General features: G+C 71.7%; 93 protein-coding genes, 3 tRNA genes and 3 pseudogenes (1 of these 99 only partly in view). 47 read left to right on the top strand and 52 right to left on the bottom strand.

Translation table 11 applies throughout. The features are described 5' to 3' along the window. Positions 1-155 (bottom strand): helix-turn-helix domain-containing protein (locus tag ACTOQ2_RS26115; protein WP_440103221.1); only part of this gene is annotated, 155 nt, incomplete at its 3' end. 189 nt (positions 156-344) lie between these two features. After that, positions 345-485: pseudogene (locus ACTOQ2_RS26120) on the bottom strand (IS607 family transposase); the annotation flags it as partial. Here ACTOQ2_RS26120 and ACTOQ2_RS26125 point away from each other — a divergent pair. The 4 genes and pseudogenes from ACTOQ2_RS26125 to ACTOQ2_RS26140 all read left to right on the top strand — a co-directional run. Further along, positions 481-666 (top strand): annotated as a pseudogene (locus ACTOQ2_RS26125) (DUF5925 domain-containing protein); the annotation flags it as partial. The pseudogenes ACTOQ2_RS26120 and ACTOQ2_RS26125 overlap by 5 nt on opposite strands. Positions 667-672: 6 nt before the next feature. Further along, on the top strand, positions 673-1,272 hold the full coding sequence (locus ACTOQ2_RS26130) for an AAA family ATPase (RefSeq protein WP_440103223.1): 600 nt from the start codon (positions 673-675) through the stop codon (positions 1,270-1,272). A gap of 109 nt (positions 1,273-1,381) precedes the next feature. Then, positions 1,382-1,825 carry a DUF1622 domain-containing protein gene (locus tag ACTOQ2_RS26135; RefSeq protein WP_440102979.1) on the top strand — a complete coding sequence of 148 codons (444 nt, stop codon included), beginning with the start codon at positions 1,382-1,384 and terminating at the stop codon, positions 1,823-1,825. Further along, positions 1,818-2,135: a hypothetical protein gene (locus ACTOQ2_RS26140; protein WP_440102980.1), complete on the top strand. Its 318-nt coding sequence runs from the start codon at positions 1,818-1,820 to the stop codon at positions 2,133-2,135. The genes ACTOQ2_RS26135 and ACTOQ2_RS26140 overlap by 8 nt, the downstream gene beginning before the upstream one ends. On the opposite strand, the gene ACTOQ2_RS26145 is transcribed toward ACTOQ2_RS26140, so the two are convergent. After that, on the bottom strand, positions 2,117-2,668 hold the full coding sequence (locus ACTOQ2_RS26145) for a hypothetical protein (protein ID WP_440102982.1): 552 nt from the start codon (positions 2,666-2,668) through the stop codon (positions 2,117-2,119). The genes ACTOQ2_RS26140 and ACTOQ2_RS26145 overlap by 19 nt on opposite strands. Next, positions 2,665-4,041, bottom strand: a complete 1,377-nt coding sequence (locus ACTOQ2_RS26150; RefSeq protein ID WP_440102984.1) for an SWIM zinc finger family protein — start codon at positions 4,039-4,041, stop codon at positions 2,665-2,667. Before ACTOQ2_RS26150 ends, ACTOQ2_RS26145 begins: the two co-directional genes overlap by 4 nt. A gap of 1,102 nt (positions 4,042-5,143) precedes the next feature. Here ACTOQ2_RS26150 and ACTOQ2_RS26155 point away from each other — a divergent pair. The 6 genes from ACTOQ2_RS26155 to ACTOQ2_RS26180 all read left to right on the top strand — a co-directional run bounded on the left by ACTOQ2_RS26155 (position 5,144) and on the right by ACTOQ2_RS26180 (position 12,838). Beyond that, positions 5,144-5,527 carry a histone-like nucleoid-structuring protein Lsr2 gene (locus tag ACTOQ2_RS26155; protein ID WP_362683408.1) on the top strand — a complete coding sequence of 128 codons (384 nt, stop codon included), beginning with the start codon at positions 5,144-5,146 and terminating at the stop codon, positions 5,525-5,527. 146 nt (positions 5,528-5,673) lie between these two features. After that, positions 5,674-6,981 carry a M20/M25/M40 family metallo-hydrolase gene (locus ACTOQ2_RS26160; protein ID WP_440102986.1) on the top strand — a complete coding sequence of 436 codons (1,308 nt, stop codon included), beginning with the start codon at positions 5,674-5,676 and terminating at the stop codon, positions 6,979-6,981. A gap of 640 nt (positions 6,982-7,621) precedes the next feature. Next, positions 7,622-8,989, top strand: a complete 1,368-nt coding sequence (locus ACTOQ2_RS26165) for a lipopolysaccharide biosynthesis protein (protein ID WP_440102988.1) — start codon at positions 7,622-7,624, stop codon at positions 8,987-8,989. A 57-nt stretch (positions 8,990-9,046) separates the two neighbouring features. Continuing rightward, the gene (locus ACTOQ2_RS26170) at positions 9,047-10,219 is read left to right on the top strand and encodes a DegT/DnrJ/EryC1/StrS family aminotransferase (protein WP_440102990.1); all 1,173 of its coding nucleotides are present in this window, start codon (positions 9,047-9,049) and stop codon (positions 10,217-10,219) included. A gap of 271 nt (positions 10,220-10,490) precedes the next feature. Beyond that, a complete protein-coding gene (locus ACTOQ2_RS26175; RefSeq protein WP_440102992.1) occupies positions 10,491-11,582 on the top strand; it encodes a GNAT family N-acetyltransferase in 1,092 nt (363 codons plus the stop codon). A 20-nt stretch (positions 11,583-11,602) separates the two neighbouring features. Then, positions 11,603-12,838, top strand: a complete 1,236-nt coding sequence (locus ACTOQ2_RS26180) for a DegT/DnrJ/EryC1/StrS family aminotransferase (RefSeq protein ID WP_440102994.1) — start codon at positions 11,603-11,605, stop codon at positions 12,836-12,838. A 42-nt stretch (positions 12,839-12,880) separates the two neighbouring features. Here ACTOQ2_RS26180 and ACTOQ2_RS26185 read toward each other — a convergent pair whose 3' ends face one another. The 3 genes from ACTOQ2_RS26185 to ACTOQ2_RS26195 are packed head-to-tail and all read right to left on the bottom strand — an operon-like array spanning position 12,881 to position 15,313. Further along, positions 12,881-13,849: an STM4011 family radical SAM protein gene (locus ACTOQ2_RS26185; RefSeq protein ID WP_440102996.1), complete on the bottom strand. Its 969-nt coding sequence runs from the start codon at positions 13,847-13,849 to the stop codon at positions 12,881-12,883. Continuing rightward, on the bottom strand, positions 13,836-15,149 hold the full coding sequence (locus ACTOQ2_RS26190) for an STM4012 family radical SAM protein (RefSeq protein ID WP_440103225.1): 1,314 nt from the start codon (positions 15,147-15,149) through the stop codon (positions 13,836-13,838). Before ACTOQ2_RS26190 ends, ACTOQ2_RS26185 begins: the two co-directional genes overlap by 14 nt. Before the next feature lie 5 nt (positions 15,150-15,154). Next, the gene (locus tag ACTOQ2_RS26195; protein ID WP_440102998.1) at positions 15,155-15,313 is read right to left on the bottom strand and encodes a hypothetical protein; all 159 of its coding nucleotides are present in this window, start codon (positions 15,311-15,313) and stop codon (positions 15,155-15,157) included. Between the two features lie 242 nt (positions 15,314-15,555). Here ACTOQ2_RS26195 and ACTOQ2_RS26200 point away from each other — a divergent pair, with 242 nt between their 5' ends. From ACTOQ2_RS26200 to ACTOQ2_RS26225, 6 genes are all read left to right on the top strand, one after another. Then, positions 15,556-16,881: a phytase gene (locus ACTOQ2_RS26200; protein WP_440103000.1), complete on the top strand. Its 1,326-nt coding sequence runs from the start codon at positions 15,556-15,558 to the stop codon at positions 16,879-16,881. A gap of 312 nt (positions 16,882-17,193) precedes the next feature. Then, the gene (locus ACTOQ2_RS26205; RefSeq protein ID WP_440073170.1) at positions 17,194-17,598 is read left to right on the top strand and encodes a GntR family transcriptional regulator; all 405 of its coding nucleotides are present in this window, start codon (positions 17,194-17,196) and stop codon (positions 17,596-17,598) included. Continuing rightward, the gene (locus tag ACTOQ2_RS26210) at positions 17,595-18,485 is read left to right on the top strand and encodes an ABC transporter ATP-binding protein (protein WP_440103002.1); all 891 of its coding nucleotides are present in this window, start codon (positions 17,595-17,597) and stop codon (positions 18,483-18,485) included. Before ACTOQ2_RS26205 ends, ACTOQ2_RS26210 begins: the two co-directional genes overlap by 4 nt. Further along, the gene (locus tag ACTOQ2_RS26215) at positions 18,482-19,531 is read left to right on the top strand and encodes an ABC transporter permease (RefSeq protein ID WP_440103004.1); all 1,050 of its coding nucleotides are present in this window, start codon (positions 18,482-18,484) and stop codon (positions 19,529-19,531) included. Before ACTOQ2_RS26210 ends, ACTOQ2_RS26215 begins: the two co-directional genes overlap by 4 nt. Beyond that, positions 19,528-20,946 (top strand): S41 family peptidase, encoded by a 1,419-nt coding sequence (locus ACTOQ2_RS26220; protein ID WP_440103006.1) that lies wholly within the window; start codon positions 19,528-19,530, stop codon positions 20,944-20,946. The genes ACTOQ2_RS26215 and ACTOQ2_RS26220 overlap by 4 nt, the downstream gene beginning before the upstream one ends. A gap of 10 nt (positions 20,947-20,956) precedes the next feature. Next, entirely contained in the window at positions 20,957-22,123 is a 1,167-nt protein-coding gene (locus ACTOQ2_RS26225) for an alpha/beta hydrolase family protein (RefSeq protein ID WP_440103008.1), read from the top strand. A gap of 33 nt (positions 22,124-22,156) precedes the next feature. Here the strand turns inward: ACTOQ2_RS26225 and ACTOQ2_RS26230 are convergent, their stop codons facing one another. From ACTOQ2_RS26230 to ACTOQ2_RS26240, 3 genes are all read right to left on the bottom strand, one after another. Then, on the bottom strand, positions 22,157-23,671 hold the full coding sequence (locus ACTOQ2_RS26230; RefSeq protein ID WP_440103010.1) for an acyl-CoA synthetase: 1,515 nt from the start codon (positions 23,669-23,671) through the stop codon (positions 22,157-22,159). Next, complete coding sequence (locus ACTOQ2_RS26235) at positions 23,664-24,989, bottom strand: MFS transporter (protein WP_440103012.1); 1,326 nt, start codon at positions 24,987-24,989, stop codon at positions 23,664-23,666. The genes ACTOQ2_RS26230 and ACTOQ2_RS26235 overlap by 8 nt, the downstream gene beginning before the upstream one ends. Positions 24,990-25,080: 91 nt before the next feature. Next, the gene (locus tag ACTOQ2_RS26240; RefSeq protein WP_440103014.1) at positions 25,081-25,947 is read right to left on the bottom strand and encodes an amidohydrolase family protein; all 867 of its coding nucleotides are present in this window, start codon (positions 25,945-25,947) and stop codon (positions 25,081-25,083) included. Between the two features lie 72 nt (positions 25,948-26,019). Here ACTOQ2_RS26240 and ACTOQ2_RS26245 point away from each other — a divergent pair, with 72 nt between their 5' ends. Then, a complete protein-coding gene (locus ACTOQ2_RS26245) occupies positions 26,020-26,862 on the top strand; it encodes a PaaX family transcriptional regulator (protein ID WP_440103016.1) in 843 nt (280 codons plus the stop codon). On the opposite strand, the gene ACTOQ2_RS26250 is transcribed toward ACTOQ2_RS26245, so the two are convergent. Then, positions 26,852-28,210 (bottom strand): extracellular catalytic domain type 1 short-chain-length polyhydroxyalkanoate depolymerase, encoded by a 1,359-nt coding sequence (locus ACTOQ2_RS26250; protein ID WP_440103018.1) that lies wholly within the window; start codon positions 28,208-28,210, stop codon positions 26,852-26,854. The two genes, ACTOQ2_RS26245 and ACTOQ2_RS26250, sit on opposite strands and share 11 nt — an antisense overlap. 231 nt (positions 28,211-28,441) lie before the next feature. Between ACTOQ2_RS26250 and ACTOQ2_RS26255 the strand changes: the two genes are divergently transcribed. Next, entirely contained in the window at positions 28,442-28,915 is a 474-nt protein-coding gene (locus tag ACTOQ2_RS26255) for a MarR family winged helix-turn-helix transcriptional regulator (protein WP_440073185.1), read from the top strand. A gap of 95 nt (positions 28,916-29,010) precedes the next feature. Here ACTOQ2_RS26255 and ACTOQ2_RS26260 read toward each other — a convergent pair whose 3' ends face one another. The 4 genes from ACTOQ2_RS26260 to ACTOQ2_RS26275 form a co-directional block, all read right to left on the bottom strand. Beyond that, a complete protein-coding gene (locus ACTOQ2_RS26260; RefSeq protein ID WP_440103019.1) occupies positions 29,011-29,451 on the bottom strand; it encodes an ATP-binding protein in 441 nt (146 codons plus the stop codon). Between the two features lie 164 nt (positions 29,452-29,615). Continuing rightward, positions 29,616-30,434 carry a DUF1206 domain-containing protein gene (locus tag ACTOQ2_RS26265; protein WP_440103021.1) on the bottom strand — a complete coding sequence of 273 codons (819 nt, stop codon included), beginning with the start codon at positions 30,432-30,434 and terminating at the stop codon, positions 29,616-29,618. A 37-nt stretch (positions 30,435-30,471) separates the two neighbouring features. Then, positions 30,472-31,404, bottom strand: coding sequence for a Ppx/GppA phosphatase family protein (locus ACTOQ2_RS26270; RefSeq protein WP_440103023.1), 933 nt, complete (start codon positions 31,402-31,404; stop codon positions 30,472-30,474). Between the two features lie 30 nt (positions 31,405-31,434). Continuing rightward, positions 31,435-32,160, bottom strand: coding sequence for a class I SAM-dependent methyltransferase (locus ACTOQ2_RS26275; RefSeq protein WP_440103025.1), 726 nt, complete (start codon positions 32,158-32,160; stop codon positions 31,435-31,437). A gap of 338 nt (positions 32,161-32,498) precedes the next feature. Here ACTOQ2_RS26275 and ACTOQ2_RS26280 point away from each other — a divergent pair, with 338 nt between their 5' ends. Both ACTOQ2_RS26280 and ACTOQ2_RS26285 read left to right on the top strand, forming a co-directional pair. Further along, positions 32,499-33,452 carry an NADP-dependent oxidoreductase gene (locus tag ACTOQ2_RS26280; RefSeq protein ID WP_440103227.1) on the top strand — a complete coding sequence of 318 codons (954 nt, stop codon included), beginning with the start codon at positions 32,499-32,501 and terminating at the stop codon, positions 33,450-33,452. A 509-nt stretch (positions 33,453-33,961) separates the two neighbouring features. After that, positions 33,962-35,803, top strand: coding sequence for a tetratricopeptide repeat protein (locus ACTOQ2_RS26285; RefSeq protein WP_440103027.1), 1,842 nt, complete (start codon positions 33,962-33,964; stop codon positions 35,801-35,803). Between the two features lie 347 nt (positions 35,804-36,150). Here ACTOQ2_RS26285 and ACTOQ2_RS26290 read toward each other — a convergent pair whose 3' ends face one another. Together ACTOQ2_RS26290 and ACTOQ2_RS26295 are read right to left on the bottom strand one after the other, a co-directional pair. Further along, a complete protein-coding gene (locus ACTOQ2_RS26290) occupies positions 36,151-37,152 on the bottom strand; it encodes a phosphotransferase enzyme family protein (protein WP_440103029.1) in 1,002 nt (333 codons plus the stop codon). Between the two features lie 34 nt (positions 37,153-37,186). After that, positions 37,187-38,182, bottom strand: a complete 996-nt coding sequence (locus ACTOQ2_RS26295; RefSeq protein WP_440103031.1) for a class I SAM-dependent DNA methyltransferase — start codon at positions 38,180-38,182, stop codon at positions 37,187-37,189. A 280-nt stretch (positions 38,183-38,462) separates the two neighbouring features. Here ACTOQ2_RS26295 and ACTOQ2_RS26300 point away from each other — a divergent pair, with 280 nt between their 5' ends. Further along, positions 38,463-38,882: a GlcG/HbpS family heme-binding protein gene (locus tag ACTOQ2_RS26300; protein ID WP_440103033.1), complete on the top strand. Its 420-nt coding sequence runs from the start codon at positions 38,463-38,465 to the stop codon at positions 38,880-38,882. A gap of 144 nt (positions 38,883-39,026) precedes the next feature. Continuing rightward, entirely contained in the window at positions 39,027-39,170 is a 144-nt protein-coding gene (locus ACTOQ2_RS26305) for a hypothetical protein (protein WP_329083413.1), read from the top strand. A 188-nt stretch (positions 39,171-39,358) separates the two neighbouring features. On the opposite strand, the gene ACTOQ2_RS26310 is transcribed toward ACTOQ2_RS26305, so the two are convergent. Continuing rightward, positions 39,359-39,760: a MerR family transcriptional regulator gene (locus tag ACTOQ2_RS26310; protein ID WP_440103034.1), complete on the bottom strand. Its 402-nt coding sequence runs from the start codon at positions 39,758-39,760 to the stop codon at positions 39,359-39,361. A gap of 525 nt (positions 39,761-40,285) precedes the next feature. Between ACTOQ2_RS26310 and ACTOQ2_RS26315 the strand changes: the two genes are divergently transcribed. After that, entirely contained in the window at positions 40,286-41,770 is a 1,485-nt protein-coding gene (locus tag ACTOQ2_RS26315; protein ID WP_440103229.1) for a SulP family inorganic anion transporter, read from the top strand. 102 nt (positions 41,771-41,872) lie between these two features. Then, on the top strand, positions 41,873-42,052 hold the full coding sequence (locus tag ACTOQ2_RS26320) for a hypothetical protein (protein ID WP_440103035.1): 180 nt from the start codon (positions 41,873-41,875) through the stop codon (positions 42,050-42,052). A gap of 17 nt (positions 42,053-42,069) precedes the next feature. Here the strand turns inward: ACTOQ2_RS26320 and ACTOQ2_RS26325 are convergent, their stop codons facing one another. The 3 genes from ACTOQ2_RS26325 to ACTOQ2_RS26335 all read right to left on the bottom strand — a co-directional run bounded on the left by ACTOQ2_RS26325 (position 42,070) and on the right by ACTOQ2_RS26335 (position 44,957). After that, a complete protein-coding gene (locus ACTOQ2_RS26325) occupies positions 42,070-42,966 on the bottom strand; it encodes a ribokinase (protein ID WP_440103037.1) in 897 nt (298 codons plus the stop codon). 102 nt (positions 42,967-43,068) lie between these two features. Then, the gene (locus ACTOQ2_RS26330; RefSeq protein WP_350966815.1) at positions 43,069-43,716 is read right to left on the bottom strand and encodes a response regulator transcription factor; all 648 of its coding nucleotides are present in this window, start codon (positions 43,714-43,716) and stop codon (positions 43,069-43,071) included. Then, on the bottom strand, positions 43,707-44,957 hold the full coding sequence (locus ACTOQ2_RS26335) for a sensor histidine kinase (protein WP_440073207.1): 1,251 nt from the start codon (positions 44,955-44,957) through the stop codon (positions 43,707-43,709). Before ACTOQ2_RS26335 ends, ACTOQ2_RS26330 begins: the two co-directional genes overlap by 10 nt. Positions 44,958-45,236: 279 nt before the next feature. On the opposite strand from ACTOQ2_RS26335, the gene ACTOQ2_RS26340 reads away from it, so the two are divergent. From ACTOQ2_RS26340 to ACTOQ2_RS26355, 4 genes are all read left to right on the top strand, one after another. Then, on the top strand, positions 45,237-46,616 hold the full coding sequence (locus ACTOQ2_RS26340; RefSeq protein WP_440103039.1) for an acyltransferase family protein: 1,380 nt from the start codon (positions 45,237-45,239) through the stop codon (positions 46,614-46,616). Positions 46,617-46,689: 73 nt separating this feature from the next. Next, on the top strand, positions 46,690-47,430 hold the full coding sequence (locus tag ACTOQ2_RS26345; protein ID WP_440103040.1) for an SDR family oxidoreductase: 741 nt from the start codon (positions 46,690-46,692) through the stop codon (positions 47,428-47,430). A 127-nt stretch (positions 47,431-47,557) separates the two neighbouring features. Then, entirely contained in the window at positions 47,558-50,050 is a 2,493-nt protein-coding gene (locus ACTOQ2_RS26350; RefSeq protein ID WP_440073212.1) for a DEAD/DEAH box helicase, read from the top strand. Positions 50,051-50,110: 60 nt separating this feature from the next. Next, positions 50,111-50,629, top strand: coding sequence for a DUF2087 domain-containing protein (locus ACTOQ2_RS26355; protein ID WP_440073214.1), 519 nt, complete (start codon positions 50,111-50,113; stop codon positions 50,627-50,629). Positions 50,630-50,698: 69 nt separating this feature from the next. Here ACTOQ2_RS26355 and ACTOQ2_RS26360 read toward each other — a convergent pair whose 3' ends face one another. The 4 genes from ACTOQ2_RS26360 to dusB form a co-directional block, all read right to left on the bottom strand. After that, on the bottom strand, positions 50,699-51,763 hold the full coding sequence (locus ACTOQ2_RS26360) for a sulfite oxidase (protein WP_440103041.1): 1,065 nt from the start codon (positions 51,761-51,763) through the stop codon (positions 50,699-50,701). Between the two features lie 244 nt (positions 51,764-52,007). Then, a complete protein-coding gene (locus ACTOQ2_RS26365) occupies positions 52,008-52,979 on the bottom strand; it encodes a TAXI family TRAP transporter solute-binding subunit (RefSeq protein ID WP_440103042.1) in 972 nt (323 codons plus the stop codon). Continuing rightward, positions 52,976-54,937: a TRAP transporter permease gene (locus tag ACTOQ2_RS26370; protein WP_440103043.1), complete on the bottom strand. Its 1,962-nt coding sequence runs from the start codon at positions 54,935-54,937 to the stop codon at positions 52,976-52,978. Before ACTOQ2_RS26370 ends, ACTOQ2_RS26365 begins: the two co-directional genes overlap by 4 nt. A 200-nt stretch (positions 54,938-55,137) precedes the next feature. Further along, a complete protein-coding gene (dusB, locus tag ACTOQ2_RS26375; protein WP_440103045.1) occupies positions 55,138-56,259 on the bottom strand; it encodes a tRNA dihydrouridine synthase DusB in 1,122 nt (373 codons plus the stop codon). A 91-nt stretch (positions 56,260-56,350) separates the two neighbouring features. On the opposite strand from dusB, the gene ACTOQ2_RS26380 reads away from it, so the two are divergent. From ACTOQ2_RS26380 to ACTOQ2_RS26395, 4 genes are all read left to right on the top strand, one after another. Then, entirely contained in the window at positions 56,351-57,013 is a 663-nt protein-coding gene (locus tag ACTOQ2_RS26380) for an amino acid-binding protein (RefSeq protein WP_440073223.1), read from the top strand. Positions 57,014-57,167: 154 nt separating this feature from the next. Next, positions 57,168-57,239, top strand: a tRNA-Gly gene (locus ACTOQ2_RS26385). Positions 57,240-57,266: 27 nt separating this feature from the next. Then, a tRNA-Cys gene (locus tag ACTOQ2_RS26390) sits at positions 57,267-57,337 on the top strand. Between the two features lie 17 nt (positions 57,338-57,354). Further along, positions 57,355-57,429: transfer RNA gene (locus ACTOQ2_RS26395), tRNA-Val, on the top strand. Between the two features lie 273 nt (positions 57,430-57,702). On the opposite strand, the gene ACTOQ2_RS26400 is transcribed toward ACTOQ2_RS26395, so the two are convergent. The 7 genes from ACTOQ2_RS26400 to ACTOQ2_RS26430 form a co-directional block, all read right to left on the bottom strand. Beyond that, positions 57,703-60,003, bottom strand: a complete 2,301-nt coding sequence (locus ACTOQ2_RS26400; protein WP_440103046.1) for a phosphoketolase family protein — start codon at positions 60,001-60,003, stop codon at positions 57,703-57,705. Between the two features lie 235 nt (positions 60,004-60,238). Beyond that, positions 60,239-61,009: a pyruvate formate-lyase-activating protein gene (gene pflA, locus ACTOQ2_RS26405; RefSeq protein ID WP_440103048.1), complete on the bottom strand. Its 771-nt coding sequence runs from the start codon at positions 61,007-61,009 to the stop codon at positions 60,239-60,241. Beyond that, entirely contained in the window at positions 61,006-63,267 is a 2,262-nt protein-coding gene (gene pflB / locus ACTOQ2_RS26410; protein WP_440103050.1) for a formate C-acetyltransferase, read from the bottom strand. Before pflB ends, pflA begins: the two co-directional genes overlap by 4 nt. A gap of 181 nt (positions 63,268-63,448) precedes the next feature. Further along, positions 63,449-64,105: a CBS domain-containing protein gene (locus ACTOQ2_RS26415; RefSeq protein ID WP_440103052.1), complete on the bottom strand. Its 657-nt coding sequence runs from the start codon at positions 64,103-64,105 to the stop codon at positions 63,449-63,451. 193 nt (positions 64,106-64,298) lie between these two features. Continuing rightward, positions 64,299-65,840 (bottom strand): ABC transporter permease, encoded by a 1,542-nt coding sequence (locus ACTOQ2_RS26420; RefSeq protein ID WP_440103053.1) that lies wholly within the window; start codon positions 65,838-65,840, stop codon positions 64,299-64,301. After that, a complete protein-coding gene (locus ACTOQ2_RS26425; protein WP_440103054.1) occupies positions 65,837-66,730 on the bottom strand; it encodes an ABC transporter ATP-binding protein in 894 nt (297 codons plus the stop codon). The genes ACTOQ2_RS26420 and ACTOQ2_RS26425 overlap by 4 nt, the downstream gene beginning before the upstream one ends. Positions 66,731-67,010: 280 nt before the next feature. Continuing rightward, positions 67,011-67,871: a universal stress protein gene (locus tag ACTOQ2_RS26430; protein ID WP_440103055.1), complete on the bottom strand. Its 861-nt coding sequence runs from the start codon at positions 67,869-67,871 to the stop codon at positions 67,011-67,013. A 303-nt stretch (positions 67,872-68,174) separates the two neighbouring features. On the opposite strand from ACTOQ2_RS26430, the gene ACTOQ2_RS26435 reads away from it, so the two are divergent. After that, on the top strand, positions 68,175-69,128 hold the full coding sequence (locus tag ACTOQ2_RS26435; RefSeq protein WP_440103056.1) for an Acg family FMN-binding oxidoreductase: 954 nt from the start codon (positions 68,175-68,177) through the stop codon (positions 69,126-69,128). 178 nt (positions 69,129-69,306) lie between these two features. Here ACTOQ2_RS26435 and gap read toward each other — a convergent pair whose 3' ends face one another. After that, positions 69,307-70,302, bottom strand: a complete 996-nt coding sequence (gap, locus tag ACTOQ2_RS26440; protein WP_440103058.1) for a type I glyceraldehyde-3-phosphate dehydrogenase — start codon at positions 70,300-70,302, stop codon at positions 69,307-69,309. 278 nt (positions 70,303-70,580) lie between these two features. Between gap and adhE the strand changes: the two genes are divergently transcribed. The 3 genes and pseudogenes from adhE (at position 70,581) to ppdK (ending at position 77,308) form a co-directional block, all read left to right on the top strand. Beyond that, positions 70,581-73,196: a bifunctional acetaldehyde-CoA/alcohol dehydrogenase gene (gene adhE / locus ACTOQ2_RS26445; RefSeq protein ID WP_440103060.1), complete on the top strand. Its 2,616-nt coding sequence runs from the start codon at positions 70,581-70,583 to the stop codon at positions 73,194-73,196. Between the two features lie 2 nt (positions 73,197-73,198). Beyond that, positions 73,199-73,822 (top strand): annotated as a pseudogene (locus tag ACTOQ2_RS26450) (DUF4389 domain-containing protein); the annotation flags it as partial. Positions 73,823-74,674: 852 nt separating this feature from the next. Continuing rightward, entirely contained in the window at positions 74,675-77,308 is a 2,634-nt protein-coding gene (gene ppdK / locus ACTOQ2_RS26455; RefSeq protein WP_440103231.1) for a pyruvate, phosphate dikinase, read from the top strand. A 192-nt stretch (positions 77,309-77,500) separates the two neighbouring features. On the opposite strand, the gene cydB is transcribed toward ppdK, so the two are convergent. Together cydB and ACTOQ2_RS26465 are read right to left on the bottom strand one after the other, a co-directional pair. After that, complete coding sequence (gene cydB, locus ACTOQ2_RS26460; protein ID WP_440103061.1) at positions 77,501-78,487, bottom strand: cytochrome d ubiquinol oxidase subunit II; 987 nt, start codon at positions 78,485-78,487, stop codon at positions 77,501-77,503. Between the two features lie 21 nt (positions 78,488-78,508). Then, complete coding sequence (locus ACTOQ2_RS26465; RefSeq protein ID WP_440103063.1) at positions 78,509-79,888, bottom strand: cytochrome ubiquinol oxidase subunit I; 1,380 nt, start codon at positions 79,886-79,888, stop codon at positions 78,509-78,511. Between the two features lie 441 nt (positions 79,889-80,329). On the opposite strand from ACTOQ2_RS26465, the gene ACTOQ2_RS26470 reads away from it, so the two are divergent. Further along, positions 80,330-81,583, top strand: a complete 1,254-nt coding sequence (locus tag ACTOQ2_RS26470; protein ID WP_440103065.1) for an alkyl sulfatase dimerization domain-containing protein — start codon at positions 80,330-80,332, stop codon at positions 81,581-81,583. 150 nt (positions 81,584-81,733) lie between these two features. Then, complete coding sequence (locus ACTOQ2_RS26475; protein WP_440103066.1) at positions 81,734-83,374, top strand: DUF885 domain-containing protein; 1,641 nt, start codon at positions 81,734-81,736, stop codon at positions 83,372-83,374. Between the two features lie 127 nt (positions 83,375-83,501). Here the strand turns inward: ACTOQ2_RS26475 and ACTOQ2_RS26480 are convergent, their stop codons facing one another. Together ACTOQ2_RS26480 and ACTOQ2_RS26485 are read right to left on the bottom strand one after the other, a co-directional pair. Next, positions 83,502-86,636 carry an AfsR/SARP family transcriptional regulator gene (locus ACTOQ2_RS26480; protein ID WP_440103067.1) on the bottom strand — a complete coding sequence of 1,045 codons (3,135 nt, stop codon included), beginning with the start codon at positions 86,634-86,636 and terminating at the stop codon, positions 83,502-83,504. A gap of 360 nt (positions 86,637-86,996) precedes the next feature. Then, positions 86,997-87,146, bottom strand: a complete 150-nt coding sequence (locus ACTOQ2_RS26485) for a hypothetical protein (RefSeq protein WP_440063454.1) — start codon at positions 87,144-87,146, stop codon at positions 86,997-86,999. 250 nt (positions 87,147-87,396) lie between these two features. Between ACTOQ2_RS26485 and ACTOQ2_RS26490 the strand changes: the two genes are divergently transcribed. From ACTOQ2_RS26490 to ACTOQ2_RS26500, 3 genes are read left to right on the top strand one after another with little or no spacing between them, the layout of a single operon-like run. Then, positions 87,397-87,735 carry a hydroxyisourate hydrolase gene (locus ACTOQ2_RS26490; protein ID WP_344748401.1) on the top strand — a complete coding sequence of 113 codons (339 nt, stop codon included), beginning with the start codon at positions 87,397-87,399 and terminating at the stop codon, positions 87,733-87,735. 41 nt (positions 87,736-87,776) lie between these two features. Further along, positions 87,777-88,616, top strand: a complete 840-nt coding sequence (locus ACTOQ2_RS26495; protein ID WP_440103069.1) for an AfsR/SARP family transcriptional regulator — start codon at positions 87,777-87,779, stop codon at positions 88,614-88,616. Between the two features lie 8 nt (positions 88,617-88,624). After that, on the top strand, positions 88,625-89,278 hold the full coding sequence (locus ACTOQ2_RS26500; RefSeq protein ID WP_440103070.1) for a hypothetical protein: 654 nt from the start codon (positions 88,625-88,627) through the stop codon (positions 89,276-89,278). 126 nt (positions 89,279-89,404) lie between these two features. On the opposite strand, the gene ACTOQ2_RS26505 is transcribed toward ACTOQ2_RS26500, so the two are convergent. The 13 genes from ACTOQ2_RS26505 to ACTOQ2_RS26565 all read right to left on the bottom strand — a co-directional run bounded on the left by ACTOQ2_RS26505 (position 89,405) and on the right by ACTOQ2_RS26565 (position 102,630). Continuing rightward, positions 89,405-90,451 carry an FAD-dependent oxidoreductase gene (locus ACTOQ2_RS26505; protein ID WP_440063458.1) on the bottom strand — a complete coding sequence of 349 codons (1,047 nt, stop codon included), beginning with the start codon at positions 90,449-90,451 and terminating at the stop codon, positions 89,405-89,407. 13 nt (positions 90,452-90,464) lie between these two features. Then, complete coding sequence (locus ACTOQ2_RS26510) at positions 90,465-91,775, bottom strand: MFS transporter (RefSeq protein ID WP_440103072.1); 1,311 nt, start codon at positions 91,773-91,775, stop codon at positions 90,465-90,467. Further along, positions 91,772-93,010 (bottom strand): ATP-grasp domain-containing protein, encoded by a 1,239-nt coding sequence (locus tag ACTOQ2_RS26515; protein ID WP_440103073.1) that lies wholly within the window; start codon positions 93,008-93,010, stop codon positions 91,772-91,774. The genes ACTOQ2_RS26510 and ACTOQ2_RS26515 overlap by 4 nt, the downstream gene beginning before the upstream one ends. A gap of 1 nt (position 93,011) precedes the next feature. Beyond that, positions 93,012-94,370, bottom strand: a complete 1,359-nt coding sequence (locus ACTOQ2_RS26520; protein WP_440103075.1) for a cation:proton antiporter — start codon at positions 94,368-94,370, stop codon at positions 93,012-93,014. Between the two features lie 5 nt (positions 94,371-94,375). Then, positions 94,376-96,181: an ABC transporter substrate-binding protein gene (locus ACTOQ2_RS26525; RefSeq protein ID WP_440103077.1), complete on the bottom strand. Its 1,806-nt coding sequence runs from the start codon at positions 96,179-96,181 to the stop codon at positions 94,376-94,378. Continuing rightward, on the bottom strand, positions 96,178-96,555 hold the full coding sequence (locus tag ACTOQ2_RS26530) for a hypothetical protein (RefSeq protein WP_440103079.1): 378 nt from the start codon (positions 96,553-96,555) through the stop codon (positions 96,178-96,180). Before ACTOQ2_RS26530 ends, ACTOQ2_RS26525 begins: the two co-directional genes overlap by 4 nt. Continuing rightward, the gene (ddaH, locus tag ACTOQ2_RS26535) at positions 96,552-97,400 is read right to left on the bottom strand and encodes a dimethylargininase (protein WP_440103080.1); all 849 of its coding nucleotides are present in this window, start codon (positions 97,398-97,400) and stop codon (positions 96,552-96,554) included. Before ddaH ends, ACTOQ2_RS26530 begins: the two co-directional genes overlap by 4 nt. After that, positions 97,397-98,641 (bottom strand): ATP-grasp domain-containing protein, encoded by a 1,245-nt coding sequence (locus tag ACTOQ2_RS26540; RefSeq protein WP_440103082.1) that lies wholly within the window; start codon positions 98,639-98,641, stop codon positions 97,397-97,399. Before ACTOQ2_RS26540 ends, ddaH begins: the two co-directional genes overlap by 4 nt. Before the next feature lie 11 nt (positions 98,642-98,652). Beyond that, positions 98,653-100,188, bottom strand: coding sequence for a class I tRNA ligase family protein (locus ACTOQ2_RS26545; RefSeq protein WP_440103083.1), 1,536 nt, complete (start codon positions 100,186-100,188; stop codon positions 98,653-98,655). Next, the gene (locus ACTOQ2_RS26550; protein ID WP_440082511.1) at positions 100,185-100,550 is read right to left on the bottom strand and encodes a cupin domain-containing protein; all 366 of its coding nucleotides are present in this window, start codon (positions 100,548-100,550) and stop codon (positions 100,185-100,187) included. Before ACTOQ2_RS26550 ends, ACTOQ2_RS26545 begins: the two co-directional genes overlap by 4 nt. A gap of 41 nt (positions 100,551-100,591) precedes the next feature. Beyond that, the gene (locus ACTOQ2_RS26555; protein WP_440103084.1) at positions 100,592-101,890 is read right to left on the bottom strand and encodes a SidA/IucD/PvdA family monooxygenase; all 1,299 of its coding nucleotides are present in this window, start codon (positions 101,888-101,890) and stop codon (positions 100,592-100,594) included. 74 nt (positions 101,891-101,964) lie between these two features. Then, entirely contained in the window at positions 101,965-102,111 is a 147-nt protein-coding gene (locus ACTOQ2_RS26560) for a hypothetical protein (protein ID WP_440103085.1), read from the bottom strand. A gap of 150 nt (positions 102,112-102,261) precedes the next feature. Next, the gene (locus ACTOQ2_RS26565; protein WP_440103087.1) at positions 102,262-102,630 is read right to left on the bottom strand and encodes a hypothetical protein; all 369 of its coding nucleotides are present in this window, start codon (positions 102,628-102,630) and stop codon (positions 102,262-102,264) included. Between the two features lie 384 nt (positions 102,631-103,014). Between ACTOQ2_RS26565 and ACTOQ2_RS26570 the strand changes: the two genes are divergently transcribed. Then, positions 103,015-104,004 carry a LuxR C-terminal-related transcriptional regulator gene (locus tag ACTOQ2_RS26570; RefSeq protein ID WP_440103233.1) on the top strand — a complete coding sequence of 330 codons (990 nt, stop codon included), beginning with the start codon at positions 103,015-103,017 and terminating at the stop codon, positions 104,002-104,004. A gap of 78 nt (positions 104,005-104,082) precedes the next feature. On the opposite strand, the gene ACTOQ2_RS26575 is transcribed toward ACTOQ2_RS26570, so the two are convergent. Continuing rightward, complete coding sequence (locus ACTOQ2_RS26575; RefSeq protein ID WP_440103089.1) at positions 104,083-104,589, bottom strand: hypothetical protein; 507 nt, start codon at positions 104,587-104,589, stop codon at positions 104,083-104,085. Between the two features lie 296 nt (positions 104,590-104,885). On the opposite strand from ACTOQ2_RS26575, the gene ACTOQ2_RS26580 reads away from it, so the two are divergent. The 3 genes from ACTOQ2_RS26580 to ACTOQ2_RS26590 all read left to right on the top strand — a co-directional run bounded on the left by ACTOQ2_RS26580 (position 104,886) and on the right by ACTOQ2_RS26590 (position 108,194). Then, positions 104,886-106,559, top strand: a complete 1,674-nt coding sequence (locus ACTOQ2_RS26580; protein ID WP_440103090.1) for a fibronectin type III domain-containing protein — start codon at positions 104,886-104,888, stop codon at positions 106,557-106,559. A gap of 154 nt (positions 106,560-106,713) precedes the next feature. Further along, positions 106,714-107,367 (top strand): hypothetical protein, encoded by a 654-nt coding sequence (locus tag ACTOQ2_RS26585; RefSeq protein ID WP_440103092.1) that lies wholly within the window; start codon positions 106,714-106,716, stop codon positions 107,365-107,367. Then, complete coding sequence (locus ACTOQ2_RS26590; protein WP_440103094.1) at positions 107,364-108,194, top strand: HoxN/HupN/NixA family nickel/cobalt transporter; 831 nt, start codon at positions 107,364-107,366, stop codon at positions 108,192-108,194. Before ACTOQ2_RS26585 ends, ACTOQ2_RS26590 begins: the two co-directional genes overlap by 4 nt. A gap of 94 nt (positions 108,195-108,288) precedes the next feature. On the opposite strand, the gene ACTOQ2_RS26595 is transcribed toward ACTOQ2_RS26590, so the two are convergent. After that, entirely contained in the window at positions 108,289-108,804 is a 516-nt protein-coding gene (locus tag ACTOQ2_RS26595) for a methyltransferase family protein (RefSeq protein ID WP_440103095.1), read from the bottom strand. Between the two features lie 261 nt (positions 108,805-109,065). On the opposite strand from ACTOQ2_RS26595, the gene ACTOQ2_RS26600 reads away from it, so the two are divergent. Together ACTOQ2_RS26600 and ACTOQ2_RS26605 are read left to right on the top strand one after the other, a co-directional pair. Then, the gene (locus ACTOQ2_RS26600; RefSeq protein WP_440103096.1) at positions 109,066-113,190 is read left to right on the top strand and encodes a Pls/PosA family non-ribosomal peptide synthetase; all 4,125 of its coding nucleotides are present in this window, start codon (positions 109,066-109,068) and stop codon (positions 113,188-113,190) included. Positions 113,191-113,215: 25 nt separating this feature from the next. Continuing rightward, positions 113,216-114,402 carry the 5' portion of a M1 family metallopeptidase gene (locus ACTOQ2_RS26605; protein ID WP_440103097.1) on the top strand. Its footprint extends 106 nt past the window's final position, so 1,187 of the gene's 1,293 nt are visible here — the first part of the coding sequence; it begins with the start codon at positions 113,216-113,218; the stop codon falls past the right edge of the window.

The following is a 114,402-nucleotide window of genomic DNA, read 5'->3' on the forward strand; positions in this document are numbered from 1 at the left end:
TAGGACTGCTCAGCCGCACGCTGGGACAAGGCGGCCTTGACGCGGGCCAGGCCCCAGTTGAAGGCGAACCGGGCCGCACCGCAGTGGGAGGCGAGCAGGCGCGCCTGCTCGGGGGTGGGGTCCAGGGCATAGCGGTAGGCCTGGTGGACCCGCATCAACCCTCCCCCTCACGCTACGCAGTTGACCGTTAACGTAGCGTAGGAGTCATGGTCAACGACTCCCCGACCGGCGAACAGACCGACGCCCGCCTCGGGAGCGCAGGAAGCCGCAGACGGAGCCGGTGGTCTTGCCGGCGGTGCCGGTAGCGGTGTCGGTGGAGGCGGGCACGCCGAGGAAGACGCCTGCGCCGAAGACACGCGGGCGTACCCCACGGTGGTTGCGCCGTGCGAGGCGAGGGGATCGACGTCTGCGACCAGGATCAGCCGTCCGACCTTACGAGCGGGCACAGGCAAAATGCCTTCCCGATACCACCGGTAAGCGGTGATCGGGTGGACACCCCTGCGCCTTAACCCACTCTTTCACGATCACTCACACATCCTGATACATGCTCCACCACCAACTGCTTCCAACCCCCGGGGCAGCCGCCGCTCGAAGAAGCCGATCACCGCCTCCCCCTGGGCGGAGATCTCCGGCAACTACGCCAGGTCGGTCAGCGAGCCGCTGTCGCGGCTGATGTCCGTCACCCCCTCCGAGGCGCACGGCCGGCTGATCCTGCTGCACGGCCCGCCGGGCACCGGCAAGACGACGCTGCTGCGCACGCTCGCCCACGAGTGGCGGTCGTGGTGCCAGGTCGACTGCGTGCTGGATCCGGAGCTGCTGTTCCAGTCCCCCGGCTACCTCATGGAGGTCGCGGTCGGCTCCGACGAGCACGACCACGATCACGACGGCGACGGAGGCGGCGACCGGTGGCGGCTCCTGGTGCTGGAGGACTGTGACGAGCTGATCAGGGCCGGCGCCAAGGAGGCCACCGGGCAGGGCCTCTCGCGGCTGCTCAACCTGACCGACGGGCTCCTCGGTCAGGGCCGTGACGTCCTGGTCGCCATCACCACCAACGAGGACCTGGCCCACCTCCACCCCGCCGTCACCCGCCCCGGCCGCTGCCTCGCCCAGATCGAGGTCGGCGCCTTCCCCTACGACGAGGCCGCCCGCTGGCTCGGCACCACCGAGGGGCTCTCCCCCTCGGGCGCGACCCTCGCCGAGCTCTTCGCCCGCCGCGAAGGCGTCCTCGACCGCACCTCGGCCGCCCCGGAGAACACCGGTCTCTACCTCTGATCTCCATCTCTGCGCGACCCTCGATCGACCCATGGGCGACCCCCGATCACCGCGGACAGGGCGGCGACCGCGGCCGCATGGTCGGGGAGCCACCGGGTAACAGCAGCGCATGCTCGATCTCCTACCGGAGGAGACCCTCCGGCAGCTCGTCAACCTGCTGGTCCGCCTCGTCGAGGCGGCCGGGGCTGCCGTCATCTTCGTCGGTGCCGCGATCGCGTTCGTGCGGTTCGTGCTGGCGGCCGTACGGCGGCACGACGACGGGTTCATCACCGTGCGGCTGTTCCTGGGACGGTTCCTCGCCCTCGGCCTGGAGTTCCAGCTGGCCAGCGACGTGCTGCGTACGGCCATCGCACCGAGTTTCACGCAGATCGGGCAGCTCGCGGCGATCGCGGCCATCCGCACCGCGCTGAACTTCTTCCTGAACAGGGAGATCGAGCGGGAGGGGCGCACGGTGAACGACGCGCGCGGGCGCGGCTCACTGGACGCCCCCGGCGGGCACGGCTCGCCGGACGACCCCGGCGAGCGCGTCCCGCCCGGTGCCGGGAATGGCTGACCTCGTCCGGATGCTCGTCCCCCTGATCGTCGTCATGGGGCTGGCCGCCGCGCTCGCCGTGCTGCTCTCCGGCGGCGGTCCCGGCGTCGCGCTCGCGGTGCTGCTCGACTTCCTCCTCGCGGCCGGGCTCCTGCGCCTCTCCCAGGCCCAGACCTGGGCGGCGATCATCACGGCGGCGCTCACGGCGCTGGTCCGCAAGCTCGCCGTCGCCGGGTTCTCCGCGTACCCGGCGGGACGGCGTCCGCCCGGACGCCGTCCCGCCGCCCCCGCCCCCGGCCCGAGCGGGCAGGATCAGGGCCGTACGAGATAGTCGTGCAGGCGGCGGCACTGGCGGCCGAACCCCGACGAGGAGCGGCGCGGCGGCGTGGCGAGCCAGCCCAGCACGAGCGGGTCGTGCTCGGGCGGGGTCACGCCGGTACCGCGGAGCAGGGCCAATACCAGCAGCAGTCTCGGTGAGGTCGGGGTGCGGACCCGCAGGACGAGCCGGGAGACCAGATCGGCCCGCCACCCGGGCTCCCGCGCGGAGATCACCCTGATGAGGGCGGCGGTGTCGCCCGGCCTCTCCCACTCGAAGATCGTGAACTCGCGGCGGTTCAGCCAGGTGGCCACGGCCGCCGCGCCGCCGAGCGAGCCCGCCCCCGCCACCCGCAGGTGCTCGCCCCGTCCGCCCCGCCTTCTCCACGGCTCGAAGGACCCCGCCTCGCGACGCGCCGGCCTGAGATACCCGGGCAGTTCCCTGGCGACCTCCCTGCGCTCCGCGTCGTCGAGCTCCACCATCCGGGCCGCGAGCTCGTCGAGGCCGGCGTTCTCGATGAGCTCGCGGACCTCGTCCCAGACCGTCATCGGGCGTCCTCCCGGGTGAGGGTGGCCGGTGCCGCCGGGGAGGTGGTGGGGGCGTCGGCGGTGCCGGCGGCCATCCGGGCGGCGAGCACGTGCTTACAGGGACCGCGCGAGCCCCGGTGGTCGTACCACCACGGGCAGGTGCACGACCCCTCCGCCGTCCGCACCAGGCGGACGCCGCCGCCGGTGGTCACCTCGGCCGAATCGGGGCCGGTCAGCCGGACGGCGCCGGAGGCGACCAGGGCGCGGGCGGAGCCGAGCCTGGGGTTCAGCGCCGCGACGTGGTCGCGGTCGTAGGGCAGCTCGCGGTGGAAGTGCGCGGCCTCGAAGAGGTCGTAGCCGACCCGGCCCGCCGTGCCGAGCTGGGTGAGCGAGGCCCGGACCCGCTCCGGCGCGAGCCCGGAGCGCTCGGCGAGCAGGCCGAGCTCCAGGGTGGGCTCGAAGTCGAGCAGGATGCCGACCAGGTCGGCGTCGCCGGCCACCACGTCCGAGGAGAGGTCGTCCAGGACGGCCCCCTCCCCGGAGAAACCGCGCCAGGCCTGCGGGGACAGGACCAGCGTGTAGCGCATGCCCGGCAGTTCCAGCTCCCAGGCGCTCGACCCCGAGCCGTCCGCCGGCCCGTACACGCGCAGCGCCTTGGCGAAGCGCAGCGACGGCATCATCGTCGCCAGCCTGCCGACCCCGGCCAGATGGACCCCGCCCGGTACGGCCCGCTCGGAGAGCCGCAGCTCCCTGCCCGCGGGAACCGCCCACACCTCGGCCGCCGCCCGCTTCGGCAGGCCGCGCAGGAACCTGACGGCCTGCGGCCCGGCGAGCTCGGCGCGCAGGTCGAACCCGGAGGCGATCACCTGGACCTCCGCGAAACCGCGCAGCCACCGGTCGGGCAGCGGCACCTTCTTCTCCACGACCGCGCCGTCCAGGGTGGTCACGGTGAGCTCGTCGGGACCGACCCCGACGTGCAGCGGGTCACGGCCGCCGACCCTGGCCAGCGCCTCGCGCAGCGGGTTGTTGACGTCCACGTTGGTGGTGCCCCGATCGAAGACCTCACCGTCGAGGGCGGGACCCAGCACGTCCAGCCGGGCGTAGACGCCGCCGCAGGCGGAGAACGACTCGAACCTGAGGCGGTCGCCGCCGCAGGTCACGACCGGATCGCGGGTGAATCCGGGCTGCGGCCGGTGGTAGCGGGCCAGCGCCACGTCGGCGACCGCGAGCAGGCCGGTCGCGGCGGGTGCGGCCTGGGTGAGCAACCCGCTGAAGAACCGGGGATGGTCGAGGAAGCCCGTCGTGGTCCGGCCTCCGGACGTCGACAGTCCCAGATGTCCGTCGGAGAGCGTGGAGGGGCCGGCGTAGGAGTAGGCCTGCACTGCACTTGTCATGGGCCGGACGGTAGAGATCACGACTGACAAATCCGGCCACGACCGCGCGGCCGGCGTACGGACCACCGGTTTCGAAGGCTTCGGGGGCCGGGGGTCGGGGCGCGGAGGCGCCGGATCCGGTCAATGCCCCTATCCGATCCCCCGCCGGCTCGCGAACAATTCGGGGAACGCCGGTTGATTGATCCGGACGGACGATGGAACGGGCCAATGACCGCCAGGGACCAAACGACGCCCGCCGTCCCCCTCCCCCACAATGCGAGACGCCCGGAATCATACGGTCCACAAGGCGAGTCTTGCCTTACCTTAGAGTGTCGGGACCGCACCTCAATGTGATCGGCCGCGTGCCGCCGGGCGCCTTCGAAGGCGCCCGGCGCCGGACGCCGGCAAACCCGTGGACCGGCGGCACGCATTCCGGACGCGGGGAAGTCATTTGTCCTCCAGAATCCCGGAACGCGTTCGGTTACGGACATCCGGCGTGCGTGAATTGTCCGCCGAGCGCCCGGGACGGCGCGCGGGGCTTCTCCTCCCCGCCTCTCCGCACCCCCGGCCCGTCCCCCGTTCCCCTCCCGCGATCTCGACTCGACAGATACCGTGAGCAGCGAAAACGGGACGGAGGACACGCCCGGCGGCCGAGAGGGGCGACGGCGGGAGGCCGCGGCGCCCGGCGCGACGGCGTCCGGGAAACGAACGGCAGTGGAACGACGGACCAGAGTCGCCCCAAGTGGCGGAAGTCGATTTTTTTCCGGGCGGCGAGGCCGGAAACCACTCGGAGGTCATGAAACTCCAAAGCGCCCAGATGCCCCCTTCCGGAAAACCCGCCGAGGGTATCCGACAGATCTCGGCATACAAGGCGCCTAGGGGCCCCGGCGCCGCCGTCGTTTTTAATCCCTCGTGAGCGGGAAGCATTTCCCAATGACGTGGAGACGTCGGAGTTCGGCCTTGAGTAATTAACCTGAAGGATTGATCTCCGATGGGCAGAGGTTTCCTGAGCGCAGCGGTGAAAGGAGGGACTAGAGTTTTGCGCACGGGGAAGAGACGCGGGAACCATCGTCGGTCGGGTTCACGACCGCACGCTCCGGCGCCAAGATTAAGGAGTCGCACAATGGCACGTCAGCAAGTCGTCACGTTCACCGACGACATCACCGGCAAGAAGGCGGACGAGACCGTCTCGTTCGGCTTGGACGGCACCGCCTACGAGATCGATCTGAGCTCGAAGAACGCCACGAAACTTCGTGAGGCCCTCAAGCCGTTCCAGTCCGCCGCCCGCAAGGCGAGCACCTCTCTGAGCCGCAAGGGCAGGGCGAAGGGCTCCGGCGGCAACCGCGAGCGGAGCGCCGAGATCCGGGCGTGGGCGAAGTCCCACGGGATCGAGGTGAGCGAGCGCGGGCGCATCGGGGGGAAGGTCGCCGAGGCGTTCGCCGCCGGCGACCCCAGCGTGGCCAAGGGATCGACCAAGAAGACTCCGCAGGCCGCGCTCAGCGAGTGAGACAAGCTCCCGGGCCCTGGAGGGGTAGCGGCGTCGCAGCCGGCCGGGAGTGCTCGACACGACGACCCGAGGTGCTATTTCCAACCCGGAGGGGTATGCACCTTTGATCCAGATTGTGGGTTCTTGTCTCCGGGGGCGTTTCGTCGATGAGCAGCGAGGTCACGCAGATCTGCTCGGACCTGATCAGGTTCGACACCACCAACCCCGGCCCCGGCGAGCGTCCGGCGGCCGAGCACGTCGCCGCCCTGCTGTCCGACGCCGGGATCGAGCCGGTGGTGTTCGAGTCGGCCAGCCGCAGGACCAGCGTGGTCGCCAGGATCCCCGGCGACTCGCCCGAGGCCCTGCTGATCCACGGCCACCTCGACGTGGTCCCCGCCCGGCCCTCCGACTGGCGGATCCACCCGTTCTCCGGCGAGGTCTCCGGCGGATGCGTCTGGGGCCGGGGCGCGGTCGACATGAAGGGCTCCCTCGCCATGACGCTCACCCTGGTCCGCGACTGGGCCCGGCGCGGGGTGCGGCCGGACCGTGACGTCGTGCTGGCCTTCCTCGCCGACGAGGAGGCCACCGGCGAGTACGGCGCGCGCTACGCGGTGCGCCACCATCGCGAGCTGTTCGACGGCTGCACCGACGCGATCAGCGAGTCCGGCGGCTACAGCGTCGAGGCTCCGGGCGCGCGGATCTACCCGGTCGCGGTGGGCGAGCGCGGCACCGCCTGGATGCGGCTCACCGCGACCGGTGTCGCGGGCCACGGCTCCCGCCCGCCGGTGGACAACGCGGTGGCCGAGCTCTGCCACGCCATGTCCAGGATCGCCTCCCACCCCTGGCCGGTGCGGCTGACGCCCGGGGTGGCGGCGCTGATCGAGGACCTGTCGGACATCCTCGGCGAGCGCGTCGACCTCGACCGGCTGGAGGAGGAGGCGAGGCGGCTCGGCCGGATCGGCGACCTGTTCGGCGCGCAGATCCGCAACTCGGCGAACCCGACGATGCTCCAGGCGGGCTACAAGGTCAACGTGGTCCCCGGCACCGCCGAGGGCCACGTGGACGGGCGGTTCCTGCCGGGACACCGGGAGGAGTTCCTGGAGACGATCGACCGCCTGCTCGGCCCCCGGGTGACCCGGGAGTTCGTCAACATCGAGGACGCCCCCTCGGCCCCGATGGACTCGCCGTTCTTCGACCGGCTCGGTGCCGCCCTGGTGGCCGAGGATCCGGCGGCGCGGCCGGTGCCGTACGTGATGTCGGGCGGCACGGACGCCAAGTCCTTCGCGGGGCTCGGCATCAGGGGGTACGGTTTCGCCCCGCTGATGCTCACCTCCGACCTCGACTACTTCGGCATGTTCCACGGCGTGAACGAGCGCGTCCCCGTCGAGGGCCTGGAGTTCGGCGTCCGCGTCCTGAACCGTCTCCTCACCTCCCGAGGTTCCCAGGCCCCCGCGGCACCGGCACCGGCCCCCTGAGGACCCGAAAGTCCCGAAGCCCCTGCTCCTGAGGCCCCCGAGTGACGCGCGGGGCCGCCCCCCTCGCCCCGGACCGCCCGGCTCCCGCGAACCCGCTCCGCGCACCGCGGGCGAACCCGCTCCGCATACCGCGAGTCGCTCGCGGTGACCCCGGTGACCCCGGTGACCTCGGCCACTCTCCCTCCACCTCCCTCCACCCCTCAACCCCGGGAAAGCAGGGCAGTCTCCATCACGATCAGGCCGTGCGGGGGACTTCCGGATACATGCCGGACACGGCTCGCTTGAAACTGGGGCATCATGACTCACGTGCCGATTCTCATGTACCCCTCGGTGACCGGCAGGTCTCGTGACGAGACGCGTACGCCGGCGACGTACCCTTCGGGGCCCGCCGGCGAGGCCACCGATCCACCCCGCCCGAGCGATCCGCGGCACTCCCGCACCGCCTCGGGGAACGGCGCGGACCGGGAGTACCGGGGTGAGTGAGCACGGCACCGGACGAGGCAGGCACGCCAGGCTCAGGGGCGGCGTTCCCGCGCCGGGCACCCGGCCGGAGGGTCCAGAGCCCCCGGTGAACGCGGCCACCGGCCTCCGTACAGCGGGTGGCAAGGTCGGTGCAAGCGGCCCGGCCGATGATGGCGGCGTGACGCGCGACGGGAGCGACCAGGCGGCGGGCCGGACGGCGACCGAGGAGCGCGGGGCCGGCCTGATGGACCGCCTGCGCAAGGATCTGAGGAACCCCCTGTTCCTGCAGGGCTACGCGCTGATGATCAATACGGGGATCACCGCCGTGCTGGGCCTCGGCTACTGGTTCCTCGCGACGCACCTGTACACCGCCGCCGCCTTCGGCGAGGGCCAGGCCCAGATCAGCGCGATGCGGCTGTTCTCCTCCCTGACCGGGCTCGCCTTCGCGGGCGCCCTGGCCAGGTTCATCCCGGTGGCCGGGCGCCGCACCGCCGAGTTCGTCCTGCGCGGCTACGCGGTCGCCGGGGCCGCCGGCCTGGTGGCGGCGCTGGGGTTCCTGCTGACGTTGCCGATCTGGGGCTCGGTCTACGCCGACCTCGGCGGGCTCGGCCCGGGACTGTTCTTCCTCGCCTCGGTGCTCGTGTGGACCATCTTCACCCTCCAGGACGTGACGCTGGCCGGGCTGCGCAACGCCGTCTGGGTGCCGGTCAACAGCCTGGCGTTCGGCCTGGTCAAGATGGGCCTGCTCGTCGCGCTGGCGTACGCGCTGCCGCAGGGCGGCGTCTTCGGCGGGATCTTCGTCTCGTGGATCGTGCCGACGGCCATAGCGCTGATCCCGATCAGCTGGCTCATCTTCGGCGTGATCATCCCCAAGCATGTCAAGAACACCGAGGTGAGCGCCGCGAATCCGCCGCGCCTGCGCGAGGTGGGCCGCTTCCTCGCCGGGGACTTCCCCGGCGCGTTCTCCATCCTGCTGATCCTCTATCTCGTCCCGGTCATCGTCGCGGGCTGGCTCGACGACGCGCCGACGTTCGGCTACTTCTCGATAGCCCACACGCTGGGCTCCATGGTCGGGCTGCTCGCGGCCAACATGGCGGTCTCGCTGACCGTCGAGGGGTCCTTCAACGCCGCCCAGCTGGCGCAGAGCGTGCGCAACGCGCTGCGGCGCACCTTCCTGATCGTCGGCCCGGTCGTCGCCGTGGTCGTGATCGGCGCGCCGCTGATCCTGAGCGTGTTCGGCCCGGGTTTCGCCGAGGCGGGCTCGCCGCTGCTGCGCCTGATGGCGATCGCCGTGCTCCCCCAGACGGTGATCGAGATCTGCCTCAGCATGCTGCGCGCCCAGAGCGAGGCGCGCAAGCTCGCCCTCGTCCAGATCGGGATGGCCGTCCTGGTCCTCACCTCAATAGCGGTGCTCTTCCCCCACTTCGGGATCGCCGCGGTGGGCTACGCCATGCTCGGCAGCCAGCTCCTGGTGGCGCTGCTGGTCTTCCCGAACATGCGCAGGGTGATGAACCATGGCAAAACCTCCCAGGTGAGCGCCGGTTAGGACGACACGCGGCCGCCGGTTTGCGGTCCCGATGCCGTACGTGATAGACGGTCTCCAGTGACTCCTGAGCACATCGTGGCGAAGCGGACACATCGCCTCTGCCTCCCGCTGCCTTCCAACCGCCTGGGCCTGTATCTGGCCCTGCGGCACTGGTGTCATCCCGGCCAGCGGCTGCTGATGTCACCGCTGTCGGCGGACGAGATCCTCTTCCTCGTGCTCGCGGCCGGGCTGCGCCCGGTCATCGCCCCGCTCTCCCTCGACGACGGCAACATCGACGTCGACGCCGTCGACCTCGACGCGGTCGACGCGGTGCTCACCACCAACCTGTACGGCCTGCCGGACCGGGTGGCCGCGTTCGGCGGCAAGATCCTGATCGAGGACGTCGCGCACGCGATCGAGACGAGCGTGAACGGCAGGCCGATCGGCACCTTCGGGGTGGCCGGCGTGTTCAGCCTGTCCAAGCACGCGGGGGCGGGCTCCGGCGGGGTGATCGCGGTCGAGCACCTCTCGGACCTTCGCGCCCTGGAGCGCGAGCGCGACCGGCTGCTGCAGCCGGGGGTCTTCAGGAAGGAGATCCACAGCGTGCTGACCTCCGCGGGCCGGCACGCCGCGCTGCGCCTGAACATGGTCCGCCCGGCACTGAGGGCCATGCGCGCGCTCGGCATGGAGGAGGAGCGCGAGGGATACCGCATCGCCCCGCGTCCGGCGGAGCTGCTCAGGGCGCTGGAGTACGCACCGCAGCAGCTGCCGGCGTTCGACTCCTGGGTCCAGGCCGACCTGCACGACTACCGGGCCAGGCGGGGCCACCTTTCGCGCTGGTACCAGTCGCGGCGCCTGCACGCGCTGCCCCGGCAGCGGTCACGGCGGATCGCCGGCGTCTCGGTGCTGGCCGCGCTGCCCACCGTGGCGCCGGCCGTCCGCCGCCACCTGGACCAGCCGCTGTTCCGGGTCCCGCTGCTGGTCTACGGCCGCGACGGGGCCATCGCCGAGCTGGAGCGGCACGGGGTCGCCACCGGCTACCTCTACGACCCGCCGTACGACGGCTACCTGCCGGAGTTCACCGACCCCTCTCCCCAGCCCGAGGTGGCGCGCTGGTGGGCCCGGCACGTGCTGCCGATCGACCCGCTGTACGCCCACCGCGCCCTGCCGGTCATCGAGCGGCTCATCCCCGCGGTCCCCCCGCTGCCACCCAGGGTGCCCCCGGGACCGGCCTCCTTCGACGTCGCTTAGCGAATCTGGCCGGCGACTCAGCGAATAGGGCGATATCCCCGATAGATTTGACCCATCGATTACCGGCTGGCGGTTCGGGGGATCGCTTCCTGGTTCCGGGATGGTTTCCGCGTGCCGTGACGCACACCCCTCGTGCCCGCGCCGACTGGATCTCGTCCTTCGCCCCGACGACGTCCAGTGCCTGGGACCAGGCTTCGAGAAAGGACCACCGCCCCGTGAACGGTAGGTTTGCGCGCACCGCTGGTCGTCCTCGCCCGGCGGGGGGCGGCGCATGAGGATCAGCGTCATCCGGCCCGCGGAGCTGGGCCCGGCCGAGATCGCGGCATGGCGGGGAATGCAACGTTCCAGCCCGCATCTCGACAACCCCTTCCTCGGCCCGGACTTCACGGTCGCGATGGGCGAGGTCAGCGCGGCGGCGCGGGTGGCGGTGATCACCGAGTCGGACGGGCCCGTGGGGTTCTTCCCCTTCGAGCGGCACGGTGGCGGGGTGGGCGCCGCGCTGGGCGGGTGGGTCTCGCTCTCCCAGGGGGTCGTCCACCGGCCGGGGGCCGAGCTCGACTCCGGCGCCCTGCTCAAGGCGTGCGGGCTGAGCGTGTGGGAGTTCGGCTGCCTGGTCGACCGCCAGCCGTGGTTCCAGCCGTTCGAGACGCTCAGGCAGGAGGCCGTGGTCCTCGACTTCGGCGGCGGCTATTCGGCCTTCCTCGAAGAGCTGCGCGAGCGCTCCCCGAAATTCCTCAAGACCACCCTGTACAAGGAGCGGAAGCTGGGCCGCGACGCGGGCGAGGTCACCTCCGAGTTCGCGGTGCGCGACCCGGAGCGGTTCCGGCTGCTGCGCGAGTGGAAGTCCGCCCAGTACCAGCGGATGGGCCGTCCCGACCGCTTCGGCAGGGCGTGGGTCGTGGAGCTGGCCGAGCGCCTGCACGCCGTCGACACCGACGACTTCGCCGGGCCGCTGTCGATGCTGTACGCCGGCGGCAGGCCCGTCGCGGGCCACTTCGGGCTGCGCACCGGCACGACGATGATCGGATGGTTTCCCGCCTACGACCCGGAGTACGCCAGATACTCCCCCGGCCTGATCCAGCACCTGCACATGGTCGAGGCCGCCGCGAAACTCGGGATCACCTCGCTCGACCTGGGCATCAGCAACGGCTCGGAGTACAAGGACGCGCTGTGCAGCCGGACCGTTCCCGTCACCGAGGGCATCGTGCGCCGCCGGTCGGCGGGCGCGGCGGCGCACTGGCTGCGCACCGAGCCGGTCCGCCGGGTGCGGCGGTTCATCCTCGACAGCCCGGCCCTGTACGGCGCCGCCGACAGGGCCATGAAGCGGTACGGTCGGCTGCGCACCCGTGGGAAGACCACGTGAGCCGACCGAAGGAGGGCCCGATGAGCGGTCACCCCGCCACGTCCGGCCGCGGGAACGGGCGCGGGAACGGCCGCGAGGACGGCCGCCGCGCGCTCGAGGCGGCCATGCGCGACCGGATCGGCCAGGAGTGCCTCCACGTGCCGTCCGCCAGGTTCGGCCTGCTGCTGGCGCTGCGCCACTGGTTCAAGCGCGGCGACAGGGTGCTGATCTCGCCGACGAACTGCGAGACGGTGCTGTTCGTCGTGCTGGCCGCCGGGCTGGAGCCGGTGATGGCGCCGGTCTCCTGGCGCGACGGCAACATCGACGTCCCCGCCGTCGACTGGACCGGTCTCGCCGGTGTCGTCACCACGCACCTGTACGGCCAGCCCGACCGGGTGGCCGAGCTGCGGGCCGAGTGCGACCGGCGCGGCGTGCTCCTTCTCGACGACGCGGCGCACGCCATGCAGACGGTCGTGGACGGCCGCCCGGCGGGCACCTTCGGCACCGCCGGGGTGTTCAGCCTCGCCAAGCACGGGCGGGCGATGTCCGGCGGGTTCCTCACCGCGGAGGACCCGGCCGCGCTGCCCGAGCTGGCGCGGACCAGGGACGAGCTGCTGCTCCCCGGAGGGGCGCGCGCCCAGCTGCTCGGCACGCTGCGGCCCGTGCTGCGCGAGACGATCTACCGCACCGGGCTGGTCAGGCCGATGTGGCACGCCCTCAAGGCGCTCGGGCTCGTGCGGTGGACCGGCCACCGCTGCCCGCCCCGCGAGGACGAGCTGCGCGCGGTCGTCGCCGCCGATCCGGTCGACCCGCGCGCCATGGACCACTGGCTGCGGATCGACCTCGACGACTGGCGGATGCGTCAGGGGCCGCTGCTGCGCGGCTACCACCGCTCCCGGTTCCGGGTGATCGACCGCGAGCGGGAGCGCCGGGTGGCCGGGGTCGAGCTGCTGCGCACCCTGCCCTGGGCGGCCGAGGGCGTCCGCGACGCGGCGCCGCAGCCACTGCTGCGGGTGCCCCTGCTGGTCGAGGACCGCGACGAGGTCGTCGTCCGGCTGGAGAGCCGGGGCGTGGTGCCCGGTTTCATCTACGATCCGCCGCTGGACGACTACCTGGACCTGGTTCCCGCGGGGCCGACCCCGGAGATCGCCCGCTGGTGGACCGGCCACGTCCTGCCCGTCGACCCGCTCCGCGCCGCCCGCATGGCCGGCCTGCTGGCCGAGCTGGGCGTCCGCCCGGCCGCGCGGCCCTTCACGGCGTCGCGGCAACCCGGCTGAGCGGGCAGGCGCGCCCGCCGCACCGAAGGCACCCGCCGACCGTCAACGCGGCCGGCCCGCGGGGATGCGTTCGAGCAGGCCGCCCGCGAAGACGCGGTAGAGATCGAGCGGTTCGAGATGCACGTATCCTATGTGGCAGTCGCACACGGGAAGCGGGCACGGGCGTGGGGCGAGCGCGCGCAGCGCCGACCCGTCGTAGAGGTTGCCGATCGGCTGCGCGACGAAGTGACACCGCCGCACCGTGCCCTCGCCGTCGACCGACACCACGCTCCGGCCGGTGCGGCAGGGCAGTCCGAGGCTGCGGTGCGGCCTCCTGCTGTAGCCGAACAACGGGTCGATCCCGGTCCAGACGGCCGCCTCCCGCTCGGTGTAGGCACGCCCCTCGGCGGCGTTGATCCACAGATACACGTCGTCGGGAAGCTCCGCCCGCAGCCGCCTGGCCGGCTCGGCGTGGTCGGGGACGCCGACCACGCCGACGCTGAAGCGCACCCCGTGGGCGAGCAGCTCCCGGCATCGGGCCAGGAACCGGTCGTGCGTCACCTGGCCCGGGTGGTAGGTGGCCCAGAGGGCGAGCGTGTCCAGGTCGGCTTCGGCGAGCCACCTCAGCCGGGTGCTCAGGTTGGTCTGGATGGCCACCCTGCGTACGTGGGCCAGGTGGCTCAGCTCCACCATCGCGGTGCGATACCACGATCTGACGAGCCCCTCGCCCCACGGCGTGAACAGCACCGAGACGGGAAAGTCGCGCGCCGCGACCCAGGCGGTGAAGCGGGCCAGCGCCTCCCGATCGGCGCGCAGCCGGTCCGGGCCGTCGCGCCGCTTCGCGAAGGGGCAGTAGGCGCAGTCGTAGTCGCAACTGGCCAGTGGGCCCCGGTAGAGGAGGGTCAGCTCCTCGGGCTTCGGGATGTCGCCCGCCGGGGACGCGTCCACGTGCCGCGGTGTGATGTCCCATATCGACAGTGGCGCCCGCCGGGAGCCGGTCACCGGCCCTGTCGGAGGGTCAGCGGAGATCATAGGACTCCATGAGGTCGCGGGCCCTGTCGGAGAACAGGGCCGGCCCGATGGCGTCGGAACGGGCCAGTCCTTCGGGCGTCAGCCGTACGCGGGCGGAGTCGTCCACCACCCAGCCGCGCTCGGCGAACCTACCGAGGGAGAAGTCGTCGAGGACGTCGCCGCCGAAACGCGCCCTGTAGGCGGCTCGGTCGAGCCCTTCGGCCTGCAGCAGGGACTGGATGAGATGGCGCCGGCGCTGTTCGAGATCGTCGAGCGCGAAGCCGACGTTGGCGACGCCGAACGCGGCACGCGGCAGCCGGACGAAATCGTCGATGATCGCGCGCACGTGTCGCACACCCACGGCGTACTCGAAGGAGTAATGCAGCCGCGACGTGTAGGAACGGGCGCCGCAGCCGAGACCGACCATGCCGTCGCTCTGGCAGCAGTACTCGCTGCCCGACTCCGTGCCGGGCAGCCGGAACATCCGCATGGACACCTGCTCGTACCCGGCGGCCAGGAGATGGTCGCGGCCCTGGCGGTAGAGGCCGAGCCGCTGGTCGTCCCAGTCGCGGCCGAGGGCGCCCAGCCCGGTGAGAGGCCGGACGTACAGCGGGTAGAGATAGATCTCCTCCGGGCGCCAGGCGAGGGTGGCGTCGAGAGAACGGCGCCAGGTGTCCGGCGTCTGGCCGTCGATGCCGTAGATCAGATCGATGTTGAGCGTGCGGAACCCGGTCTCGCGGATGGCGGTCAGCGCGGTCTCGACCTCGGTGCGGCGCTGCGGTCGCAGGGCGGCTCTGGCCTCGGCGTCGATGAAACTCTGCACCCCGATCGAGATCCGGGTGGTGCCGCGCTCGGCGAGCACGGCCAGACGATCAGGCGTGGCGGTGGCCGGAGAGGTCTCGATCCCGAGCGGGGTGGTGGAGAAGTCGGTCCCCATGGTCTGCTCGGCCAGGTCGAGCAGCCTGGCCAGCTCGGCCGCCTCCAGATAGGTGGGTGTGCCGCCGCCGATCGCCGTGGTGACGAAACGCGCGTCGTCCGGCAGCGCCTGCCGCACGGCTTCCGCCTGGCGCCGGAGCGCGTCGAGGTAGGAGGCCACCAGCTCCGCGGGGGCGCCGGTCCTGGTGAACAGGTTGCAGAAGCCGCACCGCATCTCGCAGAAGGGCACGTGCAGGTAGAGGAAGAGCGCGTCGGTGCGCTCCTGTTCCCAGACCTCGCGCAGCGGGGGCCGCGGGTCGAGCGGACGATAGGCCGTCTTGTGCGGGTAGGCGTAGACGTACCCTTCGTAGGGCCTCATGTCGTGCGTGCCGGCGATCGCGCTCATGTCTCTCATGCCGCGCTCCGGAGCGTGAGGAGGCGGGCCACCTGCGCGGCGTGGCAGTCAAGGCCGGCGGCCCCGCTCTCGGGCAGACCGGTGAGCCCGGACAGCAGGTCGCCGAAGGCGTTCGTCTCCGGACCGTGGAACGCGGTGAGATGCTCATGGATCACGGGGACTCCTCGGTACGGGCAGGGGTCAAGTTCTAGCAGCCGGCGCCGACAGATGTGGACCTGGCGGCCCTGCCTCCGATGCCTCCGATGCCTCCGATGCCTCCGATCAGGTGACGCGAGCACGGCCGGGAACCCTTCACCACATACGGCCGTCGCGTTCTCCTCCCGTCAACTCCCCGTTGCGCCGATTCCACAACGATCAAAAGGACATTTCTCTACATATCTCACGTGCAAGGAGATCCATGCGTTCACGGACTCGCCTCTGCCTGGCGGCGCTGGCGCTCTGCCTGGCCGGATCCGCGCTCGCGCCCGCCGCGCTGGCCGACGGGATCCCCACGGTCAAGCCCCGGGTCGAGACCCCCGCCCTGTTCGACGACGACGCCGGCGGCAACGCCAACGGCGACGACCCCGCGATCTGGGTGCATCCCACCCGCTCGGGAAGAAGCGTGGTGATGGCCACCGCCAAGGAGGGCGGCCTGTACGCCTACGACCTGGACGGCAGGCGACTCCAGCACGTACCCGCCCCCGCGGCCCCCGGCGAGGACGACGAGCCCGGCCGGTTCAACAACGTCGACCTGGTGTACGGCCTGCGCCTGTCCAACGGCGTCAGGACCGATCTGGCCGTCGTCTCCGACCGGGGCCGGGACCAGATCCGCTTCTATGCCGTCGACAAGGACGGGGCGGCACGCGGGCGGGCACCGCTCACCGACCTGACCGACCCCGCGGTGCCGTTCGTGTTCAGCACCGGCCAGGAGCAGGTCAACGACGCGCGGACCGCGTACGGCCTGGCCACCTGGCAGGACGGGACCGGCGCCTACGTCCTGGTCAGCCAGCGGCACAGGACGCGCGTCGCGCTGCTGAGGCTGACCGCCACCGCGCACGGGAAGGTCGGCTACCGGCTCGTCCGCACCCTGGACCTGCCCGCCTCGTTCCGGCTGCCGAACCGTACGACCTGGACACCGTGCCTGGAGCCCGGCGAGCTGCCCCAGGTCGAGGGCATGGTCGTCGACGGGGAGCGGGACGTGCTCTACGCCGCCCAGGAGGACGTGGGCATCTGGCGGATGCGGGCCGACCTCACCGGCACCCCGAAGCTGGTCGACAGGGTTCGCGAGTACGGCAGACCGGGCGTCTACGACCCCGAGACCGAGGAGTGCGCGCCGGGCGCCGACCCCGGCTACGGCGGCAGGCACCTGTCGGCCGACGCCGAGGGGCTGACGATCTACCACGGTGACGGCGGCGACGGTTACCTGCTCGCCTCCGGCCAGGGTGACAACACCTTCACCGTCTACGACCGGAAGGGCGACGACTACGTCGGACAGTTCCGGATCGGCGCGGGCCACGGCCTGGACGGCGTCGAGCACAGCGACGGCTCGATGGTGGTCAACGTCCCGCTGGGCCGGTTCGACAAGGGCCTGCTCGTGGCACACGACGGCGAGAACACCCCGGGGGCGGTCGACGAGGACGGCGAGGCCAGGGAGAACACGAACTTCAAGTTCGTCGGGTGGGGCGACGTCGCCGGCGCACTCGACCTCGACGTGGACACCGACGGCTGGAACCCGCGGGACTGACGGTCCTCCGTCGCGGACCGGCTCGGCCGGTCCGCCACCACGGGCCCCGGCGCGGCCCATCCGTCGCGGCCCGCGCGACCCCGGCGCGGGCCGATCCGTCGCAGCCCGCACGAACCCGGTGGGGTCGTCCCCCGCCACGAGCCCGCACGAGCCAGGTGCGGCCATCCCCGCCACGAGCCCGGTGCGGCCATCCCCGCACCGGGCTCGCCTGCGTCACGCGCCGGCGCCGTGGGACCGGGACGAGCTCCCGCTGAGCGTTTTCTTAACAAGTTCCATACATGTAGTAATCTAAAGTCCTAGGACAGTAGATAAATGGAGGAACTGGTGATCGAGTTCCATCTGGACGCGAAGTCCGGCGTCTCGCCGTACATGCAGCTGGTGCAGCAGGTACGGCATGCGCTGCGACTCGGCCTGCTGCGCGAGGGCGACCAGCTGCCGACCGTCAAGGAGGCCGTGGCGCAACTGGCGATCAACCCCAACACCGTCCTCAAGGCCTACCGGGAACTCGAGCACGAGGGCCTGGTCGCCGCCAGGCCAGGGGTGGGGACGTTCGTGACGGCGACCCTCACCGACACCTCGCTGGCCGCGCACGGACCGCTGCGGCTGGAGCTGCAGCGCTGGCTGGCCAAGGCCCGCCGGGCCGGCCTCGACGACGAGAGCATCGAGGCCCTCTTCATGACCACCTTTCGGACCACCGCTCAGGAGGACATAGCGTGACCGCTGTCTTAGAGGCCCAAGGACTGGGCAGGCGGTACGGCAGGCGCTGGGCACTGCGCGAGTGCACCATCGACATCCCGGCGGGCCACGTCGTCGGGCTGGTGGGCCCCAACGGAGCCGGCAAGACCACGCTGCTGAAGCTGGCCAGCGGCCAGCTCGAACCGACGGCGGGCGGCATCACCGTGCTCGGCGGCCGTCCCGCCGGCGGTCGCGAGCAGCTGGCCAAGGTCGGGTTCGTCGCCCAGGACACCCCCGTCTACGCGGGGCTGACCGTCGCCGAACACCTGCGGCTGGGCGCCCGGCTCAACCCCCGCTGGGACGCCGCGATGGCACGGGAGCGCATCGCGCGGCTTGGTCTCGTCCCCACCCAGCGGGCGGGCAGGCTGTCCGGCGGCGAGCGCGCCCAGCTCGCCCTCACCCTGGGCCTGGCCAAGCGGCCCGAGCTGCTGATCCTGGACGAGCCCGTGGCCTCGCTGGACCCGCTGGCCCGCCGCGAGTTCATGCAGGGGCTGATGGAGGCCACCGTCGAGCACGAGTTCAGCGTCGTGCTCTCCTCTCACCTGGTCTCCGACCTGGAACGGGTCTGCGACTTCCTGGTCGTGCTGGTCGACTCCCGCGTCCAGGTCGCCGGGGAGACCGAGAAGCTGCTGGCCGCCCATCACCGGCTCACCGGCCCGCGCCGCGACCCCGACCGCCTCCCCGCCGACCAGCACGTGGTCTCCGCGCGCCACACCGACCGGCAGAGCACGTACGTGGTCCGTACCGACGCCCCCATCCACGACCCCTCCTGGACGGTCAGCCGGCTTGGCCTGGAGGACCTCGTCCTGGCCTACATGGAAAAGCGCACCGCCGAGAACCGGCGGGCCGCCCTGGAGGTGCAGCGATGATCTGGCTGACCTGGCGCCAGTTCCGCGGCTCGGCCACGATGATGGCCGCCGCACTCCTGGTTCTCGTCGCCACTCTGGCCCTCACCGGGCCGGACCTGGCCTCCGGCTACTCCACCGGAATCACCGCCTGCACGCAGGACGACTCCTGCGACCGCTTCTACGACCGCTTCTTCGGCGAGTACGACCTCCCCTTCATGGCCGTCAGCCTCGTCGTGCTGCTCCTGCCCGCCCTCGTCGGGCTCTTCTGGGGAGCACCGCTGATCACCCGCGAGCTGGAGACGGGCACGCACCTGCTGGTGTGGAACCAGAGCATCACCCGCGGCCGCTGGCTGGCGGTCAAGCTCGGCCTCACCGGCCTGACCGCCATGGCCGCGGCCGGCGTGTGCGGTCTCGCGGTGACCTGGTGGTCCGCTCCCCTGGACAAGTCGGCCGCTCCGGACCTGGCCCTGATGGCTCCCCTGGTGTTCGGCGCGCGCGGCATCGCGCCGATGGGGTACGCGGCCTTCGCCTTCGTCCTGGGCGTGGCCGTGGGCATGCTGGTGCGCCGCACCCTGGCCGCCATGGCCCTCACCCTGGCCGTCTTCGTCGCGATCCAGCTCGCCATGCCACTGCTGGTCCGTCCCCACCTGATGCCCCCGGTCACCGGGACCTTCGAACTCAGCAAGACGAACGTGGATGGCATCGGCATAAACCGGGACGAAACCCAGTTCGTGCACATCCTGCTGGATTCGGTCGTTCCCGGCCACGCCGGTGCCTGGGTCCTGTCCAGCGAGCTGGTCGATCCGTCCGGGCGTGCGAGCGGCGTGGAAGCCGCCGTCAAGACCTCCACCACGTCGGGACCCTGCGCACCGCCGGGATCGGGACCGGGACAGGGCATGGACTCGTGCCTGGCCGAGATCAACCGGCTCGGCTACCGGCAGCAGGCGACCTACCAGCCCCTGGAGCGCTTCTGGCCCTTCCAGTGGATCGAGACCGGCATCTACGCCCTGCTCACCGTCGGCCTGACATGGTTCTGCTTCTGGTGGGTCCGAAGGCGCCTGTCATGACCGCCGTAAGAACGGCCGCCGCCGGGCTCGCGCTCCTGCTGGCGGCGGCCTGTACCGCGCCCGCGCCGCCGCGCGCCCAGGCGGGCACCGCGGGCCCGACGGTCTGCGCCCGCCCCCAAGGCCCCCCGGGGGTGGAGACGGCCACCACCGTCGACGTCATCGAGCAGGCCTACTTCTGCATCCTGGGCAACTACTACAGCGGCGCCACGCTGGACGCCCGCGCGCTGCTGACGGCCGGATTCGTCGCCCTGACCCAGGAGCTCAACCGCAACGGGCGCGAGGTGCCCGAGGCGACCATGCCGGCGCTGACCGGCGACCGCAAAGCCGACTGGAACGCCTTCGAGACCACGTACCGCAAGATCACCGACCAGGTTCCCGACCTGCGCGACGCACTGGCCGCCGTCACCCTTGAAGCCATCGTGGCCGCCCTCGACGACAACCACGCCCGCTGGACGCACGGCGTCGAGCGCCACCCCGATCACTACGACGGCGACGGCTACGGCCTGGGCTTCGAGGCGAACATCGACGGCGCGCAAGCCGACGCCAACCCCGGTACCGCCGTCGGCCCGCTGTTCGTCACCACCGTGCAAGGCGGCGCCGCGCGGGCCGCCGGCCTGCGCCCCGGCGACATCATCGAGTCGATCAACGGCTCGGCGCCCTTCATCGACGCCAGGGCCACCCCCGCCATCGCCGCCCTCTACCCGCGCTACCCCCAAGCCCGGCCGGTCCAGCTGCGGCTGCTGCGGCAGAGCACCGGCCGCCGCTGGACGGTCACGCTCAAACCCGGCCTCTTCCAGCGCGACCTGGCCGGCCTGCAGGTGGTGCGGTCACAGCTGCTGGACGACGACGTCGCCTACGTGCGGATGACCGGATTCGCGCCCGACTCCGCCAACCGGGTCCTCAAAGCCGTCTCCCGGCTGCGCACCGGCCGCACGCTGTCGGGCGTCGTGCTGGATGTGCGCGGCAACGGCGGCGGCAGCCCCGTGGAGGCGATCCGGCTGCTGAGCGCCTTCACCCACGGCAAGGTCACCGCCCACCAGTGCGCCGTGGACGGCACCTGCGAGACCATGCGGACCGACGACACCGTCGAACTGCTCGGCCTGCCGCTGGTGGTGCTCACCGACCGCGGCTGCGCCTCGGCGTGTGAGCACTTCAGCTCCGCGGTCAAGGACCTGCGCCTCGGCCGGCTGGTCGGCACCAGGACCGCCGGGCTCATCTCCGGCCCGGCCCAACCGTACCTGCTCGCCGACAACACCCTCCTGAGCTTTCCCGCCAGGCACCACCTCGGCCCCGATCGCGAGGTGATCGACCGGATCGGCGTGCCGCCCGACCACCACGTGCCCCTGACCCCCGCCGACGCCGCCGCCGGACGCGACCCCGCCCTGGCCAAGGCCCTGGCCCTGCTGCACGCGTGAAGGGATCCCCATGAGACAGCTCCTGGCCCTGCCCACGGGACTGGCCACGGGACTGGTAGTCCTGGCCGCGTCCGCCTGCTCCGCGCCCACGCCGCCCCGATCCGACGTCCCGCAGGTCACCCCGACCGGTCCCGCCACCCTGCCCGCCCCCACCGGCCCCCATCCGGTCGGCACCACCGCCCTGCACCTGACCGACACCTCCCGCCCCGATCCCTGGGACCCCGACCTCGACGCCAGGCGGCTCAAGGTCACCCTGTGGTACCCGGCCAAGCAGCGCGACGGGCAACGCGCGCCCTACATGACGTCCAAGGAGTCGGAACTCCTCCTAAAGGGCTCCAGGATCACCGGCGCGCCGTACGACACGCTGAGCAACACGCGCACCAACGCCGTCGAAGACGTCGGCCCCACGGGACGCGGGCTCCCGCTGGTGGTGCTCTCTCCCGGCTTCACCAAGCCGGTGAGCACCCTCACCTCCCTGGCCGAGGACCTGGCCAGCCGCGGGTATGTCGTGGCCGGGATCGACCACACCCACGAGAGCTACGCCACGACCTTGTCCGACGGGCGGGTCGCCGAATGCCTCGCCTGCGACGGCGACACCGATCCCGGCTTCGGCCCGAGAGTGGTCCAGGGCCGGGCGGCCGACGTCTCCTTCGTCCTCGATCGGCTGCCGTCGGAGTGGGAGAATTCCGGCCTGATCGACCGCTCCCGGATCGCGATGGTGGGCCAGTCGATCGGCGGGGCCGCCGCCGTGGCGGCCATGGTGAAGGACTCGCGCGTGCGCGCCGGGATCGACATGGACGGCACCACCTACGCCCGGATTCCCAAGAGCGGGTTCGCCCGGCCGTTCATGTTCATCGGTGCGCCGCAGCACGTCACCGGGGGCCGCGACACCTCGTGGGACCGCGACTGGAAGCTGCTGACCGGATGGAAACGCTGGCTCGTGCTGTCGGGAACCGAACACCACTCCTTCACCGACCTGCCGCTGCTGGCGGGCGCCCTCGGCATCAGGCCCGCCCCCCGCGCTCTGTCCGCGGCGCGCTCCGCCGAGCTCACCCGCACCTACGTGGCGGCCTTCCTCGACCAGCACCTGAAATCACGACGACAACCCCTGCTGGAGGGGCCGTCATCGCGCTACCCCGAGGTCACGTTCTGCCCCGCGACGTGCGGCACCCCTTGAGACCGTACGGCGGGACGCCCCGGGGTCCCGCCCTCATCCTGGCAGGGGGCGGTCGCGGAGTTCGGATTTGCGAATCTTGCCCGAGCCCGTCTTCGGCAGCGCGTCGACGATCTCGAAACAGACGGGGATCTTGTACTTCGCGAGCCGAGGACGGAGGAAGGCCGTCAGCTCGCCGGGGGTGACGGCGGCGCCGGGACGGAGCACGGCGAAAGCGCGGCCCACCTCGCCCCACCTCCGGTCCGGCATCCCCACCACGGCGACCTCCGCCACCGCCGGATGCGCGAAGAGCACGTTCTCGACCTCCGCCGGGTAGACGTTCTCCCCGCCGGAGACGTACATGTCCTTGACGCGGTCGACGATGGTCAGGTGACCCTCCTCGTCCACGGTCGCGATGTCGCCGGAGTGGAACCAGCCGTCCTCGCTCAGCGCGGCGGCGGTCGCCTCCGGGTCACGCCAGTAGCCGGGAGTGACGTTCGGCCCCCGGATGAGGACCTCGCCGGGCTCCCCGACCGGTGCCGGAGTGAGATCGGGGCGGACCACGGACACCTCGGAGAAGAAGACCGGGACCCCTGCCGAGCCCACCTTGCGCACGCTCTCGCCCGCCTCGAGGAAGGTCGCGCCGGGTGCGGTCTCGGTCAGCCCGTAGCCCTGGCAGAAGACCAGGCCCCTCTCCTGGTAGGTGCGGATCAGCGTCATGGGGACGGCGGCGCCGCCGGACATGAGGGTGCGCAGCGACGAGAGGCCGGCGTCGGCCCAGCGCGGCGACCGGACGAGGTCGGCGAACATCGTGGTGACGCCGAACATCCACGTCACGCGGTGCTTCTCGATGAGGTCGTAACAGAGCTCGACGTCCCAGGACGGCATGATCACCGAGGTGCCGCCCTTGAGGAAGGTCGGCAGCATCGTCTGGTTCAGGGCCGCGACGTGGAAGAGCGGCGCGCTGATCAGCGTCACCTCGGTGCTCGTCACGTCCACGCCGATCATCATGTTGAAGCAGTTCCACACCAGGTTGGCGTGGCTGAGCATCGCGCCCTTGGGACGGCCGGTCGTGCCGGAGGTGTAGAGGATCAGGGCGACGTCGTCGAGCGCCACCGGGACGTCGAAGGGGGCGGGATCGCCCTGCGACACCCAGGTCTCGAAGTCGTGCTCCCCCGGGGAGGGCGACCGCAGGGCCACGACCGTGTACGGGCCGGGCAGTCCGCGTACCGTCTCCGCGCGGCCGGGGTCGTACACGAGGAGCGAGGCGCCCGAGTGCCGGAGCATGTAGGCGATCTCGGGCGCGGCCAGCCGGAAGTTCAGCGGGACGAAGACACCGCCCAGCATGTGGGTGGCGAACATGGTCTCGGCGAAGGCGACGTGGTTGGGGCCGAGGTAGGCGACCCGGTCCCCCGGCCGGATCCCCGTCTCGCGCATCCGCGACGCCAGGCGGGTCGCCCGCTCGTGGACATCGGCGTAACTGACCGACCGGCCCGCGAAGACGAACGCGGTGCGGCCGGGACTCATCCGGGCCCGGCGGGCGGGCCAGCCGCCGAGCCCGGCGTTACGCATCGGTGGCGGCGGGGACCGCCGGGGTGTCCGAGGTGAGGTCGTCGGTGCTGGTCTCACGCAGGGCCAGCACGCAGACCACGGTCAGCAGGCAGCAGCCGGCGATGATCACCGAGATCGTCGTCGTGCTGCCGCCCCCGGACGACGCGTCCAGCTGGGCGAAGAGCAACGGGCCCAGGCCGGCGCCGAGTCCGGCGAGCTGGTAGCCGAGCGAGGCGCCGGTGTAGCGGTTCCTGGTGGGGAAGAGCTCGGCGTACAGCGCCGCGAGCGGGCCGAACATCAGCGGGTGGATGACCGCCTGGCCCAGCACCAGCGCGACGACGAGCACGGCGACGCTGCCGGTGTTCACCATCGGGAACAGGACGAAGCCGAACACGGCCATGAGCAGCGCTCCCGCCAGCACGACCGGACGGCGTCCGACCCGGTCCGAGAGCGCCGCCCAGGCGACGATGCCCACCACGGCCAGCGCGGAGGAGAGCGTGAGACCGTTCAGCACGGCCTGCCGGGTGAAACCGGTCCGGACGCCGTAGGCGATGAGATAGGTGGTCAGCGTGCCCTGGGCCACGAACGCCGACAGCCCGACGCCCACCCCGAGAAGCAGTGCCTTCGGATGGTGGCGGAACACCTCCAGCAGCGGCATCCGGGCGGCGCGGCCGCCGGCCGCCTCGAACACCGGGGTCTCCTCGACCCGCAGCCGGACGAACAGGCCGACCGCCAGGAGCAGGATGCTGAGCAGGAACGGCACCCGCCAGCCCCAGCTCAGGAACGCCTCCTCGCCCACGACGGCCGCGGTGCCGCTGAGCACCCCGGTGGAGAGCACCATGCCGAACGGGGCGCCGGCGTTGGTGAAGCCCGCCCACAGGCCGCGGCGGCTGGTCGCGTGCTCGGCGGACATCAGCACGGCGCCTCCCCATTCGCCGCCGATGGCGACGCCCTGCAGCACGCGAAGGGCGACGAGGGCGACGGGGGCGAGGACGCCGATCTGCTCGTAGGTGGGGAGCACGCCGATGAGGAAGCTGGCGAGGCCCATCAGGGTCATGGTCAGGACCAGCATGCGCTTGCGGCCGAGCCGGTCGCCGAAGTGACCGAAGATCACTCCGCCGAGCGGCCTGGCGAGGTAGCCCGTGGCGAAGGTGCCGAAGCTGGCGGCCGTGGCCGCGAGCGGGTCGAGCGAGGAGAAGAAGATCTTACTGAAGACCACCGCCGAGGCCGTGGCGTACAGCAGGAAGTCGTAGTACTCGATGACGCTGCCCAGGAAGCTGGAGGCCACCGCGCGGCGGAGCTGAACCTGGTTGGGGGGGAGGGCCGACGGGGTCGTCATGACCGAGCTCCTCAGTCCGAGAGCGAACTGCTGCGCTTACTTGCCCGGAGGTTAGGCACATTCATGACGAACGTCAATACTCTGCCCGACATTAGGGGGCGTCGAGCCCGAGCAGGCGTACGGCGTTGTCCTTGACAATCTTCGGGCGGACCTCGGGTTTGATGTCGAGGGCGTCGAAGTCGGCGAGCCATCGGTCCGGCGTGATCATCGGGTAGTCGGACCCGAAGAGCACCTTGTCCTTCAGCAGCGTGTTGGCGTACCGGACGAGCAGCGGGGGAAAGTACTTCGGCGACCACCCGGACAGGTCGATGTAGACGTACGGCTTGTGCGTGGCGACCGCCAGAGCCTCATCCTGCCAGGGAAAGGACGGGTGAGCGAGGATGATCCGCAGTTCGGGGAAGTCCACGGCGACGTCGTCGACCAGCATCGGGTTGGAGTACTTCAGCCGGATCCCGCCCCCGCCGGGCAGGCCGGCGCCGATGCCGGTCTGGCCGGTGTGGAACAGTGCCGGCACGCCCATCTCCTCGATCGCCTCGTAGAGAGGGTAGGCCGCCCGGTCGTCGGGCGCCATGCCCTGGACGCTCGGATGAAACTTGAAGCCGCGCACCCCGTGCTCGGCCACGAGCCGGCGCGCCTCGCGGACACCGGCCCTGCCCTTCCACGGGTCGACGCTGGCGAAGGGGATCAGCACGTCGGCGTGGGCGGCGCAACTCGCCGCGACCTCCTCGTTCGAGATGCGTGGATGCCCGGTGGCGTGCTCGGCGTCGACGGTGAACACCACCGCCGCCATCCTGCGCTCGCGGTAGTAGGCGGCCGTCTCGGGGATGGTGGGCCGGGAGTGTCCCCTGAAGTACTTCGCCGAGGCACCGGCCAGCTCGTCACCGAGCGAGGCGTGCCCGTCGGCGGAGACCTCCGCGTGCGTGTGCACGTCGATGGCGACCAGTTCGTCGACGTTCATGAGCTCTCCTCGGGCAGATATCTGACTTCCGTCAATTATGTGCCTGACATCCGGTCCGTCTACGCTTTCGGTGTGACCATCGGCGGCGAAGACGAACCGGCGGCGCCGGCAGTGCCGGCGCCGCGCCCGCAGTCCCTGATATTCAGCTTCCTCGGCATCTACGCGCTGGACCGCGGCACCGCCATCTCCTCGGGCAGCATCATCGAGGTGTTCGCCCGCCTCGGCGTCTCCGAGGAGGCCGTCCGGTCCACGCTCGCTCGCATGGTGAAGCGCAACCTCGTGACTCGGTACCGGGTGGGACGCAGGGCGTACATCGAGCTCACCCCGTACGCCGTGGCGGTGCTCAGGGACGGGCGCCGGCGGATCTGGGAGACCGGCGCGGTGAACCGCGACTGGGACGGCACCTGGACGGTCGTCGGGTTCTCCCTGCCGGACAGCCGGCGCAGCACCCGCCACGACCTGCGGTCCCGGCTCGTCTGGGCCGGGTTCGGCCCGCTGCAGAGCGGGCTGTGGATCGCGCCGGGCGCGAAGGAGGTCACCGGCGTGTTCGACTCGCTGGACGTGGACGACCACGTCACGGTGCTGACCGCCAGGGCGTTCGAACCCACCGAGGCCGCCGACCTGGTCGCGAAGGCCTTCGACATCGAGCAGATCGCCCGGCGCTATCGGGCGTTCCTCACCAGGTGGGACGTCACCCGGCCACTTTCCGACGCGCCGGACGATCTCGTACGGCAGCTGTTGCTGCACACCGACTGGCTGCAGCTCGTCCGGCAGGATCCCCACCTGCCGGCCGAACACCTCCCCGCGGACTGGCCGGCGATCCGGGCAGAGCAGGTCTTCCACGCACGCGCCGAGGAGTACGAGCGGCCCGCCCTGAAGGTGGCCGCCGGCCTCCTGGACGGACTCACCCCATGACGCAGGGGGTCCCGTTCAGTGCGAACGCCGCCGGAGCCGAGTTCGTGCCGCTGTACGTGCCCTGGAACCCGAAACCGGTCCGGGCCTGCGGGGCGATGGTGCCGTTGTAGGAGAGGTTGCGCGCGCTGACCTGGGAGCCCGACTGGGTCACCGTGGCGTTCCAGGCATTGGTGACCCGCTGGTCCCCCGGCCAGGTCCAGGTCACGGTCCAGCCGTTGACGGGGGTCGCGCCGGTGTTCGTCACGGTGACGTCGGCGGTGAAGCCGTTGTTCCAGGTGCTGGGAACGTAGGTGACCCTGCACCCGGTGCCCGGGTCGGGGGTGGGGGTGGGGGTGGGGGTGGGGGAAGGAGTCGGGGTCGGGGTGGGGCTCGGGGTCGGGGTCGGGGTCGGGGTCGGGGTCGGCGACGGGCTCGGCCCGCCGGTGAGGCCGAAGAACTGGATCGCGGCGGCGGCCATCCCGCTCATCGGCAGGCTGTGGCCGGCTCCCTGGATGCTGTACGCCTCGACCCGCACCGTGCCGGAGTTGTCGGCGTAGCGGCGGCGGTTCCAGTTCGGCTGCGGCGTGTCCGTGCTGGTGGGCGTCTGGCTCAGGCCGAACACGTTGGTCCACTGGTCGATCGCCTGCTGGTGGGTGGCGTAGTACACGAGGTTGTCCGTGGTGCCGTGCCAGAGCTGGACGCGCGGCCGGGGACCGTTGTACCCGGGATAGGCGGCGCGGACCAGGTCTCCCCACTGCTGGGGCGTCTTGCTGATCCGCCCGGAGGCACAGTTGCTCGCGCCGGGCGAGGGAATGTAGTCGGCCTCGTTCGCGAAGCAGCCGAACGGCACCCCCATGAACGCCGCCCCGGCCTTGAAGACGTCGGGATAGTTGCCGAGCATGATGTTGGTTTCCATGCCGCCGGCGGAGCTGCCGGTGACGTAGATGCGGTCGGCGTCACCGTTGTGGCGCTGCCGCGTGTAGGTGATCATGGACATCAGCGAGACCGGGTCGCTGCCCCCGTCGCGTACCTTTGACGCCGCGGACCAGGAGTCGAAGCAGTTGCCCTTCTTGGACGCCGACGGGTAGATGACGATGAAGCCGTGCCGATCGGCGAGCGTCCGGAACTCCGAACCCGAGTAGAAGCCCGGACCCGAACCGCCGCAACCGTGCATGGCGAGCACGATCGCGGGGCTGGGTTGCACGTTGTCCGGCACGTAGAGGTGCATCCGCAGGTTGCCGGGGTTGGCACCGAAGCCGGTCACCTCGGTCAGGGTGGCCGCGGCGGCGGACTGTCCGGTCACCAGGAACGTGGCCGCGCACAGTACCGCGGCACTGACACCCGCGAGCACGGCGGTCAATGACTTCATCGGCTCTCCTCTGCTTGATGTTCGCTCGATGCACGAGGCCGGGGCGCCGCCGACTCGTCCTGACATCAGCCGGTATAGGGGCGAAACCAACGGACGGTCAAGCCACCCTCGTAAGGGATCATGACGCTCCATCCACGGAAAAGCGCTGCTTACGCTGCTTATCAAGCGATTTGTTATCAAGTAGCTTGATATCGAGGGCGCGAAACTTACATCGCCGGTTATGGTCGTCCCGTGACCTCGCGCCGCATCCCCGCAACCGACCAGCCGGTCAAGCCGGCCCCCCGCCTGAGCTATGTCGTCTACCGGCTGGAGCGTCGCATCCGCGCCCGGCTCGACGAGGCGCTCGTCCGGTACGGCATCACGACGACCGAATACATGGCGCTCAGCGAGCTGCGCACGCGCGCCGGACTCTCCTCGGCCGAACTGGCCCGCATCGCCTTCGTCACGCCGCAGGCGATGAACCTGGTCGTCCGCGAGCTGGAACAACGCGGCCTGATCCACCGTGACGCGCACCCGGACGGCGGCCGGGTGCTCCGCGCCCATCTCACCCGTGAAGGACAGACGGTGCTGCGGCACTGCGACCGTTCGCTCGACGGCATCGAGGAGGACATGCTCGCCGAGGTCGACGACACCACGCGTACCACGCTGATGGAGGGTCTCACTCTCTGCACGCGAGCCTTGCGCTCACCCACCTCCGGCCCGTAAGGCAGGCCCTTCCATCACTTCACCACGAATCCATCACTTCACCACGAACGACGAGGCCGTCTCGTCACGCCCGTCACGTGAGTGCCGTCGCGGTGTCAGCGGGCGCCGGCCAGGCTGCCCGCGCGCAGTCCGGCCATCTCCAGCACCAGCTCGAACCACACCCTGTTGGACCCGGTCTCCCTGACCACGCCCCAGCGGTGGGCCAGCGCCTCCAGCAGGGGCAGGCCGCGGCCCCCTGTCGCGTCGGCCGAGGCTCGGCACACACAGGGGGCCGCGGAGGAGCCCTCGTCCTGGACGGAGACCCGCACCCCCGTCGCCGAGCAGGCCACCGTGACGGTGAACGCCCCGCCGTCCCCAGAGCGGGAGTGGATCACCGCGTTGGTGGCGATCTCGCTGGTCAGCAGTACGCAGTCGTCGTGGAGGGGATGGTCTCGCCCCAGGGTCATCGAGACCAGGCGGCGGGCTCTGACCACCTGGTCCGGGGAACCCGCCAGGCGGAGAACCCATTCACTGCCGTCGTACTCCGACGAGTCCATACGCCCCCTCCGATGCTGTTTCACTTCTGGGAAGACGCGGGGCTCGGCGGAGAAGATGTCGCGGAAAAGTAGGAATCCGATCACTTACCGGATAGACAGGTGGGGCTTGCCAAAGGCCCCTTCACCTGCGTGTCCGCACCTGGCGTACCGTGCGGTTCCATCCGTCACACGCGGTGCCAGCGAGCCTCGAAGAAACAGTAGACCGCGAACAGCAGCAGACCGATCGCGACGGCACCGAGCAGCCACGGACCGGCCGGGGTGTCGGCCAGCGAGCGCAGCGTCGAGTCGATGCCCTTGGCCTTGTCGGGGTCGTAGGTGACCGCGGCCTGGATGACGAAGACACCGGCGACCGCGGCGATCACGCCTCGGGCGATGTATCCCGCCATGCCGAACTTCTCGGCGAGCTCTCGCGCCCTCGCGGGCATCTCGCCGGTGCGCAGGTCCTTGAGGAACTCCTTCTTCCAGCCCTGGCGGATCCAGTAGGCGCCCAGGCCGATCAGGCCCAGGCCCACCAGGCCGACGATGAACTGCCCCAAGGGCAGCTCCATCAGCGTGGCCGTGATGTCCTTCGACTGGCTGTCCATCGAGGCACCGGAATCGCCGCGCAGCAGCACGCCGAGCAGCGTGGCCACGATCAGCGTGTAGACCGCCACCCGCGCGCCCGACTCCACCCGGTCCTTGGTCCGTCCGCGGCCCATGATGGCCTCCGACAGCTGCCAGACGACCAGCGCGACGAACCCGACGACCATGAGCCAGAGCAAGAACGTGCCGAACGGCTGCTCGGCCACCGTCTCGATCGCGCCGGTCTTGTCGGCTTCCTTGTTGCCGCTTCCCCCGCCGAAGGCGATCTGCAGGGCGAGGAAACCGATCAAACCGTAGAGGACACCCCGGCAGGCCAATCCAACCCGCGCCAGCCTGTCGAGCGTCTGACTGTTGGCCGCTTTGCGAGCGGCACCTTCCACGTGAGCCTGAGGGCTGTTCATGACTATGCGCTCTTACCTGTGAACGCTCCGGTAAACCTCACCGTTCCGGCATCGCGTCCAGCCGCCGCAGGATCACTCCCTCGCGCAGCGCCCAGGGACACACCTCCAGCTGGGCCACCCCGAACAGGTCCATCGCGGCGTCGGCGACGATCGCCCCGGCCGGCAGCTGCGGCGCCCGCCCCTCGGAGACCCCGGGCAGCTCGGCCCGCTCCCGGGTGCTCATCTTGATCAGCCGGTCGGTCCACCCGACCAGGTCCGCGTGCCTGAGCACCCGGCGCACGGACGACCCCTCGTGCGAGGGCGCCGCCCCGGCGATCCTGGCGAGCTGCCTGAACGTCTTGGACGTCGCCACCGCGTGGTCGGCCTGGCCGTACCGGGCCACGTTTCCCACCGTGCGGGCGATCTCGGCCCGTACGTGCCTGCGCAGCGCCCGCACCTCGTCGGCGGGCGGCGGGTCGGCGGTGAAGCAGTCGCGGGTGAGCCGGCCAGCCCCCAGCGGGAGCGACACCGCCGCGTCGGGCTGCTCGTCGATGCCCGAGGCGATCTCCAGCGACCCACCTCCTATGTCCAGCACCAGCAGCCGCCCGGACGACCACCCGAACCAGCGGCGCACGGCCAGGAACGTCAGCCTCGCCTCGTCCTGACCGGACAGCACCTCGATGTCGACCTGCGTGTCGGCCTTGATCCCGGCGAGGACCTCCTCGCCGTTCACCGATTCCCTGACCGCGGACGTCGCGAAGGCCATGAGGTCCTCGACACCCTTGTCCTCGGCGAGCCGCAGCGCCTCCTCGACGAACTCCCGTAGCCGCGCGGCGCCCCGCGCCGACAGGCGGTCACCGTCCTCCATGTGCTCGGAAAGCCTCAGGTCCACCTTGTGCGAGTACGCCGGCAGCGGCCGGGCCCCCCGGTGCGCGTCCATCACCAGCAGATGAACCGTGTTGGAACCGATGTCGAGAACGCCCAGTCGCATGGGATGAAGTTACTACTCCCCCGAGACCCGTCAGCCCTCAGTGCGCGTGTGGACGCTCACCGCGTATCCGCCGCCGTCGTAGGGCGCGCCGTCCCAGGTCGCCAGGCGCCGCAGCGGGGTGAGCCCCGACGTACGGCACCAGTCGTCGTAGTCCGCCAGGGTGACCGTCGCCGAGGCGAGCGGGAGGTGCGCGGCGTCCAGGCCGAACCCGCTCACCAGCAGCCCGCCGGGGCGCAGCAGCGTCGCGAGCCCCGCGACGGTCCGCGCCTCGGTCCCGGGGGCGAGCAGGGGGATGACGTTGCCCGCGGCGACGACCATGTCGAAGCGCCCGCCTCTCCCGCCCTTCCCCGCTTTCTCCGTCGATTCCCCTTGGCCGCCCCGGACGGCCCGGTCCGCCCCCGGCACGGGGTCCGCGGGATCGCCGAGCGCGCCGAGCGCGTCAAGGTCGCCGAGATCGCTGAGGTCGGCCAGGATCCAGGGCAGCCATGGCGCGGTCCGCCGGGCGACGTCGAGCATGGACGCGTCGAGATCGACGCCCACGCAGTCGTATCCCAGCTCGGCCAGCCTGATCGCCACCCGCCCGGTGCCGCACCCGGCGTCCAGCACCCGGGCGCCCGGCGGCAGCAGCTCCGCGCACAACCGCGCCTCGCCGTGCATGTCCGCCCCCGACTCGGCCAGCCGGGCGAACCTCTCCGCGTACCGCTCTCCGGCATCGCCCCCCGCGATGTCCGTCCAGCGACTCCTCGGTTCCTTCATCGGATACCCCCGGTGTGCGGCCCCCGGCCTGAGCCGTGGGGCGGGATCGCGGCATGGTGCCGCGGGTCGGCGGCGCACCCACCGGCCTTGACCGGTCGTGCGGTGGTCGTGCGGTCGTCCCGCGGTAGGAGGACGTCGACGCGTCAGGGTTTCATTCCCGCGGGGAACCTCCCGCGACGGCCCGGCGCGGGGGCGTCGCGCACGGCTCGCACCCCGGCGAACGGCAGGGCAACCGGGCCGCCGGCCCCCGGAAGGGTAGCGTGATCCACACCGCTCTCATGGGCGGCGACACCTGCGGGAAGAGCGGCGAGAGATCGGGGAGAGCCATCGTGACCCTTATGCGGGCGATCAGCCAGGACACCTTCGGCGGCCCCGAGGTGCTGCGTCCGGTTCGCGTGGAGCGCCCGGAACCACTACCCACCGAGGTGCTGGTACGGGTCGTCTCGGCGGGAGTGAACCCGGTGGACCTCAAGACCAGGGCGGGCGCGGGCATGGCCGGGGTCCTGGGGGATCCGCCCTTCATCCTAGGCTGGGACGTCTCCGGCGTCGTCGAGGAGACCGGCTTCGGGGTGAGCTCCCTGGAGGTGGGAGACGAGGTGTACGGCATGCCGTGGTTCCCGCGCCAGGCCGGTGCCTACGCCGAGTTCGTGACCGCGCCGTCGAGGCAGTTCACCCTCAAGCCGCGCTCCCTGGGACACGACGAGGCCGGCGCCATGCCACTGGCCTCGCTGACCGCGTGGCAGGTCCTGGTGGACGCCGCGCGGATCACCCCGGGACAGCGCGTCCTCGTCCACGCCGCCGCGGGCGGCGTCGGGCACCTCGCCGTCCAGATCGCCAAGCACCTCGGCGCGTACGTGATCGGCACCGCCCGCGCCGGCAAGCACGACTGGCTGCGCGGGCTGGGAGCCGACGAGCTCGTCGACTACACGGCCGTCCGCTTCGAGGACGTGGTGCGCGACGTGGACGTGGTCGTCGACCTGGTCGGGGACGAGCACGACGCGACCAGCACGCGTTCCCTCGACGTCCTCCGCCCCGGCGGGCTGCTCGTTCCGGTGCCCTCGGGCGCCTCCCCCGACCTGCTGCGCGCCGCCGAGGCTCGGGGGTTTCGCACCCGCACGTTCCTGGTGGAGCCGGACGGGTCGGCCCTGGCCCAGATCGCCGAGCTGATCGACGGCGGGCTGATCGCCCCCGAGCTCGAGGAGGTGTTCCCGCTCGACGAGGCCGCCGCGGCCCACGAGCGGCTCGCCGGTGGCCACGCCAGGGGCAAGATCGTGCTGCGGGTGGCCCCCTGACCGCCTTTCCGGCCTTACTGCCCTTCCGGCCATCCGCCTTTCCGGCCTTTCCGGCCTTCCCGCTTTCCACCGCGCGTACGGCGCCACCACGGCGCCACCACGACGCCGCCACGACGCCGCCACGACGCGGACGGACGGTGTGCCGCCCGCCGCGGACGCGTGGCGGCGGCCGGATCCGGGCGGGCGCGAATTCCGGATGAGCCGCGCCGGTTCCGTCGACACCACCGTGCGACCCCTGTCCAGGGATTGTCCGGATCCGGCCACGATAACTAATAGATCTTGTCAGTATGGGCGATTACTGCGAATACTTGCAATTTGTTCTATTCGCGAGGAAGGCCGATAATGAAGCGCGTCATTGTTCACAAGCCTGGCACCATCGCACTCAGTGGCACCGCGAGTCCTAAGCACGTCGGCTGAGACTGAATCACAGAACCGGCGTCCAGTGATGGGCGCCGGCTCCCCGGCATAGCCATATCATCAAATACAACTAATCGAGTTAAAGGAGTCCGGTGAGTCGGGGACCGTACCCGCAGGGCGACCCGTCTCGTCCCGCACCGCCGCTGCCCGTGGTCGACGCGGACCGGCGCCTGCGCGGGCCGTACACCGCGGGGGGCGCGATCGTCTCCGCCCTGCTGCCCGCGGCCCGGCCCGAACTCGTCGCCCGCTACGACATCGAGCTGCGCGCCGTGGCGCCCGACCTGCGCGATCTGATCCCCGCCCGGCGCCGGTCGGTGGCCGCGAGCCTGCCCGGCGCGGAGCGGATCCTGGTGCACGCGCCGCGTCGCACGTTGCGCCTGGCCAACGGCCTGGCCGAGTTCGTCCGTGAGCACCTGTCGGAAACCGGCCCCCGCACGCTCGTCGTCGAGAACACCGACCTGGCCGACCCCACCGACCTGGAGCTCCTGACGGTGCTGCGGCGCCGCGTCCCCGGGGAGCTGCTGGCCGTGGTGACCCGTGAGCGGGCCACCGCCCCCGAGGAGCCGCTCGGCGCGGAACGGCACGACGCCCTCGCCGAGGAGCTGGAGAGGGAGGGAACGGTCGGCGCGCGGCTTGGAGCGATCCCGTACCACCGCGAGCGCGGCGGCGACCCGTCGAAGGCGGTTCGGGCGTTCCTGTTCGCGGTGCAGTGGTGCCTGGACGAGGGCTACCACGACGCCGTGGTGGATCTCGGCGAGCGCGCCCTGCGCCTTGCCGGCCCCGAGGACGACCCCGCGACCTGGTGGCGGCTCCTGCACAGCACCGCGACCGCATTGGCCGCGCTGGGCCGCGAGGACGAGGCGGAGGCGCTGTTCGACCTGGCCAGGCGCGAGAGCCTCTCCCCCACGGTCCACGCCTCGGCCGCCTACGCCACCGGGATGCTGAAGGTACGCCACCGCGACCGGACCCGGCGCGACCCCGACGCCGCGCTGGCGCTGGTGAACCAGGCGATCGCCATCTCCTCGCTGCTGCCCGACCCGCGCGAGCGGGCGTTCAAGATGGGATTCGACCTCAACGGCCGGGCACTGGTGGAGGTGCGGCGTGGCCGTCCCGCCAGGGCCCTGGAACTGGTCGAGGAGGCCGTCGCCCTGGCCGACCGCGACCTGCTGCCCGGTGAGCACCCGATACACCGGCTGGTGCTGCTGGCCAACAGGGCACAGCTCGCCGTGATGCTGGGCCGCCCCGAGGAGGCGCTGGAGGACCTGGACGCGGTGATCGCGGCCGACCCCGGCTATCCCGACTACTACATCGACCGGGGCAACCTGCTGCACCGGCTGGGCCGGATGGACGCGGCGGTCGCCGACTACGAGACGGCGATGCGGGTCGGCCCGCCCTTCCCCGAGCCCTACTACAACCGGGCCGAGATCCGCTTCTCCGCGGGTGACCACCGGGGCGCGCTCGCCGACCTGGACCACGCGCTGGAACTGGACCCGGAGTTCGTGGACGGCCTGGCCAACCGGGCGGGGCTGCGGGCCGCGCTCGGCGAGTACGCCGCGGCCAGGGCGGACGCGGAGACCGGGCTCGCGATCGATCCCGCCAACCCGTACCTGCTGTGCGCGCTGGGCCAGGTGGAGACCGCGCAGGGCCGTTACGACAGGGCGCGCGCCGCCTTCGACCGGGCCCTGGAGCTCGCGCCCTCGCTGGCGGCGGCCTGGGCGAACCGGGGGCTCCTGTCGTTCGAGACCGGCGACCCCGAGGGCGCCGTCGCGGACTTCACCCGGGCCCTCGGCTCAGGGGACGACCCCGCACTGCTGTTCAACCGGGCGATGGCGCTGCGCGCCGCCGGACGCGACGGGGAGGCGGTCGCCGATCTCACCCGCGCGCTGGAACTGGCACCGGACGACGAGGACATCAGGCGCGAGCTGAAGTCCTGACCTCGTCTCGGCCCCGGCCGGAGCCGAGACGAGGTCGCCGGAAAACATTCCGGATTCGGAAGGGCGCCCGGAAAAGTCATGGCCGGTAAGGCAGCGACTCCGTCCGGGAGAATCCTGTTATCCGAATATCCGACGCGCACATGGTGATACGTACGACGTCTCGTATTCGCCCTCCCCCTATCGCCGGGATCTCAGGCGGATAGGAGTGATTTCCCGATGCGCGGTCACCGTGCGCCACGCCGCCGGACGCTCCCTACGCGAATGCCGCGCCCACGCGGGACGGAAGGAGACGGACGGAGACGGACGGAGACGGACGGCAGGCAGACGGAGACAGGCGGCAGGCAGGGTTAGCCGAGCGAGCCGGCGAGATAGCGTTCGGCCAGTTCGCAGCTGCCCTCGGTGTAGCCGGAGCCGAGTTCCGCGGCGATGTCGGCGCCGGTGTGGGTGCCGATCCAGGCGACCAGCAGCAGGCGGCGGAACAGGATGAACGTCCAGATCTCGGCCTCGTCCTCGGCCGGGAGGTCCAGGACGGTCCGGTAGCCCCGCACCCACGCGTCGACCAGCTCGGGAACCTCGGGGCGGTGCTCGACGAAGCTGACCGCCGCGGCCAGGTCGTAGAGATGCCAGCCGAAGCCGCAGTCGTCGAAGTCGATGACGCCGGGCGGGTTCTCACCCTCCACGAGCAGGTTGGCGGCGCGCAGGTCGGCGTGGATCAGGCCGTATCGTTCCGGACCGCGGCCGAAGCGGTGCAGCCGCTCGCGCAGCTCCTTGTCCAGCCGTCCCAGCACGGTCCGTGCCTCGGCCTCCACCCCCAGGCCGTCCTGCCAGCGGCCCCACCGCGACTCGGTGCCGAGAGCGGCCTCGTGGTCCCAGTGGAAACGGGTGAACCCGCCGGGCCGGGACCACCCGCGCGCATGCCGGTGCATCCGCGCCGTGAGGGCGCCGAGCCGTTCGAAGCCGGGCACCGGGTCGTCGTGGGAGGGCTCGGCGCCGGGCAGGAACTCGAACATCACGCAGTCGCGCGGCTCGGGGCCGGGAACGGTCAGCACCCGGGAGCCGCCGGGAGCCGGGATCACCCGGGGGGTGCGGATCCCGGCCTGCTCGCGGAGCGCCTCCAGCCAGGCCAGCTCGGACAGGATCGCCGGCGTGGTGTGGTAGCCGAGCCGGTGCACCCGCAGGACGGACCGCGTCCCCGTGGCCGGATCGTCCACCCGGTAGGTGGCGTTCTCGGACACGTTGACCAGGGTGACCTCGGCGTCGGTCAGGCCGTGGATCCGGGTCGCCTCGCGGGCCACGTCGTGCACGCGGTCCAGCACGTCGCCCCCGGCGGACAGGTCGTGGGCCCGCATCGGTTCCTCCAGGTCGGTCGCGCGAAGCGCCAGACTACATCCGGGACTCCTCCGCGAGATCCGGCGCCGCCCGCCCGGCTTCGCGGCCGAGGTGTCCCTGATGCCCCGCTCCGGGCCGGACGCGGTCTCTCTCACCCTCGGAGAGGGCGCGGTCCCGCTCGGTCCCGGACGGGTCGCGGTCCCGCTCGACCTCGGGCCGCCCGTGGTCCGGTACGGCCTCCGCCGGGCGACCGGCGTCCCGCACGGCGTGGTCCTCGGCGTTCTCCCGCTCCGGGAGGGTGATGCGGATCTTGGACTGCCGGTGGGGAAGCCGCTCCCAGTCGTCCATGAAGGTCGCCCGGAGCCCGCACGCGGCGGCCAGGTCGAGCAGCGTCTCGGTGCGGTAGTAGAAGTCCTCGCGCAGGACGTGGTGCTCCCTGCCCTCGGTGCGGTCGAAGGTGAAGTCGAACCAGCCTCCCGGCCTCATGATCCGGCCGACCCCGCGGAAGCACTCCTCGATCACGTGGAGCGGGGAGTGGGAGAAGACGCTGTGGGCGTGGATGACGTCGAACGACTGGTCGGGCAGGGCGGTGAAGCGCAGGTCCCCGACCGGCAGAAGGTGCGGGAACTTGTCGCGCAGGTCGTAGGAGACCAGGGTGTCCTGGGCGGCGATCAGGATGTCCGGGGAGATGTCGATCCCGTAGTAGTTTCCGGGGTCGAGGTAGCCGATGAACAGGCGCCCGGCCCGCAGGTTGCCGCAGCCGATCTCCAGCATGCGGTGCTCGGGCCTCAGCCCGTGCCGCACGAGATAGTCGAACTGCATCTTCCCCATGGCCACCCAGCGCCGGTACGACCTGCTGCCCACGGCCCCCCGGGGACTGCGTGCGGTGTCGGACCTCATGACCGCCCGGTAGTAGGCGACGTGGTCGCGGTTGCCCAGGCGCAGCCACAGGTCCCTGGTCAGCCGTCTCAGGTGCCGGGGGACCCGCCCCGGATGGCCGAGGGCGTACCTGAGCTGGTGGACGACGCTCGCGCGGTTATGACTGTGCATACCTCTCCCCACGTCCGGACGACACCTCAACGATCCCGCCAGTGACGAGATCGTAGCTCTAAGAAAGAGAAACATCACTCTTGGTGAGCGTCGTCGGAATGTCGCCTCACGGTGCCACTTCCCTCGCGGGACGACGGTCCAGGCTCGTACCGGTCCTCCGAAGGGCCCGCGCGGGCGTCGCACCGTTATGACATCTCGCATCACCCGGACGGCGGCGCACGCGCACCCGGCCGCCCGCGCCGAAGACCGTCGAAACGGTTTCGAGACGGTGAGGAGAGCGGTGAACCTGGAACTCGCGCTGCGCATGTGTGAGGCCGCGGTGCGGCAGGCCGCACGGGAGGGCGCGCTCATCTCGGTCGCCGTGGTCGACGCGGGCGGGCACCTGGTCGCGTTCCAGCGGATGGACGGCGCGCGGATCACCGGGCCCGTCCTCGCCCCCGGCAAGGCCTACACCGCGGTGGCCCACCGCATGCCCACCGCCGACCTCGCGCCGCTGGTCCTGCCCGGAGGCGAGCTGTACGGCCTGGCCGGTGACCGGTACGTGTGCTTCGGCGGCGGCGTCCCGCTCGGGGAGGCCGGTGACGAGCGCGGGGTGAGCGTGGTGAGCGCGGTGGCGGGAGCGGTCGGCGTCAGCGGCGGCACCGTTTCCCAGGACGTCGCCTGCGCCGAGGCCGCCGCGGCCCTCTGGGAAGGGGCATAGCCGGATATATCAACAAAAATAGGGTCGGCGGAAATCATCTTCCTGACGAAACAGGGGTGCGACGTGTTACCCGCGAGGGTCGCGGGGCAGTGAGGGCTTGCCCCAGACGATGATCGTCTGGGGGTGACCCCTTGGAGGATTCTCGTGGACGTTCTCGTGCTGCTCGCCCTGGTCTGTTTCCTGGCCGCCACGATCTGGTCCGCCATCAGCCGGTCCTGGCCGATCGCGCTGCTCGCCGCCGGAGCCTTCCTGCTCACGCTGTCGGAGACGTCCCTGATCAACGGCTAGACGACCCCCGCTCCCGGCGCGCCGATGCCCCTGGGCGAGGGGCATCGCGACCGCCCGCGAACGGGAGATCGGCGTCGAGGGGCCGGGCTCGAGCGGCATCCCGAAGCCGGACGTCCCAGCGGTCGGGGGCCTGGCCGCCCTCGATGCCGAAAGGTGTCGCGCGCCCGGTTGTTGTCATCTGTCCCCCGTCAATCACCGTGGGCGGCCTGCTGTCCACGCCGTCGCAGGTCGGCGGCGAACTCCTCGGCCCACTGCAACTGCGTGCGCAACGCCTCGCACCGCTCGCGGGCGGCGCGCTCGAAGACCTCCAGCCGGCGCAGGCACGCCCGGCGCTCGGCCTCGGGCAGCGGCCCGGCATCGGTGCGACCCTCCAGCCGGTCGGTGACCGCCAGCAACTCGCCCATCTGCTCCAGGGTGAACCCGAGCGGCTTCATCCGGCGGATCACCATCAGCCGCGCCACGTCGGCCGCGGTGTAGAGGCGGAAACCGCCCTGGCTGCGGGCCGAGGCCGGCACCAGACCGACCTCCTCGTAGTGCCGGATGGTGCGCAGCGACAGTCCGGTGCGCTCGGCCACCTGGCCGATGTGCATGTGACCTTCACCACTGCGCGGGACAGGCGGGGTGGTGGACGCGGCTGCGATATCGCCCAGGATGTCCATGATCGGGTGACCTCACTGCTCAAGGGGCGGCTGAGGGGCGACCGCACCGGACCTCCCCTCACCAATCTCTACTCTAACGTTAAGGTAGAGTTGCCGCCGAGAGGGAGATTCCTGCTGGTTTGCCCCGATCGTCGCGGACACTGTTTCGCGGCCTGCCCGAACACGGCGCACCGGCGCACCGTGTGACGCTCCCGACGTAAAGGACTTCGGCCCGCGCATGCCCGCCTCGCCCGCCGCCTGCTGCCCGCCGTGACACTTCCGCTCCGGTAGCCGCGCCCCGGCCCCTTCGGTGGCTCGCTCGGCGCTTGCGCCCGGGATCGTCGATCTCGCCGACCGCCTGCTTGATGCGGGTGCCACTCCTTCCGTTTCGCCTGTTGCCGCCCTCATGGGCCCGCCTGCGGCCGCGTGCCGCCAGGTGGCTCCCTCCTGCCCAAGGACGTTCTTTTGCCACGCTCGTTGTCCGCCGCCCGTCTGCTGCCCACCTCCCGGCCGGCCTGGCTGTCGCCGAAGGTCGCCCGCACCGAGGTCCTGTCCGGCCTGGTGGTCGCGCTCGCCCTGATCCCCGAGGCGATCTCGTTCTCCATCATCGCCGGGGTCGATCCCAGCATCGGGCTGTTCGCCTCCTTCACCATGGCCGTGGTCATCGCCATCGTCGGCGGCCGCCCCGCGATGATCTCCGCTGCCACCGGCGCGATCGCCCTGGTGGTCGCCCCGCTGGCCCGCGAGCACGGCCTGGCCTACCTCATCGCCGCGGTCATCCTCGGCGGCCTCATCCAGATCGCCCTCGGCGCGCTCGGAGTGGCGAAGTTGATGCGGTTCGTGCCGCGCAGCGTGATGGTCGGCTTCGTCAACGCCCTCGCGATCCTGATCTTCATGGCACAGGTGCCCGAACTCCTCGATGTGCCCTGGGTGGTCTACCCGCTGGTGGCCGGCGGCCTGGCCCTGATGGTGTTCTTCCCCCGCATCACCACGGTGGTGCCCGCCCCGCTGGTCTCCATCGCGATCCTGACCGCCATCACCCTGGGCGCGGGTCTGGCCGTGCCGACCGTCGGCGACCGCGGCACCCTCCCGTCGGCGCTGCCGGCCTTCGGCCTGCCCGACGTGCCGTTCACCATGGCCACCCTCACCCTCATCGCGCCCTACGCCCTGGCCCTGGCCCTGGTCGGGCTGATGGAATCGCTGATGACCGCCAAGCTGGTGGACGACCTGACCGACACCCACTCCAACAAGACGCGCGAGTCCATCGGCCAGGGCGTCGCCAACATCGTCACCGGCCTCTTCGGCGGCATGGGCGGCTGCGCCATGATCGGCCAGACGATGATCAACGTCAAGAACGGCGCCCGCACCCGCCTGTCGACCTTCACCGCCGGCATCTTCCTCATGGTGCTGTGCATCGCCTTCGGGCCCTGGGTCTCGCAGATCCCGATGGCCGCCCTGGTCGCCGTCATGATCCTGGTCTCGTTCGCGACCTTCGACTGGCACTCGGTCGCCCCGGCCACCCTCAGGCGCATGCCCTGGGGCGAGACCATCGTCATGACCACCACCGTCGCGGTCGTGGTGGCCACCCACAATCTCGCCATCGGCGTGGTCGTCGGCTCCGTCACCGCCATGGTCATCTTCGCCCGCCGGGTCGCCCATCTGGCCAACGTCACCGCCGTCGTCGACCCCGACCGCAGGCAGGCTGTCTACGCCGTCACCGGCGAGCTGTTCTTCGCCTCCAGCAACGACCTGGTCTACCGGTTCGACTACGCCGGCGACCCCGACGAGGTCGTCATCGACCTGTCCGACGCGCATATCTGGGACGCCTCCTCGGTGGCGGCGCTGGACGCGGTGCAGACCAAGTACGCCGCCCGTGGCAAGAAGGTCACCGTGATCGGCCTCAACGGGCCCAGCGCCCGCCTGCACGACAGCCTGGCCGGGCAGCTGTCCGGCGGCCACTGACGACAAGGCCCGGCACTCCCGAAGCGGCGACATGCGCCGGCTCTGCGCTCATTTCCCGGCCCCGGTCGCGCCGTCCGGCCGACGGCACGGGGGGGGCGGGGCGTGCTGGCGCCGGACAGGGCCTATCCCGGCCGGCCGCGGGAGCTCGACGGAGCCGGGCTGATCCGGCTCACCGATTCACTACTGCGTGGCTGGAGTGCGCCCGTGCGCGCGCTGGTGCGCGCGGCCGATCCCGCGACGGCGGCCTTCTTCGGCTTCCACGCCGCCGATCCCGGGGCATGAGCGTCCTCGCGCCGAGGTCAGGCACCGGCTCGGGAAAGGCTCCGGTCGATCTCGGCGCGGGTGGGCATCGAGGTGCTGGCACCCGCGCGCCGGACGGACAGGCCCGCGGCCGCGGTGGCGAAGCGGACGGCCCGGCCGGCGGGCTGCCGCTCGACGCGGGCCGCGGCGAGGGCGCCCACGAAGGTGTCGCCCGCGGCCGTGGTGTCCACCACGGGCACCTCGAGGGCCTCGACGCGCACGGCGGGCCCGTCGCCCGAGGCGGTGAGCGCGCCGCGCGACCCCAGCGTGATGATCACCCAGCCGACCGTGCCCCTCAGCTCCTCCAGGGCGCGCTCGTGATCGGCCTGGCCGGTGATCGCGGCGGCCTCGTGCTCGTTGGCCACCAGGACGTCCACGGCCTCCAGCAGTTCGGCGGGGAGCGGCTGGACGGGTGCGGGGGTGAGGACCACGGTGGTCCCGGCCGCGCGGGCGGCCCTGGCGGCGGCGGTGACGGCCTCGACGGGGAGCTCCAGCTGGAGCAGAAGCATGTCGGACCGGGAGATGACCTCGATCTCGGCCTCGGAGGGGGCGGTCACGGTCCCGTTGGCGCCGGGGACCACGATGATCGAGTTGCCGCCGTCGCCGTCCACCACGATCTGGGCGATGCCCGAGGGGCCGGGAACCGTGCGCAGGTGCGTCACGTCGACCCCCGCCCCGGCCAGCGTGCGCCGCAGCTCGGTGCCGAAGGCGTCGTCACCCACGGCCCCGAGGAAGGCGACCTCGGCGCCCGCCCGCGCGGCGGCGATGGCCTGGTTGGCGCCCTTGCCGCCGGGGACCGTGCCGAAGGCGCGGCCGGTCACGGTCTCGCCGAGCGCGGGGGCGACGTCGACGTAGGCCACGAGGTCCATGTTGGCACTGCCGAAGACCGAGATCACTGTTCCTCCTCGCGGTCGGGAACGCGGCTGTGAGAGCGGGGGGTGAGAGCGCGGGGGTGAGAGCGCGGGTGCGGGTGCGGGAACGCGGGGTGGGAGCGCGGGTCAGGAACGCAGGTAGGCCAGGACCGCGAGGACGCGGCGGTGCTGGTCGCCGTCCTCGGCGTACAGGCCGAGCTTGGCGAAGATGCTGCGGATGTGCTTCTCCACGGCCCCGTCGCTGACCACCAGCTGGCGGCCGATGGCCGGGTTGGACCTGCCCTCGGCCATCAGGCCGAGCACCTCGCGCTCTCGCGGGGTGAGCTGGGCGAGGGGATCGTCGCGGCGGCGTCGCACCATCAGCTGTGCCACCACCTGGGGGTCGAAGACCGTACCTCCGGCCGCGACCGTGCGCAGGCCCCCCATGAAGTCGTCCACGTCCACGACGCGGTCCTTGAGCAGGTATCCCACCGCGCCCCTGGCGTCGGCGAGCAGGTCGTCGGCATAGGACACCTCCACGTACTGCGACAGGATCAGCACCGGCGTGCCCGGAACCCTCCGGCGCGCCTCCACCGCCGCCCGCAGCCCCTCGTCGGTGAAGCCGGGCGGCATCCGCACGTCCACCACCGAGACGTCGGGACGGTGCTCGGCGACGGCCTCCACCAGCCCGTCGCCGTCCCCCACCGCCGCGACCACCTGGCAGCCGAACTCCTCCAGGAGCCTGATCAGGCCCTCCCTGATGAGCACCGCGTCGTCGGCCACAACTACCCGCACGGAACCTCCGCCACTATGACCGTCGGCCCTCCGGCCGGTGAGTCGACCACCAGCTCACCGTCGACCGCCTTGAGGCGATCACCGAGACCCGACAGGCCATGCCCCTTGGCGACGTGGGCGCCGCCGACCCCATCATCCCCGATCGTCAGCATGAGGAAGTCCCCCGTCCTGCTCAGCGTCACGGTACAGACCGTGGCGTGGCTGTGCTTGGCGACGTTGGTGAGCGACTCGGCGACGACGAAGTAGACGGTGTTCTCCACCGCGGCGGGGAAGCGTCCCTCGATCTGGACGTCCAGCTCGACGGGGATGGTGCAGCGCCCGGCGAGCGCGGCGAGGGCGGGAGCCAGGCCGCGGTCGCTGAGGATCGGCGGGGCGATGCCGCGCGAGAGGGCGCGTAGCTCGTCCAGGGTCTCGCGGGTGGAGGTGATCGCCTGGCCCAGCATCTGCTCGACGCCCGCCGGGTCGCGCCTGAGCTGGCGCTGGGCCCGCGACAGGTCCATGGCCAGGGAGACCAGGCGCTGCTGCGGCCCGTCGTGGATGTCGCGCTCCAGCCGGCGCAGCGCGTTCGCCTCGGCCGACACCGCGGCGGCCCGGCCCTCGGCCAGGTCGTCGATGCGGTCGTGCAGCTCGGCGACCCCGGTCAGCATGGCCCGGCCGAGCCCGGCCTGGACGAGCGCGGCACCCCGCACGATCACCGGGAGGGTGAGGGCGAAGAGCACGCCGATGGTGGTGTTGATGATCACTTCGACCCACAGGCTGCCGCCCAGGCCGAGGAGCATGCCGAGACCCCCGTCGTTGCCGGGGATGGCGTAGACGATCCACCCGTAGAGCGGGTAGGTGAGGCCGGCGATCGACCCTGCCCACCAGACCACCGCCAGCACGAAGGTGATGATGGAGATCGGGAAGGCCACGATGCCGTAGAGCAGGTCGAGCCACGACTGGCCGTTGGTGAACGGGTTGATCATCCTGCGGAACCATCCGGCGTTCTCCGGGGCGGGCCGGTACCTCGGCCGGGAGACGGGACGGCCGAGCACCTCGGGCAGCCAGCGCCGCTCGACGTCCGCGAAGCCCCGGGCGACCAGGAGGGTCGTCGCGAGGACGGGCAGCCCCACGAACGCGACGGCCGACCCGACCCCCGCGGCGAAGCCGGCCACCATCAGGACGAACCAGATGACGGACAGCGGAAAGCCCACGACCAGATAGCGGGTGTCGGTGCCGATGCGGCGCAGGAGGGTTCTCATGCCGCCCACGCTACGAGGACCGGCCGCGCCGATCGACCCTGCGTGCCCGCTTACGGGGGTGGGGCCAGCACTACCCGAGATGGTGGGGGGATCGGGCGAGAAGACTACTGCGCACGTCACTGCGCCGCCGGGGTCCCGGAGAGAGGCTTCTCCTGTCGCCGTTCCCGAGATCTTCTCTCTCCCTCCCTGAGAATCGAGCTCCTCTTGACCACCGTGATCCCCGGCCCGTCGGTGCGGCCGGCAGCGACCCCGACCGTGCCTCCGACGGTGCCTCCGACGGTGTCCCCGACGGTTTTCCCGACAGCCCCCCTGGCGGCGATCCCGACCCCTCGCACGGCGCCGGCGCCCGCCGGGCGCGACCCGTTCATCGACGTGCTCCGGGTGTTCGGCATGGTCCTGGTGGTGCTCCAGCACTGGAGCATGCCGCTGCTCTCCTTCGCCGACGGGCGGATATCCACCGGCAACGCGCTGGCCGCGGGGAACGGGTGGATGATCACGTGGATCAGCCAGGTGATGCCGCTGGTGTTCTTCGCGGGCGGCGCGGCCAACGCGATCAGCCGGCGCGGCGCGGCACGGCGCGGTGAGGCGACTCCCGCGTGGCTCGCGGGGCGCCTGCGCCGCCTGGCCTGGCCGGTCGTCCCGCTGGCGGCGGTCTGGCTGCCCCTCCCCCACCTGCTCCTCGCGCTCGGCGTGCCGGAGCAGCCGGTGATGACCGCCTCGCGGCTGGCCGGGCAGTTGCTCTGGTTCCTGGCGATCTATCTTGTCGCGGTGGCGGCGACCACGCCGATGCTCAGGCTCAACATGGCGTACGGCTGGCGGGTGCCGTCCGCGCTGGCGGCGGGGGCCGTGGCGGTGGACGTCCTGCGCTTCACCAGCGGCCTCGACATCGCCGGTCTCCCCAACATCGTGCTGGTCTGGCTGGCGGTGCACCAGCTCGGCTTCCTGTACGCCGACGGCCGGCTGGGCCGCCCCTGGGTCCTGGCCCTGGCCGGGTACGGCCTGGGCGCGGCGCTGACGGCCCTCGGCCCCTACCCGCTCAGCATGATCGGGATGCCGGGGGCCGCCGTCTCCAACATGGCGCCGCCCACGGTCGCGCTGCTCTCGATCGGGGTGGGCCAGGCCGGGCTGGCCCTGGCGCTGCGCCGGTGGATCGTCTCCTTCGCGGGGTGGCCGGGGGTCTCGCGGGCGCTGGGCTGGGCCGGCGGCCGGATGATGACCCTCTACCTGTGGCACATGAGCGCGCTGTTCGTCATCGTCGCGGTGGTCGTGGTGGGGCTGGGCATCTCCACCCCTGAGCCGGGCACCTCGGCCTGGTTCTCCGGCTGGCCGCACTGGCTGCTCCTGCTCGCCCTGGCGATGTGGCCGCTGCTGCGGGGGTTCGCCCGGTTCGAGACGCCGTCCGCGACCGGGCCGTACACCGGCGGGACGGCCAGGGTCCTGGTGGCCGCCGCGCTGGTGGGACTGGGCCTGCTCACGCTCACGGTGACCGGCTTCGTCCCGGGGGCGGCGCCCCTGCTCGGGGCGGGCGCGATCGTGGCGGGCCTGGCGCTCACCGGCTCCTCCCGCGACACCCCGGCAGGCCCGGCCGGCTCGCCGGGGCCGCCCGTCCCGCGGCCGGGCGAGCGCGCCGGACGGCTCCGCGTCGCCTCTCCCCTGTGACACATATGGACAGTATGGTCATATACCTGTATATGTACATGATGTACACAAATTCGCGGAGGGAGTATCGATCATGAGCACCGCACCGGCTCGCGTCGCCATCGTCACCGGAGGTTCCCGAGGCATCGGCCGCCAGGTCGTGGAGCGGCTCGCCGCCGACGGTTACGCCGTCGTCGTCAACTACGCGAGCGACGACGCCGAGGGCCGGGCGGCGGCCAAGGAGGCCTCCACGGCAGGAGGCGGGGGCCTCGCCGTGCGGGCCGACGTCAGCGACCCCGCCGCGGTCTCCGCGCTCTTCGACGCGGCCGAGGAGGCCTTCGGCGGCGTCGACGTCGTCGTCAACGCCGCCGGGATCATGGGCCCGCCCGTCCCGCTCGCCGACCTCGACTTCGAGACGCTGGACCGCATCCTGAACGTCAACGTACGCGGCACCTTCGCCGTCGCCCAGCAGGCCGCCAGGAGGCTGCGCCGGGGCGGCGCCCTGATCACCTTCTCCACCTCGGTCGTCGGGCTGGCCTTTCCCGGCTACGGCGCCTATGTCGCCTCCAAGAGCGCCGTGGAGGGCCTGACCCTCATCCTGGCCCGCGAGCTGCGCGGCAGGGACGTCACCGTCAACACCGTCGCCCCCGGGCCCACCGCCACCGCGCTCTTCCTGGACGGCAAGGACGAGGAGACCATCGCCAGGCTGGCCGCCCAGCCGCCGCTCGAACGGCTGGGCCAGCCCTCGGACATCGCCGAGGCCGTGGCGTTCCTCGCCGGTCCCGCCCGCTGGGTCAACGGGCAGGTGCTTCGCGTCAACGGCGGCATCATCTGATTTGATCAGCATTTATGCCGAAAAAAGCAGCCATAACTATACAAAGTCACGCACTTTACCTGGAATGTAAGGTGATCCGTGACCGCCTCCGGTCCGACCACCTCAAGTTCTTCGGCAGTATTGAACCGTGAGCCTCGTAGACCGCCTGCCAGAAGAGATCGACGCCGACCCCGACACCATCTTCGACGCCTTCGTCGAATGGAACTCCGAGCGGGGACTGACCCTCTACCCGGCGCAGGAGGAGGCTCTCATCGAGGTGGTGTCGGGAAACAACCTGATCCTCGCCACCCCGACCGGCTCGGGCAAGAGCCTGGTCGCCGCCGGAGCCCATTTCACCGCGCTGACCAGGGACGTGCGCACCTTCTACACCGCGCCGATCAAGGCGCTGGTGTCGGAGAAGTTCTTCGACCTGTGCGCGGTGTTCGGCACCGAGAACGTCGGGATGATGACCGGCGACGCGAGCGTGAACCCCGGGGCGCCGATCATCTGCTGCACCGCGGAGATCCTCGCCAACGTCGCGCTGCGCGACGGCGCCGCGGCCGACATCGGCCAGGTCGTGATGGACGAGTTCCACTTCTACTCCGAGCCCGACCGCGGCTGGGCCTGGCAGGTGCCGCTCCTGGAGCTGCCGAACGTCCAGTTCATCCTGATGTCGGCGACCCTGGGGGACGTCACCAGGTTCGAGGAGGACCTCACCCGGCGCACCGGCAGGCCCACCGCGGTGGTGAAGAACGCCGAGCGCCCGGTCCCGCTCGTCTACTCCTACCGGCTCACCCCCCTCCACGAGACGCTGGAGGAGATGCTCACCACCAACCAGTACCCCGTCTACGTCGTCCACTTCACCCAGGCCTCGGCCATGGAGCGGGCGCAGGCGCTGATGAGCATCAACATGTCGACCAAGGCCGAGAAGGAGGCGATCGCCTCCATGATCGGCCACTTCCGGTTCACCACCCGGTTCGGCAAGGCGCTCTCCCGCCTGGTACGGCACGGCATCGGCGTGCACCACGCCGGGATGCTCCCGAAGTACCGCCGCCTGGTGGAACGCCTCGCCCAGGCGGGCCTGCTGAAGGTCATCTGCGGCACCGACACCCTCGGCGTCGGCGTCAACGTCCCGATCAGGACCGTGCTGTTCACCGCGCTGTCGAAGTACGACGGCAACAAGGTGCGGCGGCTGCGCGCCCGCGAGTTCCACCAGATCGCCGGGCGGGCCGGGCGGGCCGGGTTCGACACCATCGGCTACGTCGTCTGCCAGGCCCCCGACCACGTCGTGGAGAACGAGAAGGCCTTGGCCAAGATCGGCGACGATCCCAAGAGACGGCGCGGGTTCGCCCGCAAGAAGCCGCCGGAGGGTTTCGTCGGCTGGAGCGAGGAGACCTTCGAGAAGCTACAGGCCGCCGAGCCGGAGCCGCTGAACTCCCGGTTCAAGGTCAGCAACGCCATGCTCCTCGCGGTGATCAACCGGCCCGGCGACTGCTACGCGGCGATGCGCCACCTGCTCACCGACAACCACGAGGACCGCAAGTGGCAGCGGCGGCACATCAGCCAGGCCATCGCGATCTACCGGTCGCTGCTGGCCGGAGGCGTGGTGGAGAAGCTGAGCGAGCCCGACGAGCACGGCCGGATGGCCCGCCTCACCGTCGACCTGCAGGAGGACTTCGCGCTGAACCAGGCGCTGTCCACCTTCGCGCTGGCCACCCTCGAACTCCTCGACATGGAGTCGCCCAACTACGCCCTGGACATGGTCTCGATCATCGAGTCCATCCTCGACGACCCCCGCCAGATCCTGTCGGCGCAGCTCAACAAGGCGCGCGGCGAGGCGGTGGCGCTGATGAAGGCCGACGGCATCGAGTACGAGGAGCGGATGGAGCTCCTGGCCGACGTCACCTACCCGATGCCGATGGCCGACATGCTGCTGGGCGCCTACGAGACCTACCGGCGCGGCCACCCCTGGGTGGGCGACTACACGGTCAGCCCCAAGAGCGTCGTCCGCGACATGTACGAGCGGGCGATGACCTTCGCCGACTACGTGCAGTTCTACGAGCTGACCCGCTCCGAGGGCACCGTGCTGCGCTATCTGGCCGACGCCTACCGCACCCTGTCGCGGACCATCCCCGAGCACCTCAAGACCGAGGACCTGGTCGACCTCATCGAGTGGCTCGGCGAGCTGGTCCGCCAGGTCGACTCCAGCCTCCTGGACGAGTGGGAGCAGCTGCAGAACCCGGCCGGGGAGCTGGAGGCGCCCTCGCTGGAGGAGAGCACCAAGCCGGTCACCGCCAACACCCGCGCGTTCCGGGTGCTGGTCCGCAACGCGATGTTCCGCCTGATCGAGCTGGCCTCCCTGGAGAACGAGCAGGAGCTGGAGCAACTCGCCCCCGACGTCGACTGGGGCGCCGCGCTTGACGCCTACTACGACGACCACGAGGAGATCGGCACCGGTCCGGACGCCCGCGGCCCCGGCCTGCTGCGCATCGAGGAGGAGAAGGAGTTCTGGCGGGTCCGCCAGGTCGTCTCCGACCCGGCGGGCGACGGCGACTGGGGCATCGACGCCCAGGTCGACCTCGCCGCCTCCGACGAGGAGGGCCGCGCGGTGGTCCACGTCATCGGCCTGAACCGCCTCTGAGGTCCCCCTCCGCCGTCTTCCGGCGCGGAAACATCCGTCGGGACCGGCAAGAATGGCGGGATGAGCGACGACGCGATCAGGCAGGTACTGGGCCTGCTGTACCAGGAAGACACGTTGAAGGTGCTGGCCGCCCTGGTGCTGGGCGGCAAGCCGGAGGAGGAGTCCGGCCTCGACAGGGAGGCGGTCAGGCGCGCGCTGGACCGCCTGGAACGCGGCGGGCTCGCCGTACGGGCAGAGGGCGGCGAGTGGGAGGTCCGGCGCGAGCGCTTCCGTGAGCTGCTGCACGCCACCGCCAGGCCCGCCGCCCCGGCCTCCCCCGAGGAGAGGGTGCTGCAGTCCTTCCTCGTCGAGGGACGGCTGCGGGCGATCCCCACCAAGCGCGACAAGCAGCTGGTCGTGCTCGACTACGTGGTCCAGGTCTTCGAGCCGGGGGTCCGTTACTCCGAGAAGGAGGTCAACGTCGCGTTGCGCGCCTTCCACGACGACTACGCGGCACTGCGCCGCTATCTCGTCGACGAGGGCATGCTCAGCAGGGAGAACAACGTCTACTGGCGCAGCGGCGGCTCCGTCGAGGCCTGAAGGCGGGCGGCGCGGCGGCGCGTCCCTTGGTCAGCCGGCCTGCGTCCCCTCAGGTCCCCTCAGGTCCCCTCAGGGGACGCAGGTGACGCGGACGCGGGACCACGAGGTGTTGGCGTACCCCTTGGGATTCCACACGTGCCGGGCCGACTCCGGCTGGGTGGCCCCGCAGCTGTCCCAGGCGCGGGCGGTGATCACGGTCTCGCCCTCTCCCAGTTCGGCGGTGGTGTGCCAGTGCCGCCACGCCCAGGGGCCCGCCTGCTCGCCGAGGTCCGCCTGCACCCAGCTGTCGCCCCCGTCGAGGGAGACGTCGACGCGGGAGACGGTGCGGCCGTCCCCGGCGTAGGCGTAGCCGGTGACGCGCGTGAGGCCCGGCCGCGGGCGGGCACCGTCGGCGGGGCTCAGGATGGCGGTGTTGAGGACGACGGGTCCCAGGGAGATGCCGTCACCGGGTCCCGCCTTGGCGGGGTCGGCCTCGGGGGGCAGGAGGCGGTAGGCGGTGGCCTGGAAGTAGTTGTCCGAGGGGTCCTTGCGCGCGGTGACGCGCTGGAGCCATTTGACGCTGCGGGCGCCGACCCAGCCGGGGACGACGACCCGGAGCGGGGCGCCGTGGGCCGGGGGCAGCGGCCGGTCGTTCATGGCCCAGGCCAGCAGGACGTCCCCGCCGGTGGCCTTGGCCACGGGTATCGAGCCGCCGTAGGGCTGGGCCGGATCGGCGAGCCTGGAGACGTCGGGAGCGGCGAAGGCGATGTGCGCGGCCTCGGGGCGCAGCCCGGCGCGGGCGAGGACTCCGGCCAGGCCGACACCGCTCCAGCGGGCGGTGGAGGTGGCACCGGCCCCCCAGGGATCCTCACCGGGAATGTCACGCACCTCGAGCAGGCCGGCCCTGCGGTTGCCCGCGCACTGCAGGGTCGCCACCAGGCTGATCTCGGGGAACCCCGAGCGCAACTCCTCCAGGGACAGCGTCAGCGGGCGCTCGACCAGGCCGTCCACGGTCAGGCGCCAGGACCCCGGATCCAGGTCGGGGACGGGACCGTGGTTGCGGCTGTAGAAGGTGTCGAGGGGGGTGAGAAGCTGATCGGCCAGGGCGCCCGGCGGAGGCTCGGCGTTGTACGGATCGGCCCCGTGGACCACCATGTCATCTCTCTTGCCCCACATGTTCACACGTTTCGGGATACCCGGGGACGGGGGCCCGACACGGCCCCCGTCCGAGACGGGAGGCAAACTTGGAGCTCACGGACGCCGCGCACGGCACGGCACGCACCGCACGCGGCGCCGGGCGACGAGCGAGGCCCGGGCCGGCCGTGCCGCCTCCTCGTCCCGTCTCTCCCCTGGGTCCGGCAGCCGCCCGCCCCCGAGGCCGTGGAGAACCGGGAACCCGTCAGCCGTAGTACTTCTTCGCGCCGTCGTGCAGGGGCACCGGCTCGGTCTTCCGGGCGTTGTCGCGGATGATGTCCTTGGCCGCGGGGTGGACCTTCTCCAGGTCCGCCTTGCGGTCGAAGAGCAGCTTCGTCAGGCTCCCGGCCAGGGCGGCGTCCATCTTCTCGTTCACGACGAGCAGGTTGGGCACCGAGATCGTGGACACGTCGGCCGGGGTCGCGTAGACGTCCTTGGCGATCGTGCCCGCGGCGTACACCTGGCCGTGCTCGGCCTGCATCGCGGGCAGCACCCCGTCCAGCGGGACGAAGACGACCTCGTCCTTGAGCGAGGTCAGCAGGTCGGTGAGGCCCGGCGTGGGCAGCCCGCCCGACCAGACCAGGGCGTCGAGGTCGCCGTCCTTGACGGCCTGCACGCTCTCGGGCAGGCCCAGCGACTGCCGGGTGACGTCCTTCTCCGGGTCGAGGCCGGAGGCCTTCAGCAGGCGCAGCGCGATCACCTCGGTGCCGGAGTTGGGCGAGCCGGTGGAGACCCGCTTGCCCTTGAGGTCGGCGACGGACTTCACCCCGGAGCCGGCGGTGGCGACCACCTGGGTGTAGTTGTCGTACAGGCGGGCGACGGCGCGGATCGGCTGGGGCGCGGTGAACGCGCCCTTGCCCGCGACGGCGTCGGCGGCGGAGTCGGCCAGGGTGAAGGCGATGTCGGAGTCGCCCCTGACGACCCGCTGGATGTTCTCCACCGAGGCGCCGGTCGCCTCGGCCGTGGCCTGGTAGCCGGGGAGGTTCTTGCCGATCTGGTCGGCCAGCCCCCCGCCGAGGACGTAGTAGACGCCGGTGGTGTTGCCGGTGGCGATCGACAGCCGCTTGCCCGCGGCGCCGCTCTGGCCCGCGCTCTGCTCTGCCGACCGATCCCCGCCGCACCCGGTGAGGAACAGGACCCCCGCCGCCAGCAGGACGGCCACGCGTTTGACGGTCAATGAACTGCCTCTCGTTTGCGCATCACCAGATGGAGGGAGACGGCCACGATCAGGAGACCCGCCCCGGCGAGGGCGGGCAGCGGCGACAGGAACAGCAGCAGCACCGCCGCCACCGCGCACAGCACCCGCTCGACGGGCCCGGCCCGGCCGAGCAGCCGCCCGCCGGTGGCGGCGGCCAGCGCGGCGACCGCGAGCGCCGAGACCCCGGTGGCCGCCAGGATCTCCCCGATCGTGCCCTGGGCCAGCAGCCCGGCCCCGCCGGGGGTCAGCACGAAGGCGAACGGCACCATGAACGCGGGAAGCGTGTACTTCCAGGTCGCCATCATGGTCCGGTAGGCGTTGCCACCGGTGATGGCCGACGCCGCGAAGGCCGACAGCGCCGTGGGCGGGCTGACCTCCGACAGCACGGCGTAGTAGAAGATGAACATGTACGCCTCGGCCTGGCTGACGCCGAGATCCGTCAGCGCGGGCCCGATGATGACCGCCGCGATGACGAACGACGCGGTCACCGGCACGGCGAGGCCGAGCACGAGCACCGCGACCGCGCACAGCAGCGCGGTGACGGCGAGGATCCCGCCCGAGGCCCCGACGATCAGCGAGCTCGCCTTGAGGCCGAGACCGGTGAGCGTGACGACGGCGACGATGAGCCCGGCGGCGGCGCAGGTCGCCGCGACCGGCAGCACCCCGGTCGTCCCCGCCGCCAGGGCCCTCGCCGCCCTGCGCGGGGTGAGGGCGTGCTCCCTGTCGAGGAAGGAGAGCGCGGCGGCCAGCAGCGTGGCGTACACCACGGCGCGGAACGGCGACTGGCCCAGCGCCATCAGGACGACGATCACGAAGAGCGAGCTGAAGTGGTAGCCGAACCGCCTGACCAGCGGCCAGAACCTCGGCGCGTCCACCTCGACGGCCCGCATCCCGTACGTGCGGGCGTCGATCTCGATGGCGAGGAAGATGCCCAGGTAGTACAGGACGGTGGGAATGGTGGCGTAGAGCAGCACCGTGAGGTAGCTGACCCGCATGTACTCGGCGATGATGAACGCCGCCGCGCCGAGCGTGGGAGGCGACAGGATCGCCCCGATGCCCGCCGCGGCGAGCACTCCCCCGCCCTGCTCGGGCGGGTATCCCGCCCTGCGCAGGATCGGCCAGGCGACGCTGCCCACGCTCACCGTCGTCGCGACGCCCGAGCCGCTCACCGTGCCGAGCAGGAACCCGGCGAGGGTGACCGTACGGCCCGGCGCGGAGCGCGAGCGGCGGAACGCGGCCAGGGAGACGTCGACGAAGAACCTCCCCGCCCCTGAGTGGTCGAGGACCGCGCCGTAGACGGTGAACAGGATGATGTAGGTGGCCGCGACGTCGAGCGGCACCCCGTACACGCCGTCGGTGCCCATCACGAACGAGACGATGATCCGGTCGATGTCGTAGCCGCGGTGCCCGATGACCCAGTCGAAGGGCAGGTAGCCGCCGTAGTAGGCGTAGAGGGCGAACGCGACGCAGACCGCGGGCAGGATCCATCCGACGGTGCGGCGGCAGGCCTCCAGGACCAGCAGCACGATGACCGCCCCGGCCGCCACGTCGAGGGTCGTCGGCTCGAAGGCGCGCCGGATGAAGTCGTCGAAGACCACCAGCGGGTAGAGGCAGGACACCAGCGCGAGCAGGGCCAGTGCCCAGTCCGCGACGCCCGGCCGGTCGGTGCCCCGCCGCCCCGGCTTGTAGCAGACGAAGGTGAGCGGCAGCACGACCGCGAGGAAGCCCATCCGGTACGGGAGCACGGCCCCGGGCCGGAAGGCCCGGTACAGGACGTAGAGCGACAATCCGAGGGCGATCAGCGTGACGGCCCCGGCCACCCAGCCCGACAGCCGCCGGGCGGGCCGTTCCGCGTCGAACTCCGCGATCAGCTCGTCCGCCGACGCGGCGCCCGTTGTCGTGTCGCCCGCCGATCCCGCCGATGTGGTGCCTGTCAAACCGCCGTCTCCACGTGTGAGCCGCGACCCTTGACCGCAGACTACATAGATCACTGACGCCCGTCCGTCAGGGCGCGGTCACATTCGCGTCACACCTGCCGTGCGGAAGGCATCGGGCCGCACGGAACGCACGAAGAGAGTGAAATGTCCGAAAAGGAGGACCGAAAACCGAGCGGCCGGGAGCGGCCGCCCCGGTGCCGTCAGCCGCCCGAGGTGTCGTTCTCGGCGTCCGCGCTGGGAACCGCGAGATCGTAGGGGTCGTCCAGCCATCCGGCGGGCAGGTGGACGCGGTCGCGCGGGTTGGTCTTGCCCCGGGGGGTGTCCACGCCGTCGGGCCACGGCTGGGCGGCGTCGAGCTCGGCGAGCCCTTCCCGCAGGACGGCCAGGCTCTCCGCGGTGGCCAGGCGGCGGCGGAGCTCGGCGCCGACGGTGAAGCCCTTGAGATACCAGCCGATGTGCTTGCGGAAGTCGACCACCGCGTGCCGCTCGCTCTCGAAGCACTCGGCCATCAGGGTGGCGTGCCGGTCCATGGTCGCGGCGACCTCGCCCAGCAGGGGGCGGCTCCGTTCGTCGCCGCCCTCGCACATGGCCGCCAGGTCCGCGAACAGCCACGGGCGCCCCAGGCAGCCCCGGCCCACGACGACCCCGTCACACCCGGTCTCGTCCATCATGCGGCGCGCGTCGGCGGCGCTCCAGATGTCGCCGTTTCCCAGCACAGGGATCTCCGTCACGCTCTCCTTGAGCCGCGCGATCGCCTCCCAGTCGGCGGTGCCGCCGTAGTGCTGGATCGCGGTGCGGCCGTGCAGCGCGATCGCGGAGACGCCCTCCTCGACGGCGATCCGCCCGGCGTCCAGGTAGGTCAGGTGGTCGTCGTCGATGCCCTTGCGCATCTTCACGGTCACCGGCAGCGTCCCCGCGTTGCGCACGGCCTCGCGCAGGATCGCCCGGAACAGGTTCCGCTTGTACGGCAGCGCGGAGCCGCCGCCCTTGCGGGTGACCTTGGGCACCGGGCAGCCGAAGTTGAGGTCGACGTGGTCGGCCAGGTCCTCCTCGGCGATCATGCGGACGGCCCTGCCGACGGTCACCGGGTCGATCCCGTACAGCTGGATGCTGCGGGGGTTCTCCTCGGGCTCGAACCTGATCATCTTGAAGGTCTTGGGATTGCGCTCCACCAGCGCCCGCGTCGTGATCATCTCGCAGACGAACAAGCCGCCGCCCTGCTCCCGGCACAGGGTGCGGAACGGCGCGTTGGTGATCCCGGCCATCGGGGCGAGGACGACCGGCGGCCATACCTCCAGCGATCCCAGCTTCAACGACTCCACCTGGCTTTTCTACCGCACCGCGACGAGCAGGACGAATCATCGCTGGGTATGGTGTCTCTGGCGTAGATCAACGTGACACGGGAGGCCGCGGATGCTACTGCGACTGCGGATCGCACTGCCCGACCAGCCGGGCTCCCTGGGGAAGGTGACCCGTGTCCTCGGTGTCGCGGGCGCGGACATCACCCAGGTGGTCGTCCTCGACCGCGGCGAGGGCCGGGCGCTGGACGACATCACCGTCTACTGGCCCGACTCCGCCCCCAGGGAGAGCCTGGTCGAGGGGCTGGAGAGCGTGCCGGGGGTGACGATCGAGGGCATCTGGGGCACGCGCGAGGCGCCGGGCACCTACCCGGAGCTGGAGATCCTCAAGTACATCACCACCGCGGGCGACCGCGCCCTGGCCACCCTGCTCGACTCCATGCCCGTGCTGTTCAGCGCCGACTGGGCGGCGGCGGCGACCGAGAAGAGCCCTCGCACGCTCGTCCACTCCAGCTGGCGCGCCCCCGAGCAGCTGCCCTTCCCCGACGAGACGCCCATCCGCCCGACGGCCTTCACCCTCGACTCCGGCCTGCACGTGATCGCCGCCCCGCTGCCCCCGCTGGCCCTGACCTTCCTGCTGGCCCGCGCCGACGGTCCCGCCTTCCACCGCATCGAGGTGCACCGCCTCACCCGCATCCTGGAGATCTTCCTCACCCTGCCCGCCGTGGAGCGCGTCGTCGCCCGCCAGCTGCGCCGCCCGCCCGAGCAGGACGGCTGAACGATCACCCGGCCGGCCCCTCCGCACGGATGGCCGCGGGCGGGTCCGCGCGGGCGGCCACGGGGCCGCCGGCTGAACGCACGGTTACGCAACCGCCGGGAAAACCCGCTAGAGTTCTCTCGTCGCCACCGGGTGGGAAACCCGGGGGAAACACGCGGAAGTGGCTCAGTGGTAGAGCATCACCTTGCCAAGGTGAGGGTCGCGGGTTCGAATCCCGTCTTCCGCTCGGAAAAGGGGCATGCGCCCCCCACTCGGTGGAGTGGCCGAGAGGCGAGGCAACGGCCTGCAAAGCCGTCTACACGGGTTCAAATCCCGTCTCCACCTCTGGTCCTTCCCCATGCGGACGATTAGCTCAGCGGGAGAGCACTTCCCTGACACGGAAGGGGTCACAGGTTCAATCCCTGTATCGTCCACCACAGTTTCCCCAGGCCATCGGCCTGGGGTTTGCTGTTTCCCGGGGTGTCGGCCATGAAGGTCGTCGGCCATGAGATCGGGAGCACGCCGCTCCGCGATGATCGTGACCTCCACCCGCCCCGGCCGTCCGGCGGGTGAAGGTCGTCCGATCGCGGGCGTCTTCGACGCGCTGCCTGGAACACGGGCTTCGGCACCGGCTGCCGATCAGGCAGGTGGCACGTGCGGCCCGGCGTCGTGCGCGAGCCGCCGGTGCTCGACCGTCGAGGAGCCGATGCTCACGACGAGTACGGCCACGCCCAGTCCCTGATCTCGGCCGGGTCCTCGCCGTGCTCGCGGGTGTGGGCGCGGGCCTGCAGACGGGCGTCGACCATGTGCTGGCGCAGGTGCGCCGAGCGCTCGGCCAGGCCGGGGACCCGGTCGATGACGTCCATCACCAGGTGGTAGCGGTCGATGTCGTTGAGCATGGCCATGTCGAACGGCGTGGTGGTGGTGCCCTCCTCCTTGTAGCCGCGCACGTGGATGTTCTCGTGGCCGTTGCGGCGGTAGGTCAGGCGGTGGATCAGCCACGGATAGCCGTGGAAGTTGAAGATGACCGGCCGGTCGGCGGTGAACAGGGCGTCGAACTCGGCGTCGGACATGCCGTGCGGGTGCTCCGACGGCGGCTGCAGGCGCATCAGGTCCACCACGTTGACCACCCGGACCTTCAACGAGGGCAGGTGCTCGCGGAGCAGCGCGGTGGCGGCCAGGGTCTCCAGGGTGGGCACGTCCCCGGCGCAGGCCATGACGACATCGGGCTTGTCACCGGAGTCGTTGGAGGCCCAGTCGATGATGCCCAGCCCGCGGGTGCAGTGCGCGATCGCCTCGTCCATGGTGAACAGGTCCAGCACCGGCTGCTTGCCGGCCACGATGACGTTGACGTAGTCGCGGGAGCGCAGGCAGTGGTCGGCGACGGAGAGCAGGGTGTTGGCGTCCGGCGGCAGGTACACCCGCACCACGGAGGCCTTCTTGTTGACCACGACGTCCAGGAAGCCGGGGTCCTGGTGGCTGAAGCCGTTGTGGTCCTGGCGCCACACGTGCGAGGAGAGCAGATAGTTGAGTGAGGCGACCGGGCGCCGCCACGGGATCTTCTTCGAGGTCTCCAGCCACTTGGCGTGCTGGTTGAACATGGCGTCGATGATGTGGATGAACGCCTCGTAGCAGTTGAACAGCCCGTGGCGGCCGGTCAGCAGGTAGCCCTCCAGCCAGCCCTGGCACAGGTGCTCGCTGAGCACCTCCATGACGCGGCCGCCCGGCGCGAGGTGGTCGTCGTCGTCCTGCAGGACGGCGTTCCAGGCCCGGTCGGTGACCTCGAAGACCGCCTGGAGCCGGTTGGAGGCCGTCTCGTCGGGACCCATCAGCCGGAAGGTCTGCGGGTTGGCGGTGATGACGTCGCGCAGGAAGCGGCCGAGTGCCCTGGTGGGCTCGGTCGACTGCGCGGCGGCGGCCTTGACCTCCACCGCGTGGTCGCGGAAGTCGGGCAGGCGTAGCGGTTGCAGCAGCGTGCCGCCGTTGGTGTGCGGGCTCGCGCTCATCCTGCGTTCCCCCTCGGGCACCGTCGCCAGGACGGCGGGTGAGGGGCGGCCTTCGGCGTCGAACAGTTCCTGCGGCCGGTAGGAGCGCATCCACTCCTCCAGCATGGCCAGGTGCTCGGGGTTCTCCCGCACTCCCGACAGCGGCACCTGATGTGCCCGCCAGGTGCCCTCCACCGGCAGGCCGTCCACGAATCGCGGCCCCGTCCAGCCCTTCGGCGTCCGCAGGATGATCATCGGCGGCCTGTCGCCGCGGGAGCGGGAGGCGATCCGGTCGAAGACGACGTCCAGCGTGGCGGCCATCTCCTCGTGCGAGGGGCCGACCACGTACGGGTGGTAGCCGTAGCCCTCCATGAGCTTGACCAGCTCGTCTTCGGGGATGCGGGCGAGCACGGTCGGGTTGGCGATCTTGTAGCCGTTCAGGTGCAGGATGGGCAGTACCGCGCCGTCACGCGCCGGGTCGAGGAACTTGTTGGAGTGCCAGCTCGCCGCCAGCGGCCCGGTCTCCGCCTCGCCGTCGCCGATGACGCAGGCCACGACGAGGCCGGGGTTGTCGAAGGCTGCGCCGTAGGCGTGGGCCAGGGAGTAGCCCAGCTCGCCGCCCTCGTGGATTGAGCCGGGCGTCTCGGGGGCGACGTGGCTGGGGATGCCGCCGGGGAAGGAGAACTGGCGGAACAACCGCCGCATGCCGGCCGCGTCCTGCGACACCAGCGGGTAGAGCTCCGAATAGGATCCCTCCAGCCAGGCGTGTGCCACGGCGGCCGGACCGCCGTGGCCGGGACCGGCGATGTAGATCATGTCCTGAGAGCGTTCCGTGATGATCCGGTTGAGGTGGGCGAAGCAGAAGTTCAGGCCCGGAGTGGTGCCCCAGTGCCCGAGCAGGCGCGGTTTGATGTGCTCGGGGCGCAACGGCTCGGTCAGCAGCGGGTTGTCCATCAAATAGATCTGTCCCACGGCCAGGTAGTTGGCGGCGCGCCAGTAGGCGTCGATGCGCTCAAGTCGGTCCATGTGCCTAACCCTCCCTCCAGCTCCGGTGATCGGGTAGGGACCTTGGTCCCCACCCTGTGCGACGGAGGGCGGTTGGCGTCGGAGACACGGTTCGCGTGTTCGCGTGGCCGTGCCGGACGCGCGCCGGCCTGACCGCATCGAGTCGGAGCCCGCCGCGGCGGGAGGGCCGCGCGGACTCCTCTCCGTGGTGAGGTCTCCTCGAAGCCCGCGGGCTCCTCCTCGTGGTGAGGTCTCCTCAGAAGCCGGGGACGCCGTGGAATCGGAACCGCGCGTGGACGCGGTCCAGCAGCACCCGGTCAGGGGGCGCGACGCCGGCCAGGGGGTACGGCCGGCCCAGCCGCCGGTACTTGGCGGCGGTCAGGCGGTGGTAGGGCAGGATGTCGACGCGCTCGACGTTGTCCAGGCCGGCCACGAACCAGGCCAGCCCGTCGATGTCCTCGGGGTCGTCGGTGAGCCCGGGGACCAGGACGAAGCGCGCCCACGTGGGACGCCTGAGCTCGGCCAGCCGCTTGGCGAAGCGCAGGGTGGGGGCCAGCGGGCCGTCGGTGAGGCGGCGGTAGGCGGCCGGGTTGAAGGACTTGATGTCCAGCAGGACCAGGTCGGTGTCGGCGAGCATGGCGTCGGTGGCGCGCTCGCCGAGCAGCCCCGAGGTGTCCAGCACGGTGTGCAGGCCGATCTCGTGGCAGCGGTGCAGCACCTCGGCGGTGAAGTCGGCCTGCAGCAGCGGTTCGCCGCCGCTGACGGTCACCCCGCCGCCCGCAGCCTCGATGAAGTGCCGGTACTCGCCGATCTCGTCCATGACCTCGTCGACGGTGACCCGCCGCCCGTCGCGCATCCGCCAGGTCTCGGGGTTGTGGCAGTACAGGCAGCGCAGCGGGCAGCCGCAGGTGAACAGGGTGAAGCGGGTACCGGGGCCGTCCACCCCGATCGAGACGTCCCAGGACTCGATCACCCCGGTACCGGGCACCGGCCGTGCCTGGCGCGACACCCGGTCGCGTGCGTTCACAACTCACCGTGGAAGGTGCGGCCGATGACATCCCGCTGCTGCTCGCGGGTCAGCCGGACGAAGTTGACGGCGTAGCCGGACACCCGGATGGTGAGCTGCGGGTAGCGCTCCGGGTGCTCCATCGCCTCCTCCAGCACGGCCCGGGTGAGCACGTTGACGTTCATGTGGAACCCGGCCGCGTCGACGTAGCCGTCCAGCACGCCGACCAGGTTGTCCACCCGCTCCCGCTCGGTGCGGCCGAGCCCCTCGGGGGTGACGGTGTTGGTCAGCGAGATGCCGTCCAGCGCCTGGTCGTAGGGGATCTTGGCGACCGACAGGGCGGAGGCTACCAGGCCACGGCGGTCGCGGCCGTTCATCGGGTTGGCGCCGGGGGCGAACGGCTCGCCCGAGCGGCGGCCGTCGGGGGTGTTGCCGGTGTGCCTGCCGTACACGACGTTGGAGGTGATGGTCAGCACCGACTGGGTGTGCTCGGCGTCGCGGTAGGCAGGGGTCTGCCGGACCTTGGTCATGAAGCGGGTCACCAGGTCGACGGCGATGGCGTCGGCGCGGTCGTCGTTGTTGCCGTAGGCGGGGAAGTCGCCCTCGATCTCGTAGTCCACGGCCAGGTCGCGCTCGTCGCGGATCACCCGCACGCGGGCGTGCTTGATGGCCGACAGGCTGTCGACGGCCACTGACAGCCCCGCGATGCCGCAGGCCAGGGTGCGCCTGACCGGGTAGTCGTGCAGGGCCATCTCGATGCGCTCGTAGGCGTACTTGTCATGCATGTAGTGGATGATGTTGAGCGCGTTGACATAGGTGGCCGCCAGCCAGTCCATCATGCGGTCGAGGGCGGCCATGGTCTGCTCGTAGTCCAGATACTCCCCGGTCAGGGCCGGGTGGGCGGGGCCGACCTGCTCGCCGGTCATCTCGTCGCGGCCGCCGTTGACGGCGTACAGCAGCGTCTTGGCCAGGTTGACCCGGGCGCCGAAGAACTGCATCTGCCGGCCCACGGGGGCGGCCGAGACGCAGCAGGCGATGGCGGTGTCGTCACCGAGGCGCGGGCGCATCAGGTCGTCGCTCTCGTACTGCAGGGCGCTGGTCTCGATCGACAGGCGGGCGCAGAACCGCTTGAACGGCCTGGGCAGGCGCAGCGACCAGAACACGGTCAGGTTCGGCTCGGGGGCCGGGCCCAGGTTGCGCAGGGTCTGCAGGTAGCGGTAGCTGGTGCGGGTCACCAGCGTGCGGCCGTCGGCCCCCATGCCGCCGATGGACTCGGTCACCCAGGTCGGGTCGCCGGAGAACAGCTGGTCGTACTCGGGGGTGCGCAGGAAGCGCACGATGCGCAGCTTGATGACGAAGTCGTCGATCAGCTCCTGGGCGTCCTGCTCGGTGATCCGGCCCTCGTCCAGGTCCCGCTGCAGGTAGATGTCCAGGAAGGTGGAGGTACGGCCCAGCGACATGGCCGCGCCGTTCTGCTCCTTGACCGCGGCCAGGTAGGCGAAGTACGTCCATTGGACGGCCTGGCGGGCGGTGACGGCCGGGTCCGAGATGTCGTGGCCGTAGGAGGCGGCCATCTGCTTCAGTTCGGCCAGCGCGCGGAGCTGCTCGGACAACTCCTCGCGGTCGCGGATGACCGCGTCGGTGGCGGTGGAGTCCTCCAGCCCGGCCAGGTCGGCCCGCTTGGCCTCGACCAGCCGGTCCACGCCGTACAGGGCGACCCGCCGGTAGTCACCGATGATGCGGCCCCGCCCGTAGGAGTCGGGCAGCCCGGTGATGACCCCGCTGCGCCGGGCCGCGCGGATCTGGGGGGTGTAGGCGTCGAACACGCCGTCGTTGTGCGTCTTGCGGTACGCGGTGAAGATCTTCCGCACGCGCGGGTCCAGGGTGTGGCCGTAGGCGGCCAGCCCGGTCTCCACCATCCGCAGCCCTCCGGCCGGCATGATGGCCCGCTTCAGCGGCGCATCGGTCTGCAGGCCGACGATCAGTTCACGCTCGGCGTCGATGTAGCCGGGCCCGTGCGAGGTGATCGAGGAGGGGGTGGCGGTGTCGACGTCGTGGATCCCGCGCCGCCGCTCCTCGGGGAACATCCCCGACACCTTCCCCCACACTGCCCGCGTGCGCTCGGTCGGCCCGGTCAGGAACGACTCGTCGTCCTCGTAGGGCGTGTAGTTGGCCTGGATGAAGTCACGCACGTCCACCCGCTCGCGCCAGGCCGTCCCGTGGAAGCCTCGCCAGGCCGCCAGGTCTTCCAGCTGCTCCGCCATCCGTACGGTCGTCATGTGAGCTCCTCGTGCCGTCGTCCCGATTCCAGCCTTGCCGTTCGTCCGGCCGGGGGCACCGACCGGAGGTCACCGCTGCGCGGGACCAAGGTCCCCGTTCGTGCTCTCGAGCCGTCAGGCGCCCTGGGGCGGCAGGCCCGAGACGGGGTCGCGCCTGTCGGCGTCCCGTCCATCAAGTCCTCTACAGCAGCGGGGGAACGATGAGGATGTCGTCCCGCTCGTGGGTCACCTGGGAGATGACGTCGACGACGCCCTCCACACCCCTGACGGCCTGCTCCAGCTGAACGGCCTTCGAGGCGGATTCCACCCTGCCGCCGACGGTCACGACGCCCTGGTCGATGCTCAGCGTGAACTCCCCGGGCTCGTCGATCGCGGCCATGATCTCCCGCTCCAGCTCGCCGGCCGGGCGCAGGAAGACGCGTAGCACGTCACGCTGGTGCAGGGTGCCGACGACGCGGCCGGTCATGACGTCGATCACGGGCACCTGCTTGATGCGTCGGTCGTGCATCAGCCGTGCCGCGTCCCTGACCGGGGTTCCCGGGGTGACGACGATCGCGGGCGAGGTCATCAGTTCGGCGGCCGTGAACCCTGCCGCCTTCCTGTGCTCATCGCGCGCCTTCTTGGTCTCGAAGATCGAGACGCTGTGCCGTACGGCGTCGGTCTCCTTGAGCAGCAGATCGTCCTCCGAGACGACCCCCACGGGCCGTCGGTCGGCGTCGATGACGGTGACCGCGCCCACGGCGTAGCGGCCCATCGCCCGCACGATCTCGCTGAACGTCGCGTCCTGGTCCACCGCGATGGCCACGTGGCCCATGACGTCCTTGACTTCGATTGACATGGTTTCCTCCTCGGGTTCCGCCTCCACACTCCCGCCTGCGCGGCGGGCGCGGCAGCGGCGAACGTCACCGGCCGCACCGGCTTAGGTCCCGAACGCGGCGAGAAAAGGACCACGGGGATGACGGTCACCCCGTCCCGCGTGACCGGCTCGCCGAAGACGCGGACGACGGTGGCGGAGTCGCGAACCTTGTCGATCATTTCGACGACGTCCAGGTCCTTGCCCTCATCACGGTGACGGCCGCGGCCGCGGCCATCGTCCACCCGGCCACGACGGCCAGATCGGCCCATGGCCAGACCGGACCCGCCGGGTCGAGAAGTGCGCGCAGCGCGTGGGAGAGGTGCTTGAGCGGGAACAGGTCGCCGATGGTACCCAGCGGCCGCGGCAGGGTGCCGCCGATGACGAACACGTCGGAGACGAAGGCCAGGGGCAGGAAGGTGCCCAACGTGATCGCGTTGGCCGTGGTGGCCTTGACCGCGAGACCGGCGACCAGGGTGCCGAGCAGCGTGAAGCAGGCCAGCCCGAGCACCACGGCCAGCATCGCGCCCGGCAGCATGCCGGCGGTGATCCGCACGTCGTAGACCAGAACACTCAGAACACCCAGCACGATCACCGTGACCAGAGTGGTCCCCAGCCCGGCGGTGGCCCGGCCCGCGTGGTAGGCCCACGGCGGAAGCGGGGTCCCGGCCAGCCGTTTGAGCACTCCGCCTTCCTTGTCCGCGGCGACGGCCTCCGCCTGGTTGACGTAGCCCGTCACGCCGATCGTGTAGGTGGTCATCGCGGCCAGCATGAACGCGGGCAACCCGAGACCGTCCACGCTCGCGCCGCCGAAGACCAGCGAGATGAGCACCAGGAGCAGCACGGGCAGGGCGACGGTGAAGAACGCCGTGGACAGGTTGCGACGCAGCTTGACGATGGCGTGCGCGGCCTGCCCGCCGACCAGTCGCCAGGCGGTCCGTGCGCCGAGCGGGCGGCGCCGCGCCGCCGTGGCGGCGCGGGACCTCTCCTGCGGCCGCTCCCAGCTGAAGAGCCACACCGCCACGGCCGCGCCCCCGATGCCCCATGCGGCCAGCACGGCCAGGTGGCCGCCTTCGAAGCCCGCTCCGCCGGTGAGGGGGTCGAGGTCGGTGGTCACGGCGTTGGCCAGGTGACGCAGCGGGAAGATCCAGCCGACGGTGTCCAGCCACGCCGGCATCCGGGCGCCGTGCAGGATGATGTCGGAGATGAAGGCGAGCGCCAGCAGCAGCCCGCTGCCCAGCATCTGGACGGCGGCGGCGTTCCTGACCAGGGAGACCAGCGCGATCCCGAGCGCGGTGAAGCAGGCCGCGCCCACCAGCACCGTCACCAGCAGTGCCGGCAGCGTGTGCCACACCGGCCGCACGCCGTAGAAGGCCACCCCCACACCCATGATCAGCGCGAGCGCCACCAGCGCGATGACGAGCGCCGCCCCGATCAGCGACGCCATGACCGCCCAGGCGGGCACCGGGGTGCCGCGCATCCGTTTGAGGTAGCCGCGCTCGCGCAGGTCGGCCAGGTGCATGGCCAGCGATCCGAAGCAGGCCTGGGCCACGCCGAACACCGCGAGCGCCGGGACCACGACCTGCATCACGCCAGGCGTGTCGCCCACCGCCGCACCGATGATCACCATCATCATCAGCGGCATGGCCAGGGTGAAGATGGCCGCGACAGGGCTGCGGAAGAAGGAGGCGGTCTCGTGCCGGACCATCGTTGTGATCATGACTCCACCAGGTTCAGGTAGACGTCCTCCAGGGTCGGCCTGGCCAGTGTCAGCGAGGTCAGCTCCACCCGCAGCTCCAGCGCCCACCCGGTGAGGGTGTGCATGTCACGCGCGGAGTGCTCGGTCCGTACGGTTACCGCCGTCCCGTGCGCCTCGATCGTGCCGGTCAGCGCCGGCAGGTCGGCGACAGCCGTACCCTCGGGAAGCCGGAACGACAGCACGCTCTCCTGCCCCGCGCCGCCCAGGGTCTCCGGCGGGCCGACGGCGAGCAGCCTGCCGCCGCGCAGCACCGCGACCCGGTCGGCCAGGTGCTGGGCCTCGTCCATGTAGTGGGTGGTGAGCAGGATGGTGGTCCCGTTCGCGCGAAGCCCGTCGATCAGCTCCCACGCGTGGTGCCTGGCCGACGGGTCGAAGCCGGTGGTGGGCTCGTCGAGAAACAGCAGCTCCGGGCGGCCGACCAGGCCGAGCGCCAGGTCCAGCCGTCGGCGCTGGCCGCCGGACAGGGTACGGACCCGGGCGTCGCGCTTGTCCTTGAGCCCGACCTGCTCGATGACCTCGTCGGGGACCTGCGGGTTGGGGTAGAACCCGGCGAACAGCCGCACCAGTTCGGCGACGCTGAACTCCTCCTCGAACCCGGCCTCCTGCAGCACGATGCCGATGCGTTCGCGGTAGGGGCGGCCACCGGTGGCCGGATCGAAGCCGAGAACCGAGACCGAGCCGCCGTCGCGTCCCCTGTGTCCCTCCAGGATCTCCACCGCGGTGGTCTTGCCCGCGCCGTTCGGCCCGAGCAGGGCGAACACCTCGCCCTCGGCCACGGTGAAGCCGACCTCGTCCAGCGCCTGGACGGTCCCGTAACTCTTGCGCAGTCCTTCAACGATCACAGCAGACATATGCGCAGCATCCGTCCAGACCGCAGGCGCCCGTCAGAGGCGTGCGGCGCCACACCTGAGGACTTTGGTCCCCGGCTCCTTGCCGGATGCTCTCGCGCGGGCGGCCGGTCAGCCGTGGCGGGGTGGCGCGCGGCCCTGGAGTCGATCCATCGCACGCGCGGGCCTGGCAACGACCGGCCGGCCTGTTCGGCCACCGGGTACGGCCCGGCCCGTGGTCGCCGGAGCGATCCGCTCCGCCGACCACGGGCCGGGCCGTTCGAACAGGCGTGGGCCGGGCCGCTCAATCGGTCGCGGAACGGACGACGGCGACGGCGCTGCCGGCGTGCAGCAGCACGGCCCGGCTCACCGAGCCGAGTATCGCCGAGCTGACGGCACCGCGGCCGTGGGAGCCCACCACGACCAGGTCGGCCTCGGCCGAGGCGCGGGTGAGGGCGTCCACCGGGTGCGCGCAGACGACCTCATGGACCACCTTCACCTGGGGGTGGCGCTCCTGCCAGCCGCGCAGCCTGTCGGCAGCGGCCTGCTGGTGGGCCTGGCCGACCTCGTCGAGGTCGTAGGTGATCTCCGGCGCGTAGACGTGCACCGGGGCCTGCCAGGCGTGGATGGCGCGCACGGTGGCGCCGCGCAGCGCGGCCTGCGCGAAGGCGTAGGCCAGGGCCGGCTCGCAGGCCGGGGAGTCGTCGACGCCGACGACGATCTGACCGTGAACGCTCCGCTGCCCGGCCCGTACGACGACCACGGCGCCGTGCGCGTGCCCGGCGACGTGGACGCTCACCGAGCCCATGACCGCTCCTGCGAAACCGCCCAGCCCCCGGGCGCCGACGACGAGCTCGTCGGCGTGCTCGGCCTGAGCGCGCAGCACCGACACCGCGGTGCCCTCGATCAGCTCGGTGGTCACCTCGATGTCGGGCTGCCGCTTGCGCGCGACCTCCTCGGCCTCGGCCAGCACGCGCCGGGCGCCGCTCTCCAGCACGTCGCCCATGACCGGGTTGGGGAACTTGGAGATCTGGTACGGCCAGCGATCGACCGCGTAGACGATGCGCAGCGGCCGGGCGGCGCGGGCGGCGTCGTCGGCGGCCCATTCCACGGCGGCGGTCCCGGCGGCCGAGCCGTCAGTCCCCACGACGATCACGTGAGTCATGATTCCTCCTTGTTTTCCTCCATCACACGCCGTGCCCGCGAGTTGCCGAAGGGCCATAGGTCCCGAGTTCCCTGAGCCTTGGGTCACCGGTGCGGCACGCGCGCGACGGCCAGAGGGCAGGGGGCGTGGTGCGGCGTGGCCCGGCCCACCTGGCGCGGGGAGAACCGGCGCGGCGCGGTGGACCAAGGTCCCCGCCGATCGGGACGTGCGGCTCTGCCCGCTCGTGGCGGGCATGGGACAGCGTCGGTTCCAGGAGCTGCCGGTCCCGGGAGCTTCGGGGAGCCTGGAACAAGGAGGTGCGCCATGAACTCGCCCCTCGCCACCGACCTCGGTGTCCGCCGCCTGCTGCTGGCAGCCGGTCTGGCGCCGTCGGTGCACAACACGCAGCCGTGGCGGTTCGGTGTCGCCGACGATCTCATGGAGCTACGGGCCGATCCGGACCGGCGGCTGCGGGTGAGCGATCCGCGCGGACGTTCCCAGCAGGTCAGCTGCGGGGCCGCGCTGTTGAACGTGCGCCTGGCCGTGCGGCAGAGCTCCTACCTCCCGCTGGTCACCGCGCACCCCGACCCCGGGCGGCCGAATCTGCTGGCCACCGTACGGGTCCGCCCCGACGGCCCGCCGTCGGAGCAGGAGCGCCGGCTGTACGCGGCCGTGGCGGTGCGGCGCACCAACCGGGAGCCCTTCGACGGCGAGCGCGTACCTCCCCCGGTCCTGGTCGAGCTGCGGGCGGCGGCGGCGTGCGAGGGTGCCAGGCTGGTGCCGCTGAACGAGGCCCGCTCGGCCGACCTGCTGGAGTACGTCGCCCTCGCCGAGGACGAGCTGGCCAAGGACCGCGGCTACCGGGCCGAGGTGGCGGCCTGGACGATCCGCGGCCCGCGCTTCGACGGCATGCCCGGCTACGTCCGCGGCCCGCGGTGCGCCGGCGACCCCGCCCCCACCCGGGAGCTCGGCCGGCAGGTGCCGGCCGTGCCCTTCGAGAAGCATCCCCAGCTCGCCGTGCTGACCACCGCCGGCGACACCCCGGCCGACTGGCTGCGGGCCGGCCAGGCGTTGCAGCGGGTGCTGCTGACCGCGACCCTGCACGGGATCTCCGCCTCCTTCCTCAACCAGCCACTGGACCTGCGCGACATGCGGCACCGCACCGACCCCCACCACCGGCGCGGGCACCCTCAGATGATCATCAGGCTGGGGTACGGCCTCGCCGTACCGCGCGCACCGCGCCGCCCCCCGGCGGAGCTGCTGGACGGGCACCACTGACCATCACTGACCATCGCCACAGAGGATCGCCGCGCGATCGGCCGGGCCGGTGTGGCCCGGCCGGTCCGGTGTGGTCGGCCGACCGGCGTGGCGGCACGACGACGGGCCTGGCTGGGCCAGGCCCGTCATGCTCTCCTTTTCACGGCACGCACCGGTCCACGGCACGCACCGGCCCGGCTCAGCCGAACTCGGCGCCGATGCGCTGGGCCATCTCCACCAGGCGGCCGGCGTAGCCCCCTTCGTTGTCGTACCAGCCGAAGACCTTCACCAGTTCCCCGTGGGCCTGGGTCAGCGCCGAGTCGAAGACGCAGGAGGCCGGGTCGCCGATGATGTCGCGGGAGACCAGCGGGTCGGTGCTGTGGCGCAGGATGCCGCGCAGCGGCCCGGCGGCCGCGGCGGCGAAGGCCTCGTTGACCTCCTCGGCGGTCGTCTCGCGGGACAGGACGACGGCCAGGTCGGTCAGCGAGCCGTCCTCCACCGGCACCCTGATGGCCACGCCGTCCAGCCTTCCGGCCAGCTCCGGCAGCACCTGGCCGACCATGCGGGCCGCGCCGGTGGTGGTGGGAACGATGTTGACGGCGGCTGAGCGGGCGCGGCGCGGATCCTTGTGCGGGCCGTCCAGCAGCATCTGGTCGCCGGTGTAGGCGTGGATGGTGGTCATGAAGCCCTTCACGATGCCGAACTCCTCGTGCAGCACCTTGATCATCGGGGCGACGCAGTTGGTGGTGCACGAGGCCAGCGAGACGATCTGGTGCCGCACCGGGTCGTAGGCTGCGTCGTTGACGCCCGGCACGATGGTGGCGTCCACGCCCTTGCCGGGGGCGGAGATGAGCACCTTGGACGCGCCCGCCTTGAGGTGGCGGGCCGCGTCGTCGCGGGTGCGGAACCTGCCGGTGGACTCGATGACCAGGTCGACCCCGTACCCGGCCCAGTCGATGCCGGCAGGGTCGCGGTGCGCGGTGACGGCGATCTCGTGCTCGCCGACGACCAGGCCGGCGGGTGAGGTCATGACCGGCAGGTCGAAGGTGCCGTAGGTGGAGTCGTGCCTGAGCAGGTGCGCCAGCGTGCCGGTGTCGGTGACGTCGTTGATCGCCACGACCTCCAGCCCCATGGGCAGGGCCTTGCGCAGCGCCGCCCTGCCGATCCTGCCGAACCCGTTGATACCGATCTTCATTGGTTCCTCCGCCTCGATGCCGGGTGAGCCTCGCGTCGGCCGCGAGGGGTCTCCTGCTCCTATCCGACCCGTCGACCGCGCGCCCGGGCAGGGTCGATCGACCCGTTCCCGGAGGACTTCGGACCCCGCGACCGCGACCGGGGCCGGGACCGGGACCCGCGCATGCCGGGGAAGGACTTTGTGCCCTGCAAGTGGGGCCGAAGCGCTCGGGCGGAAAGCGCGGCGGGTCGTGATCCTGAAGGTGACAACCGCGACACGACCCGCCCGAGGTGATCCGCATGGCCGAGCAGGCCGTCCCCGCCCGCACCATCGCCGAGACGATCGATTCCCTGGTCGGCAACGCCCTCAAGGCCCTGGAGGAGTACGCCTCCTTCGGGCAGGAGCAGATCGACCACATCGTGAAGAAGGCCTCCGTGGCCGCCCTCGACGAGCACGCCGAGCTGGCCGACCTGGCCGTGCGGGAGACCGGGCGCGGGGTGTTCGAGGACAAGGCCGTCAAGAACCTCTTCGCCTGCGAGCACGTGACCAACGACATGGCCACCCTCAAGACCGTCGGGGTGATCGCGCGCGACGACATCAGCGGCCTGGTGGAGATCGCCGAGCCGGTGGGCGTGATCTGCGGGATCACCCCGGTCACCAACCCCACCTCCACCACGATCTTCAAGGCGCTGATCGCGCTGAAGACCCGCAACCCCATCGTGTTCGCCTTCCACCCCTCCGCTCAGGAGTGCAGCGTGGCGGCGGCGGCGGTGGTGCGCGACGCGGCCGTGGCCGCCGGCGCGCCCGAGGCGTGCGTGCAGTGGATCGAGCAGCCCTCGCTGCCGGCCACCACCGCGCTGATGCACCACGAGGGGGTCTCCACGATCCTGGCCACCGGTGGCGGCGGCATGGTCCGGGCCGCCTACTCGGCCGGCAAGCCCGCGCTCGGGGTCGGCCCGGGCAACGTCCCCGCCTACATCGAGAGCACCGCCGACCTGCGCCGGGCCGTCAACGACATCGTGTTGTCGAAGTCCTTCGACAACGGCATGATCTGCGCCTCGGAGCAGGCGGCCGTCATCGACACGGCCGTGTACGAGCCGGTGCTGGCGCAGTTCGCCGCCCTGCACGCCCATCGGGCCACGGCCGAGGAGAAGCGCAAGCTGGAGGACCTGCTGTTCGGCACCGGCGCCCGGCTCAACCCCGAGGTGGTGGGCCGCTCGGCGGCCTGGATCGCCGAGCGGGCCGGGTTCGCCGTGGCCCCCGGCACCTCGGTGATCCTCGCCGAGGTCGCCGAGGTCGGCCCCGCCGAGCCGCTGACCAGGGAGAAGCTGTGCCCGGTGCTGGCCGTACTGCGTGCCGGCAGCCGCGAGGAGGGCATCGTCCTGGCCGAGCGCATGGTCGAGTTCGGCGGTCTGGGGCACAGCGCGGCGATCCACACCCGCGACGAGGCGCTGGCCGAGGAGTTCGGCATGCGGGTCAAGGCGGTGCGGATCATCTGGAACGCCCCCTCCTCCCAGGGCGGCATCGGCGACATGTACAACGCGTTCGTCCCGTCGCTGACCCTGGGCTGCGGCAGCTATGGCCGCAACTCCGTCTCCCACAACGTCTCGGCCGTGGACCTGCTCAACATCAAGCGGATCGGGCGGCGCACCAACAACCTGCAGTGGTTCAAGGTGCCGGCCAAGATCTACTTCGAACCGCACGCCATCCGCTACCTGGTCGACATGCCCGGCGTCCACCGGGTGACCATCGTGACCGACCCGACCATGACCCGCCTGGGCTACGTCGACCGGATCATCACCGTGCTGGGCCGCCGCCCCGAGCGGGTGGCGCTGCAGATCATCGACGACGTCGAGCCCGAGCCCAGCGTGGCCACCGTCGACCGCGGCGCCGAGCTGATGCGCGCCTTCCGGCCCGACACCATCATCGCGCTGGGCGGCGGGTCGGCGATGGACGCCGCCAAGGTGATGTGGCTGCGCTACGAGCACCCCGAGGTCGTCTTCGACGACATGAGGCAGAAGTTCTTCGACATCCGCAAGCGCGCCTTCAAGTTCCCGCCGCTGGGCGAGCTGGCGCAACTGGTATGCGTGCCGACGACGTCGGGCACCGGCGCCGAGGTCACCCCGTTCGCGGTGATCACCGACACCGCCACCGGTAAGAAGTACCCGCTGGCCGACTACGCGCTCACCCCCAGCGTGGCCATCGTCGACCCCGTCCTGGCCGCGGACCTGCCGCCCGCGGTCACCGCCGACAGCGGCTTCGACGCCCTGACCCACGCCATCGAGGCGTACGTGTCGGTCTATGCCAGTGACTTCACCGACGGCCTGGCCCTGCACGCGATCAAACTGATCTTCGCCAACCTGGAGCGGGCCATACGGCACGGCGCCGCCGACCCGGAGGCCCGCGAGCGCATGCACAACGCCGGCACCATCGCCGGGATGGCCTTCGGCAACGCCTTCCTGGGCATCGTGCACGCCATGTCCCACACCCTGGGCGCGACCTTCCACGTGGCCCACGGCCGGACCAACGCCATCCTGCTGCCGCACGTCATCCGCTACAACGGCACGATCCCGGCCAAGCTGTCGGGCTGGCCCAAGTACGAGCACTACCGCGCCCCCGAGCGCTTCCAGGAGATCGCCCGCTCCCTCGGCCTGCCCGCCGACTCCCCCGCCGCCGGCGTGGAGTCCCTGGCCGCCGCCGTCGAACGGCTGCGCGAGGCGGCGGGGATCGAGGCGTCCTTCCAGGCCGCCGGCGTCCCCGAGGGCGCCTTCCTGGACCGGCTGCCCGGCCAGGCCCGCAACGCCTACGAGGACCAGTGCGCCCCGGCCAACCCGCGCATGCCGATGCTCGACGACATGCAGGACCTGATGCGCGCCGCCTACTACGGCGCCATTCCCCCCGCTGTGGAGACCTGATCATGAACGCCTACCCCGTCCGCGTTCGCGCCCGGCTCGACGAGCCGCTCAGCCGGTGGTTGTGGCTGGTCAAGTGGCTGCTGGCGATCCCCCACTACCTGCTGCTGGTCCCGCTGTGGATCGCCTTCACCGTCCTGACGGTCGTGGCGTTCTTCGCCATCCTGGTCACCGGCCGCTACCCGCGTACCGTCTTCGAGTTCAACGTGGGCGTGCTGCGCTGGACCTGGCGGGTGGCCTACTACAGCTACGGCGCGCTCGGCACCGACCGCTACCCGCCCTTCACCCTGGGCCCGGCGCCGGACTACCCGGCCACCCTGGAGATCGACCACCCCGAGCGGCTCTCGCGCGGGCTGGTCCTGGTCAAGTGGTGGCTGCTGGCCCTGCCGCACTACCTGATCGTGTGGCTGTTCACCAGCGGCGGCCCGCTGTCGTGGCGCGACGGGCCGGACGGCGCCGGCTACCTCTACACCCTGGACTGGGGCGGCCTGATCGGGCTGCTGGTGCTGATCGCCGCCCTCGCGCTGGCGTTCACCGGCCGCTACCCGCGCGGCCTGTTCGACGCGGTGACCGGGATGAACCGGTGGACGCTGAGGGTGGCCGCCTATGCCACCCTCATGACCGACGCCTACCCGCCCTTCCGCCTGGAGACGGGCGGCGAGGAGCCCTCGGACGCGGCGCGCCCGGCCTCCGCCGCGCTCGCCCCGCCGCGCCGGCACCCCGCGGCGCCGGTGGGCGCGATCCTGGCCATCGTGACCGGCGCCGTCCTGGCCTTCGGCGCGCTCGGCACCGTCGCGGCCGGCGCCGGCGCGGCCTGGCTGCACAGCGCCCGCGGACCCGACGGCCTGATCGCCGTCGGCGCCGGGCACGTGGTCACCCCCGGCTACGCGGTGGTCATGGACGACGTCCGGATCCCCGATGTCTCCGACGTCCCGGCGCTGCGCGCCCTGCGCGCCGGCTCGGCCGGCGAGGTGCGCATCCGGGTCACCGGGTCCGGCGCGCCGGTCTTCGCCGGGATCGCCACGCAGGCCGGCGCCACCTCCTACCTGCGTGGCATCGCCCACGACGAGGTGTCCGGGCTGCCGTTCTCCGCCGGCCCGATCCCGGAGAGCCGCTACTCCTACCATCCCGGCGGGCCGCCCGGGCAGGCCCCGGGCCTGCCGGGCACCTGGACGGCGCAGGTCAGCGGGGCCGGACCGCAGACCCTCGTCTGGCATGTCCGGCCGGGCACCTGGGCCGTCGTCGTCATGAACGCCGACGGCTCCCCCGGGGTGGCCGCCGACATCGAGACGCGCGTCGCGCTGCCGTGGCTGGACGACCTGGCCACGGCCCTGTTCCTGGTCGCGGCGTTCCTGCTCGTCGTCGGCGGAGCCCTGCTGTTCGCGGGCATCCGTTCCGCCGCGCCGCGCCCGCCCCGTACCGGCGGCCCGGGCCCCGAGCCCGGCCGCGACACCACCCCCACCGGATGGAGGCCACCCGCGATGCGCACGAACTACGTGTACGACTTCGCCGACGGCGACATGGACATGAAGGACCTGCTCGGCGGAAAGGGGGCCAACCTGGCCGAGATGACCCGGCTGGGGCTGCCCGTGCCGCCGGGCTTCACCATCACCACCGAGGCCTGCCGCTTCTACCTGGAGCGGGGGACGACCCCGCCCGAGCTGGACGCGGAGGTGGACCTGCACCTGCGGCGGGTCGAACAGGCCATCGGGCGCCGTCTCGGCGACCCCGGCGACCCCCTGCTGGTGTCGGTGCGCTCCGGCGGCCGCTTCTCCATGCCGGGCATGATGGAGACCGTCCTGGACATCGGCCTGACCGACGTCACCGTGGCCGGCCTGGCCGCCCACGGCGGCGAGCGCTTCGCCTGGGACTGCTACCGGCGGCTGATCTCCATGTACGGCTCCACCGTGACGGGCATCCCCGGCACCGAGTTCGAGGGCGCCCTGGAGGCGCTGCGCCGCGAGCGCGGCGTGGCCACCGACCCCGAGCTGTCCGCGGCCGACCTGCGCGAGCTGGTCGGCGCCTATAAGAAGATCTTCCACGCCCACACCGGGACCGACTTCCCGCAGGACCCGGCCGAGCAGTTGCGCGACGCCGTCCTGGCCGTCTTCCGCTCCTGGAACACCGAGCGGGCCCGCGTCTACCGCAACGCCGAGCACATCCCCGACGACCTGGGCACCGCGGTCAACGTGATGGCCATGGTCTACGGCAATCGCGGCACCCGCTGCGGCACCGGCGTCGCCTTCACCCGCGACCCGGCCACCGGCGCCCGCGGCGTCTACGGCGACTACCTGCCCAACGCCCAGGGCGAGGACGTGGTGGCCGGCATCCGCGACGCCCTGCCCCTGCAGGAACTGGAGCGGCTCGACGGCGCCTGCTACGCGCGGCTGGTGGAGATCATGGGCGTCCTGGAGCGCCGCTACCGCGACCTGTGCGACATCGAGTTCACCATCGAGGACGGCAGGCTGTGGATGCTGCAGACCCGGGTGGGCAAGCGCACCGCCGCGGCGGCCTTCATCATCGCCGCCCAGCTCGTCGACGAGGGTGTCATCGACCTGGATCAGGCGCTGCGGCGGGTGGACGGCGCCGCGCTGGCGCAGCTGATGTTCCCCCGCTTCGACCTGGAGGGCGCGCCCGAGCCGATCGCCACCGGCGTGGCCGCCTCGCCGGGGGCCGCCTCCGGCCGGGCGGTCTTCGACTCCCACCGCGCCGTCGAGGCCGCCGGGCGCGGCGAGCCGGTCATCCTCGTCCGGCGCGAGACCAACCCCGACGATCTGCCCGGCATGCTGGCCGCCAGGGGCATCCTGACCAGCCGCGGCGGCAAGACCTCGCACGCGGCCGTGGTGGCCCGCGGCATGGGCCGCACCTGCGTGTGCGGCGCCGCCGAACTCGACGTCGACACCGTCGGCGGGCTGCTGCGCTCCGGTCCGGTCACGGTCCGCGAGGGCGACATGATCTCCGTGGACGGCATCACCGGGAAGGTGTACCTGGGCGAGCTGCCCGTCACCCCCTCCCCCGTGGTGCGCTACTTCGAGGGGGACCTCGACGCCGCCGCCGGCCCCCTGGTGCACGCCGTCAGCCGCCTGGTCGCGCACGCCGACGCGACACGCCGGCTGGGCGTGCAGGCCAACGCCGACACCCCCGAGGACGCCGCCAGGGCCCGCGGGTTCGGCGCGGCCGGGATCGGGCTGTGCCGTACCGAGCACATGTTCCTGGGCGAGCGGCGGGTGCTGGTGGAGCGGCTCATCCTGGCCGAGAGCGAGGAGGAGGTCGCCGCCGCGCTGGCCGAACTGCTGCCGCTGCAACGCGAGGACTTCACCGGCATCCTGGCCGCCATGGACGGCCTGCCGGTGACCATCCGCCTGATCGACCCGCCGCTGCACGAGTTCCTGCCCCCGCTGGAGGAGCTGCTGGCCGCCTCGACCGATCGCGACCGGGCCCTGCTGGCGGCCGTGCGGCGGATGCACGAGTCCAACCCGATGCTGGGCCTGCGCGGGGTACGACTGGGCCTGGCCGTCCCCGGCCTGTTCGCCATGCAGGTGCGCGCCATCGGCGAGGCCGCCGCGGCCCGGATCCTCGAGGGCGGCGACCCGCGGCCGGAGATCATGGTGCCGCTGGTGGGCGACGTCCGCGAGCTGGCCCTGGTCCGCGCCGAGGCCGAGCGGGTGCTGGCCGGCATCCCCGGCGCCCCGCCGATCCCCGTCGGCACGATGATCGAGGTGCCGCGGGCGGCCCTGACCGCCGGCGACATCGCCGCCGAGGCGGAGTTCTTCTCCTTCGGCACCAACGACCTGACCCAGATGGCCTGGGGCCTGTCGCGTGACGACGCCGAGAGCTCCTTCCTGCCGCAGTACCTGCGCCTGGGCGTCTTCGCCGCCTCCCCCTTCGAGTCCATCGACGAGCGCGGCGTCGGCCGCCTGGTCGAGCTGGCCGTCCAGGAGGGCCGCGCGGCCCGCCCCGGCCTGCGCGTCGGGGTGTGCGGCGAGCACGGTGGCGACCCCGCGTCCATCCACTTCTTCCACCGGGCGGGGCTGGACTACGTGTCCTGCTCGCCGTACCGGCTCCCGGTGGCCCGGCTGGAGGCGGGCCGCGCGGCCCTTCCCCCGGCCGGATGAGCACGCGGTCCCCGGTCCCGGCAGGCGGTGAACCCGTCTGCCGGGATCGCGTTCACCGCCGGTCTCGCCCCCGCGTCGCATGCGCGACCGGGTTCGGTCCCGGCTCCGCGCCCGCCCACGCGAGGACGGACGCCGGGCACCCGCCCACGCGAGGACGGACATCGGCGTCCCCGGCCGGCTGTCCGGCCCCGGTCAGTTCGCCTCCACCTGGGGCTGGGTCAAACGCTTGCGGAAGACCCAGTAGGTCCAGGCCTGGTAGGCCAGCACCACCGGGGTGAAGATCGCGGCGACCCAGGTCATCACGGTCAGGGTGTAGGGGGTGGACGCGGCGTTGTGCACCGTCAGGCTGTGGGCCGGGTCGACGGCCGGCATGACGTTCGGCCACAGGCAGGTGAACAGGGTCGCGGTGACGGCGACGATGGCCACGGCGTTGGCGGCGAAGGCCCATCCCTCGCGCCCGCGCAGCGTGGCCGCCAGGGCGGCGGCGAGCGCGCCCGCGGCCAGCGCCACCGTGAGCCAGGTGATCGGCTTGCCCGCGATGAGCTGGGTCACCAGCAGGAACGCCCCGCCCACGACCAGGGCCACCGGTGCGAGCAGCCGTACGGCTCGCCCGGCGCGCTCGCGCACCTGGCCGGTGGTCTTCAGCGCCAGGAAGACCGCGCCGTGCAGGGTGAACAGCACCAGGGTGGCCGCGCCGCCGAGCAGCGCGTAGGGATTGAGCAGGGTCAGCAGGGTGCCCGCGTATTCGTGGTCGGCGTCCAGCGGTACGCCGCGCACGATGTTGGCGAAGGCCACGCCCCACAGGAAGGCCGGTCCGAGCGAGCCCCAGAAGAAGGCGCGGTCCCAGCCGCGGGTGCCGTCGCTCTTGCCGCGGTACTCCAGGGCGACGCCCCGCATGATCAGGGCCAGCAGGATGACGAACAACGGCAGGTAGAAGCCGCTGAACAAGGTGGCGTACCACTCGGGGAAGGCGGCGAAGGTGGCGCCGCCGGCGACCAGCAGCCACACCTCGTTGCCGTCCCACACCGGGCCGATGCCGGCGACGATCATCTTGCGCTCCGGCACGGTACGGCCCAGCACCGGCAGCAGGATCCCCACGCCGAAGTCGAAGCCCTCCAGCACGAAGTAGCCGGTCCACAGCACGGCGATGAGCACGAACCAGACGGTGGTGAGCTCCATGACGGGATTCCCCTCGCGATCTCAGTGGGTCAGGGCCGGGACGGCGCCGGCAGGCTCGGGCTCCTCGTGCGGGCCGATCCGGATGAACTTCAGCAGCAGCCGCACCTCGATGACCGCGAGCACGGCGTAGACCAGGGTGAACCCGGTCAGCGTGATGGCCACCTCGGTGACGTCGACGCCCGGGGAGACGGCCGCGGCGGTGCGCATGACGCCGAAGACCGTCCAGGGCTGGCGGCCCATCTCGGTGAAGATCCAGCCGAGCGAGTTGGCCAGGAACGGCAGGCCGATGCCGGCCACGGCCAGCCGGTGGAACCAGCGCCCGGACGGCGACCTCCCGCGCCGGGTCAGCCACAGCCCGGCCAGGGCCAGCAGCCCGGCCAGCACGCCGAAGCCGATCATCAGGCGGAAGGTCCAGTAGGCCAGGCCGACGACGGGCCGGTAGTCCCCCGGGCCGTACAGGGCCTGGTAGCGGGCCTGGATGTCGTTGACGCCCTCGACCCGGCCGTCGGTGGTGTTGGTGGCCAGCAGGCTCAGGCCGTAGGGGATCTGCACGTTGACGTGGTTGCGGCCGTTCTCGACGTCGCCGACGGCGAACAGGGAGAAGCCCGCGGAGGTCTCGTCTTCCCACAGCGCCTCGGCGGCGGCCATCTTCATAGGCTGCTGCTCGGTCATGATCTGCGCCTGCCAGTGCCCCGACAACGCGACCCCGGCGGCGGCGACCAGGGTGACGGCCATCGCCATCCGCGCCGAGCCCAGGAACATCGCGGCCTCCCGCCCGCGGCTCAGCTGCCAGACGCTCACTCCCGCCACGAAGGCGCCGGCGGTGACGAACGCGCCGAACAACACGTGCGGGAAGGTGACCAGGGTGGTGGAGTTGCCCAGCACCGCCCAGATGTCGGTCAGCTCGGCGCGCCCGCTGACCGGGTTGAGGCGGTAGCCCACCGGGTGCTGCATCCAGGAGTTGGCCGCCAGGATGAAGTAGGCCGAGATGTTGGTGCCGAGAGCGGCCAGCCAGATGGTGGCCAGGTGCAGGCGGGGCGGCAGCTTGTCCCAGCCGAAGATCCACAATCCGAGAAAGGTCGACTCCAGGAAGAAGGCGATCAGCCCTTCCATGGCCAGCGGGGCGCCGAAGACGTCGCCGACGAAGCGGGAGTAGGCGCTCCAGTTCATCCCGAACTGGAACTCCTGCACGATGCCGGTGACCACGCCCATCGCGAAGTTGATCAGGAACAGCCTGCCGAAGAACCGGGTGAGCCTGAGGTGGTCCGGATTCCGCGTGCGGTACCAGGCGGTCTGCAGGCCGGCCACGATGACCGACAGCCCTATCGTCAGCGGGACGAACAGGAAGTGGTAGACGGTCGTGATACCGAACTGCCAGCGGGACAGGTCCAAGACGTCCATCGACGCTCCAAGTCTTCAGGGGCTCCCCGTAGCTTCGAGTGGCGACGGCGTCCTCCCGTAGGGGCGGCGGACCTCACCGGAGGGGACCTTGGTCCCATGGCGGGAGCTTCACCGGTTCCTCCTCAGGTCCGCCTCCGGGTTGCCTCCGGGTTGCCTCCGTGGCCCCGGGCGCGGCAGCGGCGAAGGTCCCCGGCGTGCACGCTCCCCGCCACCGGTGCCCGACCGGCCCGTGAGCCGGGGGTCGCCCGCGGGATGCGCTCACCTCAGGTTGGATCACCCGCGGATGGTGACATATACGGTGCCGCTCGGTTGGAATGGGCTTGTTCTCCAAAACCACATCGATCCCGGACGGCGGAACACGCGGTATCCGCCCGCCGGTTCACCCGGGCGCGGGCACCGGCCGGAGCGCGGCGGAAGACGTCGAGGAAGGGCTGACCTCCCATGAACATCACCGAGTACGCCGACACCGTGTGGCGGGGCGAGGCCCCTGACAGCATCGTGCACACCGGCCTCGCCGGGCAGGGCTTCGTGGAGATCGTCGACGGCGTGGGCTTCCGCAGCGGCTTCGGCAACGTGATCGCGCTGCGGCACGGCGGGGAGGTGACCCTGTTCGATACGGGCAACCCCTTCGACGCGGACCGGCTCCACACCGAGCTGCGGGCCTGGACCGACGACCCGGTGACCGCCGCGGTCTACTCCCACGGCCACATCGACCACGTCTCGGGCGTCGGCCCGTTCGACGCCGAGGCCGACACGGCGCGACGGCCCCGGCCGACGGTGGTGGGGCACGAGGCGGTCGCCGTCCGCTTCGAGCGCTACGTGCTGACCAACGGCTACAACGCCATCGTGAACCGGCGGCAGTTCCAGGCTCCCGGCCTGACCTGGCCCACCGAGTACCGCTACCCCGACGTGGCCTACCGCGACGTGATGTCGCTCGGCCACGTCGACCTCTTCCACGCCAAGGGCGAGACCGACGACGCCAGCGTCGGCTGGGTGCCCTCGCACCGCATCCTGCTGCCGGGCGACCTGTTCATCTGGGTGACCCCCAACTGCGGCAACCCGCAGAAGGCGCAGCGCTACCCGCGCGAGTGGGCGATCGCGCTGCGCAGGATGGCCGAGCTGCGGCCGGAGATCATGCTGCCCAGCCACGGCGCCCCGATCTTCGGCGCCGACCGGGTCGAGCAGGCGCTGACCGAGACGGCCGAGTGGCTGGAGTTCATGGTCGAGCGCACCCTGGGGATGCTCAACGAGGGCGCCAGGCTGGACGACATCGTGCGCGCCGTGCGGCCTCCCGCGCGGCTGGCGGAGCGGCCCTATCTGCGCCCGCACTACGACGAGCCGGAGTTCGTGGTGCGCAACATCTGGCGGCTGTACGGCGGCTGGTACGACGGCAACCCGGCCCACCTCAAGCCCGCGCCCGAGGCCACGCTGGCCGCGGCGGTGGCGAAGCTGGCCGGAGGCGCCGCGAGGCTGGGCGACGCCGCGCTGGAGGCGCTGGCCGCGGGAGACCAGCGGCTGGCGGGACACCTGGCCGAGATGGCCGTGCAGGCCGCACCGGACGACACGGCACTGCACGGGGTGCGGGCCGAGGTGTTCGCCGCCAGGGCGGAGTCAGAGGCGTCGCTGATGGCCAGGGGCGTGTTCACCTGGGCGGCCGAGGAGTCGCGCAGGGCCGCGGGAGGCGCCCCGGCCTGACCACCGGCCTCCGGCTCGGGCTCCGGCTCCGTAGGGACGGGTTCTCACCGGGCGCGGGCGTGTCCCTCGCGGCGCCGCGTTCCCGGACGTCAGGGCGGCCGGATAGCGAAGGGATAAGGGGCGGATGCCAGGCGATCCTACGGTCCGGACATGAGCACTCCGATCTTTGCGCTTTGCGATGAGTACGTCACCCGCTGGGCGGCCCTCGACCCGATCGCGGCAGGTGCCGAAGGCATCGTGTCCGACTTCGTGGCCGCCACCGACCACAGCCCGGCCGGGAGCGCCGCCCGTGCCGAGCTGATCCGCTCGACCCTGAAGCGTCTCGACGAGCTGGTCCCGACCGGCGAGCCGGACGTCAGGGCGGCCACCCACCTGCGGGAGCGGCTGGAGGCCGAGCTCGCCTGGCACGACACGGGCGAACCGCTCCGCTGGGTGGCGGCGCCGTACGGGCTGCCCTACCGGGTGCGCTCCAGCGTCGTCCTCCTCCCCCACGGCACCGACGACGAGTGGCGCGACGTTGCCGCCCGCCTGGCGGCGATCCCGGAGATGCTCGCCGGGTGGCGGGAGAGCCTGGAGGTCGGACTGGAGATGGGCCTGCGGGGCGCCCGCAGGCAGGCGCTGGCCATGGCGGACCAGGCCGACCAGTTCGCCGGCGCCGGCGGGACTCCCCCGGCGCACGACGCCTTCGTCGCCACCTACGGCGAGGGCCCGGTCAGGGAGGAGCTGCTCAAGGCGGCCGCGGCGGCCCACGACGCCTACGCCTTCGCGGGGCGCTACCTGCGCGAGGAGTACGCGCCCCGGGCGAGCGAGGCCGACGCGGTGGGCCCCGAGCGCTACGCGGTCGTCGCCAGGATCAGCCTGGGCGCCGACATCGACCTGCGCGAGGCGTACGAGTGGGGCTGGGCGGAGCTGGAGCGCATCGGGGCCGAGACGGCCGCCGAGGTCGAGCGGATCAAGCCGGGCGCGACCATCGAGGAGGCGACCGCGATCCTCAACGAGACCCAGGCGGTCGACTCCCTGGAGGAGTACCAGGCGTGGCTGCAGGAGCGCCACGACCGGGCGGTCGAGCAGCTGAACGGCACGCACTTCGACATCCCCGAACCGCTGCGGCGCATCGTGGCCGAGGTCGACGTGAGCTCCACGTCCGGCGCGGCCTCCTACAACGCGCCCAGCGAGGACCTGTCGCGGCCGGGCCGCACCCTGTGGCCGGTCGGCGGGCGGACCCGCTTCGCCACCTGGAGCGAGCTGACGACGATCTTCCATGAGGGGGTGCCCGGCCACCACCTGCAGTTCGGCGCGATGCGCACGGCCGGGGACACCCTGTCCAGGTTCGCCAAGGTCTCCTGGGTGGACGGCCACGGCGAGGGGTGGGGCCTGTACGCCGAGCGGCTCGCCGACGAGCTCGGCTGGTTCACCGAGCCGGGCACCCGGCTGGGCATGCTCAACTGGTCGGCCCTGCGCGCCGCCCGGGTGGTCATCGACCTGGGCGTCCACCTCGACCTGCCGTTGCCCGACGGCTCAAGGTGGACCTTCGAGAAGGCCTGCGAGGTGCTGCGCGAGCAGGGCCGCTGCGAGCCGCACCGGGTCGAGGCCGAGGTGGTGCGCTACTTCGGCTGGCCCTCCCAGGCCATCTCCTACAAGCTGGGCGAGCGGGCGTGGGTGCAGGCCCGCGAGGAGGCCAGGCTGCGCCTGGGTGACGCCTTCGACCTGCGTGCCTGGCACACCGCCGCGCTGGAGCTGGGGCCGGTCGGCCTGTCCAGCCTCGCGGAGGCCCTGCGCCGCATCTGCTGAGCACCGGTAGCCCCGCGACCGGTGACCTCACGACCGGTGACCCCGCGACCGGCGGCACGACCGGCGGCGACCGCCCGGGGAGGTCCGGTTCCCGGACCTCCCCGGACCTCTGCGGACCGTCCGGTCCTCAGGACGCCGGGACCTTCCCCGCCCGCCCTCGTGGTTGTTCCAGGGCGGGCGACGGAGGAGGCTCCAGCTGGGCGCGTACCCGGGCGGCGATCGCGGGGGGCATCGTGCCGGCCAGCTCGAGGGCCTCCTCCGAGACGCTCAGCGCCGCCTCGGCCTCGCCGACGGTGGTGTACGCCGCGCTGAGCATGACCAGGACGCGCATCTGGTGGAGCGGCGCGTCAATCTTGTGGAACAGGCCGAGGGCCTGGTGGAAGCGGCCGATGGCCTGTTCGGTCTGGTCGACGGCGAGCGCCAGCTCACCGAGCGCGAGCACGACCCTGGCCTCGGCGAGCCTCTCCCCCGCGGTGGTCGCCACCTCCAGGGCGTTCTGGAGGGTGAGCTCGGCCTCCTGGAGGTTCCCCTGGCGCAGCCGCGTGACGCCCAGGCCGTGCAGGGCGTACGCCTCGCCGGTCGGGTCGCCGATGTTGCGCACGGTCGTGAGCGTCCGCTCGAAGACCTCGGCCGCCGACGCGAACTCCTCCGACCTGAGGTAGGTCTCGCCCAGCCGGTGCAGGACCTGCGCCTCCACCCGGCGGCTGCCCCCGACCCTGCTGAGTTCCAGCGCCTCGCCCAGCAGGCGCTTGGCCTCGTCGAGCTCGTCGCAGTCGAGCCTGATCTGGGCCATGCTGTGGAGCACGTAGGCGGAGGCGACCTGGTCGCCGGTGCCGCGGAAGATGCTCAGCGCGCGGTCATAACGTTCCACCGCGTCGTCGAGCCGGCCGCTCATCCGGTCGAGGAAGGCGATGTTGCGGATGACGAGGGCCACTCCCAGGTCGTCCCCGGCCTCCTCGAACAGCTCGGCCGCCGACTCGAAGTCGCGCCGCGCGTCCCCGAAGCGCTGCTCGGCGATGTACAGCGAGCCGATCGAGTAGAGCATCGCCGCCTGCCCCCTACGGTCCCCGGCCTGCCGGGCGGCGGCCAGGGCGACCTGGTGGGTCTCCCGCCAGTCGTCGAAGTAGATCCTCGACTCGAACAGGGTGACCGCGCTGATCGCGAGGTCCCAGCACAGCTCGACGAACCCGGCCTGAGCGGCCTGGCGGATGCCCGAGACCAGCGTGAGCCGCTCGCGCTCGTACCAGGGGAGGGGTGCCATGACCAGCTTCTCGACCAGCCGCGCGGGCAGCGGCCAGCGCGGCGCGTTGCTGTGGACCTGCACGTAGTCTCCGCCGTACTCGCGGCGGTGCGCCTCGCCGGTCAGGAAGAGCAGGCCGCCGAGCACCCTCTCCAGCGCGGCGTTGCGGTCGGCGACCGCCTCCTCGCCGGCGAGGCGCTCGCGGGCGAACACGTGGATCAGGTCGTGGAAGCGGTACTGGCTGTGCACGCCGTACCCGGCATCGGCCGTCTCGACCAGCTGGGCATCGGCCAGGTCGTCGAGCAGGTCCTGCGCGTCGGAGGGATGGCAGTCGAGCAGCGCGGCGGCGACCCAGCCGGAGAAGTGCCGGGACTCCAGGATGGCCAGGCGCCGGAACAGGCGGCGCGCGTCTTCGCTGACGCTCTCGTACGTCAGGGAGATGCTCGCCCTGATGCCCAGGTCGCCGTGTTTGAGCTCGTCGAGCCTGCGGGTCTCGTCCTCCAGCCGTCCCACGAGCTGGTCGATCGTCCAGTGCGGGCGGGCGGCGAGCCTGGCGCCCGCGATGCGCAGCGCCAGCGGCAGATGGCCGCAGAGGTCCGCCAGCTCGGCCGCCGACTCCCGCTCGGCCTGCACCCGCTCGACGCCGGCGATGCGGGCGAGCAGGTCCACCGACTGCCTGGAGTCGAAGAGGCCGACGTCGAGATGGGCCGCGCCCGGCAGGCCCGCGAGCCTGCTGCGGCTGGTGATTATCACCGCGGCCTCGGGATTGCCGGGCAACAGCGGCAGCACCTGGCTCTCGCTCCTGGCGTCGTCCAGGACGACCAGCACCTTGCGCCCGGAGAGCAGGCCGCGGTACATCTCCGCCCGCTCGTCCACCCCGTCGGGTATCGCGTTACCCGGCACGCCCAGCGCGCGCAGGAACCGTTCGAGCACCTGCCCGGAGCCGACCGGGTGGGACTCCCCTCCATGCAGGTCGGCGAAGAGCTGGCCGTCCTCGTAGCGTCCGGCGACGCTGTGCGAGACGTGCACCGCGATCGTGGACTTGCCGATGCCCGGTTTGCCGACGACGGCGATGACGGGGACGGCGAGCCGCTGCCGGTCCTCCGCGGCGAACGTGAGCTGGCGGCGGATCGCCTCGACCAGCTTGATCCGGCCGGTGAAGTCGGCGATGTCGGTGGGAAGCAGCCGGGGAACCGTCCGGCGGGCGGCCGGCGCCTCCTGCGTCTCCGCGTGGCGCTGGGGCTGATGCTGGTGCTGTTGCTGCCGCCCCGGCGGGTCGAGGCTCTCGTCGGAGGTGAGGATGGCGTACTCGAGCTGCTGGAGGCTCTCGTTGGGTTCGATGCCCAGCTCGTCGATCATCGTCTGGCGGGCACGGCGATAGACCGTCAGCGCCTCTGCCTGGCGTCCCGAGCGGTAGAGCGCGATCATCAGCTGGCCGCGCAGCCGTTCCCTGAGCGGATATTCCTCGACGAGCTCGCTGAGCTCGCCCACCAGCTCGTGGTGCCTGCCCAGTTCCAGCTCGAGCTCGACGCAGTCCTCGTTCGCGGTGATCCGGCGCTCGCCCAGCCTGCCGACCGCCCCCTGCACGAGCCGGCTCTCCTGGCCGTCGAGGGCGGGACCCCGCCAGAGGGCGAGTGCCTCCCGGTAGCGCCTGACGGCGTCCTCCGGACGGTGGCCCTCGCGAGCCTGGCGGGCCTGGTTCAGCAGGCCCTCGAAGGTCTGGGAGTCGAGCTCCCCCTCGGCGACCCGCAGCGTGTATCCCTGGGAGTGGGTCGCGATGACGTCGGGCCCGCCGTTGGCGGCGAACAGCCGCCGCAGCGAGGAGATGCAGATCTGCACCTGCGCGCGCGAGGTGCTGGGGAGGTCCTCACCGTAGATCGCGTCTGTCAGCCGCCCGATGGTGACCATCCGGTTGGCCTCCAGCAGGAGGCAGGAGAGGACGACCTGCTGCCGAGGCGCGCCCAGATCCAGGCGCTGGCCGTCGGCGATGACCTCCAGGGGGCCGAGGATCCGATACTCCACCGACTCTCCTTACAGAATCGCGGCCTGTTCCGGAAATTCACCGCACGGTCGGTGTAAGAGAGACATCAGGGATCTAACCACTGCCTTAAATCCAGGCAACAATCGACTCAACCCCACCCTCCATGATCTCCAGACATATAACCCAGAGATCACGACGGGCAATTTTATATGCATGAAACGTGGTCTGCCCGGGATCATACAACGTCGCTGGTGGGAGAACCAGGGGGGTTTGTAAAGGTCTGGCCCGATTTGCGACTAACGGGCGGGTTTGAGACACGAAGAAGCGGCCGGACCTTGGACGGCTCCGACCGCTTCGGCGAACTCCCGCCGCCGGCGACCTCGCCGGGCGGGGGGTGCAGTTCAGCCCCAGGGGGTGTTGCTGGCGAGCACGGTGGTCGTCGGGGCTCCGCCGGCGATCGAGGGGACGACGGCGGCGAGACCGAGGCACCCGAGGACCGCGACGGCGGAGACGATGATCCGGAGGGTGGTGAAGCTCGCGAATTCCCGCATTTCCTGTACCTCTTCTTCGTGTCTCGCAGGCCGTTCACTGCTGTCCGCCTGTCTGCTTCAAAACGTAAATAGCGCCCCTATCCGCCCCTTATCCGATCCCTTCTGATCCGGCATCCGAGCCGTCCGGCACGAAAGAATAGGCTCCGGTAGCCGATGGATAGCGGACGGATAGCCCTCCCGTGGAACCTGATGGGACCGAGGCCGCGCGATAAGGGTCACGCGGCCCCGACCAGCAGATGGGTAACCTCACATGAGCATCGCCACGCAGGCACTTGACGGCGTTTACGGCCGGTCCGCGGCCGGTGTCCGAGCTCGCCTGGAGCGCGCCTCGGGCACCGGCTGGGAGCCGGTCTCCGAGGGCGAGACCGACATCGATGGAAATGTTAAAGAATGGACGGACGAATTCATGGAGCGCGGGCTCTATCGTCTCGTCCTCGCCACCGACCACTATTTCGCCGGCCTCGGCATGACCACCTCCTACCCTGAGATCACGGTCATGTTCCGGATGCACGACGAGCGCATGCCGTATCACGTCCAGGTCGTGCTGGCGCCACACTCGTACTCGACGTGCTTCGGCGTCCGCGGGTGAGTCCGCGAGCGGCGGAGTCCGTCCTTCCAAGGGAAGCGAACATGCCCGTTCAACAATTGGTGAAAGCCGGTCCCCACAACGCCGGGCGGGACGAGGGCACGCCCTCGGTCATCGCCCGATGCCTGAGCAACTTCCGCCTGGAGGTCGACGGGCAGGCCGTCTCACACTGGCGTGCCGGCAAGTCGAGGGCCCTGTTCCAGTACCTGCTGGTCAACCGTGAGCGGTTCGTCCACGGGGACCGGTTGCGCGAGGTGCTGTGGCCGGAGAGGGAGGATCACCGCTCCAGCTCGCTCAAGGTCGCCGTGCACGGCGTGCGGCGGGTGCTCAACGAGTTCGAGGACAGGGACGGCTTCACCCTGCTCCACCAGGACCACGGGTACGTGCTGCGGACGAACAGCGCGTGGGTGGACATCGAGGAGTTCCAGCGCGCCTTCGACCGGGGCCGGAGCGCGTGGGTGGCCAAGGACCACGACACCGCGATCGCGTGGTTCCAGCGGACCGCCGACCTGTACGTCGGGGACTTCCTCTCCGGCGAGACCGGCGACTGGATCAACGAGCAGCGGCAGTGGATGCGCGGGACCGCGCTGCGCGCCCTGTCCGCGCTGCGCACCGAGGCGCTGGAGCGCGAGGACTGGCCGGCCGCGATGCACTGGTGCCGCAGGGCCCTCGACGTCGACCCCCACCACGAGACCACCTACCAGACCCTGATGATGATGCACGGCGAGCTCGGCGAGCTCGGCCGCGTCCTGAGCTGGTACGAGGTGTGCCGCCACCGGTTGCGCACCGACCTCGGCGTGGAGCCGAGCGAGCGCACCGAGCGGCTGCTGGCCACGCTCATGCGGGGCCGGAGCCGGCCGCCCCTGACCGGCCCGCGCCCGTGACGGCGCCCGTGACGCCCCCCGGCCGGGGGCCCGATCTGGAACGCCTGCGCGTGGCGGTCGGCGAGTTCGCCCGCTACGGCGCGGCCGACAGGTCGTGGGAGCGGCTGCTGCTGGCGACCGGTCCGGAGGTCGACCCCGCGCTCGCCGCCCATCGCCGGGCCCTGCTGACCTGGTTGAACGCGTGGGGGTGCCGGCTGCGCTATCCGCGCGACGGCGAGCCCGACGTCTTCGGCACGGAGAGCGCGGCCTGGTGGGACCGCTGGCGGGAGCGCCTTCCCGGCCGGGACGCCACGCTCGCGGCGCTGGGCGACGCGGAGATCGACGTGCTGGGCGAGTGCTACGCGGACCTGTCGGCGATGCGCGCGGCCCCCGGGGCCAGGCCCCGCTCCCTGGGACCGACCGCCGCGACCAAGATGCTGCACGCCCTGCGCCCGGCGGCGCTGATGCCCTGGGACGCGGCCATCGCCGACGCCCTGCACGGGTCCCGCACGCCGGACGCCTACCGCGCGCACCTGCGGCTGGGCCGGGAGTGGGCGCGGCGCCTGCTGGAGGAGGCGGGTGCCGGCGAGCGGGAGCTGGCGGTGCTGCTGGGCCGCCCCGGGCGCCCGCTGGCGAAGATGCTGGACGACTACTGCTACCTGGCGTTCACCGCGGCGACCTGACCGGGTTCCGGGCTCCGCCCTCACGGCCGCGGGGACGGGCGACCCGGCCGGTCTCCCTCCTCACGGCGGCGTTCGCGACCGGCGACGGTCACCGGGACGCGACCCTGACGGGTCGCGTCCCCGCGCTCATCGCAGCGACCTGACCAGGCTTCGCGCGGCCGTGCGGCTCGCGGCGAGCACGGTCTTGCCCGCGCCGCCGCTCCCCCCGGTGAACGTGTAGACGCCCTTGGCCAGGGGACGCAGCGACAGCCCTCCCGTGGGGTGGTAGCACTCGACCGCGGTGACGGCCTTGACCTTCCTTCCCGGCGGCCGGTATCCGATCCTGGCCTCGGCGACGTCGAGGATCCTGCTGGTGAGAACGGGGTCGGTCGGCGTGGGTCCAGGGGTGATGTCCCATCTGTCGGTGGGCAGCCCGAGCAGGACCCGTCCTTCTGCGTAGGACCTGCCGTACAGCCCGGACGTCTCGTCGACGAACGCGTCGGGATTCTTCCCCGCCGAGGGGCCGAGCACGTACTGGATCACCTTGGTGCGCAGCCCCGCGTCCGTCAGGCCCGTACGGGCGAGAAGTCCCTGGGTCCACGCCCCTGCGGCCACCACGACGGCGTCGAACCTGGCCGGGCTGCCCTCGGCCGGCCGGACCTCGGCCTCGGCGGTGATGCCGTCCACCTGCCCGTCGGTGACGAAGGCGCCCGACCTGGCGAGCTCGACCAGAAGCCGGTCGCGGAAGGCGTTCGGGGAGAGGTATCCGGCGCGCTTCTCGACGACGGCCACGCTCCCCTCGGGCAGCTCGCGGAACGTGCCGCGGGTGCTGAGCTCCGCGCCGCTCACCAGGGAGATCGAGCCGGGCAGGCGGCTGCGTACCAGCTCGACCAGGCCCTCGGTGCCCGGTCCGAGGCCGGGCAGCAGGTACACCGAGCCGGTCTCCCGGTAGGAGGCCCACTCGCGCAGCTCCCGGTTCGAGTGGAGCTCGGCCAGGCTGTCGGCGGCCTCCAGGCACAGTGCGGCGTCGGGCTCGAAGGCCCTGGTCAGCCCCCCGGAGGCGGCGCTGGCGTCGGCCCTCCTGTGCGGCTCTCCGGTGTACAGGTGGACGGCGCTCCCCCTGACGACCTCGCACAGCCGCCAGGCCAGCATGGCCCCGGCGATCCCGCCGCCCACGACAGCGATTCTGATCATGGCACTCCTCCGTTCATGTCGCCGAGGCGGTCGCGGTCCGCGACTCGTCGGCCTTGTTCGGGTCCCGCATGCCGATCAGGCCCGCCACGGTCGCGATCGCGGAGACCAGGGCCGCCCACAGCCACACCGAGCGCCCCACCTGGAACCACACCAGGGTTCCGATGACCGGCCCGATCGCGGTGCCGAGCCCGAAGACGCTCTGCATGGCGCCGATGTAGCGCCCGCGGAGCCGCTCGGGGCCGGCCAGGGCGGGGTAGGCGAACGTGGTGGGCCCGCCGATGATCTCCGAGAGCGTCCAGACCAGGGTGCCGAGCATGAACCAGATCGGCAGCGGGGAGATCGCGTAGATGGCGTAGCCGACCGAGACGAGACCGAGACCGAGCAGCGCGGTCAGCCGGATCGGCCACTTCTGCACGACCTTCGTCATCGCCAGCTCGCAGGTGATCACGATCAGGCCGTTCAGCGACACGGCCGCGCCGTACCACCACAGGCTGATGCCGGCGGCGGAGATGTCCAGCGGGAGGGTGGCCGTGTACTGGCAGTAGACGATGGAGGTGAGCAGCATCGCGAGCAGGTAGACGCTGTAGCGCCAGTCGGCGAACACCGCGAGGTAGCCGGAGCGGCCTTCCGATGACGACGCCTCCGAGGCCTCCGCCGCCTTCTCCGCCTGCCTGGCCGCGGCGCGCTCGGCGCGCGGGGCGCGCCGGGGCAGCGCGAACATCACGATGCCACCGAAGATCAGTGCCGCGGCGGCCTCGCCCCAGAAGAGCGCGTTGTAGGAGACGGCGAGCAGCGCGGCGCCGATCAGCGGGGCGGCGGTCATGCCGAGGTTCAGACCGAGCCGGTACATCGCCGTGATCATCACGACCCGGTGCCTCGGTGTCAGCTCGGTGAGCATCGTCTGGGCGGCCGGCCGGTAGAACTGGCCGACCGTGCTGACCATGAAGACGGCGGCCAGGATCATGGCGTAGGACGGGGCGTAGAGGATGGACACGATCAGAAGGGCCGAGCCGCCCATGCTGATCAGGGTGACCGTCCGGGCGCCGAGCCGGTCGGAGAGCGACCCTCCGGCCAGCGAGCCCACCACCGCGCCGGCCCCGTACACGCCCAGCGCGAGCCCCGCCTGGGTGGCGGAGAAGCCCCGGTCGGTCAGGAACAGCACCAGGTAGATCTGGATGAACGCGGCCAGCCTGCTGATGAAGCCTCCGAAGAGCAGCGCCCTGACGGCGCGCGGGGACTCCCGCAAGGTGGCGAACACCCCGTCGTCCGGCTTGGCCGGGGGGGTCGGGGAGACGTTGTTCTCGTTCTCGATAACGGCGGTCATGCGGCTGCCTTCACCTTCAGGTGCGCCTCGGCGGCGTCCAGCGCGGCCCGGCACTCGTCGACGGTCGGGGATAGCGCGGTGGCGTAGGCGATACGCCCCCACAGGGTGCCCTTGGGCGGTGGTGAGACGGTCGCGCCCGCGGCGACCACCGGGACCGCCCGGTCGATCTCCGGGGGCAGGCCGGTCTCGTCGAACGCGATCGACTCGATCGTGGTGTCGTCCTCGGCGACGTAGAAGAAGCGCACGCCGCCGACGAGCTTGCGCTCGGGGGCGATGTCGGGGGTACGGCCGCAGGCCACCGCGGCGGCGGCCAGGCCCGGGTCGATCCCGGTGGTGAGCATCCCGAGGTAGGGGATCATGTCCCCGCCCAGGCGCGCGTTCACCTCGATGACGCGCAGTCCCCTGGAGGAGAGCTTGATCTCGGTGTGGGTGAAGCCGTCGGTGAACCCGAGCGCGGTGTGCGTGTCCTGCAGGACGCGGCAGAACTCGGGGTCCTGCAGGAGCTCGTCCTGGGCGTCGACGAAGTGGCCTATCTCCTCGCAGTAGGGCTCGTAGCCGAGGACCTTCCTGCCGAGGAAGAGCGGGGTCACCACGCCGCCCTGGACGACGGCGTCGACGCTGACCTCGGGGCCGTCGGCGAACTCCTCGACCAGGACGGGCACCTCGAACGTCGCCCCGCCGGGGACCTTCAGGTCGTGGACGAAGGCGAACCGCTCCGCCAGCTCCGCGGGGTCCTCGACCCTGATGACGCCCAGGCTGCCGCCGAGGCCGCGCGGCTTGAGGATGGCCGGGTAGCCGACCGTCTCGGCGGCGCGCAGGGCCTCGTCGAGCGTGGAGACGGCCAGCGACCTGGGTTGCGGGACGCCGAGCGCGTCGAGCGCGACGCGGGTGAGGTGCTTGTCGCGGCAGCGGCGCACCATCTCGGGGTCGCCGCCCGGCAGGCCGAGGGCCGCCGAGACGTGCGAGGCGGCCAGGATCGTGGCCTCGTCCCAGCACAGCACCCCGTGCACGGGCTCGCGGGCGGCGAGCTCCAGGGCGGCGGCCGCCATCGCGGGTCCGTCGGCCAGGTCGGCGACGACGGTCCAGCCGGTGACGTACTCCTGTTCCCAGCCGGGCTCGGCGGTCACCATGAGGTGGACGCGGTACTCGGTGGCGATGGAGCGCAACAGGTACTCGCGGTAGTGCCGCATCCCCGTCGCGACCACCAGGATCAGCGGTCTGGTGTCAGTGGTCATGTCACGCCTCCTTGGCGGTGGTCACGAGCTGCCTGTCGGTGCCGTCGGGGCCCTGCAGGGTGTCGAAGAACTCCTCGCGGACGGCCTCGTCCTCGGTGGGAACGATCCTCGCGGCCGCGAAGCGCAGCAGGGGCGGCGCCATCATCGAGGTCACGACCGCGACCAGGACGATGACCGTGTAGGACGCCGTGGTGAGCACGCCCAGGCGGAGGCCCACCATCGCGATGATCACTTCGATCACGCCGCGGGAGTTCAGGCCCGCGCCGAGCGCGAGGGCCTCCCAACGGGTCCTGCGGGCGATGCGCGCCCCGAGGTAGGCGCCGCCGAACTTGGCGGCGATGGCGACGGCGAGCACCACGATCCCGGCCACGAGCACGACCGGGTTGGCCAGTTCCGTCAGGTCCATGCGCAGGCCCGCCGTCGCGAAGAAGATGGGCGCGAGCACCGCGGCGACGAGCGTCTGCAGGGGCGCCAGCCTGGCGACCTTCAGATCCGGAGAGGAGCCGACGAGCGCGCCGCAGACGAAGGCGCCGAGGATCGCCTCGAACCCCATCGCCTGGGTGGCCGCGGCCGAGAGCAGGATCATGATCGTCACCGCGGCGATCGTGGTGACGCTCCCGCCCCTGTCGGCGAGGCGCAGAACCTTGGCGACCACCCTGCGGCCGAGCAGGACCGACACGGCCACGAGCCCGACGAGCAGCGCGATCGCGGTGAGCGCGGCCTGTCCGGTGCGCGCCCCGGCGGTGGCGAGCGCGGAGACCACCGAGAGCAGGAACCAGCCGACCACGTCGTCGATGACGGCGCTGCTCAGGATGAGCTGCCCGATGTCGCGGTGGAGCAGGCGCATCTCCATCAGCACTTTGGCGATGACGGGGATGGCGCTGACGCAGAGCGCGACACCGAGGAAGAGGGCGAAGACGGTGTGGTCGACGCCTTCGGCGATCATCTCGGAGGGGGCGAGGAACCCGATCCCGACGCCGAGGACGAGCGGGACGGTCAGTCCCGCACCGCTGATCACGGCGGCGGTCTTTCCCTGGCGGCGGATGAAGCCCAGGTCGAGGTGCATGCCCGTCAGGCCCACCAGCAGCAGGACGCCGACCTGGCCGACCGCGTCGATCATGTGGAATCTGGCCGGGTCGGTGGGCAGCAGCCAGGCGGAGAACTCGGGGGCGACGTTGGCGAGCAGCGAGGGCCCGATCAGGATCCCCGCGCTGAGCTCACCGAGCAGGGCGGGCAGGCCCAACCGGACGGAGAGACGTCCCAGGACGGTGGCCAGACCCAGGAGCAGCCCGAGCTGCAGCAGGAGGATCATCAGGTCGTGGGCGGGGATGACGGCGACGGGAGCCATGGCGATCGGCACGGGGATCAGTCACCGCTCTCGACGTAATACCAGTTCTCCGGGCTGATCATCCCGAAGGGGTTGATCGGCTCGAAGCCGCGAAGCCTGTTGGAGACCTCGAACAGCCGCAGGGAGAAGTTGGGGATGAAGATGACGGGGACCTGCTCGGCGATGTAGTCCTGGTACTCGTAGAGGGCGGCGGGGTCGTCGCTGGTCAGGGTGCGGTCGATGAGCTCGTCGGCCCTCGGGTCGGTGTAGTGGCCGAAGTTGCCGCCGGCGTCGGTCCGGAAGAGGATCTCGCCGCTCGGGTAGTGGTAGACCCAGCCGCCGCCCCAGGTGCTCAGCTCCCACAGGCAGGGGCTGTCGGGCCCGACGACGCAGGGGGCGTCCTCGGCCACCAGGACCGAGCCGTAGACCTCCTGCAGCCGCAGCTCGATGCCGGCCTTGGCCGCGTCGTCGCGGAACTGCTCCATCAGCCGGGTGAGCGCGGGGCGGCCCTCTGCGTACCTGAGGGAGAAGCTGAGCCTGGTCCCGCCGGGGATGCCCGCGCCGGCCTGTCCGGGGCCCTCGCCGGGGTTGACGCAGACGGCGGGCGTCGTGCTGGTGTCCCAGCCGTTGGCCTCCAGCAGCTCGCGGGCCCGCCCTGCGTCGAAGGGCAGGATCGGCGCGCCCTGCAGGGTGGGCGAGACCAGGTCGCTCACCGGGTAGCGGGGCACCGGCCCGTCCTGCCGGTAGGCGTAGCCGTGGTAGATGTCGCGGGCCGCCCGGTCCTGGTCGAGCGCGTGCTGCATCGCCTGCCGGATGTAGGTCTGGGCGAGCATCTTGCCGGCGACGGTCGGGTTGTTGTAGTTGAGCGGGATGTAGCGGATGCAGAAGGCCGCCTGCGGGACCAGCGTGTAGTGCTCGCCCAGCGGGTTGGGGCCGCCCTTGGTGGGGTCGTCGGTCGGCTCGGTGCTGAAGCTCAGCGGCAGGTAGCCGACCTGGATGCCGTCGGGCCCGTCCGGCCCCTCCAGCAGCTTCTGGTACTCCTCCCCGTCGGACATGAAGGGGACCTGCCGGAACTCGTCCAGGTGCGCCTTGTTCGGCCCGGAGTAGTGCTCGTTGGGGACGAAGGTGACGACGCCCTCCATGGTGTAGCTCTTCAGCCGCCACGGGCCGCTGACCACGCTCCACACCGGGCTCGTCGCCCAGTGCACCCGGTCGGAGTTGTCCTCCTCGATGACGCCGCCGTTCTCGCCCATCAGGAAGTCGTAGACGGCGGCGACGTTCTCCAGGCCGTACGAGGCGTCGGAGGGCCCGTCGGCGGTGCGGTCCCATGCCTTGGGCATCGGGGTGATGGTGCTGAGCTGGTTCATCAGCACCCAGCGCTTGGAGTAGACCTTGTCGAAGGTGAAGTAGACCTTGTCCTCGGCGAGCTTGCCGTAGGAGACCAGGTTGTCGGGGAAGCAGCCCGGGACGTACTCGCCGTAGCGCTCGCCCTTGACCGCCATCATGTTCACCCAGAACAGCACGTTGTCCGCGCAGATCGTCTCGCCGTTGGACCACTTCCAGGGCTTGACGGTGACGGTGACGGTGAGGCCGTCCTCGCTCCACTGCGGGGGCTCGCCGATGCTGAGGTCGTAGTCGACCTCGGGGGTGCCGTGCGTGCCGAAGAAGTAGAGCGGCCGGTACATCAGGATCTGGAACTCGAGCAGGTTGCGGGTGCCGAAGCGCTCGGGCGGGGTGAAGGGGAAGATGATGGACGGAGGGAATCCGGGGGCGCAGGCCCAGGTCACCGTGCCGCCCTTGACGGGCCGCTCAACGTTCGGGCGGGCGATGGTGTTCAGGGTCATGGTCGGCTCTCAGTCCTCTGGTGCGGAAGCGTGAAGGTGTCGGGGTCGATCTCCTCGAGCAGGGAGACGCCGCTGCTCGCGTGGGCGCCGTAGCGCTCCCACGTCTCGTGGAGCAGGACGCGGCCGTCGGGGAGCAGTTCGGGGGTGCTGCGGCAGTGGCCCGACACGACGGCGCCGGTGTCGAGGACCATGGTGTAGGCGAAGTCGAGGGTGCCGTCGGGGGCGCAGAGCCCGGTGAGGCTGCCCCGGCGGGCGTGGCCGCCGGAGAACTCGCCCCACAGCAGGTCGCCGTCCTGGCGGTACAGGGCGATCGGGTGCTTCTCCCCCGGCGGGACGCCGCCGGTGGTGAAGCGGCGTCCGTTGTAGTCGATCATGATCGGGCCGCCCGGAGTTCGAGGGTGCAGCACTTGGCGCTGCCGCCGGACTTCAGCAGCTCGGAGAGCTCGACGCCGATGGGCTCGTAGCCGCGCTCGCGCAGCTCGCCCATCAGGTGGGTGGCCGCGGGCGGCAGCAGGACGTGGCGGCCGTCGGAGACGGCGTTCAGCCCGAACACCTCGGCGTCGGCCTCGTTGGCGATGATCGCGTCGGGGTACAGGACGCGCAGCACGCCCTGGCTCTCCCTGGAGAAGGCCCCCGGGTAGTACATGATCTGGTCGCGGTCGAGCACGGCCAGCGCGGTGTCGAGGTGGTAGAAGCGCGGGTCGACCAGCCTCAGCCCCGCCACGGGCATCCCGAAGAACCTCTCCGCCTCGCGGTGCGAGCGGATGTCGGTACGGAAGCCGGTGCCGGCCAGCAGGTACCTTCCCGCGTGCAGGTAGTCGCCCTCGCCCTCGTTGACGAAGACGGCCTCGCGGGTCTGGTAGCCGCGGGCGCGGAACCACTCCAGGTAGGCGGGGCCCTCGGCGGCCCGCTCCTCGTAGCGGAACCTGGCCGACAGCACCTTGCCGTCGATGACCGTCGCGCCGTTGGCGGCGAAGACCATGTCGGGGTTGCCGGGCAGCGGCTCGATGAACTCCACCTGGTGGCCGAGGGCGCGGAAGGCGCGCAGCAGGCCGTCCCACTGGAGCCTGGCCAGCGCGCCGTCGACCGGTTTGCCGGGGTTCATCCAGGGGTTGATGGAGTAGACGACGTCGAAGTGGGTGGGCGGGCACATCAGGTAGCGGCGGGTGCGGGCGACGCGCAGGGTCCGCGGCGGCGCCTCCTCGGCCAGCTGTGTCATGACAGTTCTCCGTCCTGGACGAGGGTGACGTTGATCTTGGAGGCGTAGTCGAGCATCGTCTCCCTGGCGTCCTCCAGGGAGGTGCCGGTGGTGCCCAGGAAGCCGAGGATGCTGTTGCCCTCCGGCGGGCGCCGGACGACGTCCCCGGGGCTGGCGGTGATCTTGAGGAAGAACACCTTGTCGGACTCGGAGACCTCGGCCGGCACGTCGATCGCGGTGATCCGGCCCGCGTCGCACATCAGGCACATCGCGGTGACGTGGACGCCGGTCGGCCGGTAGTGGCGCACCCGCGGCGCCGCGCCGCGGGCCACGTCCATCACGGCGCGGATCGGGTTGTGCGCGGCGGTGATCCCGGCGATGAGGTCCAGCCCGCCGCCGCCGGGCCTGATCGCGATCTCCAGCAGGTACGGCTCGCCCCGGTCGAAGCGCACCTCGGCGTGCAGCACGCTGCGCCGCAGCCCCTGGGCGTGCGCGCCGGCCCTGACCACGCGGTGCACCGCGGCCACCTGCTCGGGGGTGAGCGAGGTCGGCCCGTGGTGCACGTCGTCGTCGAAGGTGCCCCCCTCGACGGTGATGCGGTCCACGATGGAGCCGAGATAGACCTCGCCGTCCCAGGCCACGGCCTCGATGAGGAACTCGTCCCCGTCGAGGAAGGCCTCGACCAGCAGGCCGTGCGGGCCGAGGTCGAGGCCGTGCGCCTCCATCTCGAACCACGACATCCCCTCGATGCCGGCCAGCGCCTGGGGGAACAGCTCCGCCATCTCCTCGGCGTCGTCGACCTTGAACACGAAGTTGCTCGCGGCGCCCAGGGTGGGCTTGAGGATGACCGGGTAGCCGAAGTCGGCGGCGGCGCCGAGCGCCGCGTCCAGCTCGGTGACGAAGCGGAAGTCCGGGTGCGGCGCGTCGTACCTGCGGTGCGCCTCGCGCATCAACAACTTGTTGCGGCTGGTCCTGGCCGCCTCGACGCCCACGCCCGGCAGCCCGAGCGCCTCGGCGACGGCCGCGACCGTGGTCACGGCCGACTCCGAGAAGGTGATGATCCCGTCAAAGCGCTCCTGCTCGTGCCACTCCTTGGCCTCGGTGATGAGGTCGTCGATGTTCTGCGAGCCCACGACGCGGTAGCGGTCGGCGGGCCAGAAGTCCGGGGTGCCGATGCCGTTGAGGACGTAGAGCTCGGCGCCGTAGTCCTGGACCTGCTGGTAGCGGGAGCGGTAGTAGGTGGCGTTCTGTCGGGCTTCCATGGCGAGGAGTTTCATCGGGGGCTCCCGGGCAGTCGCGGTAGCGGGAAGGCGTCGATCGTCTCGGCGGAGGTGTCGAGGGTGAGCTCGACACCGGCCGCCTCGGCCTCGGCCGCGACGTCGATGAGGATGGGGGCGGCGCAGGAGAGGAAGGCGCGCACCTCCATCAGGAGGTCGCCGGGCTCGTCGCGCTCGGCGGTCAGCAGCCTTCCGAGCTGGGTGACGATGCCGTCCGCCGCCCTGGTCAGGCTGAACGAGGTGAGGTCGTAGCAGAGCCGGAACCTCTCGACGACGACCGCGGCCCGGCGGCGCCCGGCGTCGGTGACCTTGAGCTCCTCCCCCGGGTCGGTGACGAGGGCGTCGAGGCGGTCGGCGAGCGCGTTCCACGGCTCGCGCAGCCTGCGGGCGGTGACCTTGTCAAGCCCCTCCCTGGTGAAGTTGGCCCGCTGGTCCTCCGGGCAGGTCAGGGCGAGGTAGAAGCGGACGAGGTCGCGCGGCACCTCGGCGACCAGGTCGGCGCCGCGGATGAGGTGGCCCCTGCTGGTGGAGAACTTCTCGTTCTCCAGCTCGTAGAACTCGTTGCAGATGTTGGTGTCGGGGGTGAGGTAGCGGTCGCCGTGGGCGAGCAGCATGACCAGGTCGACCATGCCCCAGAAGTAGACGTTGTCGAACCCGTGGAAGTAGACGAGGCTGTTGCCGCTCTCCGCGCGCCAGGCCCGGTCGACGGGGCCCTCGGGCTCGCCGGCCGCCTTCCAGGTGCTGTAGATCGAGGCGGGCATCGCCTCGACCCACGGGTAGAGGATCTGGCCGGGCGTCTCGGCGAACGGGGCGTCGATCCCCCAGCCCGGCGACGGCACCGTGATCGGGATCTCCGGGAGCGGCCGGGCCAGGATCTCGCGGATGAGCTGCCTGCTGTGTCCCCTCCAGGTGTGCTCGCGGGCGGCGTAGTAGGCGGTGAGCTCCTCCCGGTAGTTCTCGATGGGCAGGACCAGGACGGTGACCTCGCGCGAGGTCACCGGGTCGGCGGGGTCGAGGACCGAGCGCGGGTCGCCCAGGTCGTCGAAGTGGTTGGGGTGGCCGCAGCCCTCGCACGACCCGCCGCAGCTCTCGGTCAGGCAGGCCGGGCACTCGCCCTTGACCAGCCCGTCGAACAGGTAGGTGCCCGCGTTCTCCGCGTACGGCATGCGCACGGTCCGCGACTCGAACCGGCCCTGCTCGTGCAGGGCGGTGACGAAGTCGAGCACGGTCTTTCTGTAGGTGTCGTCGATGGGCGGCATCGGGGCCAGGGAGATGCCCATCGCCTCCACCGACCGCTGGATGGCGGCGGTGGAGGCCGAGCACAGCTCGGCGGGCGTGGTGCCGTGCTTGCGGGCGGTCGAGATCATGTACGACTGGCTGTCGTCGGTGCAGGTGTTGTAGTTGACACCGCGGCCGTCGGCCCGCAGGTAGCGGGCGTAGACGTCGCCGGCGACGTAGGGGCCGGCCATGTGGCCGACGTGCAGGTCCCCGTTGGGCGTCGGCGTCGCGGCGATGACGATCGTCTCCGTCATGTCTCCTCCTGGTGACGGCTCTCGAACACGCGGGTCATGTCGTGGTCCCACCAGATGCCGTACATCTCGAAGGAGGCGGTGCCGTCGTTGACGACCCGGTGGTCGGTGCCGGGCGGGAAGTAGGCGACGTCCCCGGCGGAGAAGGGGGCGCGCTCGCCCTCGCTCTCCAGGACCGCCTCGCCGGAGACGGCGATGAAGATCTCGTACTCGTGGTGGGCGTGCCGGGTCGAGGCGGTGCCGGGCTCGATGACGCACCAGGCGCCCTCGAAGGGGGCGTTCAGCGTCTGCCAGGGCATCAGCCGCTTGGCGAGCAGGCCGTTGTCCCGGCGCAGGTGGGCGGGGTCATAGGTACGGAGGTCCACGGGGGTTCTCCTCGGAGGATTCGGAGAGGATCAGAAGGTGATCAGGAGGCGATCGGGAGGGCGAACGGCGCCAGGAGCTCGGCGGCGGCGGCGCTGTCCCGGATGTCGTGGACGATCTCCTCCGCCCGGTTGGCCAGCGTGCTGAGCAGGGAGTCGGCGATGCCGTGCGTGTCCTCGTTGACACCCTGCAGGTAGCAGGAGGCGCCCGAGCCGGCGGGCAGGGACAGCTTGTAGAAGCGGTCGACGCCGATCTCGCCGAGACCGGCCCTGGCGGCGAGGTCGCGGATCAGCGCGGGCATCCGGCGGTCGAAGCCGGTGCCGAGCAGCAGGACGTCGCAGGGCAGCTCGTCGTAGCCGCCGCTCTTCCTGTCCTGGAGGGTGAGGACGATCTCGTCGCCCTCCAGCCTGGCCCCGGCGATCTCGGCCATCGTGATCATCCGGATCCTCTCCCGTCCGGTGAGGCGCTCCAGGTAGATCTGCCGGTAGAGGTTTTCCAGCAGGCCCGGGGACAGGCCCGCGTAGTTGGTGCGGTGCATCTCGCCGAGGAGCTGGCGCCGCGCCTCGGGGCGCGAGCGGTGGAACTCGTCGACGAAGGAGGCGTAGAAGAGCTCGTTGGTGAACTTGCTGCTCTCGTAGCCGTTGAGGCCGATGGAGCGCATGATCATCGTGCACTGGGCGTTGGGCATGCTCTGGTGGGTGGCCCACAGCATCTCGGCCGCGCTCTGCGCGCCGCCGATGACCGCGACCCGGTGCGGGGCGTCGTGGTCGAGCCCGGCGATTTTCCGGCTGTACTCGGTGCTGTGGATGATCCGCTCGCGGGGGAGGGTGTCGAACACCTCGGGGATGTGCGCGTCACGGCCCGCGCCGACCACCAGGGTGCGGCAGCCGATGGTCGAGCCGTCGGCGAGCCGGACGACCCACCGCTCGACGCCGCCGTCCCCGGCCATGACCGGCTCGACCGCCACGCAGCGCCGACCGTACTCGATGCGCACCTGGGCGAGCGACTCCGCCACCCAGAGCAGGTAATTGGATATCTCCATTCTGTACGGGGTGAAACTGCCCAGATTGACGAATTCGCTGAGCCTTCCCACGGAGTGCAGGTGGTTCACGAAGGAGAATCTGCTCTGCGGATTTCTCAGCGTGACCAGGTCCTTGAGAAAGGAGACCTGGCTCTGGGTCCAGGGCAGCAGCATTCCGCGCTGCCAGACCACGTCCTCGTGCTGTTCTATGATCAGCGTTCTGGTGGCCAGTTCCGGAGCGAGCTCTTCGAGGGCAACGGCGAGGGCGAGGTTGGACGGCCCTGCGCCGAGGGCGAGTAACTCGACTTCCTGGTGCTTCACGGTGGTCGCCTCCCGGACGACTTCTCGGGCGCGGTGCCCGTGACGAATGGTTTGCTGGGTTTCTCCTGGTCGGCTCACTGCCAGCCGGCTCCGCCGGCCGGGGCGAGAGACGCGGTGGCCGCGAGGCCCGCGCTCCCTCCGGGCACGGCCGCGGTGACAGGGACGGCGGCGAGCGAGCGGGCGCCGAGGGCGGGGGCGATGGATCGGACCGTGGTGCTCATTGTTCTTCTTTCCTTTCGACCGGCGATTCTCGGCGCCCTTTTCCTGTTTCGCAGGAGTGTCCCGGATTAACTTTTCCGGACATTTCCTGCTTCGTTCTGACACTTCGATTCTTGGCCGACCCAGCCGGATTCCGGAAGCCCCGGAGCCTGTCAGCGCGCTGCAATGGCAGGACGCTGACAGGCCTCCTCGTCGAACGTCTCGAGGCGCCCGAGCGCGAGGTCGAGATCGGTTCCGCAGGCCACCAGCGACCAGCCGGAGAGCTCGGGCACGCCGTCGAGGGCGCGCAGGCACAGCCGGGCCGCCGCACTCTCGGCCTCGTCGAGGGTGGGCCTGCGGACGAAGAGCCCGAGACGGATTCCGGCGGGATGCTCCTCGCCGTAGATGTGCTCTATCCCGTCGGCGGGCTCCGCCAGCGCCAGGAGCAGGCGCCGGAGCTCACGCGCGGGTATCCGCCCGCCGGCCGGGGCCGGGCGGCCTTCGATCTCGGGGGCGCGTAGGCGCGCGTTGATGAGATACATGAATCGACCGTGGTTCGCGCGCGGCGAATCCACCAGGTGTTTCCCCTGGCAGGTCCATGGCGTGGCAGGATCATGCCATCGCGCCGCGCTCCCGCGTCCCGGTTCCGGAGGCCCCGGACGACGCCTCGCGAGCCCTCGGGATCCTCCCCTTCGGCGGATCCTCGGCGGGTCCTCGGCGGGTCCTCGGCGGGCGGCGCGCGCCTCCGCCCACGGCGCGGATCAGGCCCTGGAGGGTCCTCGGGGGCCGTCGTGTTTCGGGAGAGACCAGGGCGATCGCGTAACCCGGTCATCACTGCCCCCGGCTAGTTTCAGACTGCGATCGTCGTGGGCCCCGCCCATCGGATCGCGTCTCGGTCATGCTCGAACCGTGGAGGGGTCGTGCTCATGCTGCTTGGCATCGGGTCCGCCGAGGAAACCGTCTACCGCACCATCCTGGAGAACCCCTCGTACGGGGTGACCGAGCTGAGCCTGGAGCTGGGATGGCCGGTCCACCGGATCCGCGCCACCCTGGACGAGCTGGCCAGGTTGTCGCTCCTGCGCCCCTCGTGGGAGGAGCCGGACGTGCTGCGCCTGGTCCGCCCGGAGGTGGGGCTGGCCGCGCTGCTGGCCAGGGAGGAGGCCGCACTGCTGGCCAAGCAGCAGGAGATCGAGCGGAGCCGGACGGCCGTCGCCCAGATGATCGCGGCCTACGGCGACCAGCACCCGGCGCGCCCGGACGACGGCTCCGAGTCGCTCGTCGGCATCGACACAATCCGCAACCGGATCGAGGAGCTGGTCTCGGAGTGCCGTCAGGAGCTGCTCGGGTTCGAGCCCAAGAGCGCCCAGACCCCGGACAACATCGCGGCGAGCCGCCCGCTGGACGAGGCTCTGCTCGACCGCGGCGTGGCGATCCGCATCATCTACCCCGACAGTGTCCGCAACGACCAGGCGACCACCGGATACGCGACCTGGCTCACCGGGAACGGCGGCCAGGTCCGCACCACCCCCGGCCTGCCGCTTCGGATGCTCATCTTCGACCGGCGGGCGGCCCTGCTGCCGACGGACCCCGCCGACAGCAGCGCTGGAGCGGTCCTGCTGCGCGGGGCGGGCGTCGTCGCCGCCCTGATCGCCCTGTTCGAGCAGAGCTGGGGTGCCGCCAGCCCTCTCGGCGAGGAGCGCAGGCGCGACGAGAAGGGCCTCAGCGGCCAGGAGCGCGAGGTGCTCCGCCTGCTCTCGACAGGGCTGACCGACGAGGCGGTGGCCCGCAGGCTCGACGTCTCGGTGCGCACCCTGCGGCGCGTCACCGCCGAGCTGATGGAACGCCTCGACGCCCGCAGCCGGTTCCAGGCCGGATACCTCGCGGCCGCCAGGGGATGGCTGCCGTCCTGCCTGTGACCACACCGCGAGAACCCTGGGCGCCCCCTCGTCCGGGGGCGACGCGGCACGAGGGACCGGCTCCGGCGTGAACGGGGTTCAGCTCGCCGCGGGAAGCGCCGAGCCGTCCATCGGGCCGTCGGGACTGTAGACCACGCACATGACGTCGCGGTCACCGCCGGCCCAGGTCTCCCGGGTCGGCAGGATCGGGTAGAAGTTCAGCCCCGAGGCCGACTCGCCGCTCCAGTGGCTGTCGAATCCCCGCCGGCAGCTCCGCCACGCGAACGCGCTCAGCGCGGCCGGATCCCATTCGCCGTCGGGAGCGTGCACGAAGCCGTACGACTGGTTGGCCGCCCGCTCGTGGCAGGGCGTGTACAGCACGACGACCTCCGCCGCCTCCCCGGAGTACGCCGGATCGGTGAAGCACTCCCCCGCCTCGATGTGCAGGATCCCGCTCGTCCGCGCGGTGACGAAGGTCTCGTCCTTGATCGTCGGCCCCGGCGCCGGGGTCGGCGGCGGGAACAGCGTCCCGAGCGCCACGAGGCCGAGAAGCAGGGTCCGGCGGCGGGCGGGCCGCCGGGTGCCGGCCTGGCGGGTGACGGTCAACGGGGCATCCTGTTCCTCGGGAAGCGGCTCTTCACCCGGGGAGCGATTCCGCTGTTCGACGGCTGGTCGGCCACACCATAGGCGCGGTCCGCGGAACGCGCGGGCAACGGAGGGTGGCGAGCGCTCGGACTTCCGGCGACATCGGCGGTACGGCCGGGTTCCCAGGTTCCCGAGGGAGCATGTTCATCCGGGCGCAATGCTCCATATAGGCATTCGATGATCTTTTCTGGATCAATACGGACGTCCACCGCACTCCCTCGGTGGAATGTTATTCCTCCCCTGGAAAAGAGCTCATGATGGGCGAAGTCAACATGCCCCGGCCCGCCGGATCCCGGCGAACGAAGCTGACGGCGGCGGGCGCGGGCGTGCTGCTCCTCGGCGGCCTGGCGTTCGGCCCGGTGGCGTTCGGCGCGGCCGCGCCGCCGAAGTATCCCGCCGCCGACATCCACAAGCCCTCCCCCATGCCCGACCGGGTCATCCTGACCCCGACCACCACCCCGTCGACCAGCCAGAAGGTCACCTGGCGGGCCGTGGCCGACGCCGAGTCGGCGCAGGCGGAGATCCTCGAGGCCCCGCGGGCGCTCGGCGAGGTCGCGCCCGCCGCGGGCACGGTCGTCAACGTCAAGGCGGCCGTCAGCACCCCGGTCAACACCACCCTGGGGTACGCCTCCACCTACCACACGGTGGAGTTCACCGGCCTGAAGCCGAACACCCGGTACACCTACCGGGTCGGCGACGGCACCAACTGGGCGGAGTGGAGCGACTTCACCACCGCGGCGGCCGACCTGCAGCCGTTCTCGTTCATCTACTACGGCGACGCGCAGAACTACATCGACTCGGCGGTGCCGCGCGTCTTCCGCCAGGCGTTCGCCGACCGCCCGCAGGCGAAGATGATCGTCAACGCCGGTGACCTCATCGACTCCGCGAACAGCGAGGAGCAGTGGGGCCAGTGGTACAAGGCCGCCGGCTTCATCGACAGCCAGGTCAACAACATCTCGATCCCCGGCAACCACGAGTACAGCGGCGGGCTGTCCACCTTCTGGCGGCCGCAGTTCCCCTATCCGGACAACGGGCCGGGTAACCCGGAGCTGAAGCAGACCGCCTACACCATCGACTACCAGGGCGTGCGCTTCATCGGCCTGGACTCCAACGTGCAGGGCAACGCGGCCCTGATGACCGCGCAGGCCACCTGGCTGGAGGGCCTGCTCAAGGACAACCCGAACAAGTGGACGGTGGTGACCTTCCACCACCCCGTCTACTCCACCACCGGCACCCGCAACAACCCCGTCGTACGCGCCCAGTGGGGCCCGCTGCTCGAGAAGTACGGCGTGGACCTGGTCCTGCAGGGCCACGACCACTCCTACGGCCGGGGCAACGTGGCGACCGCCCGCAAGTCGGTCACGGTCAACAACGGCGTCGCCTACGTCGTGTCCGTCTCCGGCGGCAAGATGTACGACCTCAACAACGGCGAGAACTGGACCGGCAACGGCGCCGAGGTCGTCAGCCGGAGCCAGAACACCCAGCTCTACCAGCTGATCGACGTCGAGGCCGACCGCATCACGTTCGAGGCCCGCTACGCCAACGGCGAGCACCACGACGGCTTCGTCATCCGCAAGAACAAGGCGGGCGAGCGTACGGTCAACGAGATCCGCACGCCGGAGAACACCGTCGGCGAACAGGTCACCGTCGACAGGACCACCGTCGGGACGCGTGGCGAGCTCAAGATCTCCGCATACGGCTACGACCCGGGCGAGCGTGTGTCCGTCTTCCTGAGGGAGGCCGGCGACCGCGACAGGGGGAACGGGCACGACAGGGACGACTCGATCGGCGTCCGGACCGCCGACGAGCTGGGCCGCCTGACCTACACCTTCAGACTGCCGAGCAGGGCGAAGAGGGGTGACACCTACGTGGTGTACCTGGACAGCGCCCACCAGAAGATCACCAGCCCGGTCATCACGGTCACCAGGTAGTGACCTCTCCGGGCGCGGGGCTGCCGTGACGGCGGCCCCGCGCCCGGAGGTACCGGCGCCACGCCAAACCACGCCGACGCCACGCCGACGCCAGGTCGGCGCCACGCCGGAGCCGTGCCGGAGCCGTGCCGAAGTCGTGCGAACAGGAGATCCGTTGAGAATCCACACCCGCGTGCTGGCGGGCGCGCTGCTCGTCTGCGCCCTGGGCGGCTGGGCCACGCCGGCCGCCGCCCACCCCTTCGGGCCGCCGTCCACCGCGCGGATCGGGGCCGACGGCTCGCGCGTGACCATCTCGTGGTTCGCGGCCGAGGACGACTGGGTCGCCCTCGGCCAGTCGATCGGGGCGTTCGAGGACCCGGCCACCGGTGCCGTGTCGACGGAGCTGACCGGTGAGCAGAAACTCGAGCGGTCGCCGGCCCTGCGTGACTACCTGCTGGACCGGGTCACGGTCACCCAGGGCGGCCGGCGGTGTGAGAGCCGACTGGAGGAACTCCGGGCACTGGTCACCGACGGCGCCCGCTTCGTCTTCGACTGCCGGAGCCCGGTCACGCAGGTGGACGTCACCGTCGCCGCCCTGACCGACCTCAACAAGGCGTACCGGACGATGCTCGTCGCCGAGACCCCCGCGACCCCCGGGCGGACGCTTCTCACCGAGGCGGAGAGCACCCGGCGCCTGACCTTCTCCGGCGCGGGCGGCGGTGGCCTGCCCCCGGGAACGGCCGTCGTCGTCTGGGCCGCCGTGCTGCTGGCCGGGGCGGGGGTGTTCGCCGCGTTGTGGAGGCGGCGCGGGGCGGGCGGGCGGTCGTGACGGAGTTCGGCGGCTTCGAGAGCCGGTTCGTCTCGCTCTTCGACGACAGGGGCGTCTTCTGGGCGATCCTCGCCGTCGCGCTCGTCGCCGGAGCCCTGCACGCCGTCGCCCCCGGCCACGGGAAGAGCGTCACGGCGGCCTATCTGGTCGGCACCCGGGGCGGTTACCGCGACGCGCTGCGCCTGGGGGTCATCGTGGCGCTGATGCACACCTTCTCGGTGCTGGTGCTGGCGTTCGCCTGGGTGGGACTGAGCGGCGCCGCGAGTTTCGGCACGAAGAACGTCACCGCCTGGATGCAGGTCGCGGCCGGACTGGTCACGATCGGCGTCGGAGCCCATCTCACCTACCGCCACCTGCGGGAACGGAACCGGGACCGGCTGCTGACCCCCCACGGCCACGGCCACGGGCACGGCCACGGCCACGGGCACGGACACGGCCACGGCCACGGGCACGGGCACGGACACGGACACGGACATGAGGTCGAGCCCGGAGCCGATCCCTGGTCGCGCCGGGGCCTGCTCGCGCTCGCCCTCTCCGGCGGGCTGCTGCCCTCGCCGTCGGCCTTCGTCGTCCTGATGAGCGGGCTGCTCACCGGCCGGGCCCTCGACGCCGTCGTGGTCGTCGCCGCCTTCGGCGTGGGGATGGCCCTCACCCTGACCGGCGTGGGCGTCGCGACCATCCGGGGGTACGCGCTGCTGACCCGGAGGACTCTCGGCTGGTCCCGGGCCTCCGCGGCACTGGCCTGGGCTCCCGCCGCCGCCGGAGTCGTGGTCTCCTCCGCCGGCGGTCTCTACCTGGTCGCGGCGATAGGCGTCGTGACCGGTTGACCGTGCGGACGGCGACCCCGGCCGCGGGGAGGAGGCGTCCGGGCGGCCGTGGAGATCCCCGCGCGGACGGCCGCCGGCGGCGTGTGGTGGTCGATCAGGGTTCGTAGGCGCGCGGGCGAGGCCACCAGCCGGGCACCGCCGCGCGGTATCTCTCGTAGTCGGCGCCGAACGTGCGGCGCAGGGTCGGCTCCTCGTACCAGCGGACGAACGCGACGACCGGCACGGCCACGGCGACGGCGTACAGCAGGAGGACCGGGCGGCCCAGCAGGAGCGCCTGCCCGACGATGACCGCGAGGACCGCCACGTACATCGGGTTGCGGACGTGCCCGTACAGCCCGCCGACGACCAGGTGCTCGGTGGGGGCGATCGGGGCGGGGGTGCCGAGGCCCTCCACGACGAACCGGACGAACGCCCTGACCAGCACCGCGGCCCCGGCGAGGACGAGTGCCGCGCCGGCGAGGCGCAGTGACACCGCGATCCAGGAGGGTGCCGCGGGCAGGAGGTCCCCCATCTCCCAGCGGGTGATCCACCAGGGCAGGAGCCCGGCGACGGTGCCCGGCACCAGTGCGAAGAAGATCGTGGTCCCGACGGCGGCGGGCGTCCTGCGCATCGCGTCACACTCCCTTTCATGGCCGCCGGAGGCGTACGGCCGTCGCCGAAGGCCATTAATTCATTGTGCGTTGAGTTTAGGTTCGAGCCGGAGGGGCGTCAACGGCGGGACGCCCCTGCGTGGCCATCCGGGTGAAAGGTGCCCGAAAGGGAAGATTCACGGGGGGTATGACGGCACGGGCGAATCGCGTTAACCCTGTGCACGTAGGCTGTCCCGGGCTCACAGGGGCGCCGTACACATGCCGTACACATGGGGGAGACAGTGGTTCCGTTACCAGCCGACACCGGCACGCCGTCGCGAGCACTCCTGCCGGGAGGTCCCGCGCCGCAGGCCAGGACGTTGCTGGACATTCTCGATCAGACCACGCGACGTCATCCTCACGCACTCGCCCTGGACGACGGGCAGACCCGTCTCGACTACACCGCGCTGCGGGCCGAGGCGGGCCGGATGGCCCTGGAGCTGCGAGCGGCCGGGGTCGGGCGCGGCGACCGGGTCGGGGTGCGGATCCCCTCGGGCACCGTCGGCCTGTACGTCGCGATCGTCGCCGTGCTCACCGCCGGGGCAGCCTACGTCCCGGTGGACGCCGACGACCCCGACGAGCGGGCCGAGCTGGTCTTCGGCGAGGCACGGGTCCGCGCCGTCATCGGCGACGGCGGGAAGATCGCCCCCTACGGCGACCCGTACGAGCAGCTGGGCGCCCACGCGCCCTGCGACGACGCGGCACGCGGGACCGGCCACGGAGAGCATCCCGGCGATCACACCGCCGGATGTGAGATTCACCACCCCGGCACCCCGGACTCCGGCCCCGGACGCCTCGTTGCGGAGCCCCCGTCTACCGGCGGGTCGGAACTCGACTACGCGGCGGAGCTGCACGGCGCGGGCCCGCGCGACGGGCGCGGCGGCGGCGCCCCCGGGAGCACCTTCGCGGCGGTCTCCCCCGCGGCCCGCGGCGGGGAGGTCCGGGACAGGGAGCGGGAGCGGAACCGGGGCAGCGGCCGGCCGGGTCCCGAGGACGACGCGTGGATCATCTTCACCTCCGGGTCCACCGGCAGGCCCAAGGGCGTCGCGGTGACCCACCGCAACGCGGCGGCGTTCGTGGACGCCGAGGCGCGGCTGTTCCTCACCGGGGAGCCCATCGGGCCCGGTGACCGGGTGCTGGCGGGGCTGTCGGTGGCGTTCGACGCCTCCTGCGAGGAGATGTGGCTGGCCTGGCGGCACGGCGGCTGCCTGGTGGCGGCGCCGCGCGCGCTGGTGCGCACCGGCATGGACCTGGGGCCGTGGCTGCTGGACATGGGCATCACGGTCGTGTCGACCGTGCCGACCCTGGCGGCGCTCTGGCCGGTCGAGACGCTCGACGACGTACGGCTGCTGATCTTCGGCGGCGAGGCGTGCCCGCCGGAGCTGGCCGAGCGGCTGGCCGTGCCGGGGCGCGAGGTGTGGAACACCTACGGCCCGACCGAGGCGACGGTGGTGGCGTGCGCGGCGCCGCTGACCGGGGAGGGCCCGGTGCGGATCGGGCTGCCGCTGGCGGGCTGGGACCTGGCCGTCGTCGGCAAGGACGGCGAGCCGGTGGCCATGGGCGAGACCGGCGAGCTGGTCATCGGCGGGGTCGGGCTCGCCAGGTACCTGGACCCGGCCAAGGACGCCGAGAAGTACGCGCCGCTCGGCTCGCTCGGCTGGGAGCGCGCCTACCGCAGCGGCGACATGGTGCGGGCGGAACCCGAGGGGCTGATCTTCGTCGGGCGGGCCGACGAGCAGATCAAGCTCGGCGGGCGCAGGATCGAGCTGGGCGAGGTGGACGCGGCGCTGCAGGCGCTGCCCGGGGTCGCCGGGGCGGCGTCGGCGGTCCGCACGACCGGCGGCGGGCACCAGCTGCTCGTCGGCTACGTCGTGCCCGGTGAGGGGTTCGACCAGGATGACGCCAGGGACCGCCTCCGCCACTCCCTGCCCGCCGCGCTGGTCCCCAGGATCGCCCTGGTGGACGAGCTTCCGACGCGCACCTCCGGGAAGATCGACAGGGACGCCCTGCCCTGGCCGCTGCCCAAGAAGGCCGGGACGCCCGACGCCGGGGTGCCGGACGTCGACCCGTGGGTGGCCGAGTGCTGGCTGGACATCCTGGGCGGCACCGAGGGTGACTTCTTCGCCGAGGGCGGCACCAGCCTCGCGGCGGCCAGGCTGGTCTCGGCGCTGCGGACCCGCTACCCGGCGGTCACCGTCGGCGACGTCTACGACAACCCGACGCTGCCCCGGCTCGGCAGGCACCTGTCGGCGCTCGACGCGCCGGAGGTCGTGACCACCGACCGGATCGTCACGCCGATGCCGCGCCGCGCCGCGATCGCGCAGGCGGCGCTCACCGTGCCGCTGCTCAGCGTCGGCGCGCTGCGCTGGGTGGTGGCGCTGGCCGCGCTGAACAACCTGGTGGGCCTGCCCTGGGCCCCGGTCGTCTCGTGGTGGTGGGTGCTCGCGGGCGCGCTGCTGTTCGTCAGTCCGGCGGGGCGGATCGCGCTGGCCGCGGGCGGCGCCCGGCTGCTGCTGCGCGGCCTGAGACCGGGCACGTACCCCAGGGGCGGCGGCACGCACCTGCGGCTGTGGTTCGCCGAGCAGCTCTCCGAGCGGCTCGGGGTGGGCGAGGTGTCCACCGCGCCGTGGCTCACCCACTACGCGCGGGCGCTCGGCGCCCAGGTCGGCGACGACGCGGACCTGCACTCGATGCCGCCGATCACCGGGATGCTCAAGCTGGGCCGGTACGCGGCCGTCGAGCCCGAGGTCGACCTGAACGGCTACTGGATCGACGGCGACCAGGTGCGCGTCGGCGAGATCAAGATCGGCGCCTCCGCCACGGTCGGCGCCAGGACGACCCTCTTCCCCGGCGCGAAGATCGGCAAGAACGCCCAGGTCGCGCCCGGTTCGGCGGTGGCGGGCTCGGTGCCGTCCGGGGAGCGCTGGGCGGGCGTGCCCGCGAGCCGGATGGGCAAGGCCCGTCCGCCGGCGGCCGCCCGCCCGCCGCGCTCGTGGCACTGGGCGACGGCCTACGGGCTGTCCGCGCTGGTCCTGAGCGCCTTCCCGGTGATCGCCGCACTGCCCGGCCTCGCCGTCCTGCTGCGCGACGGCGCGCCCTCCCTGGCCTCGGTCCTGTACGGGGTGCCGGCGGCCACCGTCGCCTCGACGGCCACCCTCGCCCTGCTGACCGTGATCTCGGTGCGGCTGCTGTCCGCCGGCCTGCGCGCCGGGCAGCACCCGGTGCACAGCCGCCAGGCCTGGCAGGCGTGGGCGACGGGCCTGCTGATGTCGATGGCGCGGGTCTGGCTGTTCCCGCTGTACGCGAGCATGGTCACCCCCGCCTGGCTGCGCGCCCTGGGCATGAAGGTCGGCCGGGACGTGGAGCTGTCGACGGTGCTGGCGCTGCCGTCGATGACCTCGGTCGGTGACGGCGCCTTCCTCGCCGACGACACGATGGTCGCGCCGTACGAGCTGGAGGGCGGGCGGCTGCGGGTCGACCACGTGCGGATCGGCAAGCGCGCGTTCCTCGGCAACTCGGGAATGACCGCGCCGGGGCGCAAGGTGCCCAAGGACGGGCTGGTCGCGGTGCTGTCGGCGGCGCCGAAGAAGGCCAAGGCGGGCTCTTCGTACCTGGGGATGCCTCCGGTGGAGCTGCGCAGGGCCGCCGAGGAGGGCGACCGGAGCCGCACCTACGACCCGCCGCCGAGGCTGAGGTTCGCCCGCGCCGCGGTCGAGGTGTGCCGCGTGGTGCCGGTGATGTGCACGGTCGCGGTGGCCGTGCTCGTCGTGGCGGCCCTGGAGTGGCTGGCGGGGGCGTACGGCTTCGCGGTGGCGGCGGTCCTGTCGGGCGTGGCGGTGCTGGGCGGCGGGGTGCTCGCCGCGGCGACGGCGACCGTGGCCAAGTGGGTCCTGGTGGGCCGGATCGCGGTGGGCGACCGGCCGCTGTGGAGCTCGTTCGTGTGGCGCAACGAGCTGGCCGACACCTTCGTGGAGGTGCTGGCCGCGCCCTGGTTCGCCCAGCGCTGGCTGGGGACGGCGCCGCTGAACCTGTGGCTGCGCTCCCTGGGGGCCCGCGTGGGCCGGGGGGTGTGGTGCGAGACCTACTGGCTGCCGGAGGTCGACCTGGTCAGCCTGGGCGACGGGGTGACGGTGAACCGGGGATGCGTGTTGCAGACCCACCTGTTCCACGACCGTGTGATGAGCATCGATACTGTCGTCATGCGGGACGGCTCCACCCTCGGACCCCACGGGGTGGTCCTGCCCGCGGCGACGATCGGGGAGAACACCACGGTCGGACCGGCGTCCCTGGTGATGCGCGGCGAGTCCGTGCCCGCAGGGACCCGCTGGTTCGGCAACCCGATCGCGGCGTGGGCCCGGCGAGGATAGCGCGCGAAGAACAGAGGAAGCCGGTGTGACCCTGAGCACGACCTCCATCCCTCAGCTGTACTTCCCCATGCACGGCGACGACGGCTACCGGGTGGAGCACTACGACCTGACCCTCGACTACCGGGTGGCCCCCAACCGCCTGGGCGGGGTGGCCCGGATCTCCGCGGTCGCGCTGCGGCGGCTCACCCGGGTCGCCTTCGACCTCGGCGCCCTCCGGGTGAGCGGCGTGCTGATCGACGGCGCGCCGGTGCGCTTCACCCACCGCGGGGGCAAGCTGCACCTGTCGCCGCCGGGGCTGCGGCCCGGCCGGTTCACCGTCGAGATCCGCTACTCGGGCACCCCCCGGCCGGTGACCAGCCACTGGGGCGGGCTCGGCTGGGAGCAGCTCACCGACGGCGTGATCGTGGCCAGCCAGCCGATCGGGGCGCCCTCGTGGTTCCCTTGCAACGACCGGCCCGACGACAAGGCCACCTACCGGATCTCGGTCACCACCGCCTCCGCCTACCACGTGGTCGCCAACGGGGAGCTGACCTCCAGGCGGCGGGCGGCCTCGACGACCACGTGGGTGTACGAGCAGGCCGAGCCGATGGCCTCCTACCTGGCGAGCGTGCAGATCGGCCGCTACCAGCAGGCCGAGCCGAGCCCGGGGATGCGGCTGGTCTTCCCCGCCAGGTTCGCCTCGCGGGTGCGCCACGACTTCGAGCGCCAGGGCCGGATGATGGAGGTCTTCCGCGAGCGGTTCGGCCCCTACCCGTTCGGCTCCTACACGGCGGTGGTCGTGGACGACGAGCTGGAGATCCCGGTCGAGGCGCAGGGCATGTCGATCTTCGGGTTGAACCACGTGGACGGCAGGCGGGGCGAGGAGCGCCTGGTCGCCCACGAGCTGGCCCACCAGTGGTTCGGCAACAGCCTGACGGTGGCCGACTGGAGCGGCATCTGGCTGCACGAGGGGTTCGCCTCGTACGCGGAGTGGATCTGGTCGGAGAGTTCCGGCGGCCTGTCATCCGATGACCACGCGCAGCGCTGGCACCGCCGCCTCTCCGCGCTCCCCCAGGACTTCGTGCTGGCCGACCCGGGCCCGCGGCGGCTGTTCGACGACCGGATCTACAAGCGCGGCGCGCTCACCCTGCACGCGCTCCGCCGTACCGTCGGCGACGAGTCCTTCTTCGCGCTGCTCAGGGAGTGGACGGCCGGGCACCGCCACGGGACCGT

Source organism: Streptosporangium sp. H16, assembly GCF_051918855.1.
GTDB lineage: Bacteria > Actinomycetota > Actinomycetes > Streptosporangiales > Streptosporangiaceae > Streptosporangium.

Excerpts from the sequence above, each read along its gene's own strand:
- ACTOQ2_RS26130 (WP_440103223.1), top strand. The coding sequence starts at position 673 with ATGTCCGTCACCCCCTCCGAGGCGCACGGCCGGCTGATCCTGCTGCAC.
- ACTOQ2_RS26135 (WP_440102979.1), top strand. The coding sequence starts at position 1,382 with ATGCTCGATCTCCTACCGGAGGAGACCCTCCGGCAGCTCGTCAACCTG.
- ACTOQ2_RS26140 (WP_440102980.1), top strand. The coding sequence starts at position 1,818 with ATGGCTGACCTCGTCCGGATGCTCGTCCCCCTGATCGTCGTCATGGGG.
- ACTOQ2_RS26145 (WP_440102982.1), bottom strand. The coding sequence starts at position 2,668 with ATGACGGTCTGGGACGAGGTCCGCGAGCTCATCGAGAACGCCGGCCTC.
- ACTOQ2_RS26150 (WP_440102984.1), bottom strand. The coding sequence starts at position 4,041 with ATGACAAGTGCAGTGCAGGCCTACTCCTACGCCGGCCCCTCCACGCTC.
- ACTOQ2_RS26155 (WP_362683408.1), top strand. The coding sequence starts at position 5,144 with ATGGCACGTCAGCAAGTCGTCACGTTCACCGACGACATCACCGGCAAG.
- ACTOQ2_RS26160 (WP_440102986.1), top strand. The coding sequence starts at position 5,674 with ATGAGCAGCGAGGTCACGCAGATCTGCTCGGACCTGATCAGGTTCGAC.
- ACTOQ2_RS26175 (WP_440102992.1), top strand. The coding sequence starts at position 10,491 with ATGAGGATCAGCGTCATCCGGCCCGCGGAGCTGGGCCCGGCCGAGATC.
- ACTOQ2_RS26180 (WP_440102994.1), top strand. The coding sequence starts at position 11,603 with ATGAGCGGTCACCCCGCCACGTCCGGCCGCGGGAACGGGCGCGGGAAC.
- ACTOQ2_RS26185 (WP_440102996.1), bottom strand. The coding sequence starts at position 13,849 with ATGATCTCCGCTGACCCTCCGACAGGGCCGGTGACCGGCTCCCGGCGG.
- ACTOQ2_RS26190 (WP_440103225.1), bottom strand. The coding sequence starts at position 15,149 with ATGAGCGCGATCGCCGGCACGCACGACATGAGGCCCTACGAAGGGTAC.
- ACTOQ2_RS26200 (WP_440103000.1), top strand. The coding sequence starts at position 15,556 with ATGCGTTCACGGACTCGCCTCTGCCTGGCGGCGCTGGCGCTCTGCCTG.
- ACTOQ2_RS26205 (WP_440073170.1), top strand. The coding sequence starts at position 17,194 with ATGGAGGAACTGGTGATCGAGTTCCATCTGGACGCGAAGTCCGGCGTC.
- ACTOQ2_RS26215 (WP_440103004.1), top strand. The coding sequence starts at position 18,482 with ATGATCTGGCTGACCTGGCGCCAGTTCCGCGGCTCGGCCACGATGATG.
- ACTOQ2_RS26220 (WP_440103006.1), top strand. The coding sequence starts at position 19,528 with ATGACCGCCGTAAGAACGGCCGCCGCCGGGCTCGCGCTCCTGCTGGCG.
- ACTOQ2_RS26225 (WP_440103008.1), top strand. The coding sequence starts at position 20,957 with ATGAGACAGCTCCTGGCCCTGCCCACGGGACTGGCCACGGGACTGGTA.
- ACTOQ2_RS26230 (WP_440103010.1), bottom strand. The coding sequence starts at position 23,671 with ATGCGTAACGCCGGGCTCGGCGGCTGGCCCGCCCGCCGGGCCCGGATG.
- ACTOQ2_RS26235 (WP_440103012.1), bottom strand. The coding sequence starts at position 24,989 with ATGACGACCCCGTCGGCCCTCCCCCCCAACCAGGTTCAGCTCCGCCGC.
- ACTOQ2_RS26240 (WP_440103014.1), bottom strand. The coding sequence starts at position 25,947 with ATGAACGTCGACGAACTGGTCGCCATCGACGTGCACACGCACGCGGAG.
- ACTOQ2_RS26250 (WP_440103018.1), bottom strand. The coding sequence starts at position 28,210 with ATGAAGTCATTGACCGCCGTGCTCGCGGGTGTCAGTGCCGCGGTACTG.
- ACTOQ2_RS26260 (WP_440103019.1), bottom strand. The coding sequence starts at position 29,451 with ATGGACTCGTCGGAGTACGACGGCAGTGAATGGGTTCTCCGCCTGGCG.
- ACTOQ2_RS26265 (WP_440103021.1), bottom strand. The coding sequence starts at position 30,434 with ATGAACAGCCCTCAGGCTCACGTGGAAGGTGCCGCTCGCAAAGCGGCC.
- ACTOQ2_RS26270 (WP_440103023.1), bottom strand. The coding sequence starts at position 31,404 with ATGCGACTGGGCGTTCTCGACATCGGTTCCAACACGGTTCATCTGCTG.
- ACTOQ2_RS26275 (WP_440103025.1), bottom strand. The coding sequence starts at position 32,160 with ATGAAGGAACCGAGGAGTCGCTGGACGGACATCGCGGGGGGCGATGCC.
- ACTOQ2_RS26280 (WP_440103227.1), top strand. The coding sequence starts at position 32,499 with ATGCGGGCGATCAGCCAGGACACCTTCGGCGGCCCCGAGGTGCTGCGT.
- ACTOQ2_RS26290 (WP_440103029.1), bottom strand. The coding sequence starts at position 37,152 with ATGCGGGCCCACGACCTGTCCGCCGGGGGCGACGTGCTGGACCGCGTG.
- ACTOQ2_RS26295 (WP_440103031.1), bottom strand. The coding sequence starts at position 38,182 with ATGCACAGTCATAACCGCGCGAGCGTCGTCCACCAGCTCAGGTACGCC.
- ACTOQ2_RS26310 (WP_440103034.1), bottom strand. The coding sequence starts at position 39,760 with ATGCACATCGGCCAGGTGGCCGAGCGCACCGGACTGTCGCTGCGCACC.
- ACTOQ2_RS26335 (WP_440073207.1), bottom strand. The coding sequence starts at position 44,957 with ATGAGAACCCTCCTGCGCCGCATCGGCACCGACACCCGCTATCTGGTC.
- ACTOQ2_RS26345 (WP_440103040.1), top strand. The coding sequence starts at position 46,690 with ATGAGCACCGCACCGGCTCGCGTCGCCATCGTCACCGGAGGTTCCCGA.
- ACTOQ2_RS26355 (WP_440073214.1), top strand. The coding sequence starts at position 50,111 with ATGAGCGACGACGCGATCAGGCAGGTACTGGGCCTGCTGTACCAGGAA.
- ACTOQ2_RS26360 (WP_440103041.1), bottom strand. The coding sequence starts at position 51,763 with ATGGTGGTCCACGGGGCCGATCCGTACAACGCCGAGCCTCCGCCGGGC.
- ACTOQ2_RS26380 (WP_440073223.1), top strand. The coding sequence starts at position 56,351 with ATGCTACTGCGACTGCGGATCGCACTGCCCGACCAGCCGGGCTCCCTG.
- ACTOQ2_RS26400 (WP_440103046.1), bottom strand. The coding sequence starts at position 60,003 with ATGGACCGACTTGAGCGCATCGACGCCTACTGGCGCGCCGCCAACTAC.
- pflB (WP_440103050.1), bottom strand. The coding sequence starts at position 63,267 with ATGACGACCGTACGGATGGCGGAGCAGCTGGAAGACCTGGCGGCCTGG.
- ACTOQ2_RS26415 (WP_440103052.1), bottom strand. The coding sequence starts at position 64,105 with ATGTCAATCGAAGTCAAGGACGTCATGGGCCACGTGGCCATCGCGGTG.
- ACTOQ2_RS26420 (WP_440103053.1), bottom strand. The coding sequence starts at position 65,840 with ATGATCACAACGATGGTCCGGCACGAGACCGCCTCCTTCTTCCGCAGC.
- ACTOQ2_RS26425 (WP_440103054.1), bottom strand. The coding sequence starts at position 66,730 with ATGTCTGCTGTGATCGTTGAAGGACTGCGCAAGAGTTACGGGACCGTC.
- ACTOQ2_RS26430 (WP_440103055.1), bottom strand. The coding sequence starts at position 67,871 with ATGACTCACGTGATCGTCGTGGGGACTGACGGCTCGGCCGCCGGGACC.
- ACTOQ2_RS26435 (WP_440103056.1), top strand. The coding sequence starts at position 68,175 with ATGAACTCGCCCCTCGCCACCGACCTCGGTGTCCGCCGCCTGCTGCTG.
- gap (WP_440103058.1), bottom strand. The coding sequence starts at position 70,302 with ATGAAGATCGGTATCAACGGGTTCGGCAGGATCGGCAGGGCGGCGCTG.
- adhE (WP_440103060.1), top strand. The coding sequence starts at position 70,581 with ATGGCCGAGCAGGCCGTCCCCGCCCGCACCATCGCCGAGACGATCGAT.
- ppdK (WP_440103231.1), top strand. The coding sequence starts at position 74,675 with ATGCGCACGAACTACGTGTACGACTTCGCCGACGGCGACATGGACATG.
- cydB (WP_440103061.1), bottom strand. The coding sequence starts at position 78,487 with ATGGAGCTCACCACCGTCTGGTTCGTGCTCATCGCCGTGCTGTGGACC.
- ACTOQ2_RS26465 (WP_440103063.1), bottom strand. The coding sequence starts at position 79,888 with ATGGACGTCTTGGACCTGTCCCGCTGGCAGTTCGGTATCACGACCGTC.
- ACTOQ2_RS26470 (WP_440103065.1), top strand. The coding sequence starts at position 80,330 with ATGAACATCACCGAGTACGCCGACACCGTGTGGCGGGGCGAGGCCCCT.
- ACTOQ2_RS26475 (WP_440103066.1), top strand. The coding sequence starts at position 81,734 with ATGAGCACTCCGATCTTTGCGCTTTGCGATGAGTACGTCACCCGCTGG.
- ACTOQ2_RS26485 (WP_440063454.1), bottom strand. The coding sequence starts at position 87,146 with ATGCGGGAATTCGCGAGCTTCACCACCCTCCGGATCATCGTCTCCGCC.
- ACTOQ2_RS26490 (WP_344748401.1), top strand. The coding sequence starts at position 87,397 with ATGAGCATCGCCACGCAGGCACTTGACGGCGTTTACGGCCGGTCCGCG.
- ACTOQ2_RS26495 (WP_440103069.1), top strand. The coding sequence starts at position 87,777 with ATGCCCGTTCAACAATTGGTGAAAGCCGGTCCCCACAACGCCGGGCGG.
- ACTOQ2_RS26505 (WP_440063458.1), bottom strand. The coding sequence starts at position 90,451 with ATGATCAGAATCGCTGTCGTGGGCGGCGGGATCGCCGGGGCCATGCTG.
- ACTOQ2_RS26510 (WP_440103072.1), bottom strand. The coding sequence starts at position 91,775 with ATGACCGCCGTTATCGAGAACGAGAACAACGTCTCCCCGACCCCCCCG.
- ACTOQ2_RS26515 (WP_440103073.1), bottom strand. The coding sequence starts at position 93,010 with ATGACCACTGACACCAGACCGCTGATCCTGGTGGTCGCGACGGGGATG.
- ACTOQ2_RS26525 (WP_440103077.1), bottom strand. The coding sequence starts at position 96,181 with ATGACCCTGAACACCATCGCCCGCCCGAACGTTGAGCGGCCCGTCAAG.
- ACTOQ2_RS26530 (WP_440103079.1), bottom strand. The coding sequence starts at position 96,555 with ATGATCGACTACAACGGACGCCGCTTCACCACCGGCGGCGTCCCGCCG.
- ddaH (WP_440103080.1), bottom strand. The coding sequence starts at position 97,400 with ATGACACAGCTGGCCGAGGAGGCGCCGCCGCGGACCCTGCGCGTCGCC.
- ACTOQ2_RS26540 (WP_440103082.1), bottom strand. The coding sequence starts at position 98,641 with ATGGAAGCCCGACAGAACGCCACCTACTACCGCTCCCGCTACCAGCAG.
- ACTOQ2_RS26545 (WP_440103083.1), bottom strand. The coding sequence starts at position 100,188 with ATGACGGAGACGATCGTCATCGCCGCGACGCCGACGCCCAACGGGGAC.
- ACTOQ2_RS26560 (WP_440103085.1), bottom strand. The coding sequence starts at position 102,111 with ATGAGCACCACGGTCCGATCCATCGCCCCCGCCCTCGGCGCCCGCTCG.
- ACTOQ2_RS26565 (WP_440103087.1), bottom strand. The coding sequence starts at position 102,630 with ATGTATCTCATCAACGCGCGCCTACGCGCCCCCGAGATCGAAGGCCGC.
- ACTOQ2_RS26570 (WP_440103233.1), top strand. The coding sequence starts at position 103,015 with ATGCTGCTTGGCATCGGGTCCGCCGAGGAAACCGTCTACCGCACCATC.
- ACTOQ2_RS26580 (WP_440103090.1), top strand. The coding sequence starts at position 104,886 with ATGGGCGAAGTCAACATGCCCCGGCCCGCCGGATCCCGGCGAACGAAG.
- ACTOQ2_RS26595 (WP_440103095.1), bottom strand. The coding sequence starts at position 108,804 with ATGCGCAGGACGCCCGCCGCCGTCGGGACCACGATCTTCTTCGCACTG.